91 protein-coding genes and 2 tRNA genes (2 of these 93 running past the window's edge) are annotated in these 115,343 nt (G+C 70.3%); 36 read left to right on the forward strand and 57 right to left on the reverse strand.

The features are described from left to right. The 8 genes from proB to rplU all read right to left on the reverse strand — a co-directional run. Positions 1-253, reverse strand: the 5' portion of a protein-coding gene (gene proB, locus OG230_RS11760) for a glutamate 5-kinase (RefSeq protein WP_328911376.1). It extends 875 nt beyond the left edge of the window; the window shows 253 of its 1,128 coding nt (coding positions 1-253); it begins with the start codon at positions 251-253; its stop codon lies beyond the left edge, outside the window. Positions 254-455: 202 nt separating this feature from the next. Beyond that, positions 456-3,173, reverse strand: a complete 2,718-nt coding sequence (locus OG230_RS11765; RefSeq protein ID WP_328910124.1) for a CDP-glycerol glycerophosphotransferase family protein — start codon at positions 3,171-3,173, stop codon at positions 456-458. 188 nt (positions 3,174-3,361) lie between these two features. Further along, entirely contained in the window at positions 3,362-4,654 is a 1,293-nt protein-coding gene (locus tag OG230_RS11770; RefSeq protein WP_328910125.1) for a glycosyltransferase family 2 protein, read from the reverse strand. A 156-nt stretch (positions 4,655-4,810) separates the two neighbouring features. Then, the gene (locus OG230_RS11775) at positions 4,811-6,976 is read right to left on the reverse strand and encodes a hypothetical protein (protein ID WP_328910126.1); all 2,166 of its coding nucleotides are present in this window, start codon (positions 6,974-6,976) and stop codon (positions 4,811-4,813) included. 136 nt (positions 6,977-7,112) lie between these two features. Beyond that, positions 7,113-8,612, reverse strand: a complete 1,500-nt coding sequence (locus tag OG230_RS11780) for a bifunctional cytidylyltransferase/SDR family oxidoreductase (RefSeq protein WP_328910127.1) — start codon at positions 8,610-8,612, stop codon at positions 7,113-7,115. Between the two features lie 398 nt (positions 8,613-9,010). Continuing rightward, positions 9,011-10,447 (reverse strand): GTPase ObgE, encoded by a 1,437-nt coding sequence (gene obgE, locus OG230_RS11785; RefSeq protein ID WP_328910128.1) that lies wholly within the window; start codon positions 10,445-10,447, stop codon positions 9,011-9,013. Between the two features lie 131 nt (positions 10,448-10,578). Beyond that, positions 10,579-10,836: a 50S ribosomal protein L27 gene (gene rpmA / locus OG230_RS11790; RefSeq protein WP_015608479.1), complete on the reverse strand. Its 258-nt coding sequence runs from the start codon at positions 10,834-10,836 to the stop codon at positions 10,579-10,581. A 14-nt stretch (positions 10,837-10,850) separates the two neighbouring features. Further along, positions 10,851-11,171, reverse strand: a complete 321-nt coding sequence (rplU, locus tag OG230_RS11795; protein ID WP_254383036.1) for a 50S ribosomal protein L21 — start codon at positions 11,169-11,171, stop codon at positions 10,851-10,853. A 459-nt stretch (positions 11,172-11,630) separates the two neighbouring features. Between rplU and OG230_RS11800 the strand changes: the two genes are divergently transcribed. The 3 genes from OG230_RS11800 to OG230_RS11810 all read left to right on the forward strand — a co-directional run bounded on the left by OG230_RS11800 (position 11,631) and on the right by OG230_RS11810 (position 15,225). Further along, positions 11,631-12,230 (forward strand): acyltransferase, encoded by a 600-nt coding sequence (locus tag OG230_RS11800; RefSeq protein ID WP_328910129.1) that lies wholly within the window; start codon positions 11,631-11,633, stop codon positions 12,228-12,230. A gap of 177 nt (positions 12,231-12,407) precedes the next feature. Next, the gene (locus OG230_RS11805) at positions 12,408-13,517 is read left to right on the forward strand and encodes an acyltransferase family protein (protein WP_328910130.1); all 1,110 of its coding nucleotides are present in this window, start codon (positions 12,408-12,410) and stop codon (positions 13,515-13,517) included. A 163-nt stretch (positions 13,518-13,680) separates the two neighbouring features. After that, on the forward strand, positions 13,681-15,225 hold the full coding sequence (locus tag OG230_RS11810; RefSeq protein WP_328910131.1) for a N,N-dimethylformamidase beta subunit family domain-containing protein: 1,545 nt from the start codon (positions 13,681-13,683) through the stop codon (positions 15,223-15,225). 242 nt (positions 15,226-15,467) lie between these two features. Here OG230_RS11810 and OG230_RS11815 read toward each other — a convergent pair whose 3' ends face one another. The 19 genes from OG230_RS11815 to OG230_RS11905 form a co-directional block, all read right to left on the reverse strand. Beyond that, on the reverse strand, positions 15,468-16,751 hold the full coding sequence (locus OG230_RS11815) for a nucleotide sugar dehydrogenase (protein ID WP_328910132.1): 1,284 nt from the start codon (positions 16,749-16,751) through the stop codon (positions 15,468-15,470). A 4-nt stretch (positions 16,752-16,755) separates the two neighbouring features. Next, positions 16,756-18,378 (reverse strand): glycosyltransferase family 2 protein, encoded by a 1,623-nt coding sequence (locus OG230_RS11820; protein ID WP_328910133.1) that lies wholly within the window; start codon positions 18,376-18,378, stop codon positions 16,756-16,758. Then, the gene (locus tag OG230_RS11825) at positions 18,375-19,955 is read right to left on the reverse strand and encodes a glycosyltransferase family 4 protein (RefSeq protein WP_328910134.1); all 1,581 of its coding nucleotides are present in this window, start codon (positions 19,953-19,955) and stop codon (positions 18,375-18,377) included. Before OG230_RS11825 ends, OG230_RS11820 begins: the two co-directional genes overlap by 4 nt. Next, positions 19,945-20,967 (reverse strand): Gfo/Idh/MocA family protein, encoded by a 1,023-nt coding sequence (locus OG230_RS11830; protein WP_328910135.1) that lies wholly within the window; start codon positions 20,965-20,967, stop codon positions 19,945-19,947. The genes OG230_RS11825 and OG230_RS11830 overlap by 11 nt, the downstream gene beginning before the upstream one ends. Beyond that, complete coding sequence (locus tag OG230_RS11835; protein ID WP_328910136.1) at positions 20,964-22,082, reverse strand: DegT/DnrJ/EryC1/StrS family aminotransferase; 1,119 nt, start codon at positions 22,080-22,082, stop codon at positions 20,964-20,966. The genes OG230_RS11830 and OG230_RS11835 overlap by 4 nt, the downstream gene beginning before the upstream one ends. A gap of 335 nt (positions 22,083-22,417) precedes the next feature. Beyond that, positions 22,418-26,518 (reverse strand): Rne/Rng family ribonuclease, encoded by a 4,101-nt coding sequence (locus tag OG230_RS11840; protein WP_328910137.1) that lies wholly within the window; start codon positions 26,516-26,518, stop codon positions 22,418-22,420. Positions 26,519-26,748: 230 nt separating this feature from the next. Beyond that, positions 26,749-27,531, reverse strand: a complete 783-nt coding sequence (locus OG230_RS11845) for a TIGR03936 family radical SAM-associated protein (protein WP_328910138.1) — start codon at positions 27,529-27,531, stop codon at positions 26,749-26,751. A 123-nt stretch (positions 27,532-27,654) separates the two neighbouring features. Next, the gene (locus OG230_RS11850; RefSeq protein WP_328910139.1) at positions 27,655-28,875 is read right to left on the reverse strand and encodes a hypothetical protein; all 1,221 of its coding nucleotides are present in this window, start codon (positions 28,873-28,875) and stop codon (positions 27,655-27,657) included. Between the two features lie 83 nt (positions 28,876-28,958). Next, a complete protein-coding gene (locus OG230_RS11855) occupies positions 28,959-30,884 on the reverse strand; it encodes a TIGR03960 family B12-binding radical SAM protein (protein ID WP_328910140.1) in 1,926 nt (641 codons plus the stop codon). A gap of 51 nt (positions 30,885-30,935) precedes the next feature. Next, complete coding sequence (locus OG230_RS11860) at positions 30,936-32,480, reverse strand: CYTH and CHAD domain-containing protein (protein WP_328910141.1); 1,545 nt, start codon at positions 32,478-32,480, stop codon at positions 30,936-30,938. Between the two features lie 61 nt (positions 32,481-32,541). Further along, a complete protein-coding gene (gene rodA / locus OG230_RS11865) occupies positions 32,542-33,732 on the reverse strand; it encodes a rod shape-determining protein RodA (RefSeq protein ID WP_328910142.1) in 1,191 nt (396 codons plus the stop codon). Beyond that, positions 33,732-35,903 carry a penicillin-binding protein 2 gene (gene mrdA / locus OG230_RS11870; protein ID WP_328910143.1) on the reverse strand — a complete coding sequence of 724 codons (2,172 nt, stop codon included), beginning with the start codon at positions 35,901-35,903 and terminating at the stop codon, positions 33,732-33,734. The genes rodA and mrdA overlap by 1 nt, the downstream gene beginning before the upstream one ends. A 102-nt stretch (positions 35,904-36,005) precedes the next feature. Next, a complete protein-coding gene (gene mreD / locus OG230_RS11875) occupies positions 36,006-36,668 on the reverse strand; it encodes a rod shape-determining protein MreD (RefSeq protein ID WP_328910144.1) in 663 nt (220 codons plus the stop codon). Between the two features lie 11 nt (positions 36,669-36,679). After that, complete coding sequence (gene mreC / locus OG230_RS11880) at positions 36,680-37,729, reverse strand: rod shape-determining protein MreC (RefSeq protein WP_328910145.1); 1,050 nt, start codon at positions 37,727-37,729, stop codon at positions 36,680-36,682. A gap of 100 nt (positions 37,730-37,829) precedes the next feature. Beyond that, positions 37,830-38,849: a rod shape-determining protein gene (locus tag OG230_RS11885; RefSeq protein WP_124268240.1), complete on the reverse strand. Its 1,020-nt coding sequence runs from the start codon at positions 38,847-38,849 to the stop codon at positions 37,830-37,832. A 291-nt stretch (positions 38,850-39,140) separates the two neighbouring features. Continuing rightward, a complete protein-coding gene (ndk, locus tag OG230_RS11890) occupies positions 39,141-39,554 on the reverse strand; it encodes a nucleoside-diphosphate kinase (protein WP_328910146.1) in 414 nt (137 codons plus the stop codon). Between the two features lie 109 nt (positions 39,555-39,663). After that, a complete protein-coding gene (locus OG230_RS11895) occupies positions 39,664-40,020 on the reverse strand; it encodes a DUF4233 domain-containing protein (protein ID WP_328910147.1) in 357 nt (118 codons plus the stop codon). Between the two features lie 3 nt (positions 40,021-40,023). After that, positions 40,024-41,526, reverse strand: coding sequence for a bifunctional tetrahydrofolate synthase/dihydrofolate synthase (gene folC / locus OG230_RS11900; protein ID WP_328910148.1), 1,503 nt, complete (start codon positions 41,524-41,526; stop codon positions 40,024-40,026). A gap of 140 nt (positions 41,527-41,666) precedes the next feature. Then, on the reverse strand, positions 41,667-44,288 hold the full coding sequence (locus OG230_RS11905) for a valine--tRNA ligase (RefSeq protein WP_328910149.1): 2,622 nt from the start codon (positions 44,286-44,288) through the stop codon (positions 41,667-41,669). Positions 44,289-44,425: 137 nt separating this feature from the next. Here OG230_RS11905 and OG230_RS11910 point away from each other — a divergent pair, with 137 nt between their 5' ends. Next, complete coding sequence (locus tag OG230_RS11910; RefSeq protein WP_328910150.1) at positions 44,426-45,406, forward strand: hypothetical protein; 981 nt, start codon at positions 44,426-44,428, stop codon at positions 45,404-45,406. A gap of 80 nt (positions 45,407-45,486) precedes the next feature. Here OG230_RS11910 and clpX read toward each other — a convergent pair whose 3' ends face one another. From clpX to OG230_RS11935, 5 genes are all read right to left on the reverse strand, one after another. Next, on the reverse strand, positions 45,487-46,785 hold the full coding sequence (clpX, locus tag OG230_RS11915) for an ATP-dependent Clp protease ATP-binding subunit ClpX (RefSeq protein ID WP_328910151.1): 1,299 nt from the start codon (positions 46,783-46,785) through the stop codon (positions 45,487-45,489). A 155-nt stretch (positions 46,786-46,940) separates the two neighbouring features. Further along, complete coding sequence (locus OG230_RS11920; protein WP_328910152.1) at positions 46,941-47,624, reverse strand: ATP-dependent Clp protease proteolytic subunit; 684 nt, start codon at positions 47,622-47,624, stop codon at positions 46,941-46,943. A gap of 75 nt (positions 47,625-47,699) precedes the next feature. Continuing rightward, on the reverse strand, positions 47,700-48,305 hold the full coding sequence (locus OG230_RS11925) for an ATP-dependent Clp protease proteolytic subunit (RefSeq protein WP_328911377.1): 606 nt from the start codon (positions 48,303-48,305) through the stop codon (positions 47,700-47,702). Positions 48,306-48,566: 261 nt separating this feature from the next. Further along, the gene (gene tig, locus OG230_RS11930; RefSeq protein ID WP_328910153.1) at positions 48,567-49,955 is read right to left on the reverse strand and encodes a trigger factor; all 1,389 of its coding nucleotides are present in this window, start codon (positions 49,953-49,955) and stop codon (positions 48,567-48,569) included. Between the two features lie 149 nt (positions 49,956-50,104). After that, a tRNA-Pro gene (locus tag OG230_RS11935) sits at positions 50,105-50,181 on the reverse strand. Positions 50,182-50,360: 179 nt separating this feature from the next. Here OG230_RS11935 and OG230_RS11940 point away from each other — a divergent pair. Beyond that, positions 50,361-50,434 (forward strand) — tRNA-Gly (locus OG230_RS11940). Between the two features lie 65 nt (positions 50,435-50,499). Here OG230_RS11940 and OG230_RS11945 read toward each other — a convergent pair. After that, positions 50,500-50,694, reverse strand: a complete 195-nt coding sequence (locus tag OG230_RS11945) for a hypothetical protein (protein ID WP_173313276.1) — start codon at positions 50,692-50,694, stop codon at positions 50,500-50,502. A gap of 490 nt (positions 50,695-51,184) precedes the next feature. On the opposite strand from OG230_RS11945, the gene OG230_RS11950 reads away from it, so the two are divergent. Beyond that, positions 51,185-52,339: an acyltransferase family protein gene (locus OG230_RS11950; RefSeq protein ID WP_328910154.1), complete on the forward strand. Its 1,155-nt coding sequence runs from the start codon at positions 51,185-51,187 to the stop codon at positions 52,337-52,339. Positions 52,340-52,372: 33 nt separating this feature from the next. On the opposite strand, the gene OG230_RS11955 is transcribed toward OG230_RS11950, so the two are convergent. Next, entirely contained in the window at positions 52,373-52,873 is a 501-nt protein-coding gene (locus OG230_RS11955) for an HD domain-containing protein (protein ID WP_328910155.1), read from the reverse strand. Between the two features lie 171 nt (positions 52,874-53,044). On the opposite strand from OG230_RS11955, the gene OG230_RS11960 reads away from it, so the two are divergent. Next, positions 53,045-54,211, forward strand: coding sequence for a cation:proton antiporter (locus OG230_RS11960; protein ID WP_328910156.1), 1,167 nt, complete (start codon positions 53,045-53,047; stop codon positions 54,209-54,211). A 32-nt stretch (positions 54,212-54,243) separates the two neighbouring features. Here OG230_RS11960 and OG230_RS11965 read toward each other — a convergent pair whose 3' ends face one another. Next, positions 54,244-55,389 (reverse strand): PP2C family protein-serine/threonine phosphatase, encoded by a 1,146-nt coding sequence (locus tag OG230_RS11965; RefSeq protein ID WP_328910157.1) that lies wholly within the window; start codon positions 55,387-55,389, stop codon positions 54,244-54,246. 105 nt (positions 55,390-55,494) lie between these two features. Between OG230_RS11965 and OG230_RS11970 the strand changes: the two genes are divergently transcribed. Then, a complete protein-coding gene (locus OG230_RS11970; protein ID WP_328910158.1) occupies positions 55,495-56,727 on the forward strand; it encodes a GNAT family N-acetyltransferase in 1,233 nt (410 codons plus the stop codon). A gap of 24 nt (positions 56,728-56,751) precedes the next feature. On the opposite strand, the gene OG230_RS11975 is transcribed toward OG230_RS11970, so the two are convergent. Both OG230_RS11975 and OG230_RS11980 read right to left on the reverse strand, forming a co-directional pair. Next, on the reverse strand, positions 56,752-57,561 hold the full coding sequence (locus OG230_RS11975) for an Fpg/Nei family DNA glycosylase (RefSeq protein WP_328910159.1): 810 nt from the start codon (positions 57,559-57,561) through the stop codon (positions 56,752-56,754). Between the two features lie 110 nt (positions 57,562-57,671). Beyond that, positions 57,672-58,160 (reverse strand): ribose-5-phosphate isomerase, encoded by a 489-nt coding sequence (locus OG230_RS11980; protein WP_328910160.1) that lies wholly within the window; start codon positions 58,158-58,160, stop codon positions 57,672-57,674. 237 nt (positions 58,161-58,397) lie between these two features. On the opposite strand from OG230_RS11980, the gene OG230_RS11985 reads away from it, so the two are divergent. Beyond that, positions 58,398-59,864: an amino acid permease gene (locus tag OG230_RS11985; protein WP_328910161.1), complete on the forward strand. Its 1,467-nt coding sequence runs from the start codon at positions 58,398-58,400 to the stop codon at positions 59,862-59,864. 394 nt (positions 59,865-60,258) lie between these two features. On the opposite strand, the gene OG230_RS11990 is transcribed toward OG230_RS11985, so the two are convergent. Further along, positions 60,259-60,852 (reverse strand): biotin transporter BioY, encoded by a 594-nt coding sequence (locus OG230_RS11990; RefSeq protein WP_328910162.1) that lies wholly within the window; start codon positions 60,850-60,852, stop codon positions 60,259-60,261. 266 nt (positions 60,853-61,118) lie between these two features. Between OG230_RS11990 and OG230_RS11995 the strand changes: the two genes are divergently transcribed. From OG230_RS11995 to OG230_RS12010, 4 genes are all read left to right on the forward strand, one after another. Next, positions 61,119-62,534: an amino acid permease gene (locus OG230_RS11995; RefSeq protein ID WP_328910163.1), complete on the forward strand. Its 1,416-nt coding sequence runs from the start codon at positions 61,119-61,121 to the stop codon at positions 62,532-62,534. A gap of 119 nt (positions 62,535-62,653) precedes the next feature. Further along, positions 62,654-64,078, forward strand: a complete 1,425-nt coding sequence (locus OG230_RS12000; protein WP_328910164.1) for an amino acid permease — start codon at positions 62,654-62,656, stop codon at positions 64,076-64,078. A gap of 129 nt (positions 64,079-64,207) precedes the next feature. Further along, entirely contained in the window at positions 64,208-65,269 is a 1,062-nt protein-coding gene (locus OG230_RS12005; protein ID WP_328910165.1) for a glycerophosphodiester phosphodiesterase family protein, read from the forward strand. Positions 65,270-65,588: 319 nt separating this feature from the next. Next, positions 65,589-66,233 carry a CatB-related O-acetyltransferase gene (locus OG230_RS12010; protein ID WP_328910166.1) on the forward strand — a complete coding sequence of 215 codons (645 nt, stop codon included), beginning with the start codon at positions 65,589-65,591 and terminating at the stop codon, positions 66,231-66,233. A gap of 54 nt (positions 66,234-66,287) precedes the next feature. Here the strand turns inward: OG230_RS12010 and OG230_RS12015 are convergent, their stop codons facing one another. Then, on the reverse strand, positions 66,288-66,710 hold the full coding sequence (locus OG230_RS12015; protein ID WP_328910167.1) for an RNHCP domain-containing protein: 423 nt from the start codon (positions 66,708-66,710) through the stop codon (positions 66,288-66,290). 39 nt (positions 66,711-66,749) lie between these two features. After that, entirely contained in the window at positions 66,750-67,151 is a 402-nt protein-coding gene (locus OG230_RS12020; protein ID WP_443051538.1) for an RNHCP domain-containing protein, read from the reverse strand. Positions 67,152-67,509: 358 nt separating this feature from the next. Here OG230_RS12020 and OG230_RS12025 point away from each other — a divergent pair, with 358 nt between their 5' ends. Beyond that, positions 67,510-68,070, forward strand: coding sequence for an AAA family ATPase (locus tag OG230_RS12025; RefSeq protein WP_328910168.1), 561 nt, complete (start codon positions 67,510-67,512; stop codon positions 68,068-68,070). Positions 68,071-68,115: 45 nt separating this feature from the next. Here OG230_RS12025 and OG230_RS12030 read toward each other — a convergent pair whose 3' ends face one another. Next, positions 68,116-69,090, reverse strand: coding sequence for an ArsR/SmtB family transcription factor (locus OG230_RS12030; RefSeq protein ID WP_328910169.1), 975 nt, complete (start codon positions 69,088-69,090; stop codon positions 68,116-68,118). Positions 69,091-69,149: 59 nt separating this feature from the next. On the opposite strand from OG230_RS12030, the gene OG230_RS12035 reads away from it, so the two are divergent. Further along, on the forward strand, positions 69,150-70,346 hold the full coding sequence (locus OG230_RS12035) for an MFS transporter (protein ID WP_328910170.1): 1,197 nt from the start codon (positions 69,150-69,152) through the stop codon (positions 70,344-70,346). 48 nt (positions 70,347-70,394) lie between these two features. On the opposite strand, the gene OG230_RS12040 is transcribed toward OG230_RS12035, so the two are convergent. Further along, positions 70,395-71,045 carry a mycothiol-dependent nitroreductase Rv2466c family protein gene (locus tag OG230_RS12040; RefSeq protein ID WP_328910171.1) on the reverse strand — a complete coding sequence of 217 codons (651 nt, stop codon included), beginning with the start codon at positions 71,043-71,045 and terminating at the stop codon, positions 70,395-70,397. A 130-nt stretch (positions 71,046-71,175) separates the two neighbouring features. Between OG230_RS12040 and pepN (OG230_RS12045) the strand changes: the two genes are divergently transcribed. From pepN (OG230_RS12045) to OG230_RS12055, 3 genes are all read left to right on the forward strand, one after another. Further along, entirely contained in the window at positions 71,176-73,764 is a 2,589-nt protein-coding gene (gene pepN / locus OG230_RS12045) for an aminopeptidase N (RefSeq protein WP_328910172.1), read from the forward strand. Between the two features lie 606 nt (positions 73,765-74,370). Next, a complete protein-coding gene (locus tag OG230_RS12050; protein WP_328910173.1) occupies positions 74,371-75,402 on the forward strand; it encodes a hypothetical protein in 1,032 nt (343 codons plus the stop codon). A 166-nt stretch (positions 75,403-75,568) separates the two neighbouring features. After that, positions 75,569-78,871: a S8 family serine peptidase gene (locus OG230_RS12055; RefSeq protein ID WP_328910174.1), complete on the forward strand. Its 3,303-nt coding sequence runs from the start codon at positions 75,569-75,571 to the stop codon at positions 78,869-78,871. A gap of 62 nt (positions 78,872-78,933) precedes the next feature. Here OG230_RS12055 and OG230_RS12060 read toward each other — a convergent pair whose 3' ends face one another. Together OG230_RS12060 and OG230_RS12065 are read right to left on the reverse strand one after the other, a co-directional pair. Then, complete coding sequence (locus OG230_RS12060) at positions 78,934-79,581, reverse strand: hypothetical protein (protein ID WP_328910175.1); 648 nt, start codon at positions 79,579-79,581, stop codon at positions 78,934-78,936. Between the two features lie 2 nt (positions 79,582-79,583). Then, positions 79,584-80,114, reverse strand: a complete 531-nt coding sequence (locus OG230_RS12065; protein ID WP_328910176.1) for an RNA polymerase sigma factor — start codon at positions 80,112-80,114, stop codon at positions 79,584-79,586. Positions 80,115-80,284: 170 nt separating this feature from the next. Here OG230_RS12065 and OG230_RS12070 point away from each other — a divergent pair, with 170 nt between their 5' ends. Continuing rightward, positions 80,285-81,313 (forward strand): aspartate-semialdehyde dehydrogenase, encoded by a 1,029-nt coding sequence (locus tag OG230_RS12070; RefSeq protein WP_328910177.1) that lies wholly within the window; start codon positions 80,285-80,287, stop codon positions 81,311-81,313. Positions 81,314-81,372: 59 nt separating this feature from the next. On the opposite strand, the gene OG230_RS12075 is transcribed toward OG230_RS12070, so the two are convergent. The 3 genes from OG230_RS12075 to OG230_RS12085 are packed head-to-tail and all read right to left on the reverse strand — an operon-like array spanning position 81,373 to position 82,497. Beyond that, positions 81,373-81,720, reverse strand: coding sequence for a type II toxin-antitoxin system PemK/MazF family toxin (locus OG230_RS12075; protein WP_328910178.1), 348 nt, complete (start codon positions 81,718-81,720; stop codon positions 81,373-81,375). Then, positions 81,713-81,937 carry a ribbon-helix-helix domain-containing protein gene (locus OG230_RS12080; protein WP_328910179.1) on the reverse strand — a complete coding sequence of 75 codons (225 nt, stop codon included), beginning with the start codon at positions 81,935-81,937 and terminating at the stop codon, positions 81,713-81,715. The genes OG230_RS12075 and OG230_RS12080 overlap by 8 nt, the downstream gene beginning before the upstream one ends. A gap of 59 nt (positions 81,938-81,996) precedes the next feature. After that, entirely contained in the window at positions 81,997-82,497 is a 501-nt protein-coding gene (locus OG230_RS12085) for a DUF1203 domain-containing protein (RefSeq protein ID WP_328910180.1), read from the reverse strand. A gap of 112 nt (positions 82,498-82,609) precedes the next feature. Between OG230_RS12085 and pepN (OG230_RS12090) the strand changes: the two genes are divergently transcribed. Continuing rightward, positions 82,610-85,186: an aminopeptidase N gene (gene pepN, locus OG230_RS12090; protein WP_328910181.1), complete on the forward strand. Its 2,577-nt coding sequence runs from the start codon at positions 82,610-82,612 to the stop codon at positions 85,184-85,186. A gap of 66 nt (positions 85,187-85,252) precedes the next feature. On the opposite strand, the gene OG230_RS12095 is transcribed toward pepN (OG230_RS12090), so the two are convergent. From OG230_RS12095 to OG230_RS12105, 3 genes are all read right to left on the reverse strand, one after another. Beyond that, positions 85,253-85,642, reverse strand: a complete 390-nt coding sequence (locus OG230_RS12095; protein WP_328910182.1) for a VOC family protein — start codon at positions 85,640-85,642, stop codon at positions 85,253-85,255. Positions 85,643-85,797: 155 nt separating this feature from the next. Further along, positions 85,798-86,202: a type II toxin-antitoxin system VapC family toxin gene (locus OG230_RS12100; RefSeq protein ID WP_328910183.1), complete on the reverse strand. Its 405-nt coding sequence runs from the start codon at positions 86,200-86,202 to the stop codon at positions 85,798-85,800. Continuing rightward, complete coding sequence (locus OG230_RS12105; RefSeq protein WP_328910184.1) at positions 86,199-86,483, reverse strand: type II toxin-antitoxin system Phd/YefM family antitoxin; 285 nt, start codon at positions 86,481-86,483, stop codon at positions 86,199-86,201. Before OG230_RS12105 ends, OG230_RS12100 begins: the two co-directional genes overlap by 4 nt. 162 nt (positions 86,484-86,645) lie before the next feature. Between OG230_RS12105 and OG230_RS12110 the strand changes: the two genes are divergently transcribed. Then, positions 86,646-87,512, forward strand: coding sequence for an AraC family transcriptional regulator (locus OG230_RS12110; protein WP_328910185.1), 867 nt, complete (start codon positions 86,646-86,648; stop codon positions 87,510-87,512). Between the two features lie 115 nt (positions 87,513-87,627). On the opposite strand, the gene alc is transcribed toward OG230_RS12110, so the two are convergent. The 5 genes from alc to OG230_RS12135 form a co-directional block, all read right to left on the reverse strand. Beyond that, positions 87,628-88,776 (reverse strand): allantoicase, encoded by a 1,149-nt coding sequence (gene alc / locus OG230_RS12115; RefSeq protein WP_328910186.1) that lies wholly within the window; start codon positions 88,774-88,776, stop codon positions 87,628-87,630. A 64-nt stretch (positions 88,777-88,840) separates the two neighbouring features. Continuing rightward, on the reverse strand, positions 88,841-89,767 hold the full coding sequence (locus OG230_RS12120; RefSeq protein ID WP_328910187.1) for a LysR substrate-binding domain-containing protein: 927 nt from the start codon (positions 89,765-89,767) through the stop codon (positions 88,841-88,843). A 91-nt stretch (positions 89,768-89,858) separates the two neighbouring features. Then, positions 89,859-90,089: a hypothetical protein gene (locus OG230_RS12125; RefSeq protein WP_328910188.1), complete on the reverse strand. Its 231-nt coding sequence runs from the start codon at positions 90,087-90,089 to the stop codon at positions 89,859-89,861. Between the two features lie 20 nt (positions 90,090-90,109). Beyond that, a complete protein-coding gene (gene malQ / locus OG230_RS12130) occupies positions 90,110-92,341 on the reverse strand; it encodes a 4-alpha-glucanotransferase (protein ID WP_328910189.1) in 2,232 nt (743 codons plus the stop codon). After that, positions 92,342-92,656 carry a hypothetical protein gene (locus OG230_RS12135; protein ID WP_328910190.1) on the reverse strand — a complete coding sequence of 105 codons (315 nt, stop codon included), beginning with the start codon at positions 92,654-92,656 and terminating at the stop codon, positions 92,342-92,344. A gap of 310 nt (positions 92,657-92,966) precedes the next feature. Between OG230_RS12135 and OG230_RS12140 the strand changes: the two genes are divergently transcribed. Next, positions 92,967-95,948, forward strand: a complete 2,982-nt coding sequence (locus OG230_RS12140; protein ID WP_328910191.1) for a beta-N-acetylglucosaminidase domain-containing protein — start codon at positions 92,967-92,969, stop codon at positions 95,946-95,948. A gap of 100 nt (positions 95,949-96,048) precedes the next feature. Here OG230_RS12140 and OG230_RS12145 read toward each other — a convergent pair whose 3' ends face one another. Next, positions 96,049-96,585, reverse strand: a complete 537-nt coding sequence (locus OG230_RS12145; RefSeq protein ID WP_328910192.1) for an HNH endonuclease — start codon at positions 96,583-96,585, stop codon at positions 96,049-96,051. Positions 96,586-96,902: 317 nt separating this feature from the next. Here OG230_RS12145 and OG230_RS12150 point away from each other — a divergent pair, with 317 nt between their 5' ends. The 10 genes from OG230_RS12150 to OG230_RS12195 all read left to right on the forward strand — a co-directional run bounded on the left by OG230_RS12150 (position 96,903) and on the right by OG230_RS12195 (position 108,897). Next, positions 96,903-97,967, forward strand: coding sequence for a mechanosensitive ion channel family protein (locus OG230_RS12150; RefSeq protein ID WP_328910193.1), 1,065 nt, complete (start codon positions 96,903-96,905; stop codon positions 97,965-97,967). A gap of 179 nt (positions 97,968-98,146) precedes the next feature. After that, positions 98,147-99,361: an ROK family transcriptional regulator gene (locus OG230_RS12155; RefSeq protein ID WP_328910194.1), complete on the forward strand. Its 1,215-nt coding sequence runs from the start codon at positions 98,147-98,149 to the stop codon at positions 99,359-99,361. A 55-nt stretch (positions 99,362-99,416) separates the two neighbouring features. Further along, the gene (locus tag OG230_RS12160) at positions 99,417-100,751 is read left to right on the forward strand and encodes an ABC transporter substrate-binding protein (protein WP_328910195.1); all 1,335 of its coding nucleotides are present in this window, start codon (positions 99,417-99,419) and stop codon (positions 100,749-100,751) included. Positions 100,752-100,757: 6 nt separating this feature from the next. Next, positions 100,758-101,699 carry a carbohydrate ABC transporter permease gene (locus OG230_RS12165; protein ID WP_328910196.1) on the forward strand — a complete coding sequence of 314 codons (942 nt, stop codon included), beginning with the start codon at positions 100,758-100,760 and terminating at the stop codon, positions 101,697-101,699. 3 nt (positions 101,700-101,702) lie between these two features. Continuing rightward, positions 101,703-102,599 carry a carbohydrate ABC transporter permease gene (locus tag OG230_RS12170; protein ID WP_328910197.1) on the forward strand — a complete coding sequence of 299 codons (897 nt, stop codon included), beginning with the start codon at positions 101,703-101,705 and terminating at the stop codon, positions 102,597-102,599. A 1-nt stretch (position 102,600) separates the two neighbouring features. Beyond that, positions 102,601-103,866: a 6-phospho-beta-glucosidase gene (locus OG230_RS12175; protein WP_328910198.1), complete on the forward strand. Its 1,266-nt coding sequence runs from the start codon at positions 102,601-102,603 to the stop codon at positions 103,864-103,866. Continuing rightward, the gene (locus OG230_RS12180; RefSeq protein ID WP_328910199.1) at positions 103,857-104,831 is read left to right on the forward strand and encodes an N-acetylglucosamine kinase; all 975 of its coding nucleotides are present in this window, start codon (positions 103,857-103,859) and stop codon (positions 104,829-104,831) included. Before OG230_RS12175 ends, OG230_RS12180 begins: the two co-directional genes overlap by 10 nt. 260 nt (positions 104,832-105,091) lie before the next feature. After that, positions 105,092-106,474: a hypothetical protein gene (locus OG230_RS12185; protein WP_328910200.1), complete on the forward strand. Its 1,383-nt coding sequence runs from the start codon at positions 105,092-105,094 to the stop codon at positions 106,472-106,474. Between the two features lie 11 nt (positions 106,475-106,485). After that, positions 106,486-107,523 (forward strand): glutamate ABC transporter substrate-binding protein, encoded by a 1,038-nt coding sequence (locus OG230_RS12190; RefSeq protein ID WP_328910201.1) that lies wholly within the window; start codon positions 106,486-106,488, stop codon positions 107,521-107,523. Between the two features lie 45 nt (positions 107,524-107,568). Then, positions 107,569-108,897, forward strand: a complete 1,329-nt coding sequence (locus OG230_RS12195) for a hypothetical protein (RefSeq protein WP_328910202.1) — start codon at positions 107,569-107,571, stop codon at positions 108,895-108,897. Between the two features lie 105 nt (positions 108,898-109,002). Here the strand turns inward: OG230_RS12195 and OG230_RS36395 are convergent, their stop codons facing one another. Continuing rightward, a complete protein-coding gene (locus OG230_RS36395; RefSeq protein WP_443051622.1) occupies positions 109,003-109,374 on the reverse strand; it encodes a hypothetical protein in 372 nt (123 codons plus the stop codon). On the opposite strand from OG230_RS36395, the gene OG230_RS12200 reads away from it, so the two are divergent. From OG230_RS12200 to OG230_RS12215, 4 genes are all read left to right on the forward strand, one after another. Further along, positions 109,268-111,724: a tetratricopeptide repeat protein gene (locus OG230_RS12200; protein ID WP_443051585.1), complete on the forward strand. Its 2,457-nt coding sequence runs from the start codon at positions 109,268-109,270 to the stop codon at positions 111,722-111,724. The genes OG230_RS36395 and OG230_RS12200 overlap by 107 nt on opposite strands. A gap of 2 nt (positions 111,725-111,726) precedes the next feature. Beyond that, positions 111,727-113,112 carry a PP2C family protein-serine/threonine phosphatase gene (locus OG230_RS12205; protein ID WP_328910204.1) on the forward strand — a complete coding sequence of 462 codons (1,386 nt, stop codon included), beginning with the start codon at positions 111,727-111,729 and terminating at the stop codon, positions 113,110-113,112. A gap of 58 nt (positions 113,113-113,170) precedes the next feature. Then, positions 113,171-114,529, forward strand: a complete 1,359-nt coding sequence (locus tag OG230_RS12210) for a vWA domain-containing protein (RefSeq protein WP_328910205.1) — start codon at positions 113,171-113,173, stop codon at positions 114,527-114,529. Positions 114,530-114,603: 74 nt separating this feature from the next. Continuing rightward, positions 114,604-115,343, forward strand: partial view of an FHA domain-containing protein gene (locus tag OG230_RS12215; RefSeq protein WP_328910206.1) — the 5' portion only. 556 nt of this gene lie beyond the right edge of the window; only the first 740 of its 1,296 coding nucleotides appear in the window; the start codon lies at positions 114,604-114,606; its stop codon lies off the right edge, out of view.

Consider the following 115,343-nt stretch of genomic DNA (forward strand, 5'->3'; position numbering starts at 1 on the left):
CCAGGAGTCCCTGGCCGACGCTGGCGGCGGCCTGCTGGCGGGCCAGGTCCTTCGGTCTGCGGACCAGTCCGAGCGGGGCGAGTCCGGCGGCGATCGCACCGCTGGAGACGAGGACGATCTCCTTCTCCCCGCCGCTCCTGACGTTGGCCAGGACATCGACGAGCGCGTCGACGCGGTCGGCGTCGAGGCCGCCTGCCGCCGTCGTGAGAGAGGAGGAACCGACCTTGACCACGATCCTGCGGGCGCCGGTCACGCCCGGCCTGGCAGCTGACACGTACTTCCTCACTCTGGCTGGCCCGGCGCTTGGCTGAGGGGCCGTCGCGGGCCTCCGCGGGGCCGGGCTCCCGGGGGCCGTCCCCGAGCAGCACAGTACGCGAGCGGCCGCGCCCGGCGCCTTCCCGTTCCGCTCGATGGACAGCGGTGGAAGGAGCCGGGCGCGGCCGGTCGGGACGGGGTCAGTCGTTGTTGACCGTCAGCATCCGGTCGACGACCCGCGCTGCGGCGAGGCCGTCGGAGGGCTCGCAGAAGTCCACCCTGAACTGGGCGTACTTCTCCTTGTACTCCTCGGTCACGCTCTCGATGTTGCGGATGGCGTCGACGAGTTCGGCGGACGTCTTGATCAGCGGTCCCGGGGCGCGCGACGTGAAGTCGAAGTAGAAGCCGCGCAGGGTGTCCCGGTAGTGCTCCAGGTCGTACGTGAAGAACAGCATCGGACGGCCGGAGTGCGCGAAGTCGAACAGCACCGAGGAGTAGTCCGTGATCAGCACGTCGGCGATCAGGTAGAGGTCGGCGATGTCCGGGTAGTACGTGACGTCCCAGACGAAGCCCTGACCCGCGCCGGGGATGCTGTCGAGGACCTTGTGGTGCTTGCGGTAGAGCAGCACGTGGTCGTCCCCGAGCTGCTCCTGGGCGGCGGTGACGTCGATCTGGTTGTCGAGCTTGAAGCGCCGGCCGCCGTACCGCTGGTCGTCGCGCCAGGTTGGCGCGTACAGGACGACCTTCTTGCCCGCGGGGATGCCGAGCTTCTCCCGTACGGCCGCCGCGCGCTTCACCCGGTCCGGGGCGTGGAAGACGTCGTTGCGCGGGTAGCCGGCCTCCAGGACCTCGCACTGGAGGCGGAAGGAGTTGGTCATGATCGGCGTCGTGAAGGCGTTCGGCGTGATGAAGAGGCTGTACTGACGCGAACGCTGCGGCAGGCTGGAGATGTAGGCGAGGTTGGCCTGCGGGGTGCCGAGCAGGTCGGCACCGATGCGCTTGAGGGGCGTGCCGTGCCAGGTCTGGACGACGACCTGGCCCTCACGGCGGACGAACCACTCGCGGATGCCGCCGTTGGTGACGATGTACCGGCTGCGCGCCAGCGCCTCGTACCACTCCTTGCTGCCCCACAGCACGCCGCGGACACCCGGCGGCAGGACGACCTGCTCGTCGTGGACCATCGCGATGTGCTCGACCTCGGTGCCGCGGCGTACGAGCTCCTCGTAGACGGCGCGGGGCGAGTCGGAGAACTGCTTGCCGCCGAAGCTGTTGTAGAGCACGGCTTCGCGCAGCGGCAGCTTGCGCTGCTCGGGGGTGTAGACGTCGCGCATGAGCCGCTGGCGGTACGCGCCGCGGAGCTCGGGCTCCAGGACCGGTCCGGACTCCAGGAAGATCCGGTCGTAGTCCAGCCGCTCCAGGGTGTACGTCCGGCGGGCGCCGTCGTGGGCCGAGGGCAGCGTGGAGACCAGGTCGGGCCGGATCGTCACGGGGATGTCGTGGCGGTGGTTCCACTCGTCGCGGGCGCGCAGGAACGGGAGCCAGCGGCCGGACCGGAGCGGGAGCGTGCCGTCGTACGCGGGCATGGAGTCGGGGGTGAGGCGGGCGGTGAAGCGCCCGTTCTCGAACTCGGCCGGCAGCGGCTTGTCCTCGTTGCGGCCGCTGTGGCGCAGGACGAACTTCATCTTCTCGGCCGGACCCGTGTACGTACCGGAGAGCAGCAGTTCGCCGTTCTCCGACCATTCGGTCCGGTCGACGACGGGCTGGGTGGAGCGGAGCTGCGGGGTGAAGTTGCCCGCGCCGTCGGTGACCACGGCGAATTCGAGGGTGCCGTGCAGCTGCTGCACGCCGGTGCGCAGGCCGTGGCCGATGGTGGCGCGGCGGGTCGTGCCGTCGGCGAACACGATCAGCGCGCGGTACTTCCTGGCCTTGCCCGGGACGACGCCCTCGACGGGCAGGTCTCCGAAGGGCAGACGCGCGGTGTACCGGTTCCAGCCGTCGGCGCCGGGGCTGCCCGCCTCCATCGGGAGGTCGGCCGTGAACCCGCTGCCCTCGTGGTCGATGCGCAGCGCCGTCGGCGTCTTGCCCGCGCTCGCCGTCCCGCGCGAGCGGAACGTCACGGTGAGGCCGTTGTCGTCCATCTCCTGGGACTCGGCCTCGGCCGGCACGACGTCCACGGAGAGCTTCAGGCGGTTGCGGTCGTACCCGGCGACGAGCCGTACGCCGTCGTCCAGCACGTGCACCTGGGAGTGCCCCGCGGCGCCGCTGTTGCTCTTGAGGATGCTGCCGACGGACATGCCGCCGGGGCGCGGGATGCCGATGCCGAGACGCCACGTGCCCGCCTGCCACTGCCCGCGGGACCGCAGGCGCGAGGGGTCGATGGCGATCTCGAAGCCCGACCAGTCGTAGCAGTGCAGGGCGCCCTTGGCCTCTGCCGTCGCCCTGGGCTCCAGGACGGTGCGCAGACGCAGCGGGATGGTGCTCTTGCTGCCCTGTCGCCGCAGGACGGCTACGCGCAGAGAGCGCTTGCCGGTGGCCGACGGGACGTTGGGGATGTAGGCGTAGCCGCGGACGACCAGTCGCCCGTCCTGCCACGCCAGGTCGGTCAGCTTGCCGCGTACGGGGAGCTCGCTGCGGGTGAAGTTGCGCACCGTGGGGGGCAGGGAGGAGCTCTCGACGCCGGGCAGCTCGATGCGGGCCCGCCGCAGGCCCTTGACCGCGAAGACGCCCGGGTTCTCACGCTCGTAGTGCAGGACGTCGACGAGCTCGTCCCCACGCCCGTTGGCCGCCAGATGCCACTTGACCCGCGCCATCGGGGAGAACTGCCGGACCAGCTTGGGTGCCGCCTGCGCCAGGAAGTCCTTGGCGGCCGTATGGAAGGCGGACCGCTCCTCGGCCGGTGTCTCGGGGAAGTACTTCATGAGACGGCTGAGTTCTTCGGGGATGGTTTCGACAGGTCGGGACGCCACGGCGAGAGGGCCTTTCCGGGGGGACTTTCAGACGTGAACCCCAGGAAGACGGGGCGTGAATGAGACTCTCACCAAGGTCTCATGGTTGCCCCACAGCCCGGAGTGACGCCCGTCACAATTCCCTTCGTACGGCGGGTGTTTCACCGCACTTCAGTCCGATTACGGGCCTCTGTCCGAGCCCTGTGTTCGCGCAGCGCGTGACGCGTCCGGAGTACCGTCCGGCGGATCCTGCGCACCACCCTGCGGACGAGGGAGACATAGGGCCTGCGCTCCGGAGCCTCGACCCGCCGGTCGCCGATCCATTCGGTGACCGTCACCTCGTACGCCGCGTCGGGCAGCCCCGAACCGTCCCTGAAGTGCGGATACGCAAGGTACAACCGGGTCGGGCGGCCCCCGCGGACGAGCGCCGGCTCGGCCTTGGCCTTCATGAACCGCACGATGTCGAGGAGCAGATCGAGCCTGCCCCTGGCCACACAGACCAGCCGGAGCCGCTCGTTCGCCTTCAGTCCGCGAGCCAGTCCGGGCGTCCAGTACGCCGCCAGCAGGGGCGCCGCCAGCGCCATCTTCCGCTCGCGCACCGCCTCCGACTGCTTCAGCAGATTGGGTCCGAATTGTGGCAGCAATGTGATGACGAACGGCCGGACCATCAGGGAGTCCCGCCTCGGCCCCGGGGGTACGTGGGTGGCGATGAGCCGCATCAGCGCCCGAGCCGAATCGAACCGCAGTACGTAACTGCCGCTCTTGGTCACATGCTTTCCGTCGTCCCGGCCCACGAGGTAGTAGCAGGTGTAGTCCGCCACGACGGAGACGCCGTTGCCCCGCAGGTACGCCTCCATCGTGAAGAGCGCGTCCTCGCCGGTCCTGAGCTTCTCGTCGAAGCGCATCCCGAGCCGCTGGAGAAGCGAGCGCCGGAAGAGCTTCTGGGCGCTCAGGGTGAACTTGACGTTGGAGGCGTACAGGTCGGCCCGCTCGACGGTCTCCTTCCACATCGACTTCGCCGCGCCGCGGTTGACGCCGACGACCTTGCCGAGGACGACGTCCGTACCGGCGCGGTCGCCCATCGCGACCATCCGCTCCAGTGCTTCCGGTCCGAAGTAGTCGTCGGCGTCGAGGAAGAAGACGTACCGCCCCCGCGCCAGCCCCAGGCCGACGTTGCGCGGCCCGCTGGGGCCGCCCGAGTTGGCCTGGTGGACGACCCGCACGGGGATCGCGCTGCGGGCGGCGAAGGCGTCCAGGTACTCCCCCGTGCCGTCCGTGGAGCCGTCGTCGACGGCGACGATCTCCATGCGTGCGGCCGGGAGCGTCTGTTCCTCCACGGACTCCAGGCAGCGGATCAGATACGGCATGGCCTGGTAGGCCCCGATGACGACGCTGACATCGGGTGCGTCGGCCTCCGATCCGCCGCCCTCCATCGACACCCCGGTTTGACCCATCTCATCAATTCTCATCACAAATGAGACAGAATGCCGATCGAATCTGTCTTTTGTGTATCAACACGCCGAACGGCCCGTATGTCCCTCTCCTGGAGAGACGTACGGGCCGTCGGACGGGTCGCCCGCCGCCGCAGCGGCCGGATCACTCGGGGGCGGTCAGCGGACCGCCGAGGGGCCGGTGCCGATCTCGGCGTCCGCGTCGGCCGCGGCCACGGCGTCGGCGACGATCTGCTCCTGGCCGTCCCCCGCACCGCTGGACTCGTCCTCCAGATCGGGCGACGCCACGCTCTGCTCCCCGATCCGCTGGCGGACGCCGGCGTTGCGCGCCTCGGCCTTGGCGGCGAGTGCGTGCACCGCGGCGTTGAACTGCTCCAGGGAGGTCGGCTCGTCCGGACCGAGCAGGTAGCTCTTCAGCTCGTGCCGGGCGTTCGCCAGCGGGTCGGCCGCGCTGTCGGCGACCGCGTCCAGCAGCTCGCCGATCTCCTCGGCGCTGTTGGAGAGGATGACCGCGGCCCGTACGGCGGTGTTCTGCCGCTTGAACTCCTCGGCACCCAGCTCCGCCGAGTCGGTGACCGCGTACGGCTTGCCGCTCGCGATGAAGTCGGACACCACGCTGGAGATGTCCGAGACCATCGCGTCGGACTCGTTGAAGCAGTCGTACAGCTTGGGCTGCGAGCCCGTCACCGTCTTGTGCTCCCACCAGCCGAAGGAGCGCCAGTAGGCGTCGTTCCACTCGGCCCGCAGGGCCTCGGCCCGGTCCTGGCGCGCCGGGTCGGCGAGCGAGACGCGCGACTCCTCGGCGTCGTCACCACCGGAGCGGCCGGACTTCCCCAGCTCGGCGAGCGCCGCCTCGATCCGGGTGAGCTCGGCCTTCGCCGCGTTCTGCCCGGCGGCAGCCGCGGCGGCCTGCTCGGCCCAGCGCGGCTCTGCGGCACGCTCTGCGGCTGCCTTGGTCAGCAGGTTCTGGATCCGCGCGTGGACGGCCTTGGCCTTGGCGCTGCGGATACCGGTGAAGGGGTGCGGCTTGTAGATGACCCGTACCGGCTTCTCGGCGTTCAGCAGGCGGCGCACGATGTTCTCGCCGGCCAGCAGCAGGGAGGTGTTGCCGGGGTTGTCGTCCCAGCCCTCCCAGGTGGGGGCGTAGAGCACGGTCGGGATGGGGTTCTTCGCGGTGCCGGTCCAGGTCTTGATCGGCGCGAGCTGCGGCCGTCCGACCTCGACGATGTCCTCGTCACGGATGCCGACGTCGGCCAGCGCGTAGCGGTCGCGGCCCGCGCGGCCCGCCGTCCACACCTCGTCGTACACCTTGGAGTACGGGTTGACGCTGGCGAGCTTGTCGCTGTCGCCGTGGCCGATGAAGACGTGCTTCATCGTCGGGACGCGCAGCATGTGGATGTTCTTGCCGACGTTGGCGGGGTAGAGGCAGACCCGGACGCTGGAGAGGTCCAGGTTCATCAGGTGCGTACCCGCCGGAACGCAGAGCACCGGCACGGAGGTCTCGGCGAGCTGGGGCACGAGACCGCGCTCCCGCATGATGATCAGCGGCCGGCCGTCGGTCTTCGCCATGGTGTCGAGCCACATGTTGCCCTGGTACGCCGACTCGTTGGAGCCGGAGAAGTAGAGCACGACCGTCGGCTGGTACTCGCGCAGCCAGCTGTCCACGGCCTTGAGCACGGCGGGCGCCGGGGGGACGAGTCGGCCGCGGCGCAGATACGGGACCAGCGCCGCGGTGAAACCGAGCGCCAGCAGCAGGGTGAGCGCGGCGCCGGCGTAGCCGATGGCGTCCACCCCGGTCTCGGCGGCGATCAGGATGCCGACCACCGCGGGGATGTCGAGGTGGAGCATCTTCTCGGCCGACCGGTGCAGCAGCGCGCGCGGCGGTGCGTCGGGAATGCGCACGGCGTTCAGGTCGACGTTGCGGGTGACGACCGGCATGGTGCGGCGCATCCGGACCAGGGTCGTCATGGCGCCGTGCGGGGCCTGAAGACTGTAGAAGAGCAGGAAACAGGCGACCGCCGTGTAGAAGAGCGGTTCCGACGCGAGGTCCAGCCGGGCCAGCAGCAGGATGACCATCAGCTGGCGGAGCAGGAAGCGGATGGACAGTCCCGCCCGCACCTTGCCGAGCCGGTTGATCAGATAACTGCCGCGCTGGTGCAGATACCAGTCCGCGACATACGTGACAGCCGTGGCCGCCGCGAAGAACCAGATGTTGGGCACAAGCGCGGCCAGCATGATGAGGGGATATCCCAGCAGCATCAATGCGGCCGCCGCCAGTTCTGACCGGCTGCCCACGCGGGCCAGGCGAATGGCTGTCGAAATCACGAAGAACCTGCTCCAGGGGGTGCCGGTTTGATTCACGTATTGAGGGAAATGTGAAGGTGCGGCTTCACGCATTCGGGCCTTTGTGTTCGCGGAATGCGATCACAAAGGCCCGAAAAAGAACATTTGCCGAGAATTATTACACATCTTCCTGGCGGTCAAGCACGGACGCCAGGGCCTGCTCGAAGCCGGAGGATTCGGAGACGTCGCTGGTCGGATCCTGCTGCCGGACGTCGATGACGTGACCGGTCATCGCGGACAGCAGCACGTCCAGGGACGTGCGGGCCACGGCCTCGGAGGAGAGCAGCGAGCCCTCGGGCTCCTGGCCGAACGCCTTGGTACGCATCGGGGTCGCCGTGCGCTCCGGGTTGACGCAGTTCACGCGGATGCCTTCGCCCGCCCACTCGTCGGCGAGCGCCTGGGTGAGGTTCACCATGGCGGCCTTGGTGGAGGAGTACAGGCTGTACTCGGCGCGACCGCGCGTGTAGCTGCTGGAGGTGTAGAGCAGCAGCTGACCCTTGGTCTCCGCCAGGTACTTGTACGAGGCACGGGCGATCTGGACCGGCGCCAGGTAGTTGACGTTCAGCGCTTCCTGGATCGTCGTGTTGTCCGTCTCCGCCAGCTTGCCGATGCGCAGCACGCCCGCGGTGTTGATGACGTAGTCGATGCGCCCGGTCTCCGCGTACGCCTTGGACAGCGCGTCGTCGACGTGCTCGGGGTTCTCGACGTGCGTACCGGTGGTGGAGCGGCCCAGCGCGTAGACACTCGCGCCGTACTGCTCGGCCAGCGTGGCGATGTCGGCGCCGATGCCGTACGAACCGCCGAAGACCACCAGCGTCTTACCGGAGAGCAGCTCGCGGTAGGCGGCCTCGTCGGCCTGGCGGGGGGCGGCGGTGGAGGCCAGCTGGAAGAGCTTGTCGGTGATGAAGACGTCGACCGGCTGGGTCACCTTCATGTTGTACTCGTCGCCCGCGACCACGTAGATCGGCACGTCGGGGAGGTACCGCAGGACCACCGAACAGTCGTCGGTGGCCTGGAAGTTGGGGTCGCCCGCCGCGATCTTGTACGCCTTGCGGATCGTCGACAGCTTGAACGCCTGCGGAGTCTGACCGCGGCGCAGCCGGGACCGGTCCGGGACGTCGGTGATGAACTCGCCGTCCTCCCCGTGGGTGCGGGTCACGATGATCGTGTCCGCGGACGGGATGGCGACGTCGACGGCCTGGTAGCGGTCGAGGGCGTCGACGCAGTCCTTGATGACGCGCTGTGACAGCAGGGGGCGGACCGCGTCATGGAAGAGGACGTTGCGGTCCTCGCCCTCGGCGAGGCCCTCACCGAGGGCCGCGATGGCGCGCTCGGTGGTCTCGTTACGGGTGCTGCCACCCTCGATGACCTTGATGACCTTGGTCAGCCCGGCCTTGGCGACGATCTTCTCGACGTCGGGCACGAAGCCGGGCGCCATCAGCACGATCACATCGTCGATGCCCTCGGCGTTCTGGAAGATGGTCAGCGTGTGCTCGATGACTGCCTTGCCGGCGATCTTCAGCAGCTGCTTGGGGATCGACAGCCCGACGCGCTGACCGGTACCACCGGCGAGCACGACTGCTGTGGTCCGGGGCTTGGCGTGGTGCGACACAGACACAGACGACCTACCTTGCGATGACGAGGGAACAGTGTGATGGTCGCACTCTCCGTGACCGTCTCGCAAGGCGGACGTCGGTCGGTGCATGCCCCCCGGAAACCCGCAGTTCACCGCCTGGCCAGGGAGGTTGGGCTCCCGTGGGGCCTTGCGCGGAGTGACCGACTCCACAGACGTGTTACCCAATCCGCACGCCTGGGGCGACCAACACCGGCCACCACCAGGCAATTGTGCCGAGCGTGACGGTGAGTGGCCGTTCCGACACGGGGATTTCGGGGGCGGCACGGTGCGCGCGAGGCCCGCCGTACACCGCTTTCGACGGTGCCGCGACGGGCCTCGCGCACTCGGAGAATCCTTCTGCGCGTGGTGCTCGGAAGCAGTGCTCAGATCGGAAGCAGTGCTTAGAAGGGGTCGAACTCGTCGTACTCGCGCTGCGGGTCGTCGCGCTCGCCCTCACGGTCCTTGCGGCGCTGCGCGGCGGGCCGCGGCGCCTCCAGCCGGTGGTCCTCGCCACGACGGCCCAGCATCTCGGCGCCGGCCATCATGGTCGGCTCCCAGTCGAAGACGACCGCGTTCTCCGCGGAGCCGATGGCCACGGCGTCGCCCGCGTGGGCGCCCGCCTTCCGCAGCGCGTCCTCGACGCCGAGGCGGTTGAGCCGGTCGGCGAGGTAGCCGACGGCCTCGTCGTTGTTGAAGTCGGTCTGCTGGATCCAGCGCTCGGGCTTCTCGCCGCGCACCCGGTAGATGCCCTCGTCGTCGAGCTTGACGGTGAAACCGGCGTCGTCGACGGCCTTCGGGCGGATGACCACGCGGGTCGACTCCTCGGCCGGCTTGGTGGCGCGCGCCTCGGCGATGATCCCGGCGAGGGCGTACGAGAGCTCGTTCAGGCCCTTGTGCGCGATGGCCGAGACCTCGAAGACGCGGTACCCGCGGGCTTCCAGGTCCGGGCGGATCATGTCGGCGAGGTCCTGGCCGTCCGGGATGTCGACCTTGTTGAGGGCGACGATGCGCGGCCGGTCCTCCAGGCCGCCGTACAGCCGGAGCTCCTCCTCGATCATGTCGAGGTCGGACAGCGGGTCGCGGTCGGACTCCAGCGTCGCCGTGTCCAGGACGTGCACGAGCACCGAGCAGCGCTCGACGTGGCGCAGGAACTCGAGCCCGAGCCCCTTGCCCTGGCTGGCACCCGGAATGAGCCCCGGCACATCGGCGATGGTGTAGACGGTCGATCCGGCGGTGACGACGCCCAGGTTCGGCACGAGGGTCGTGAACGGGTAGTCCGCGATCTTCGGCTTGGCGGCCGAAAGCACCGAGATCAGCGAGGACTTGCCGGCGCTCGGGTAGCCCACGAGCGCGACGTCCGCGACGGTCTTGAGCTCCAGGACGATGTCCCGGCTCACGCCCGCCTCGCCCAGCAGGGCGAAGCCGGGGGCCTTGCGGCGGGCGGAGGCCAGCGCGGCGTTGCCGAGGCCGCCACGGCCGCCCTGGCCCGCGATGAAGGTGGTCCCCTGGCCGATCAGGTCGGCCAGCACGTTGCCGTCCGTGTCGAGGACGACCGTGCCGTCGGGCACCGGCAGCACGAGGTCCTGACCGTCCTTGCCGGAACGGTTGTCACCCGCACCGGGCTGGCCGTTCGTGGCCTTGCGGTGGGGGCTGTGGTGATAGTCCAGCAGCGTGGTCACGGCCTGCTCGACGACCAGGATCACGTCGCCGCCACGGCCGCCGTTGCCCCCGTCGGGGCCTCCCAGCGGCTTGAACTTCTCACGGTGGACGGAGGCGCAGCCGTGGCCCCCGTTACCCGCGGCGGCATGCAGCTCGACGCGGTCCACGAAGGTGGTCATGGTTGGTGCCTCCAGGTAAATACGGGAATGTCTCTCTACGTAACACGCCGAGGGCGGACCCGCTTCCCCGATTACCGGGAAAGCTGAGATCCGCCCTCGGAAGGTGCTGTGTCGTTCTGCTTACGCCTGAATCAGACGGCGAGCGGAACGATGTTCACGACCTTGCGGCCACGGTGCGTACCGAACTCCACCGCACCGGCGGTCAGCGCGAACAGCGTGTCGTCGCCGCCACGGCCGACGCCCGTGCCCGGGTGGAAGTGGGTACCGCGCTGGCGGACCAGGATCTCACCGGCGTTGACGGCCTGACCGCCGAAGCGCTTCACGCCGAGCCGCTGAGCATTGGAATCGCGCCCGTTCCGAGTGGACGATGCGCCCTTCTTATGTGCCATGTCTCCTCAGTCCCTTACTTCGCAGCCGCGGGGATACCGGTGACCTTGATCGCCGTGTACTGCTGACGGTGACCCTGGCGACGGCGGTAGCCGGTCTTGTTCTTGTAGCGAAGGATGTCGATCTTCGCGCCCTTGTGGTGGTCCACGATCTCGGCCTGAACCTTGATCCCGGCAAGCACCCACGGGTCGCTGGTGACGGCGTCGCCGTCGACCACGAGCAGCGTAGAGAGCTCTACGGTGTCGCCGACCTTGCCGGTGGAAATCTTGTCAACCTCAACGATGTCGCCGACAGCTACCTTGTGCTGGCGACCACCGCTGCGCACGATGGCGTACACGCGGATCTCTCTTTCGCTCGGAACGGATCCCCTGATGCCAGCCGCTCGCGCAGGCCGAAGCCCGCGACGATCCGGAAGGATGAGCGGCCTCTCCATGGCTTACGGCGCGAACGCCGTGGCCGGGAGGGATGTGCTCAGGGGTAGGCGCACAGAAACACGCCGAGGGTCAAGGTTACGGGGCGGGGTGCGGGGGGTCAAACCGGGCCCGCGGTGCCTGTCGGGGCCTCGCCTGTACCGAGACCTGGCAGCCCCGGGCAGGGAACCCGTGGCGCACCGAGGCGAATGACCGTCCGCGGCGGACCAGCGGCGGTCCGGCCCCCTCCATCAGGCCGCCCAACCCTGACGGCTGACCGACAGCGACGGCCTGGCCGTGAGACCCGCCCCGCGCCCCCGCCCTCTGCGCCGGGCCCGGAGATCGTATGCTCTCCGGGCAAATCCGCTCTCCGGAAGGCGCCACACGTGAACTACCGAGTCCAGCCCACCGCCCAGGTCGACGCGACCGCCGAGATCGGTGACGGCAGCAGCGTCTGGGAGCTCGCGCAGATCCGTGAAGATGCCCGGCTCGGTGCGGGCTGCGTGGTCGGCCGCGGTGCGTATGTCGGCACCGGTGTCCAGATCGGCGACAACGTCAAGATCCAGAACTACGCCCTCGTCTACGAGCCGGCCGAGCTCGGTGACGGTGTCTTCATCGGGCCGGCCGTGGTGCTCACCAATGACCACAACCCGCGCTCGGTGGATCCGGAAGGACACCAGAAGCGCGGCGGCGACTGGGAGGCTGTCGGCGTAAGGATCGCCGAGGGAGCCTCCATCGGAGCCCGCGCGGTGTGCGTGGCCCCGCTCACGATCGGCCGCTGGGCGATGGTCGCGGCCGGCTCGGTGGTCACCAAGGACGTCCCGGACTTCGCCCTGGTCATGGGCGTACCAGCGCGCCAGGCGGGCTGGGTGGGCCGCTCGGGCGTCCGTCTGGCAGAGCGCGCGGGTGAGGCGGGCGCATGGGAGTGCCCGCGGACAGGCGAGGTGTACGACGAGAAGGACGGCGTCCTCACGAAGCGTGACTGACGGCCCGCAGACCCCGCCCGCACAAGTACCAGCACGCTTTCGCCCTCAAGAGCGTTGGCCGTATCTTCATCTGCGACCCTGAGCCTGGAAGGCGGCATGGTGTACAACCGGATATTGGGGAGCGCGACGGTTCCCTCGGCTTCTCCGAGCCGCGACCGACTTCCCTCCCTGACCGGGTTGCGCTTTTGGGCCGCCCTCGTCGTGGTGCTCTACCACCTCTCCCGCGGGGTCGGCGAGATACCCGGGATCAGCCAGACCGTGTGGTACGGGCGCTCCGGCGTGACCTTCTTCTTCGTGCTCTCCGGATTCGTCCTCGCATGGACCTACGACGGCAACCGCGTGCCGGTCCGGGTCTTTCTCTGGCGTCGATTCGCCCGCATCTGGCCGCTGTTCGCGCTGACGACGGCGCTGTCCGTCGTCGTCTGGCTCGTGTTCGGCAATCCGGTGTCGAAGAAGGCCGTCGCCGTGTCGTTCACGCTCCTGCACGCCTGGGTGCTCGACCCCGTCATCGCCAAGGGCGGCAACCCCGCAGGCTGGTCGCTGAGCGACGAGGCGTTCTTCTACGTCTGCTTCCCGCTCCTGCTCGCCATGCTCGCAGGCCGCACGCCGCGCACCTGGCTCGCTGTCGCGTGCGGTGTGTTCGCGGCGACGCTGGCGGTGTGGGTCCTCGCCTCGCAGATCGCCGACCCCACGACGCGCAGCCTGACCCTGGACTACCTTCCGGCAACCCGGATCCTGCAGTTCATCCTCGGTATCGTCGCCGGTCTCGCGGTCAAGAGGGGGTGGCGTCCGCCCGTGTCGCTGCCGGTCGCCGCGCTCCTGGTGCTCGGCTGGCACCTTGCGCTGATCCCCTGGTCCGACGCGGTGTCCGACCGCGAGTGGTACGGCGCCTACAGCGCGTCCCAGCTGCTGGCCGGGCCCGTCTTCGCCCTCCTCGTGGCCTCGGCGGCCCACGCCGACGTCCACAACCTGCGGACAACGCTGAGCGGCCCCTGGATGGTCCGGCTGGGGCACTGGTCGTTCGCCTGGTACCTGGTGCACGAGATCGTGATCCGGATCGTGCTGGGCACGGCGGGACGCCCGGATCCGGACTCCCTTCCCGCGATCGCCGCTACGTGGCTGGTCATCCTCGTCACCAGCCAGGTGCTCGCCGGCATCCTCTACGTGTACGTCGAGCGCCCGGCGGAGCGTGCAATCCGTCGGCTGGGTCCAGGCGGGAGCAGTACGCGCAGACTGCGGCAGAGCCGGCAGAGCGAGCAGCGCGATTCGACCCTGAGCGGCGGCTGAGCCAACCGGTCAGCCGGCTCCCTCAGGACGGACACCAGCGGTCCGCGCACGCCAAGTCGACCTATTTATATGATGCGTCGGGCCGGTGGTGCGGTGTCCCGCCCTGCCACTCGATCCCCGATGATCGAGGCGGCGCCCTGAAGAACAGCCGGAGGAACAGTCCATGTCTCGTGTGTCCCGCCGTACCGCGATAGGCGCCCTCGGTCTGGGGACCGCAGCCGCAGCAGGCTACGGCCTACGCGACAAACTGATCCCGGCCCAGGCGTCCGCCGTCCCGCACGACGCCCTCTCAGGAGAAAACCCCGTCGTACGCGAGAACGGCCTTTCCGGCTCGCGCAGCTGGGAACTGGGTCGTCAGCACACGCGCAAGGCGACCGATCTCGACCCGCGTGTCCAGGGCTACGCCTCGGTCAGCTCGGTGAGTCCGGGCGAGTCGGTGGACTTCCATGTGTCGGTACGGCCGGCACATGACTTCACCGTCGCCGTCTACCGGCTCGGCCACTATGCGGGCAAGGGCGCCAGGCGCCTTGCGACGAGCCCCCGGCTGAGCGGCACCCCCCAGCCAGTCCCCACGTCGGACTCCCGCAATGGGATGATCAGTTGCGGCTGGCCGGTCTCGTGGACGCTTGAGATACCCGGGAGCTGGATATCCGGCGCGTATCTCGCCGTCTTCACCACCGTCGACGGATACCGCAGCTACACACCGTTCGTGGTCCGCGAGCCCGAGCGCCGGTCGGACATCCTGGTCGTGCTGCCCTTCACGACCTACCAGGCATACAACCTGTGGCCGGAGGACGGGCGGACCGGCAAGAACCTCTACCGCGGCTTTCTGCCGAACGGCGAGGTCGGCGGATTCACCGAGCGCGCCGTGAACGTGTCGTTCGACCGCCCCTACGCCCAGTTCGGTCTCCCCCGCTGGTTCGACCTCGACACCGCCTTCATCCGCTGGGCGGAGGCGGAGGGTTACGACGTGACCTACGCCTCCAGCACGGACCTGCACGACGGGCGGATCGATCCCGCCCGGCACCGCGCGATCGTCTTCCCGGGCCACGACGAGTACTGGTCGCAGGCCATGCGCGACACGGCCTCGAAGGCCGTCGCGCACGGCACCCATCTCGCCTTCCTCGCCGCGAACAACGTCTACTTCCGCATCCGGCTGGAGGACTCCGCCGCCGGGCGGGCCCATCGCGTCATCGCCTGCTACAAGCAGGACTCCGAAGCGTATGTGGAGAGGGCGGAGAGGGCGGAGCGGAATGCGGAGAGGGAGGAGCGGACCGACAAGTGGCGGATGCTGACGGCCGACGGCAGCCGCGCCGAGCAGGGCCTGCTCGGCGTGCAGTTCAGCGGCATCCTCGCGCCGCCCGTCCCCCTCGTGGTCGACAACGCCGACCACTGGTTGTGGGAGGGGACAGGTCTGCGCGACGGAGATGCGATCCCGGGCATGGTGTCCATCGAGGCCGACGGCTACCAGGCCGGCTTTCCCCAGCCCGCGGGTGTCGAGCAGACTCTCCTGTCGGCCTCGCCTTACCAGGACCGGTTGGGCCGCGGAGCGCGGATGCAGAACACGAGCGTGTGCGTGGACGGCCGCGGCACGATGGTCTTCGTCGCCGGCACCTTCCAGTGGCCGCTCGCCCTCCATGTCGAGGGCAAGGTCGACAAGCGGATCCGCACGGCGACGAAGAACCTGCTGGACCGCATGGTCCGCTGACGCCCGTCAGGCCTGGCGGGTCGCCGCGGACCAGCTCGTCGAACCTGTGGATGACTACCGGCCAGACCCATGTGCCCAGCGCGTGACGCGAGCCCTCGCCGTGCATTCTGCTGGACACACCGCGCCCCGGCAGCCAGTCGGACTGCCGGGGCGCAGAGTTCGGACTTCCGTACGGTCAAGAGCCCATCGGGTGCTCCTGGTGGATCGGGAGGACGCCGAAGTCAGCCCGGACCCGCGCCCGGTCAGCCGCCGATGACGACTCGGCGGACGCCCTCCCAGTTGGCCGGGTCCGTCGTACGGCGCCCGTCGACGAGTACGCGGACGTCCGGCATGTCGGCTGCGGAGAGCTCACGGTACTCGGCGTGGTCGGCCTGGAGAATCGCCGCCGTGACGGCCTGGCCCTCGTGCGGGACGAGTCCGTGCGCGGTCAGTTCCTCGGGCGTGTACATCGGGTCCGAGACGAAGGGCATCGCGCCGCGCGCCTTCAGTGCCTCGACGACGCCGAAGACGCCGGAGAAAGCCGTCTCCTTGACGCCGCCGCGGTAGGCGGCGCCGAGTACCAGCACGCCGGCGCCGTCCAGGTCACCGTAGGCGGCGGCCAGCAGGTCCACGGCGTACTCGGGCATCGCGGCGTTGGCCTCACGGGCCGAGCGCACGACGGTCGCCTCCGGGTCGTTCCACAAGTACATCCGCGGGTAGATCGGGATGCAGTGGCCGCCGACGGCGATGCCGGGCTGGTGGATGTGGCTGTACGGCTGGCTGTTGCAGGCCTCGATGACCTTCTTGACGTCGATGTCGTTCTTGTCGGCGAACCGGGCGAACTGGTTGGCCAGACCGATGTTGACGTCGCGGTAGGTCGTCTCGGCGAGCTTGGCGAGCTCCGATGCCTCCGCCGTGCCGAGGTCCCACACGCCGTTCGGCCGCGGCAGGTCCTCGCGGTCGTCGAAGTCGAGGACGGCCTCGTAGAACTCGACGCCGCGCTGCGACGACGCCTCGTCGATGCCGCCCACGAGCTTCGGGTACCGGCGCAGGTCCGCGAAGACGCGGCCCGTGAGCACGCGCTCCGGGGAGAAGACGACGTGGAAGTCCTCGCCCGGGGTGAGGCCGGAGCCCTCGGCGAGCATCGGCGCCCAGCGGGTACGGGTCGTGCCGACCGGCAGGGTGGTCTCGTACGAGACGAGGGTGCCGGGCTTCAGGCCAGCCGCGATGGCCTTCGTCGCCGAGTCCATCCAGCCGAAGTCGGGGATGCCCTCGGCGTCCACGAAGAGCGGGACGACGACCACGACGGCGTCGGAGGCGGCGACCGCGGCCGTCGTGTCCGTCGTCGCGGACAGCAGGCCCGCCGCCACCGTCTCCTTGAGCTTGGCGTCGAGGTCGTGCTCGCCGGGGAACGGTTCGGTGGCCGCGTTGACCAGCTCGACGACCTTCTCGTTGACATCCGCGCCGATGACCTTGTGGCCCTTGGCGGCGAACTGCACGGCGAGCGGAAGACCGATCTTGCCGAGCGCGACTACACAGATGTTCATCGGGTTACTTCCTCTTCAGCCTGGACAGCATGCGGCGCAGCCGCGGACCCTTGCCGGATTCGCTCTCCCACAACGGAGCCGTGGTGATCACGAGCCGGCCCTTGGTGTTCGGGCTTGCCGCGACGCGGTACGGGTTCGCCCTCCCCCACCGGCGTGCCAGCGGCATCGGCAGCCCGTCGGTCCGTACGGGAATCTCATACGTCGAGCCTGCCACGTCGACGTAGACGCGGACGCCTCGCTTCGACTTGACGGACTGGATCGGGATGAGGCCCCGCAGCGCGGTCGCCTGCCCGTCCTCCGTGACGCAGCGAGTGAACCGACCCTCGATCGCGGGAAGTCTGTGCCCCGGAGGCAGTCGGCGCGCCCCGGGTTTGTCCGCGCTCTTGGGCATGGCACCCGTCACGAGACGCACGGCGGCGGAGCCGTTGTCACCTGTGACACCGATCCGCACCGTCACGTCCAGACGCAGGTCCTCGCCGGTCTGGTCCCACTGTGCGACGACCAGTTCCGTACCCTTCGACAACCGCCCGGGTACTGCCTCGCCGACCAGCTCGTAGCAACGATCGGAGAGACCCAGCGCCTCGTCACGGAAGCCCGGGTAGCGGGCGAAGGCCCGCCCACCCTCCAGATGGAACGGCGGCGCACCGTGCTCCGCCTCCTCTGTGATCGCCTGGATCAGTTCGTCGACAGCACCCGCCTGCGCCAGACAGATCCGTACCCGGCGCTTGACGTCCAGGGCGTCCCGCAGGGCGTCGCTGAGGTATTCGTCGGCGAGCGCCGCGATACCTGCACACACTTCGCGGCGGACGGCCGGCTCCAAGGCCGGAAAATCGCCCTGGACGAGCTTGGCGATCTCCCAGGTGAAATGCCGCTTGAACAGGGCGTCCCGCTGCGGACCGGCCTCGATGAGAGAGGCGACGTGCTTCATGATCGAGGTCGTGCAGCGGAGCCGGGCCAGGTGATTGGCCCGGTAGGTGATGTTGCTGGCGTCACCGCGCTTCACCGCGTAGTAGAAGGTGTAGTCGGAGAGGACGGAGATCTTCCTGGCTCTGACACACGCCTCGATGGTGAAGGGCTGGTCGCTGCCGACCGGCAGATCCTCCGGAAAGCGCAGATGGTGCTTTTCAACCAGTTCACGCCGGAACAGCTTGGTATTCGCCAGCGCGAAGGGCAGATTCGAGTCGTACAGGCTGATGTCGGGATCGTTCTTCGCGTACAGCTTCTGCTGGACGTAACGGCCGTTGGTACCGACCATTTTGCCGATCACCACGTCCGAGCCGTGCTCGTCCGCGTAGGACACCATCCGTTCCAGGGCTTCTGCGCCCAGGTAGTCGTCAGAGCCTATGAAATACACGAACCGGCCCGTGGCCACGTCCAGAGCCCGGTTGCTGGGGGCTGCGGGCCCTCCCGAGTTGGCCTGGTGAATGACCTTGACCGTGCCCGGATACTTCTCGGCGAACCGGTCGAGTTCAGCGCTGCTCTCGTCCGTCGAACCGTCGTCGACCGCGACCACCTCAAGGCGATCGAGGCCGATACTCTGCCCGACCAGGGAGTTCAGGCACTCCGTCAGGTAGGGCATCGTGTTGTAGACAGCGACGACGACAGTGACGTCAGGTACGACGGTCATGCCACCACCTGCGGAACCGACTTGGCGGACTTGCTGCGCGAGCCACCGAGCAGGCGGGCGTACACCCCGTCGAGCACCTCGGCCTGCGCCTCCCAGGTCCACTCTTCGAGCAGACCGGCGGAGTCGTAGACGTTGCGGTACTTCGCCGGGTCTGCCAGCACGGACTTGACGGCTCTGACGTAATCCGAAATGTCCTCGGCCGTGAAGACCTCGCCCTGCCCGGTGCGGGCAACCATTTCACCCATCGTCTTGACGTCACTGACGACGAGCGGCAGTCGGGCGTGCGAGTACTCGAAGAACTTCGTGATCAGGGCGATCTCGTGGTTCGGCCAGTGGTGGATCGGGATGACTCCCACATCCGCCGAGGCCAGGAACGGAACGACCTGGTAATGCGGAACGTACGGCAGGATGTGCAGCCGGTCCGCCACTCCCAGCTCTGCTGCCCGCGCCGTCAGCCTGTTCATGTACTCCGACGCGGGCTTCAGCACCACGAACGCGACATGCATGTCAGGCAGCTGGGGCAGCGACTCGACCATGATGTCGAGGCCACGCTGCGTGGCCGCAGCACCGCTGTACACGGCAAGCGGTGCGTCGGGGCCGATGCCGCACAGTTCGCGCAGGTCCGGTACGGGCTCGGATGCCTGCTCGGGCGAGATCTCCGCGTCGGGCGCATTCAGCACCACCTCGGGCTTGGCCTTGAGACCGTGCTGCTCGGCCAGCATGTCGGCGAGCGTTTCGGAGACCGTCGTAACGGAATCGGCGTACCGGGAGAACTCCCGCTCGTAGGCACACTGCGCGATATGCCAGCGCGGATGGGAGTTCCACGGCTTGATGCCCGGCAGGAACTCGTGGGCGTCCCAGACCAGCTTGACGGGACGGCCCTTGGCCTCCGAGCGCAGTTTGGCGCGGGCGCCCACGCCGAGCATGCGGAAGTCGTTGGCGTGGATCAGGTCGGGCTTGAGGGAGTCGATGACCTTGCCGTAGGCCAGCTCCATGTCCCACAGCGCCGGGTCGAGCCGACGCCAGGACCGGTCACCCATCGTGCGCAGCCAGAACGCCGTGGTGAAGCGGTCGAGCGGGGACTTCATGTCCTTGCGGCGCTGCTCAAGGGCATCCGTCTGCTTCACACGCAGCTTCACCCACTTGTTCAAGGACTTGGAGACGACCCGCGGAGGCAGCAGCTTCAGCTTGCTGAGCGCCGAGCCCTCGCGACCTGCCTGGATGAGTTGAATGTTCAGCTCGGTCCGCCACGCCTTCATCCGCTGCTTGCGGTAGGCGGCGAGCGGTCCCGGCCTGTACGCGAGCGGCGAGCGCAGCACGGCCCGCCGGTACTCGTGCCGCCTGCGGTGCAGGGGGGTCGGAACGTGCAGCAGCCGCACTTCGGCGTCACCGAGCTGCCAGCGCTGGTCCTTCTTCGTCGGCGACTTCCCCAGCAGGACCACGTCCCAGCCGGCCGCAGCCATGGAACGTGCTTCCTTCTGGACGCGGGAATCGCCGTTCACGCCGTTGTCGACGAGCATGACAATCTTGCCTCGGGAGCTGCGCTGCAGCTCCGCCACCAAACTCTCAACCGCCATGGTTAGCGGGCTCTCCTGTCTCAAAGACCAGCGTCCGGCCACTCCTGGCCGACTCCAGCACCGAAGCTGCCACCTCGACCGTACGGAGCCCCTGCCGCAGGGTGCAGATGTCGGCCGGCTCTCCCCGCACAGCGTCCCTGAAGAGCTCGTGCTCGACGAGCAGCGGCTCGCGCTTCGGGATGGCGTAACGGATCATGTCGCCCTCGGAGACACCGCGGAACGCGCGGAGCGCCTCCCACTCGGTGGTCACCGAGGCGTTGGAGTGGAACGTCAGGTCGGCGGTGAGGGTGTCGGCGATGTAGCAGCCGCGCTCGCCGGTGACCGAGGTGAACCGCTCCTTGAGCGGGCTCAGCCAGTTGACCAGGTGGTTCACCATCGTGCCGTCCGAGAGCTGGCCGACGGCGGAGACCATGTCCTCATGCGGGCGGCCGGACTTCGACACGGTGTGGGCGGCGATCGACGTGTACGTCTGACCGGTCACCCAGCCCGTCAGGTCGATGTCGTGCGTGGCCAGGTCCTTGACGACGCCGACATCGGCGATGCGGTGCGGGAACGGGCCCTGGCGGCGGGTGACGACCTGGTACACGTCGCCGAGCTCGCCCGCCGCCAGCCGGCTGCGCAGCGAGAGCAGCGCCGGGTTGCAGCGCTCGATGTGACCGACACCGGCCACCAGGTCACGCGACTCGAAGGCTTCCACGAGGCGGCGGGCGCCCTCGACGGTGTCCGCGAGCGGCTTCTCGATCAGGGCGCAGACACCGGCGTCGGCCAGCTGCAGGCCGACTTCCTCGTGCAGGCCGGTAGGGCACGCCACGACGGCGTAGTCGATGCCGAGGGCGATGAGCTCCTCGACCGTGGACAGGACGGGAGCGCCCTGCGCCCAGCCGTTCTTGTCCCCCATCGGGTCGACGACGCCGACCAGCTTCACGCCGTCGAGTCCGGCGAGTACGCGGGCGTGATGACGCCCCATGGATCCCAGGCCGATCAGTCCGGCCTTGAGTACGGCGGTGGTCACAGGTTCGCTCCCATGGCATTCACTGCGTTCGCGATCCGCTCCAGTTCACCCTCGCTGAGCGACGGGTGCACGGGGAGCGAGACGACCTCGGCGGCGGCGCGCTCGGTCTCCGGCAGGTCCCAGGTGCGGCCGGCCTTCTGGTCCGGCTCCCAGTAGGGCTTGAGCCGGTGGATCGGCGTCGGGTAGTAGACGGCGTTGCCGACGCCCGCCTCGGTGAGCGCGGCCATCGCGGCGTCGCGGTCACCCCGGACCCGGATCGTGTACTGGTGGTAGACGTGGCGCGCGCCCTCGGCGACCGGCGGGGTGATCACGGCCGGGGTGGTGATGTGCGCGTCGAGGTACGCGGCGTTGGCGCGGCGCTGCTCGGTCCAGCCGCCGACCTTCGTCAGCTGTACGCGGCCGACCGCGGCGGCCACGTCCGTCATGCGCATGTTGGCGCCGACGATCTCGTTGGCGTACCGCTGCTCCATGCCCTGGTTGCGCAGGAGGCGCAGGGTGCGGGCGAGCTCGGCGTCGGCCGTGGTGACCATGCCGCCCTCGAGGGAGTGCATGTTCTTGGTCGGGTAGAAGCTGAACGTTCCGCCGGCTCCGAAGGCACCCACCGGGGTTCCGTTCAGCGCGGCGGCGTGCGCCTGGCAGGCGTCCTCGACGACGGCGAGTTTGTGCTTCTCGGCGATGGGCATGAGCTTGTCCATGGCCGCCGGGTGACCGTAGAGGTGCACCGGCATGATCGCGGCGGTGCGCGGCGTGATCGCCGCCTCGACGGCTGCCGGGTCCAGGCCGAAGCTGCCGGGCTCGATGTCGGCGAAGACGACGTCGGCGCCCACGAGGCGGACGGCGTTGGCGGACGCGGCGAAGGAGAACGAAGGCACGATCACTTCGTCGCCAGGGCCGATGCCCAGAGCGAGCAGCAGGAGGTGCAGCGCGGAGGTCCCCGAGTTGACGGCGACGCAGTGACGGCCGTCGACCAGCTCCGAGAAGCCCTCCTCGAACGCCGCCACTTCCGGCCCCTGTACGACGCGTCCGCTGCGCAGAACGCGTACGGCTGCCTCGATCTCTTCTTCACCGATGACCGGGCGGGCAGCAGGAATCGGCTGCTCGTTGATGCTCGTCATGGACGTCCTCCTTGAACACCGCAAGAGCTCTTTACTGGCAGAGATCTGGGGTGCGGGACGTCTCACGAGGCCGCGCTTAACCCCACCGGCGGAATGCCGACGCCCTGCCGAGGAATCCGGAACCGGTATGTCCTCCACCGGCGCCCGGTCACTGTCCGTGGTTTCCGGAAACAAAACCCTGACAGGACAACGACCGCCGTCACATTATCAGGGATTTCTCGGGCCATTTCGGGCCTGTTAACCCGCGGGTGCATCAGTTCTGAAACAAAGCACGTGTCCCGCCCCGAGAGCCTCGGGGCGGGACACGTGTCGTTGCACAACCGGATACGGAATGCTCAGCCGGCCGACGGCGCGGAGTCCGACGACGATGCAGAAGCCGTCACGGAGGGCGACGACTGCTCGGCAGCCACCGTCTTCTTCGAGGCGGCCTTCTTGGTGGTCGTCTTCTTCGCGGCGGCCTTCTTCGCGACCGTCTTCTTGGCGGCTGCCTTCTTGGCCGGTGCCTTCTTGGCGGCGGCCTTGCGGGCCGTCTTCTTGGCCGGCGCCTCCGCCTCCGTCTCCGCGCTGCCGGAAGCAGCGTCGGAAGCGGATTCGGTCACGGGCGCGGCCGTCACCACGACGACCTCCGCCTCGTCGGCACCCGTGGGCGAGCCCGCGGGAGCGGTGGCCTTACGGGTGGCCCGGCGCCGCGCACGCGGCGCCGCGACCGGAGCGGGCTCCTCGGCCTCCGGAGCCTCCACCACGGGGGCCTCGGCGACCGGGGTCTCGACGACCACGATCTCCTCGACGACCGGCTCCACCGTCTCGGCCGGCTTCGGCGAACCCGCCGGAGCGGTCGCCTTACGGGTCGCCCGGCGACGCGTACGGCCCTGGGCGGGCGCCTCGGCCTCGACGGCCGGAGCGGCCACCGGGGTCTCGACGACCGGCTCGGGCTCCACGACCGGCTCGACGACCGGAGCGGCCTCGGCCACCGGCTCGACGACGGGCGCAGGCTCGGCCGCGGCCCTCGGGGCGCCGGCCGGAGCCGACACCTTGCGGGTCGCACGCCGACGTCCACGGCCGCGCGTGGCAGCCGCCTCGGCCTCGGCCGGGCTGCTGTAGAGCTCCTCGTCCGGAACGAACTCCGGCTCGGGCAGCGCCACCGGGGCCGCGATCTCCGCCGCGACCTCGGCCTCGCTCTCGATCTCGTGCTCGTCCGCCTGCTCGTGGTCGTGCTCGTGGACCTGGTCCTGGCCCGCACCACCGCGGCCACGCTTCTTCGCGCGCTTGCCGCCTCCGCCGCCGACCGAGGTCGGCTGCTCCATGTGGACGATGACGCCGCGCCCGTTGCAGTGGACACAGGTCTCGGAGAAGGACTCCAGCAGACCCTGGCCGACCCGCTTGCGGGTCATCTGGACCAGGCCGAGCGAGGTGACCTCGGCGACCTGGTGCTTCGTACGGTCCCGGCCCAGGCACTCCAGCAGACGCCGCAGCACGAGGTCCCGGTTGGACTCCAGCACCATGTCGATGAAGTCGACGACGACGATGCCACCGAGGTCGCGCAGCCGCAGCTGACGCACGATCTCCTCGGCCGCCTCCAGGTTGTTCTTGGTGACGGTCTCCTCGAGGTTTCCGCCCTGACCGGTGAACTTGCCGGTGTTGACGTCGACGACGACCATCGCCTCGGTCTTGTCGATGACCAGCGAACCGCCGCTCGGCAGATAGACCTTGCGGTCCAGCGCCTTCATCAGCTGCTCGTCGATGCGGTACGTCGCGAAGACGTCGACCTCGGAGGTCCAGCGGGACAGCCGGTCCGTCAGGTCGGGCGCCACGTGCGAGACATAGCCGTGGATGGTGTCCCACGCGTCGTCACCACTGACGATGACCTTCGAGAAGTCCTCGTTGAAGATGTCGCGGACGACCCGGACGGTCATGTCCGGCTCGCCGTAGAGCAGCGTCGGCGCGTTGGTGCTGCCGCTGCTCTTGGACTTCTTCTGGATGTCCTCCCACTGCTCCTGCAGCCGCTCGACATCGCGGCGCAGCTCGTCCTCGCTCGCACCCTCGGCCGCGGTGCGCACGATGACGCCGGCGTCCTCGGGGACGATCTTCTTGAGGATGGTCTTCAGCCGGGACCGCTCGGTGTCGGGCAGCTTGCGGCTGATACCGGTCATCGAGCCCTCGGGCACGTAGACCAGGTAGCGGCCGGGCAGCGAGACCTGGCTGGTCAGGCGGGCACCCTTGTGACCGATCGGGTCCTTCGTCACCTGGACGAGGACGGACTGGCCGGACTTGAGCGCGCTCTCGATGCGGCGCGGCCCGTGGGCCATGCCGAGCGCCTCGAAGTTGACCTCACCGGCGTACAGGACGGCGTTGCGGCCCTTGCCGATGTCGACGAACGCGGCCTCCATGGACGGCAGAACGTTCTGCACCTTGCCCAGGTAGACGTTGCCGACGTAGCTGGTGGCCTGCTCCTTGTTGACGTAGTGCTCGACGAGCACGTTGTCCTCGAGGACACCGATCTGGGTGCGCTCGCCGCTCTGACGGACGACCATCACCCGCTCGACGGCCTCGCGGCGCGCCAGGAACTCCGCCTCGGTGATGATCGGGACGCGACGGCGGCCCTGCTCACGGCCTTCGCGGCGGCGCTGCTTCTTCGCCTCCATACGGGTCGAGCCCTTGATGGACTGGACCTCGTCGAAGCCGGTGCCGGGCTCGCGCTCGACTTCCTTCTTGCGCGGCTCGCGCACCTTGACGACCGTACGCTCCGGGTCGTCCGTGCCCGTGTCGGCCTCGCCCGCGGCCTCACCGCTGCGACGGCGACGGCGACGGCGGCGACGGCTGCTGCTGGAGCCGGAGGCCGACTCGTTGTCGTCCTCGTCCTCCTCGTCGTGCTCCTGGACGCGCTCGGCCTCGTCCTCGGTACGGTCCGAGGGGGCCTCGTCGCCGTGCTCGGCGTCGTCCAGCTCGTTGTTCTCGCCGCGACGACGGCGACGGCCACCACGACGACGACGGCGCGAAGGCCGGTCCCCGTACTCGTCCGTCTCCTCGCCCTCGCCCTCGTGCTCGGCGTCCGTCTCGGCCTCGGCCTCGTGCTCGTCCTCCACGGCCTCCTCCACCGGAGCCGCCACGGGGGCGGCGACCGGCTCGGCCTCGGCGGCCTCGCCACGGCGACGGCGACGGCGGCGCGAACCGCCCTGCGGCGCGGCCTCGGCGGGCTCGACGGCTTCGGCCACGGGCTCGGCCACGGGGGCCTGCTCGACCTCTTCGGCCTCGTCCTCCTGAACGGGACCGGCCGCGGCAGCCGCGGCAGCCGCGGTCTCGGGAGTCTGGAACATCGGCTCGGCGAAGACCGGGGCCTGGAACACGGCCACGGCCGGGCGCGTCGCGCGACGGCTCTTGCGGGCCGGCTCCTCGACCTTGCCGGTGAACTCCGGCCGGCCTGCCGCCGCGGTGGCCCGACGGCGCTGACGACCGCGCGGGGCGGCCTCCGCGACCTCTTCGGGCTCGGCGGCGAGCTCCTCGGCCACGGCGGCCGGAAGGCTCTCACCGGTCTCGACGACGTCCTCCGCGACCGCGGGGGTCTCGGCCGTCTCGACCGGCTGGGGGGCGCCCGCCGGAGCGGTCGCCTTACGGACCGCACGACGGCGGGTGCGCGCCGGGGGCGCGGCTTCGGCCTGGGGCGCTTCGACGGCCTCGGCCGTCTCCGCGACCTCGACAACCGGCTCGACGACGACTTCGGGCTCGACGGCCGCCTCGGCCTGCGGCGCTCCGGCCGGGGCCGACGCACGGCGCCGGGTACGGCCACGGGGGGCCGCCTCGACGACGGGGGCGGCTTCCGGCTCCTCGACAGCGGCGACGGGAGCGGGCGCGGCGGGCTCGGCGATCTCCTCGGTGGGCTGCGGGGCGCCCGCCGGAGCGGTGGCCTTGCGGACCGCACGACGACGGCCACGCGGAGCAGCGGGGGCCTCGGCCTCGGCGGGCTCGGCGGCCGGCTCGGCGACGGGCTCCGCCACCGGCTCGTCCGCGGCCTGCGGCGCACCGGCCGGCGCGGTCGCCTTACGGACCGCACGACGGCGGGCACGCGGCGGCGTAGCCGGGGCCTCGGCCTCGGCGGGCTCGGCGGCAGCCTCGACGGCCACAGGGGTCTCTACGGCCTCGGGGGCCTCAGCGGTCTCGGCGGACGGCGCAGGGGCACCCGCCGGAGCGGTCGCCTTGCGGACCGCACGACGGCGCGTACGCGCCGGAGGCGCGGCATCGTCGGTACCGGTCGGCGCGGCCTCTTCGGCCGGTATGGCCGGCGCGACGTCCTCGGCGGCAGCCGCTCCCGGCGTACCGCCCGACGGCGGGCCCGCGGGGCGGGAGGCCGCGCGGCGCCTGCGGCGCGGCGGCAGCTTGTCCCCGGGGCTGTTGTTGTCTTCGGTGTTCCCGTTGGTTCCGGGTTCGGTCGGCTCAAGCATGCGGGCGGTTCTCCCGTCACGCTCCCGGGCGCCGCGCCTGATTCCGGTCCGGCACGGTTCGCGTGATGTGCGCGATACCGCCGTCCGGGGCGCGGGCGCCGCACGGGAGCTGATGTCTGGCTCGCCGGTTCCGTCCGCGGTATGCGTACGGCCTGGCGAAAGTCTTCTGGTCAGTTCGCGGCCCGACCCAGGTGGCTCCCGAGTCGAAGGGCTGCGCTACAACGACCGCCTTACGCGGAACCTGCACCTTCCGGCGCCGTCGCGACGGCGGCCGGGGCGACCACTGAAGAAGCGGTCGGGGCTGCCTCGCGGTCGGGCGCGAGCGGGTCGGTCACCGTGCCGGACTCCTCGTCGAAGAGCCCCTGCGCCAGCCTGGTCACCGCTGCGGGGACCGGCGGCGCGAGGTCGGCCACAACGCGGAGACCGGACAGGACGTCGTCGGGTCGCACGGCAGGTGTCACGTGCCGAACAACCAGCCGCAGTATCGCACAGGGCTTGTCCCCCGGCCTATCAGCCAGTGGATCAAGAGCCTGCAGGTCGGCGACGGCGGCGCGGGCGTCGAAGGTGCGCATCCCGTTCTTCGCGCGGCGCTGGACCTCGACGGTCTCGGCGCCCATGAAGGCGGTCACGGCCTTCGCCGTGTCCTCGACGGTGACTCCGTCGAGGCGCATCTCCCATACGGAGGCGGTCAGCCGGTCGGCGAGACCGGACGTACGGGCCTCCACCGCGTCGGTGATGTCCAGGCCGTCGGGCAGCGACTCGTTGAGCAGTTCGCGCAGGGTGTCCGGGTCACGCGCCTCGGTGAGGGCGATCTCCAGGAACTCGGCCTCGCTGCCCGTGCCGGTGGGTGCGGCATTGGCGTACGAGACCTTCGGGTGGGGGGTGAAGCCCGCCGAGTAGGCCATGGGCACCTCGGAGCGGCGCAGCGCCCGCTCGAAGGCACGCTGGAAGTCTCGGTGGCTGGTGAACCGGAGGCGGCCCCGCTTCGTGTAGCGCAGTCGGATGCGCTGCACTGCCGGTGCGGGCGGCGGGCCTTCGGGCTGTCGCTTGCCCAGTGGTTCTTCTCCTCGGTGCGGGGCGGACGCGGTGGCGTACCGCCCACGAAGTACGGGGTGCCCCGGGGTGTCCGCTCCGGCTCACCCCCGCTTGACGTTTCCGTCTGCTAGCGGGGAGATCTCGGGTGCGGGCGCCGCGCTGGGGTCAGTCGTTGCATGGTGCTCACTACCCAGCCTACGCGCAGCGGACCCATTGAGTTCCCGGGGCTCGGCCACCCGCTGATCTCCGACCAGCGCCCTCCAGGCGTCACGGCGGGCCTGGCGCACGCTTTCGCGCGCCGTGCGCAGCGCGCTTCGCGCCGCGCGTCCCGCCTCGACGGCCGCACGACGGGCGGGAGCCCAGACCTGGTCCCTCACGAAATGCCCGACCGGCGTACACACCGAGCGATAGGCCCAGGTCACCGGCGCGCCGATCAGATGCCAGGCCAGCCAGGCCAGGACGCGGCCGACGGCGCGCGAGACGAAGCCGGCGATCCGCCAGGCCACGGCGAGCGCGGCGACGATCTCGCGGCCGACCGGGGTGAGGATCCGCCGGTACACCCAGGCGACGGGGGCGACGAGCAACGTCATGACCAGCCACACGACAGCGGTCCAGAGACCGATGCCCACGGCGGCGACGCCCCGCGCCAGCAGCTCGGCCAGCCACACGATGCCGTGGCCGAGCGGGGTCAGCAGCTCCCGGTACACCCACGCCAGCGGACGCACGACCAGATGTGTCACCAGCCAGACGGCGGCCAGGGCCAGGGGGGTCAGGACGTACCGCCACACGCCGACGACCGGCCAGACGAACAGCGCCATCAGCAACAGGCCGAGCGCGGTGGCGACGGCGCGTCCGGCCGGCGCGAGCAGCGTGCGGTACACCCATGCGAGCCCGTGCCCGAGCGGGGTGAGGACGGCCGCGTACAGCCATGCCAGCGGGACGACGACGCCGTATCGGAAGACCGGCACGACGACGTAGCGCCAGAGCCCGACCCAGGGCCAGACGAAGACGGCTGCCGCGAGCCAGAGCAGCGCATGGCCGACAGGGGTGAGCACCGCGCCGTACAGCCACACCGCCGGGATCACGACGAGCACGTCGAAGAGCCGGGCCAGCGCCCTGCCGAGCGGGCGCAGCAGGATGCGGTCGGCGGCGCGGCCACCGGCGACGAGGACGTCCCAGACCATGCGTACGGGAAGGACGAGCACCAGCACCACGATCCGCACCGGGATCCTGATGAGGGTGGTCAGACAGCCCTCGCCCGGTTCGTACCGCGCGGGCGCCTGGTGCTTTCCGTACGGGTGGGGCTGCGCTTCCTGGTCCATGCCGGGGATGACGCGAAGGCCCGGTCCAGGGTTTCCCGGACCGGGCCTTCGTCACCGAGTTGTCACTCGGACGGTGCGTTCGGCTACTTCACGACCGTGAGCGGCAGCAGCTTCTTGCCGGTGGGGCCGATCTGAATACTCGTGTCCATCTGAGGACACACACCACAGTCGAAGCACGGCGTCCAGCGGCAGTCCTCGACCTCGGTCTCGTCGAGCGAGTCCTGCCAGTCCTCCCAGAGCCAGTCCTTGTCGAGGCCGGAGTCCAGGTGGTCCCAGGGCAGGACCTCCTCGTACGTCCGCTCCCGGGTGGTGTACCAGTCGACGTCGACGCCGAAGTCGGGCAGCGCCTTCTCGGCGCTCTTCATCCACAGGTCGTAGCTGAAGTGCTCGCGCCAACCGTCGAAACGGCCGCCGGCCTCGTAGACCGCGCGGATGACGGAGCCGACCCGGCGGTCGCCGCGGGAGAGGAGGCCCTCGACGATGCCCGGCTTGCCGTCGTGGTAGCGGAAACCGATCGAGCGGCCGTACTTCTTGTCGTCGCGGATCTTGTCCCGGAGCTTCTTCAGCCGGGCGTCGGTCTCCTCGGCGCTGAGCTGCGGGGCCCACTGGAACGGGGTGTGCGGCTTGGGTACGAAGCCGCCGATGGAGACGGTGCAGCGGATGTCGTTCTGGCCGGACACCTCGCGGCCCTTGGCGATCACCTTGACCGCCATGTCGCCGATCTGGAGGACGTCCTCGTCGGTCTCGGTGGGCAGGCCGCACATGAAGTACAGCTTCACCTGACGCCAGCCGTTGCCGTACGCGGTGGAGACCGTACGGATCAGGTCCTCCTCCGAGACCATCTTGTTGATGACCTTGCGCATGCGCTCGGATCCGCCCTCGGGGGCGAACGTGAGACCGGAGCGGCGGCCGTTGCGGGTCAGCTCGTTGGCCAGGTCGACGTTGAAGGCGTCGACGCGGGTCGAGGGCAGCGAGAGGCCGATCTTGTCCTCGGTGTACCGGTCGGCGAGGCCCTTGGCGATCTCACCGATCTCGGTGTGGTCCGCGGAGGAGAGCGAGAGCAGGCCGACCTCTTCGAAGCCGGTCGCCTTGAGGCCCTTCTCGACCATCTCGCCGATGCCGGTGATGCTTCGCTCCCGCACGGGGCGCGTGATCATGCCGGCCTGGCAGAAACGGCAGCCGCGGGTGCAGCCGCGGAAGATCTCGACGGACATCCGCTCGTGGACGGTCTCCGCGAGGGGGACGAGGGGCTGCTTCGGGTACGGCCATTCGTCGAGGTCCATGACGGTGTGCTTGGACACCCGCCACGGCACGCCGGACTTGTTGGGCACGACGCGGCCGATGCGGCCGTCGGGGAGGTACTCGACGTCGTAGAAGCGGGGTACGTAGACACCGCCGGTCTTCGAGAGGCGGAACAGCACCTCGTCACGGCCGCCGGGACGGCCCTCCGCCTTCCAGGCGCGGACGATCTCGGTGATCTCCAGGACCGCCTGCTCGCCGTCGCCGATGACCGCGCAGTCGATGAAGTCCGCGATCGGCTCGGGGTTGAAGGCCGCGTGGCCGCCCGCGAGGACGATCGGGTCGTCGACCGTACGGTCCTTGGACTCCAGCGGGATGCCCGCGAGGTCCAGGGCGGTGAGCATGTTGGTGTAGCCGAGCTCGGTGGAGAAGCTCAGCCCGAAGACGTCGAAGGCGCCGACGGGGCGGTGGCTGTCCACGGTGAACTGCGGCACCTTGTGCTCGCGCATCAGCTCTTCGAGGTCCGGCCAGACGCTGTACGTGCGCTCGGCGAGGACGCCTTCGCGCTCGTTGAGCACCTCGTACAGGATCATGACGCCCTGGTTGGGGAGCCCGACCTCGTAGGCGTCCGGGTACATCAGGGCCCAGCGGACGTCGCATTCGTCCCACGGCTTGACGGTGGAGTTGAGCTCACCGCCGACGTACTGGATGGGCTTCTGCACATGCGGGAGCAGAGCTTCGAGCTGTGGGAAGACCGACTCGGCAGACATCTGGGGACCTTCGTGAGCTGGCAGGGGTGACCATCCAGCGTACCCCGGTGCTCAGCCCTTCAATGCCGACCGCACGTCGGGCTCCGAGGCCCTGGCCCAGACTCCCGGCAGTTCGCGCTCCTTCTCGGCCGCGGTCGCCTGCTCCTGTCCGTACAGCAGTCCCCAGGTGAACGAGGGCTCCCCCGCCGCGTGTGCCTGGATCGCCAGGGCCCGCAGGGCGTCGCGGGCGACCACACTGTCCTGGTGCTCGCCGAGGACCTTCTGCACCGCCTTCATCCGCTTGGCGAACCGCTTGGCGGCCTTGCCGAGCGCGGGCCGTGCCGCTTCACCCGCGTACCGCGCGCGCTTCGCGGCCTTGCGGGCCTCGTGCATCGCCAGGTCGCGGTCCCGGCCCGGGGGCTGCTCCAGGGCGTGTCCGACGCGGGTCGCGAGGCGTTCGTAGTCCTTCAGTACGGCGCGGGGCAGCGCGTCCCGCGGCGGCTTGGCGGCAGCGGGACGCAGGGGCGGGGCGGCGAGGAGGGCGTCGAGGCTCTCCAGGAGGGACAGGTAGCGCTTCCCGTCGAGTACGGCCACGATGCGGCGCCTGGAGCCGGTGCGTCTGGCGACCGACCAGAGGCGCAGCCGGCTCCTGACGGGGCCGAGGAGAAGGGTGCGGGACAGGTCGGCGGTGGCGGCGTGGAAGCGGGCGTCGAGGACTTCCTGATCGCGGTCGACTCCGAGTTCGGCGGCCAGCCACTTCAGCTCCTCGCCGACGGGGTCGGTGACCGTCCGGTCGAGGATCTTCCGGTAGGTCTTGAAGGCGCTGCGCAGCCGGCGGGTGGCCACGCGCATCTGGTGCACGGAGTCGGGAAGGTCGCGGCGCACGGCGGGGTCGAGGGTGATGACGGCCTCGACCTGTTCCCGTACGTAGTCCAGGACGTGGTCGCCCGCTGTCGGGGGCGGCGGCTTCCGTTTCTTCTTCGCCGGGCGCTGTGCGGGTCCGGCCGGCCGGACGCCCGTCTCGGTGAGTGCCCTGGCCAGTTTGGAGGCCGAGGCGGAGGGCTTCACGCCGGCCTTGCGGAGCCGTCGCTCGACGGCGTCGAGGAAGGCCGGGTCGCCGTCGTCGGCGAGTTCGACCTCGATCTCGGTCCACACGGCGGTGGGGCCGCCGCCCTCCTCGGTGAGCCGTTGGGCGAGGACCTCGTCGATGCTCAGCTCGGCCAGGAAGGTGCCGCCCTCGTCGACGAGGTGGTGGACGTCGCGGGCGGAGAGCAGCCGGACGACGGGGGTCACGTCCTCGTCCCGGACCCTGGAGCGGAGCAGTCCGGCGAGGCTGTGGGGCAGGGTGTCGGCGAGGGGGGCCCGGATCTCGTCGCGGATGCCGGAGGAGACGGGGAACTTGAGGTGCCAGCCCTCGTCGGCCCCGCCGGTCCTGCGTCGCAGGGTGAGGGAGTCGGCCGCGAGACGGAGGTCCGCGGTGTCGTAGTAGACGGCGTCGAGCTCGGTGACGCCGTGGTGGGTGACGGCCGAGACCCCGGCCACCTTGGTCAGGTCGGGCAGCCGGGTGTCGGGAGTCGCTTCGTACTTCCGCTCGATCTCACGCTTCGAGTCCGCCATGTACCGAATCTAGACGCGTTGTACGCAGATGGGCAGGGGGCGGCGGGCGATCGGCCGTGGTTCAGGCGGTCATCGGCCGCTGGACGCGGATCGACTGGAGCAGTCCGACCGCGACCCAGACGGCGAACATCGATGATCCTCCGTACGAGACGAACGGCAGCGGCAGTCCGGCCACGGGCATGATGCCGAGCGTCATGCCGATGTTCTCGAAGGACTGGAAGGCGAACCAGGCGATGATCCCGGCGGCGACGACCGTGCCGTACAGCTCGGTGGTCTCGCGGGCGATCCGGCAGGCGCGCCACAGGACGACGCCGAGCAGGACAATGATCATTCCTGCGCCGAGGAAGCCCAGTTCCTCTCCCGCGACGGTGAAGACGAAGTCGGTCTGCTGCTCGGGGACGAACTGGCCGGTGGTCTGGGAGCCCTTGAAGAGGCCGGTCCCGGCGAGGCCGCCGGAGCCGATCGCGATGCGGGCCTGGTTGGTGTTGTAGCCGACGCCGGCCGGGTCCAGGGCCGGGTTGGCGAAGGCCGCGAACCGGGCGATCTGATAGTCGTCGAGGAGCCCGAGCTGCCAGATCGACACGGCGCCGGCGGTGCCCGCGCCGAGCAGTCCGAAGACCCAGCGGTTGGACGCGCCGGATGCGAGGAGCACGCCGAGGACGATGACGGCCATGACCATGACGGAGCCGAGGTCGGGCATCAGCATGACGACCGCTATCGGGATGAGCGCCAGGCCGAGGGATTTGGCGACGGTCCGGTGGTCGGGGTGCAGTTGGTCGCCCGCGTCGACTCGGGCGGCGAGCAGCATCGCCATGCCGAGGATGATCGTGATCTTGGTGAACTCGGAGGGCTGTAGGGAGAAGCCGCCGGGAAGGAGGATCCAGGCGTGCGCGCCGTTGACGGTCGCGCCGAGCGGCGTGAGGACCGCCAGGACCAGGACCACCGAGAGGCCGTACAGGACCGGGACGGCGCCGCGCAGGGTGCGGTGGCCGAGCCAGATGGTGCCGATCATCAGGGCGACGCCGATGCCGGTGTTGAGGGCGTGCCGGAAGAGGAAGTAGTACGGGTCGCCGTGCGTGAGCGTGTCCCGGTTGCGGGTCGCCGACCAGACGAGCAGCGCCCCCATGAACGAGAGCGCGAGCGCCGAGCCGAGCAGCGGCCAGTCGAGCCGCCGTACGAGGGAGTCGCGGGCGGTGAGCCGGGCCCAGGAGGAGCGCTCGGGGGCGTACCGGGAGACGGAGAAGCCGGCCATCAGTCCCGCCTTCCCGGGGCTCCGGCGAGTGCCTGCTGTACCTCTTCCACGGGCTTCTGCGAGTCCGGGTCGTAGGGCTTGATCTTGGGCGCGTCGATGGAGCCGTCGGCCTGGATCTTGGGCAGGGCCTTCTGCGGCTGTGGCAGGAATGCCTTCTTCAGATCCTGCTTGCCGGCGGAGTCGAGGCCGTAGAGCGCGTTGTAGATGTTGCGCACGGCGGGCCCGGAGGCACCGGAGCCCGTACCGCCCTGGGAGATCGTCATGACGATCGAGTAGTCCTTGGTGTACGTGGCGAACCAGGAGGTCGTCTGCTTGCCGTAGACCTCGGCCGTGCCCGTCTTGGCGTGCATCGGGATCTTGTCCTGGGGCCAGCCGCCGAATCGCCAGGCGGCGCTGCCCCGGGTCGCGACACCCGCGAGGGCTTCGTCTATTTCGTCGCGCGTGTCTCCCTTGAAGGGGAGCTTGCCGTGCGAGGTCGGCTTGATCTCCTGGACGGTCTTGCCGTCGCCGCTGACGATGGCCTTGCCGACGGTCGGGTCGTAGAGCGTGCCGCCGTTGGAGATGGCCGCGTAGATGGTCGCCATCTGGATCGGGGTGACGAGGGTGTCTCCCTGGCCGATCGAGTAGTTGACGGAGTCACCGGCGCGCATCTTGTCGCCTTCGAGGCAGTTCTCGTACGCGATCATCTCGACGTACGTGCCGTTCTTCTTGCCCTGCTTGCACCAGCCGTCCTTGTTCAGCCGGAAGAAGTTCTCCTTCCACTGGCGGTCGGGGACGCGGCCGGTGACCTCGTTGGGGAGGTCGATGCCGGTCTCCTTGCCGAGACCGAACTGATGGGCCGTCTTGTAGAACCAGTCGTTGGCCTTCTTCTTCGGCTGGGTGCCGCCGTCGCGCTGCCATTCCTTGTGGGCGAGGCCGTAGTAGACGGTGTCGCAGGAGACCTCGAGCGCGCGGCCGATGGTGATGCTGCCGTAGCCCTGGGACTCGAAGTTCTTGAAGGTCTGCCCGCCGATGGAGTACGAGCTGGGGCAGGGGTAGTTGCCGTCGAAGGGGTATCCGGCGTTGACCGCGGCGGTGGAGGAGACGACCTTGAAGATGGATCCGGGGGCGGCCTGGCCCTGGATGGCGCGGTTCAGCAGCGGGAAGTTGGAGTTCTTCCCGGTGAGCTTGGCGTAGTCCTTGCCGGAGATGCCGCCGACCCAGGCGTTGGGGTCGTACGTGGGGAGGGAGGCCATCGAGACGATGCGGCCGGTCTTGGACTCCATGACGACGACGGCGCCGGAGTCGGCCTTGTAGAGCTCGTTGGTGTTGCGGTCCATCTCCTTGCGGGCCGTCTCCATGGCCTTGTTCAGCTCGTACTCGGCGACGGCCTGGACCCGTGCGTCGATCGAGGTGACGACGCTCGCGCCGGGCTCCGCCTTGTCGTTCTCGGCCTCCCCGATGACGCGGCCGAGGTTGTCGACCTCGTAGCGGGTGACGCCGGCCTTGCCCCGCAGTTCCTTGTCGTACGTGCGCTCCAGGCCGGAGCGGCCGACCTGGTCGGAGCGGAGGTACGGGGAGTCGCTGTCCTGGGCCTTGGTGATCTCTTCGTCGGTGACCGGCGAGAGGTAGCCGAGGACCTGGGCGGTGTTGGCCTTGCCGGGTGCGGCGTAGCGGCGTACGGCGGTGGGTTCGGCGGTGATGCCGGGGAAGTCCTCCGCGCGCTCACGGATCTGGAGGGCCTGCTGGGTGGTGGCCTCGTCCGTCACCGGGATGGGCTGGTAGGGCGAGCCGTTCCAGCAGGGCTGCGGGGTCTCGGAGTCGCAGAGCCGGACCTTGTCGAGGACGTCCTTGGGCTTCATGTCCAGGACTTCGGCGAGCCGGGTGAGGACACCGACGCCGTCGTCCTTCGCCTTCATCAGCTCGGTCCGGCTGGCGGAGACGACGAGGCGGGTCTCGTTGTCGGCGAGGGGTACGCCCCGCGCGTCGAGGATGGCGCCGCGGACCGCGGGCTGGACGACCTGCTGGACGTGGTTGTTCTTGGCTTCGTCGGTGTACTCCTGGCCGTTGCGGATCTGGAGGTACCAGAGACGGCCGCCGAGCGTCAGCAGCAGGGAGAAGACGAGGACCTGAATGACGATGAGGCGGATCTGGACCCGCTGGGTCCGTCCCGTCTCGGGAATGTTGCTCACGCGGCGCCCCCGTGGGTGGTCCGGCCGGGGGTTCGGGGGTTGTCCCCCGGGAAGAACGGCCTCACGCGGCGCCCCCGGTGGTGAACAGGTACTGGTCCGGCCTCACAGTCGTTTGACCCCCTTGATCCTTCCTGCGCGTGCGGCGCGGTTTCGGGCGGCCTTGACGCGCAGTCCGCCCCTCTGGCTGCCGATCCGCAGCCCGGTGCCCGAGGAGAGCCAGCCCGCGGCGACGTCGCCGCCGCTCGAGCTCTCGGCGAGCGGGTCGTTCTCGGTACGTCTGGCGAGCGCCATGATCAGCGGCACGGTGAACGGCGCGAGGAGCAGGTCGTAGACCGCGGCGGTGAACAGCAGGCTGCCCAGGCCGACATGGCGGGCGGCCGTGTCACCGACGAGGGCGCCGACGCCCGCGTACAGCAGGGTCGATCCGACGGCCGCGGCGACGACGACGGCCATCGGGACGAACGCCGACTTGAGCTGCCCGTTCTCCGGCCTGGCCAGGCCCACGAGGTAGCCGATGACGCAGAGCACGAGGGCGTAGCGCCCGGCGGCGTGGTCGGCGGGGGGTGCCAGGTCGGCGAGGAGGCCCGCTCCGAAGCCGATGAGGGCGCCGCTGACGTGTCCGTAGACGAGGGCGAGGGCGACCACGACGAGCAGCAGCAGGTCGGGGACGGCGCCGGGGAGCTGGAGCCGGGCGAGTACGGAGACCTGGACGACGAGGGCGACCACGACCAGGGCGACGGAGAGCAGTGTCCGGTTGAGTCGCATGGGGATCAGCTCTACTCCTGGTCGGTTGCCGCGTTGTCGGCGTTGTCGGCGGGATCCGTGTTGCCCGGTGGCTCGACGGCGCCGTTCTCCACCGGCTTCCCGCTCTCGTTGACGTTTCCGACGACCTTTCCGGCGCCGTCGACGAGGTCGCCGTTCGGCTGGAGGGTCACCGTGACCGTCGGCGTGGGCTTGGGCTTCTCGGGCTTCTTCGGCAGGACCATGTCGCGGGGGTCCTCGCGCGGTGCCTGGACGACGATGCCGACGATGTCGAGCTTGGTGAAGCCGACGTACGGCTTCACGTAGACCGTCCGGGTCAGGGCGCCGCCGGACGGGTCCACGCGGACCACTTCGCCGACGGGGACTCCGGGCACGAACGGCTTGTCGCGGCTGGAGCCGAAGGTGACGAGGCGGTCGCCGTTCTTCACCTTGGCCTTGCCGTTGAGGAACTGGACGGAGAGCGGCCGGGATCCCTGGCCGGTGGCGAAGCCGAGCTCGTCGGTCTTCTCCATCCGGGTGCCGACGGTGAAGTCGGGGTCGTTGGCCAGGAGGACGGTCGCGGTGTCCGGTCCGACGGTGGTGACGCGGCCGACCAGTCCCTCGCCGTTGAGGACGGTCATGTCGCGCTTGAGACCGTCGTTGGCGCCCGCGTCGATGGTGATCGTCCAGGAGAAGCCCTGGGCCGCTCCTATGGCGATGACCTCGGCGGCCTTGATGCCGTACTGGCCGGCGCCCGCGTTCTTCATCATGGCGTCGAGCTGACGGACCCGGCTGCGGTTGCGGTCGTCGCTGCCGAGCTTCGCCTTCAGCGCCGCGTTCTCGTGTTCGAGAGCTGCGATCCGGTCGTGCCGGTCTCCGGAGTCCCGTACGGCTCCTATGGCGTTGCCCACCGGGTCCACGGCTGCCGCGACGCCGTTCTCGACCGGTCCGAAGACCGTTGCGGCGGCCTGCCGGGCGCCGTCCACCGGTGACTCCTCGCCGCCGCGGATGTCCACCGTGATCAAAGCGAACGCGGTGGCGATCAGCAGCACCAGGAGCAGCCGGCTCTCTCGTGTGTCCCTCACGTGCGGCGGCCGTGCCTTCCTCGTCGGAATGTTCGTGCCTGTATATCAACGATCCGCCGTACGGGGCCGCAGCACCCGTACGGCGGGATCGTCGTGTTGTCTACCTGCGCGGCTGGGCGTCCAGCACCTGCTGGAGTGCCTCGAACTCCTCGACGCACTTGCCGGAACCGAGCGCCACGGAGTCCAGCGGGTCCTCGGCGATGTGGATCGGCATGCCGGTCTCCCGGCGGAGCCGCTCGTCGAGACCGCGGAGCAGCGCGCCGCCGCCGGTGAGGACGATGCCGCGGTCCATGACATCGCCGGAGAGCTCCGGCGGGCACTTGTCCAGGGTCGTCTTCACCGCGTCGACGATGGCGTTGACCGGCTCCTCGATGGCCTTGCGGACCTCGGCGGCCGAGATGACGACGGTCTTGGGGAGCCCGGAGACGAGGTCGCGGCCCCGGATCTCGGTGTGCTCGTCCTTGTCCATGTCGTACGCGGAACCGATCGTGATCTTGATCTGTTCGGCGGTCCGCTCACCGAGGAGGAGCGAGTACTCCTTCTTGATGTGCTGGATGATCGCGTTGTCCAGTTCGTCACCGGCGACCCGGATCGACTGGGCAGTGACGATTCCGCCGAGCGAGATCACCGCGACCTCGGTGGTGCCGCCACCGATGTCGACGACCATGTTCCCGGTGGCCTCGTGGACCGGCAGTCCGGAGCCGATGGCCGCCGCCATGGGCTCCTCGATGATGTGCACCTGACGCGCGCCGGCCTGCGTCGATGCCTCGATGACGGCGCGTCGCTCGACCCCTGTGATGCCGGAGGGCACACAGACGACGACGCGCGGGCGGGCCAGATAGCGGCGCTTGTGGATCTTGAGGATGAAGTAACGGAGCATGCGCTCCGTGATCTCGAAGTCGGCGATCACGCCGTCCTTCAGGGGCCGCACGGCAACGATGTTGCCCGGTGTGCGGCCGATCATCTTCTTGGCCTCGGAACCGACCGCGAGAATGCCACCCGTGTTGGTGTTGATGGCCACGACGGACGGCTCGTTCAGAACGATGCCGCGCCCCCTGACGTACACCAGCGTGTTGGCAGTCCCGAGGTCGATAGCCATGTCACGGCCGATGAACGACATTGAGTTCCCCTTGTTCCCCATGAGGATGCGTCGGGCCTTCCCAATTGAAGCGATTGGCTTGTTTTTGGTAGGCGAGGTTGGCGCTGTGGGCGTGGAAGCTTCCATCGTAGTGCCGTAAGCACGGACACAGCGCGACGGTACTTCGCCAATGCGGGTGGAACGGGTGCCCGGTCCACTCATGGTGACGATACGTCGGAAGGATGCGTTCCCGCGATCGCAGACCCTATGCCGAAGGGCGACCGAATTACTTCGGTCGCCCCAGGTCATGAGCGCTGTTTGGCTGATCCGAGGTCAGGAAAGTCCGGGAAAGAACAGCTTCAGTTCTCGCTCTGCGGACTCCTCGGAGTCCGAGGCGTGGATGAGGTTCTCGCGGGTGATCGATCCGAAATCGCCACGGATCGAGCCGGGCGCGGCGGCGATCGGGTCGGTCGGTCCGGCGAGGGCGCGGACGCCCTCGATGACCCGCTCGCCCTCGGCCACCAGAGCGACGACGGGGCCGGAGGCCATGAACTCGACGAGCGGCTCGTAGAACGGACGGCCCTTGTGCTCGCCGTAGTGCTGCTCCAGCGTCTCCTGGTCGAGCGTGCGCAGCTCCAGCGCGGTGATCTGCCAGCCGGCCTTGCGCTCGATGCGGCCGACGATCTCGCCGATCAGCCCACGCCTGACGGCGTCGGGCTTGAGAAGGACGAGGGTGCGCTGAGTCATGTACGGCTCCTTGCAGGCATACGGGTGCGGTGAAGCGAGGTTACAGGGGCCCGGAAACGGGCCGACGGCCGGGTTTGCGCGGGCGCTCGGGCCGGCGGCACGGTGGCCGTCAGCCGGTGGCAGGCGTGTGCGCGGCTTCCTGCGCCGCCCATCTGGCCTTGGCCTCGTCGATCTTGCGCCCGTAGTGCACCGACGCCCACCAGAGACCGCCGAACGCCAGGCCGAGGACGAACATCATCGGGACGACGAAACCGCTCAGCACCAGCGCCACCTGGAAGGCCCAGCCGAGCTGTACGCCGCCGGGGCGGGTGATGAGGCCGCAGAGGAGGACGGACAGCAGCATGCCGATGCCGCAGACCGTCCACACCGTGGCCGTCGACAGACCGTCCGACTTCATGGCCACCAGGCCGGCGAAGCCGATGACGAAGAACTCGCCGAGCAGCGTCGACGCGCAGAGCGTACGCACAGGTCAGCCCCTTCCCAGAAGCAGCCGGGCCTCGCCGACCGTGATCACGGAGCCGGTCACGAGCACTCCCGCCCCGGCAAACTCGTCCTCTTCCTCCGCCAGGGTGATCGCCGCCTCCAGCGCGTCGTCGAGGCGCGGCTCGACCTGGACCCGGTCGTTGCCGAAGACCTCGACGGCGACCGCGGCCAGCGCGTCCGCGTCCATCGCCCGACCGCTGGAGTTCTGCGTGATGACGACCTCGGCGAAGATCGGCTCGAAGGCTTCGAGAAGCCCCCGGACGTCCTTGTCGTCGCTCGTGCCGACCACTCCGATGAGCCGCGAGAAGCTGAACGCCTCCGACAGCCCGTCCGCGGTGGCTCGCGCGCCCGCCGGGTTGTGGGCCGCGTCCAGGACGACGGTGGGGCTGCTACGTACGACTTCGAGCCGGCCCGGCGAGACGACCGAGGCGAACGCCTTGCGGACCGCCTCGATGTCCAGCGAGCCGCTCTGCTCCGCGCCGATACCGAAGAACGCCTCGACCGCGGAGAGCGCGACCGCCGCGTTGTGCGCCTGGTGGGCGCCGTACAGCGGGAGGAAGATCCCGTCGTACTCACCGCCGAGGCCGCGCAGGGTCAGGAACTGGCCGCCGACCGCGATCTCCCGGGAGACGATGCCGAACTCCATGCCCTCGCGGGCGACGGTGGCGTCGACCTCGACGGCCTTCTTCAGCATCACCTGGGCGGCGTCGACGGGCTGCTGCGCCAGGATGACCGTCGCGCCCTGCTTGATGACGCCGGCCTTCTCCCCCGCGATCTCCGCGGGCGTCTCGCCGAGCCGGTCCGTGTGGTCCAGCGAGATGGGGGTGACGACCGCGACCGTGGCGTCGATGACGTTCGTCGCGTCCCAGGTGCCGCCCATGCCGACCTCGACGACCGCCACGTCGACGGGCGCGTCGGCGAAGGCCGCGTACGCCATGCCCGTCAGCACCTCGAAGAACGACAGCCGGAAGTCCTGCTGGGCGTCGACCATCTCGACGTACGGCTTGATGTCCTCGTACGTCTCGATGAAGCGCTCGGCCTCGATCGGGGCGCCGTCCAGGCTGATCCGCTCGGTGATCGACTGGACGTGCGGCGAGGTGTAGCGGCCGGTGCGCAGCTCGAAGGCGTTCAGCAGGGCCTCGATCATGCGGGCCGTGCTGGTCTTGCCGTTCGTCCCGGTGATGTGGATGGAGGGATACGCGCGCTGCGGCTCACCGAGCACGTCCATCAGTGCCGCGATACGCGTCACGGAGGGTTCGAGCTTGGTCTCGCCCCAGCGGCCGGCGAGCTCCTGCTCCACGGCGCGCAGTGCTTTGTCGATCTCCGGGTCGGCGGGGCGGGCGGGAACCTCGCCCGCCTGCGGCGGACCCGAATGGGTGCGCAGGGTGCGGCTCCCGGCCTCGATCACCGCCAGGTCCGGATCGCGCTGGGTCTCGGCGTCGACGATCTCGTCGAAGCTGTTGTCGCTGGGGTCGGGCTGCTCGGTCACGGGACCAGTCTACGGAGGACCACCGACACAGCCTGCTACCCGCCCTCCCCCGGTGCCCGCCGACGGCGTCGCGCCGGGCCCCGCCCCACGCGGAAGGCCCCGGACCATGGGAGGTCCGGGGCCTTCCGTGCGGGCACCGGTCAGGCGGCGGGCAGGCTGTCCAGCTGGCCCTGGATCCGCGCGATGTCGGACTCGGCCTTGGTCAGACGTCCACGGATCTTGTCGACGACGTGGTCGGGGGCCTTCGCCACGAACGCCTCGTTGCCGAGCTTGCCGTTGGCCTGGGCGACCTCCGACTGGGCGGCGACGAGGTCCTTCGTCAGACGCTTGCGCTCGGCCTCGACATCGATCGTGCCGGAGAGGTCCAGCGCCACCGTGGCACCCGCGACCGGCAGTGTCGCCGTGGCCTGGAAACCGTCCTCGGCCGGCTGGAGACGCAGCAGCTGGCGGATGGCCGCCTCGTGCGGGGCGAGCGCCGTGCCGGTCAGCGTGAGCCGGGCCGGAACCTTCTGACCCGGCTGGAGCCCCTGGTCCGAGCGGAACCTGCGGACCTCGGTGACGACCTGCTGGACGAGCTCGATCTCCTTCTCGGCCGCGTCGTCGCGGAAGCCGGAGTCGGTGGGCCAGTCGGCGATGACGACGGACTCACGGCCGGTGAGGGCCGTCCACAGCGTCTCCGTGACGAACGGGACGACCGGGTGCAGCAGGCGCAGCATCACGTCGAGGACCTCGCCGAGGACCCGGCCCGAGACCTCGGCGGGCTTGCCGCCCGCGAAGAAGGTGGTCTTGGACAGTTCGACGTACCAGTCGAAGACCTCGTCCCAGGCGAAGTGCCGGAGCGCCTCGCTGAGCTTGGAGAACTGGTAGTCCTCGTAGTACGCGTCGACTTCGGCGACCGTCTTGTTGAGCCGGGAGAGGATCCACCGGTCCGTGACCGACATCTCGTCGGCGGTGGGGAGTTCGCCCTCGATCGTGGCGCCGTTCATCAGCGCGAAGCGCGTGGCGTTCCAGATCTTGTTGGCGAACTTCGCGGAACCCTGGACCCACTCCTCGCCGATCGGGACGTCGGTGCCCGGGTTGGCGCCGCGCGCCAGGGTGAAGCGCAGGGCGTCGGAGCCGTACTTGTCCATCCAGTCCAGCGGGTTGACCACGTTGCCGAAGGACTTCGACATCTTCTTGCCGTGCTCGTCGCGGACCATGCCGTGCAGGACGATGGTCCCGAACGGCGGGACGCCGTCGTTGACGTACAGGCCGAACATCATCATCCGGGCGACCCAGAAGAAGAGGATGTCGTATCCGGTGACCAGGACGGAGTTCGGATAGAACTTCGCGAGGCTGTCGGTCTGCTCGGGCCAGCCCAGCGTGGAGAACGGCCACAGACCCGAGGAGAACCAGGTGTCCAGGACATCGCTGTCCTGCGTCCAGCCCTCGCCCGTGGGGACCTCGTCGTCCGGTCCGACGCAGAGGACCTCTCCGTTCGGGCCGTACCAGACGGGGATGCGGTGGCCCCACCAGAGCTGGCGCGAGATCGTCCAGTCGTGGAGGTTGTCGACCCAGTCGAAGTACCGCTTCTCCATCTCCTGCGGGTGGATCTTGACCTTGCCGTCGCGGACGGCGTCACCGGCCGCCTTGGCGAGCGGGGCGACCTTGACCCACCACTGGAGGGAGAGGCGCGGCTCGATCGTGGTCTTGCAGCGCGAGCAGTGGCCGACGGAGTGGACGTACGGGCGCTTCTCGGCGACGATCCGGCCCTCGGCGCGCAGTGCGGCGACGATGGCGGAGCGGGCCTCCAGGCGGTCGAGGCCCTCGAAGGGGCCGGGGACCGTGATGACCGCGCGCTCGTCCATGACCGTGAGGAACGGCAGGTCGTGGCGCTTGCCGATCTCGAAGTCGTTCGGGTCGTGGGCCGGCGTCACCTTGACGGCGCCGGTGCCGAACTCCGGGTCGACGTGGTGGTCGGCGACGACCGGGATCGTGCGGTCGGTGAGCGGCAGCCTGATCTGCTTGCCGACGAGGTGCTTGTAGCGCTCGTCGTCGGGGTGGACGGCGACGGCGGTGTCACCGAGCATCGTCTCGGCGCGCGTCGTGGCGACGACGATGGTCTCGTCGCCCTCGCCGTACGTCATGGAGACGAGCTCGCCGTCGTCCTCCTGGTACTCGACCTCGATGTCGGAGATCGCCGTGAGACAGCGGGGGCACCAGTTGATAATGCGCTCGGCGCGGTAGATCAGCCCGTCGTCGTACATCCGCTTGAAGACGGTCTGGACGGCCTTGGACAGGCCCTCGTCCATGGTGAAGCGCTCACGGGACCAGGCGACGCCCTCGCCGAGGCGGCGCATCTGACCGGAGATCTGACCGCCGGACTCGTTCTTCCACTGCCAGACGCGCTCGACGAACGCCTCACGGCCCAGGTCGTGGCGGGACTTGCCCTCCTTGCCGAGCTCGCGCTCGACGACGTTCTGGGTGGCGATACCGGCGTGGTCCATGCCCGGCTGGTAGAGCGCCTCGAATCCCTGCATGCGCTTGCGGCGCACGAGGGCGTCGATCAGCGTGTGCTCGAAGGCGTGCCCCAGGTGGAGGCTTCCGGTGACGTTCGGCGGGGGGATGACGATGCTGTACGGGGGCTTTTCGCTGTGTTCGTCGGCTTCGAAGTACCCACGTTCTACCCAGCGCTCATACAGCTTCCCCTCCACCTCGGCCGGCGCGTACTGGGTCGGCAGTTCGGGGTTGCTGGCTGTCTGCTGCTGAGTGTTCTCGGTCACGAGGGACAGTTTAGGGCCGTCACAGTCCTGCATTGAAACGGGTTAGTTCAGTAACGGTGTGCCGCCCGATGCCCCACGTCAGGGCCACGTCCGCCAGGATGTTCGGAACGCATAAGCATTCTGGAGGGGACAGCAGCATGAGCTACAACCAGCCGGGCCCGTACGGTGGGCAGCCGCCGCAGGGCCAGCCCGGACCGTACGGACAGCAGCCGGGCCCGTACGGCGGTCAGCCGCCGCAGGGTCCGCCGCAGGGCCAGCCCGGTTACGGGTACCCGCAGCAGGCCCCCCAGGGTGTACCGCCGCAGCAGCCCCCGCAGGGCTACGGCTACCCCCAGGGCCAGCAGCCGGGCCCGTACGGCCAGCAGCCGCCCACTCCCCCGTACGGCGGCCAGCCGGCCTACGGCGGCCAGGTGCCGATGCCGCCGGCCGCGCCCAAGAAGAAGACCGGTCTGATCGTGGCGGGTGCCGTCGTGGCGCTGGCCGTCATCGCCGGTGGCGTGTACTTCATGACGTCGGGGGGCGGCGCCAGCAACAGTGACGTCGCGGACTCCACCAAGGGCTACAAGCTGACGCCCGCGAAGTCCGTCGACGACTACAAGACGGACTCGTCGGGGCAGGCCCCGTCCGGTCCTCTGACCGGCAAGGACAAGACCAAGGCGGAGGCGCTGGGGATCAACAACCCCCAGCAGGCGGGCGCCACGTACAGCGCCGGCACCGAGCTCTCGACGAAGTCGCTGACCCTCAACGGAATCTGGGGCGATGTCACCGACCCGGCGAAGGTCATCGACGGTTCCTTCGACAACGCCGGGGAGGACTTCAAGGACTCCGAGATGGAGGTCTCGCTCGTCGGGAGCCCCAGGGCCGTCACGCCGGACGGGTTCAAGGGCGCGCTGATGAAGTGCCAGGACATGAAGATGGTCAACAAGAAGGGCGACGGCACCGCCGCGAACGGGCCCAAGGAGTTCCAGGTCCCCATCTGCGTTTGGGCCGACTACAGCACGGTCGGTGTGGTCGTCGGCGTCGACGTGGCCCTCTCCATGGCCGGCAAGGGCATGGCCCAGGACGACGTGGCCGCCCTGGCCGCGAAGCTCTACAACACCTCTCGCACCAAGGTCTGATCCCGGCACAACGCCGAAGGGGCGCCCAGCCGTTCAACCGGCCGGGCGCCCCTTCGGTGTACGTGTGCGAACTGCCGCCGCTACGCGGACTTCTCGTGCCGGCCGCCGTCGTTCTTGCCGATCGTGCGCGGCTCGCGCGGGACCAGCGTCGGGTTGACGTTGTTGCGGACGACGTCCGGTGTGATGACGACGCGGGCGACGTCCTTGCGGGACGGCACCTCGTACATCACGGACTGGAGGACTTCCTCCATGATGGCGCGCAGACCACGGGCGCCCGTCTGGCGCAGGATCGCCTGGTCGGCGATGGCCTCCAGCGCCTCGCGCTCGAACTCCAGCTCCACGCCGTCGAGTTCGAACAGCTTCTGGTACTGCTTCACCAGGGCGTTGCGCGGCTCGACCAGGATCTGGAGCAGTGCCTCGCGGTCCAGGTTGTGGACCGAGGTCAGCACGGGCAGACGGCCGATGAACTCCGGGATCATCCCGAACTTCACCAGGTCCTCCGGCATGACCTCCTGGAACTGGTCGCTCGCCTGGATCTCCAGCTTGGACCGGATCGTCGCGCCGAAGCCGATGCCCTTGGCGCCGGCCCGCGACTCGATGATCTTCTCCAGACCGGAGAAGGCACCGCCCACGATGAACAGGACGTTCGTCGTGTCGATCTGGATGAACTCCTGGTGCGGGTGCTTCCGGCCGCCCTGCGGCGGTACGGAGGCGGTCGTGCCCTCCAGGATCTTCAGCAGGGCCTGCTGGACGCCCTCGCCCGAGACATCGCGGGTGATCGACGGGTTCTCGCTCTTGCGGGCGACCTTGTCGATCTCGTCGATGTAGATGATGCCCGTCTCGGCCTTCTTGACGTCGTAGTCGGCGGCCTGGATGAGCTTCAGCAGGATGTTCTCGACGTCCTCGCCGACATAGCCGGCCTCCGTCAGCGCCGTCGCGTCGGCGATGGCGAACGGGACGTTGAGCATGCGGGCCAGCGTCTGCGCGAGGAGCGTCTTGCCCGAGCCCGTGGGGCCCAGCAGCAGGATGTTGGACTTGGCGAGCTCGATCGCGTCGTCGCGGTTCGCACCGCTGCTGTTCTCGCCGGCCTGGACCCGCTTGTAGTGGTTGTACACAGCGACCGAGAGGGCCTTCTTCGCGGGCTCCTGGCCTACGACGTACCCCTCGAGGAACTCGTAGATCTCGCGCGGTTTGGGAAGCTCCTCCCACCGCACCTCGGAGGTCTCCGCGAGCTCCTCCTCGATGATCTCGTTGCAGAGATCGATGCACTCATCGCAGATGTACACACCGGGTCCCGCGATGAGCTTCTTCACCTGCTTCTGGCTCTTTCCGCAGAACGAGCACTTGAGCAAGTCGCCGCCATCACCGATGCGTGCCACGAGGTGCTTCCCCTTCGCCTGGGAGACGCCTGGTTCAGCGGCTCCTGGTGCCTCTATCCGACGGTACCTTGCCTGACCCCCCGTACGGGCCCCCCTTGGCACGGTTCACACGGCCGAGACCGTGCAAACGGAATGTGCCAAGGGGAAAGACCGACTCAGACGGAAGCGCCGGCCGTGGTCTTACGGGTGGAGACGATCTGGTCCACCAGACCGTACGCGAGGGCGTCCTCCGCGGTAAGGATCTTGTCGCGCTCGATGTCCTCGCTGATCTTCTCCAGCGGGGTGGTGGAGTGCTTGGCCAGCATCTCTTCGAGCTGGGTGCGCATCCGGAGGATCTCGTTGGCCGCGATCTCCAGGTCGGAGAGCTGCTCACGGCCGGTCTGCGAGGACGGCTGGTGGATCAGCACACGGGCGTGCGGGAGCGCCATGCGCTTGCCCGGCGTGCCCGCCGCCAGCAGGACGGCGGCGGCGGAGGCCGCCTGGCCCATGCAGACCGTCTGGATGTCCGGCTTCACGAACTGCATCGTGTCGTAGATCGCGGTGAGCGCGGTGAACGAGCCGCCGGGGCTGTTGATGTAGATCGAGATGTCGCGGTCCGGGTCCATCGACTCCAGGCACAGGAGCTGCGCCATGACGTCGTTGGCCGAGGCGTCGTCGATCTGGACGCCGAGGAAGATCACGCGCTCCTCGAAGAGCTTCGCGTACGGGTCGTACTCACGCACACCCTGCGAGGTGCGCTCCACGAAGCGCGGGACGACGTAGCGGTTGTCCACCTGCGGGCCGGTGTAGAGGCCGCTCGCGGAGGCGCCGGGGAAGTTGTTCATGTGGGTGTTCACCATCCTGGTGGCGTTCTGTGGGCTGGGTTCTCGGCGTACGAGAGGTGCGGAAGGCGGTGCCGGTCCGGAGGAGCCGGATCAGGCGCCGGTGCCGCCGCCGCCCGGGATGCCCGACGCGAACGTGATGATCTCGTCGATGAGGCCGTACTCCTTGGCCTCTTCCGCGGTGTACCAACGGTCACGGTCGCCGTCGCGGATGATCGTCTCCACGGTCTGGCCGGAGTGGTGGGCGGTGATCTCCGCCATCCGCCGCTTCGTCCGGAGCAGGTACTCGGCCTGGATCTTGATGTCCGAGGCGGTACCGCCGATGCCGGCCGAACCCTGGTGCATGAGGATGTCGGTGTTCGGGAGCGCGAAGCGCTTGCCGGTCGAACCACCGGTCAGCAGGAACTGGCCCATCGAGGCCGCCATGCCCATTCCGATGGTGACCACGTCGTTCGGGATGTACTGCATGGTGTCGTAGACCGCCATGCCTGCGGTCACCGAGCCACCGGGGCTGTTGATGTAGAGGTAGATGTCCTTGTCCGGGTCGGCGGCAAGGAGCAGCAGCTGTGCGGTGATCTTGTTGGCGATGTCATCGTCGACCTGCTGACCGAGGAAGATGATGCGCTCGCCGAGCAGTCGGCTGTAGACCTGGTCGCCGAGGCCACCACCGAGGGACGGCTCTCCGGCGGCGTAGGGCATCAGATTCGTCACGTATCCACCTGCTCGTCTCTGACGGCTCCGGCCGTCTCAGCGTCTTCGTACCGGGTGGGCGGGGACTCCCCCACCCTTCCTTCATGGACCCTAACGCGCAGGTAGGACAACGCCATCCCGCTTCCCCAACTGTTCGCTGGGAGCGCAAGGTAAGCAGTCCGCACAAGGGTTCCGACGGTCGCACGCCGATACGACGACGGGCCCCGGACGCACAGCGTCCGGAGCCCGTCGAACGGATCGGTACGAGGCTCAGCCCTGGGGCTTGTCCTCGGCGTCCTCGGTCTCGCCCTCGACGACGGCCTCGACCGTCTCGACGGCCTCTTCCTCGTCGTCCTCGAGGTCGACGACCTCACCGTTGGTGTCGATGACCTTGGCGGCCTCGACGACGACGGCGAGCGCCTTGCCGCGGGCGACCTCGCCGACGAGCATCGGCACCTGGCCACCCTCGACGACGGCCTGGGCGAACTGGTCGGGGCTCATGCCGGAGGAAGCAGCGCGCCGCATGAGGTGCTCGGTGAGCTCCTCCTGGTTGACGTTCAGCTTCTCCTTGTTGACGAGCTCGTCCAGGATGAACTGGGTCTTGATGCCCTTGATCGCCTGCTCGGCGGTCTCGGCCTCGAACTCCTCGAGGGTCTTGCCCTGGATCTCCAGGTACTTCTCGAGGTCGAGACCCATCTGACCGAGCTGGTGGTGCTCGAGGTTGTGCTTGCGGGTCTGGACCTCGTCCGCGAGAAGCTTCTCGGGGATCGGGACCTCGGCCAGCTTCAGCAGCTCGTCGAGGACGCGCTCCTGGGCCTGGGTGGCCTGGTCGTACTGCTTGGTGTTCTCGAGGCGCTTGCGGCTGTCCGCCTTGAGCTCGTCGAGCGTGTCGAACTCGCTCGCCATCTGGGCGAACTCGTCGTCCAGCTCGGGGAGCTCACGGGCGGCGACGGCGGTGACCTTGACGGTGACCTCCGCGTCCTTGCCCTCGGCGGAGCCGCCCTTCAGCTGGGAGGTGAAGGTGGACTCGCCACCGGCCTCCAGGCCGGTCACGGCCTCGTCGATGCCTTCGAGGAGCTCGCCGGAACCGATGGTGTACGAGACACCGGCGGCCACGCCGTCCTCAAGGACCTCTCCCTCGACCTTGGCCTCCAGGTCGATCGTGACGACGTCGCCTTCGGCGGCGGCGCGCTCGACCGGGTTGGTGGAGGCGAAGCGCTCGCGGAGCTGCTCCACGGCCTTCTCGACGTCCTCGTCGGTGACCTCGAGGGCGTCCACGGTGACCTCGATGCCGGAGTAGTCCGGGATCTCGATCTCGGGGCGCACGTCAACCTCGGCAGTGAAGGACAGCAGCTCGCCGTCCTTCAGCTCGGTGATGTCGACCTCGGGCTGGCCCAGAACATTGAGCTCACCCTCGTTGACAGCCTCGGTGTAGAACTTCGGGAGGGCGTCGTTGACGGCCTCCTCCAGCACAGCACCACGGCCGAACCGCTGGTCGATGACCCGGTTGGGGATCTTGCCCTTACGGAAGCCCTTCACCGTGACCTGCTGGTTGATCTTCTTGTACGCCGCGTCGAGGCTGTCCTTGAGCTCCTCGAAGGGCACCTCAATGCTGAGCCGAACCCGGGTCGGGTTCAGGGTCTCCACGGCGCTCTTCACGGTTCGGTCTCCTTGGGGGCTGACTTCTTGGGGTTCTGCTGGACCGCCAGCGGCGGCTTCGCGGATCGGGCCCGGTTCATCGGACACACGGGCACGCAATTTGCATAGTAACGGCAAGGGGGAGGACTCCCCCAATGCGATCTTGCCGGTGGTCGGGGTGGCCGGATTCGAACCGACGACCTTCCGCTCCCAAAGCGGACGCGCTACCAAGCTGCGCCACACCCCGTCGGTGCGACACGTAGGGTACATGCAGCGGGGCAGTGCATCGGACGCTTTGCACCGGACACTTCACCGTGGGTGTCCGGAGGTGCGGCCGGCCGTTGCCGCAACGGGTGTGCGGAGCACGCCGCCGACCCGCTACGATGCTGTTCGTGCCGAGGTCCACGGACCTGCGGTGCGATGCATGCGGGCGTAGCTCAATGGTAGAGCCCTAGTCTTCCAAACTAGCTACGCGGGTTCGATTCCCGTCGCCCGCTCCATGCCTGGGCCCGGTTCGGCAGTCACTGCCGAACCGGGCCTTTCGCGTGTCCGCGCCCGGACAGCTTCAGAAGCTGATCTGGTTGATGGTGTCCGCCAGCGAGTTCATGAACCTGTTGATCGACGGCGCCATGCCGGTCGATGCCAGGAAGAAGCCGAAGAGCACTGCGACGATCGCGGGCCCGGCCTTGATGGACCCACCGCGGATCAGCACCACCAGGATGATCGCCAACAGAAGCACCACAGACAGTGAAATGGCCACGACTGATCACACCCTTGGTCGGTCCGCCTTGCCGGCCCGGCAGCGTGCGTTCCAGCACGCCCCGTCGCATCCATCGTGCCACCAACTCCCGTGTGGTTGCTGCCAGGTGACGAATCGACCTGTCCGGATCGCGCCATACTCGCGCCCGCGCACACCCCGGGGCGGGCGACGCCGGACGGGCGCCCCGGCGGGCTCCGCCGTGCCGCGCACGGGGTGCGGGGCCCTGCCCTGAGCCGACTGCGGGCCACGTAAAGGGAATTTAAATGAGTGTGACCGTTTCCATATCCCCACACTTCATTCACAGCCGATTCCCAGGAAACGTTGGGACGAAATTCACGTCCTCCAACTGCCTTCCCCTATGCGCCATTTAAGCGGGATTAATGGGGGCATAGCGGGCACAGATCGGTGGTTTCAGATCCGAATGGGCGGGAACACGCGATAAATCTTGAGGGTTTTACGAATGACAATCGACGGGTCTAGGGTGCCTTAGATGTTCCAAGCTCCGAGCGAATTTCAGAGGGCCCCACTCCCCCCTGCGACCCGGGAGTCGGAGCCCAGACACGAGCAGATCCTGACGGCCACCGGCACTCCCCCCACCGCCGCGCCGACCGGCCCCGCCCCGGCCGCACCGGCCAAAAAGCGTGACGCGTACTTCGACAACGTGAAGTACCTCGCGATCGTGCTCGTCGCCGTCGCGCACGCCTGGGAACCGGTGATGGACGGCAGCCGTGCCGCCCGTGCGCTGTACATGGTCGTGTACGCGTTCCACATGCCGGCCTTCATCCTCATCTCCGGTTACTTCTCCCGCTCGTTCGAGATGAGTCCGAGCAAGGTGAAGCGTCTGATCACCGGCGTCGCCGTGCCCTATGTGCTGTTCGAGACCGCGTATTCGCTGTTCAAGCGGTACGCCGGTGGGGCACCCGAGCAGGAGATCAGCCTGCTCGACCCGATGTTCCTCACCTGGTTCCTGATCGCGCTGTTCGTCTGGCGGGTCACCACTCCCGTATGGAAGTCCCTGCGGCACCCGCTGCCGGTGGCCCTCGCGATCGCCGTACTCGCCTCCGTGACACCGGCGATCGGCGACGACCTCGATCTCCAGCGGGTCCTGCAGTTCCTGCCCTTCTTCGTGCTCGGCCTGGTGCTGAAGCCCGAACACTTCCAGCTGGTGCGGCGGCGCGAAGTCCGGCTGCTGAGCCTGCCGTTGCTCGTCGGCGCCCTGCTGTTCGCCTACTGGGCCGCGCCGCGGATGCAGCTCGGCTGGTTCTACCGCAGCAGCAGCGCACAGGAGTTGGGCGCGCCCTGGTGGTCCGGGGCCGTGATGTCGCTGGCGATGTTCGGCTGCGCGCTGGTCCTGACCGCCGCGTTCCTGGCCTGGGTGCCGCGCCGCCACATGTGGTTCACGGTGCTGGGCGCCGGGACCATCTGCGGCTATCTGCTGCACGGCTTCCTGGTGAAGGGTGCCGGGTACGCCGGCCTGTTCGACCGGTTCGAGTGGCTGGGTTCGCCCGGCGGGCTCGTGATCGTCTCGCTCGTCGCGGCAGCGGCGGTGACGCTGTGCTGCACGCCGCCCGTGCGGCGCGTCCTGCGGTTCGCGACGGAGCCGGACATGGCGTGGGCCTTCCGGCGGGACGCCGCGAGGCTCTGAGCCGGTCCGGCCCCCGCCGCGGACCGCTGACGGTCAGTGCGGCGCCGGGTTGGCTTGAACCTGCTGTTCCGTGGGCGATTCGCCCTCCGTGAGCCCCAACAGCCTGCGTACCTGCGCATACTTCGCGGCCAGACGGGTACGCGTGGCCGGTTCCAGTACCGCGAGCCGGACCGGGTCGGCGTTGTGGGCGAGATCCGACTCCTTGACGAGCAGGGCGCCGGGAGTCGCGAGAATCCGCCCGGTGTACGAGGAGAGGTCCTCGCCGTCCCGTTTGGTGACGGCGAGGACCATGTCCTTGACGGGCTGCGGCAGGGCCGCCCCGTCCAGCCACTGCCGGGTGAGCGCGTCGTCCTCGACGGCGTCGTGCAGCCATGCGGCAGCGATCTGTTCGTCGCTCCCACCCCTCTCCCGTACGCCTTCGGCGACCGCCGCGAGATGTTCCGCGTACGGACGTCCCGCCTTGTCGGTCTGGTGCGCGTGGGCCTCGCGGGCGATCGCCTCGACTTCGGCCAGGGTCAGTTGGGGATTGGTCACACCGTCGACCCTAGGGGCGGGTACCGATGTGCCGCCGGGCCGGCCAGGGTCCGACCGGGTCGAACACTTGCAGTGTCAATCGTTCGGTAAACTAATTACTGACGATTTCTTGACGCTCTCTTGACCGACCGGAGGATCAGGCTCATCGGACACGCAGACACACTCATCGCCATGGGCGGCGCGTTCCTCGCCGCCGCAGTCCTCGCCCGCGTCGGCGGCCGGATCGGACTGCCGACCATCCCCCTGTTCATCCTGGCCGGGATTCTGCTCGGCCCGTACACCCCCGGCATCGTCCTCGTCGCCGACCCGCACGACCTGGAGATGCTCTCCGCACTCGGTCTGGTGCTGCTGCTCTTCTACCTGGGGCTCGAGTTCCACCTCGACGACCTCAAGGAGGGCGGGCGCAAGATGGCGCTCGCCGGCGGCGCCTATCTCCTCCTGAACGTCGGCGCCGGCCTCGGCTTCGGCTTCGCCCTGGGCTGGGGCACCTCGGAGGCGCTGGTCCTCGCCGGAGTCCTCGGCATCTCGTCCTCCGCCATCGTCACCAAGGTCCTCGTCGACCTGGGGCGCATCGGCAATCCGGAGACCAAGCCGATCCTCGGCATCATCGTCGTCGAGGACGTCTTCCTCGCCCTCTACCTCGCCGCTCTCCAGCCGATCCTGTCCGGCGCCGACAGCCTCGGCGCGGCGGTCCTGGACGGCGGCAAGGCGTTCGGATTCCTGCTGCTGCTCGCCCTGGTCGCCCGGTTCGGCACCAAGGTGGTCTCGCGGCTGATCAACACCAAGGACGACGAGCTCCTCGTCATCTCCTTCCTCGGTGCCGCGGTGTTCGTCGCGGGGGTCTCGGAGTGGTTCGGTGTCGCCGACGCGATCGGCGCCTTCATGGTCGGCCTGATGCTCGGGAGCACGACCTCCGGACCGCGCATCCTCAAGCTGGTCCACCCGCTGCGGGACGCCTTCGGCGCGATCTTCTTCTTCGCCTTCGGTCTCTCGATCGACCCGGGCGACCTGCCGAGCGTGGTGTGGCCGGTGCTGGCGGCCGTCGCGGTGACCATCGCGATGAACGTGTTCGCGGGGCTGACCGCCGCCAAGGTGTACTCCTTCGGGGCGCAGGCCACGGCGAACATCTCCACGACGCTGCTGGCGCGCGGCGAGTTCGCGCTGATCCTCGCCACGATGGCGGCGGGCGCGGGACTGGACGAACGGCTTTCCCCGTTCATCGCCGGATATGTGCTCGTACTCGCGGTCCTGGCACCGCTGGCCGCCGGGCGTTCGCACGTGCTGGCCCGGATGCTGCCAGGCGGGCGGGACAAGGAGTACGAGGCCCTGCCCGGCTGACGGGTGCGGAGTGCCGGCCGCTGCCGCGGGGTTCAGGTGCGGCGGGACAGCAGGAGCAGTGCCCGGTCGTCGTTGACGTCCTTCGCGCATGCCTCGATCAGGTGCCAGGCGGCTCCCTCGAAGCCCGTGGCGACATAGCGGTCGGCCTCGCCCGTCAGCCGGTCGATGCCCTCGGCGATGTCCCGGTCCGAGGTCTCGACGAGGCCGTCGGTGAAGAGCATCAGCACGTCACCGGGCGCGAGGGAGCCCTTCACCGCGTCGAACTGCGCCCCGTCGTAGACGCCGAGCAGGGGCCCCTCCGCCGCCTTCTCCTCCCAGGTGCCGCTGCCTGCGTGGAGCTGGAGGGCCGGCGGGTGGCCCGCCGAGAGCAGCTCGTAGTCGCCCGACTCCAGGTCCAGGACCAGGTGGATGGAGGTGGCGAAGCCCTCGTCCCAGTCCTGGCGCAGGAGGTAGCCGTTGGCCGCGGGCAGGAAGCCGTGCGGGGGCAGGGAGCCGAGGAGGCCGCCGAAGGCGCCGGACAGCAGCAGGGCGCGGGAGCCGGCGTCCATTCCCTTGCCGGAGACATCGGTGAGGACGGCCTCCAGGGTCCGGCCGCCGTTGGTGCGGGCGGCGACGACGAAGTCACCGGAGAAGGACTGGCCGCCCGCGGGGCGCAGGGCCATCTCCCGGTGCCAGCCCTGCGGCAGTCTCGGCAGGGCGCTCTGGACGCGGATGCGTTCGCGCAGATCGAAGAGCATCGTGCCGCCGCGGCGCCACGGGACGCCGACTCTGGCCCTGAACTGCGCGAGGACCAGGCCGAAGAAGCCGCAGGCGGCGACGACCAGGACGGTGCCGGGGGTGACGCGGGCCGGCTCCGCGCCGTACGGGCCGAGCGCGATGGACTCGACGATCAGCGCGGCGGCGGCGGTCGCGTACAGGCCCAGCAGGCTGGCCGGCCGCAGCAGGAGGCCGCCCGCGACGATGGGAAGGACGAGCGCGGCGGGGGCGCACCACACGGGGTTCAGGAGTGTGGCGCAGGTGATGGCCGGGATGGTGAGCAGCAGTCCGACGAGGGCGATCCAGTCGGAGCCGTCGCCGCGGAAGTAGTCCACACCGGATTTGCGCAGGGCGATGCGGGCCCGGTGGGCGGATCTTCGCCACCGGGCCGCGTAAGAGTCGGGTCCTCCGCGACGTGCCATTGCGGGGACCCTATCCACCCGGACGGCTTCGGTGCAGGGGGACCCCTGTGACAATGTGTTCGAAATCGGGTCGCCCGTCCGGCGTACCCCTGGTAGGGATGGCCCATGACGACACAACTTCGCGTGCTGCGGCCTTCCGAATGGGACACCTGGTTCGCGAGTCTGGAGCGGGCCTTCGGGGCGGTGCCGACATCGCCGGAGGCCCGTGAGCTCTGGGCCGCGCTGACCGAGCACGAGCGGTCCCTCGGGATCTGGGACGGCCCGGAGTGCGTGGGTACGGCCGGGGCGTTCAGCTTCCGGTTGACCGTTCCGGGCGGAGCGGTCGTGCCGGCCGCCGGGGTGACGATGGTGACCGTGGCCGCGACCCACAGGAGGCGTGGGCTGCTGACCTCGATGATGCGGCGCCAGCTCGACGATGTGCGGGCCCTTGGTGAGCCGCTGGCCGTTCTGACGGCTTCGGAGCCCGCGATCTACGGGCGCTTCGGCTATGGGGTGGCCAGCCGGGAGATGGGTCTGGAGATCGACACCGCTCGGGTGCGACTCCAGATGCCTGCCGGGTCCGGCGAGGTCCGGATTCGGTTCGCGAACCCGGTGGAGGCCCTCGACGCCTGCGAGGCGGTGTACGGGCGGTTGGCCGCGGGCCGGCCGGGGACGCCGGTGCGCAGGCCGGGGTGGGAACCGAACGCGGTGCTCGATCCCGAGCAGGGCCGGCAGGGCGGCTCTCCGTTGCAGTGCGTGCTGGCGGAGCGGGACGGGGAGATCGTCGGGTACGCGACGTTCCACATCAGGCCCGCGTGGGACCGGTCCGGGCCCAAGGGGACGATCGCGGTACGGGATCTGGGGGCGCTGGACCCCGCCTCGTACGCGGCCTTGTGGCAGTTCCTGTTCGACATCGACCTGACGTCCACCGTCACGTGCGCCAACCGGCCGGCGGACGACGCGCTGCTGCACCTCGTATCGGACGTACGGCGCTGCGGTGTCACGCTGCGGGACGGGCTGTACGTACGCCTGGTGGATGTGGGTGCGGCCCTGGAGGCGCGTACGTACCGGACTCCGGTGGACGTGGTGCTGGAGGTGGAGGACGCCTTCTGCCCGTGGAACGCGGGGCGTTGGCGGCTCCGTGCCGACTCGAAGGGCGGCGCGAGCTGTCGGCGGACCGAGGACGAGGCGGATCTGGCGCTTTCGGTACGGGAATTGGGGTCCGCGTACCTGGGGGGTGTCTCGCTCGTCGCGCTGGCGGCGGCGGGGCGGGTGCGGGAGCTTCGGGCGGGGGCGGTGGGTGAGGCGGCGTCGGCGTTCTCGTGGGATGTCGAGCCGTGGTTGCCGCACGGGTTCTAGGGTCCGAACGAGAAGCCCTGGTCGTCAGCGGGGCTGGCAGGTGGGGCACCAGAAGAGGTTGCGGGCCGCCAGGTCCGCCGTGCGGATCTCCGTCGCGCAGATGTGGCACGGCTGGTGCGTACGCCGGTAGACGTAGACCTCGCCGCCGTGGTCGTCGACCCGCGGGGGACGGCCCATGGCCTCGGGCAGGTGCTCGGGGCGGACCGTGTCGATGCGGTTGTTGCGGACGCCTTCGCGCATCAGCATCCGGAGATCGGCCCAGATCGCGTCCCACTCGGTGCGCGTGAGGTCCTTGCCGGTGCGGTACGGGTCGATGCCGTGCCGGAACAGGACCTCGGCCCGGTAGACGTTGCCGACGCCCGCGACGACCTTCTGGTCCATCAGGAGCGCCGCGACCGTGACCCGGCTGCGGGAGATCCGCTGCCAGGCCCGTTCGCCGTCCTCGTCCGTCCGCAGCGGGTCCGGGCCGAGGCGGTCGTGTATCGCGCGCTTCTCGGCTTCGGTGATCAGGGCGCAGGTGGTCGGGCCGCGCAGATCCGCGTGGTGGCCCGTGTTCACCAGGCGCAGCCGGACCGTGTCGGTGGGCGGCGGTGCCGGTGTCGTACCGAAACCGAGCTTGCCGAAGAGGCCGAGGTGGATGTGGACCCAGCCGAGGTCGCCGAAGCCGAGGAAGAGGTGCTTGCCGTGGGCGTCCACACCCGTGAAGGTGCGGCCGTCGAGCAGGGCGGCGCTGCCGGAGAACTTGCCCTGCGGGCTGCTGACCCGTACCGGGGCGCCCGCGAAGCGCTCGCGGTGGTCCGCGGCGAGGCGGTGAATCGTGTGTCCCTCGGGCACGACGGCTCCCGTACGAGTGCGGAGTGTGCGGAACGGTCCGGGTGAAGCGGTGACATGACCGTGCCGCCGGGGCGGAGCCCGGCGGCACGGTGGGGCGGGTGCGGGCTTGCTCAGCCCTGCTGCGGGTGGTGCGCCGGGATCGGGGGGAGTTCGCCGGTCGTCTCGTACGCCGAGAGCATCTCGATGCGGCGGGTGTGACGCTCCTCACCCGAGTAAGGGGTGTTGAGGAAGATCTCGACGAACTTGGTGGACTCCTCCACCGAGTGCATCCGGCCGCCGATGGCCACCACGTTGGCGTCGTTGTGCTCGCGGCCGAGGGCGGCGGTCTGCTCGCTCCAGGCGAGCGCGGCGCGGACGCCCTTGACCTTGTTCGCGGCGATCTGCTCGCCGTTGCCGGAACCGCCGATGACGATGCCCAGGCCGTCCGGGTCCGCTGCCGCCTTCTCCGCGGCGCGGAGGCAGAACGGCGGGTAGTCGTCCTGGGCGTCATAGATGTGGGGACCACAGTCGACGGCCTCGTGGCCATGGGCCGTCAGCCACTCGACGAGGTGGTTCTTGAGTTCGTAGCCGGCATGGTCGGAGCCGAGGTACACGCGCATGTTCCGAGTGTGGCACGAACATCAGGGGGTAACCGTCAGCGGGGTCGGGGCGCCCGGGCCCGTTCCCGGACGGTGTGCGCAACACCACATGGGCAACGATCCGGTGAACGAAATGGAAGAGGGGGTTCCTATTCCGGTACCTCCCGGGCTTGAATGCGTGACTTGCCGCCGCATCACCCCCACACCCCCACCGCGGCAACGCCCACGAGGCGATCAGAAAACGTAAGGACTCGATCCATGACGTCGCAGACGACTCTGGTGCAGCCGGGCGACCAGCCCGGAACGCCGGAAAGCCCCGGTTCGCCGGACGGACTTCAGGCCGGACTCAAGAACCGTCATCTCTCGATGATCGCGATCGGAGGTGTCATCGGCGCCGGCCTCTTCGTGGGTTCGAGCGCCGGTATCGCCGCCGCCGGCCCGGCCATCCTCCTGTCGTACGCCCTGGTCGGCCTGATGGTCGTGTTCGTCATGCGGATGCTGGGCGAGATGGCCGTCGCCCGCCCGAGCTCCGGCTCCTTCTCCGCCTATGCCGACCGGGCCCTGGGCCGCTGGGCCGGCTTCTCGATCGGCTGGCTGTACTGGTTCTTCTGGGTCGTGGTGCTCGCCGTCGAGGCGACCGCCGGCGCGAAGATCCTCGAAGGCTGGATCCCCGGCGTACCGCAGTGGGCCTGGGCGCTCATCGTGATGGTGGTGCTGACGGCCACGAACCTGGTCTCGGTCGGCTCGTACGGCGAGTTCGAGTTCTGGTTCGCCGGGATCAAGGTCGTCGCGATCGGCGCCTTCGTCGTCGTCGGCTTCCTCGCCGTCTTCGGCTTCCTGCCGGGTTCGGACAACCCGGGGTCGGGAATCTCCCATCTCACCGACAGCGGCGGGTTCTTCCCCGAAGGGCCGGGGGCCATCCTCACCGGTGTGCTGATGGTCGTCTTCTCCTTCATGGGCAGCGAGATCGTGACCCTGGCGGCTGGTGAGTCCGAGGACCCGCAGCGCGCCGTCTCGAAGGCCACCAACAGCGTCATCTGGCGTATCGCCATCTTCTACCTCGGTTCGATCTTCGTCGTCCTGACGCTGCTGCCGTGGAACGACCCGTCGATCGTCGAGGAGGGCTCGTACGTCGCGGCGCTCAACTCCATCGGCATCCCGCACGCCGGCCAGGTCATGGACGTCATCGTGCTGACCGCGGTGCTGTCCTGCCTCAACTCGGGCCTCTACACGGCCTCGCGGATGGGCTTCTCGCTCGGACAGCGCGGCGACGCGCCGAAGTCGTTCGCCCGGGTGAACAAGCGCGGTGTGCCCACGGCGGCCATCCTGTCCTCCGTGGTCTTCGGCTTCGTGGCCGTCTTCTTCAACTACCAGTGGCCCGACACCGTCTTCGCGTTCCTGCTGAACTCCTCCGGTGCGGTCGCCCTGTTCGTCTGGCTCGTCATCTGCTTCACCCAGCTGCGGATGCGCGGCATCATCCTGCGCGAGTCGCCGGAGAAGCTGATCGTACGGATGTGGCTCTTCCCGTACCTGACCTGGGCGACGATCGCGATGATCTCGTTCGTGCTGGTCTACATGCTGACCGACGACGCCGGGCGCGAGCAGGTCGTGCTCTCGCTCCTGGTGGCGGCGCTGGTGGTGGCCATCTCGCTGGTACGCGAGTTCCGCGGCCGGAAGCCGGGTGCGGGCCAGGGTGTCGAGAACACCGTGGACTCCGTCAAGTAGCGGTCGGTTGCCCGGCGGACGACATGCCGGGCACACCCGAAAGGCTCTCCCTTCGCACGCCACGAGCGAGCGAACGGAGAGCCTTTCCGTGTGTGGTGCCCTCTTGCGCCCCGGCGGCCACGGAGGCGCGGCGGAGACGGCCGGTACGGCTCGTGCCCGCTCCAGGAGATACCCGTACGTCGGACAGCCCCCGTCGTTCACGGCGTACGGGCCCGACGGCGACGGCGTACGGGACCGATGGCGACGGCGTACGGGCCCGATGGCGACGGTGCGCGTGCCCGATCTCGACCGTGCGCCTGTACGACGGCTTCCGAGGGCCGCGGACATGCGAGAGGCCCGCCGGTCTGTGTCGCGTGGCGACCCGGCGAGCCTCTTCGGGGTGGGGCGTACGGCGTCAGCCGCGACGCCCGATGAGCTTCCAGGACGCGGGCAGGGCGCCCATGGCCAGGGCCGCCTTCAAGGCGTCACCGATCAGGAAGGGCGTCAGGCCGAGCGCGACGGCCGAGCTCATCGACATCCCGGTGGAGAGCGCCAGGTACGGCACGCCGACCGCGTAGATGATGACGGAGCCGACCACCATCGTGCCCGCGGTGCGCAGCACGGAACGGTCGCCGCCGCGGCGGGCCAGGCCGCCGACCACGGTGGCGGCGAGCAGCATGCCCAGCACGTAGCCGAACGAGGCGCCGCCCGCTCCGGAGGTGCCGCCGGCGAACCACGGCATGCCGGCCATGCCGATCACCGCGTACACCGCGAGGGAGAGGAAGCCGCGGCGGGCGCCCAGCGCCGTGCCGACGAGAAGCGCGGCGAAGGTCTGGCCGGTGACGGGGACCGGGGAGCCGGGGACCGGGACGGCGATCTGGGCCGCGATGCCGGTGAGGGCGGCGCCGCCCATGACCAGGGCCGTGTCGACGGCGTAGCGGTGCCGGGCCGCGGGCAGCAGGTCGGCGAGGACCGCTCCGGAGCGGATGGGGGCGGCGGCAAGACTCATCGGAACTCCGCAGGTGAGGGCATCAGGACAGGTGGGGACAGACTGAGGCTGACGTTAGCCGACGGGTTAACGCTCGATCACCATCAGCCGCCCACAAAGCGGTGGTTGGGGAATTGGTGGGGTTCGGACAAAGAGCGGAACGCAATCACGTCCTGGCGTGATGCTCGTCACTGAGGTGAACGGGGGGCTGGGCCTTTTGCCGGGGCCGGTCTCGGGGCGTGAGACTGTAGGTTCCCCATAAATGATCCGAGAGTGACCCGCACCCCATGCACGACTCCTCCCCCACTCCGCAGTCCGAGCCGCTGGCCCACGGTCTGAAGCAGCGCCATCTGACGATGCTCGGCCTGGGCGGGGTGATCGGTGCCGGGCTGTTCGTCGGTTCCGGCGCCGGGATCGCGGTCGCGGGCCCCGCCATCGTCGTCTCGTACCTGATCGCGGGCGCGCTCGCGATGCTGGTGATGCGGATGCTCGGCGAGATGTCCTCGGCGATGCCCGCGTCCGGCTCCTTCTCCGTCCACGCGGAGCGGGCGCTGGGCCGCTGGGCCGGCTTCAGCGCGGGCTGGCTGTACTGGTTCCTGCTGGTGGTGGTGCTCGCCGTGGAGGCGACGGCCGCCGCGCAGATCGCCCATGGCTGGGTACCCGCCGTGGAGCCGTGGGCCTGGGTACTGGTCTTCATGGTGGTGTTCACCGCGGCCAACCTGACGGCGGTGAAGAACTTCGGCGAGTTCGAGTTCTGGTTCGCCGCACTCAAGGTCTCCGCGATCGTGGCCTTCCTGGTGCTCGGACTGCTGGCCGTCTTCGGGGTGCTCCCGGACACCGATCCGGTCGGGCTGACCAACCTCACCGGGCAGGGCGGCTTCCTGCCGAACGGCTGGGACGGGGTGGTCTCCGGCGTACTGACCGTGGTCTTCGCCTTCGGGGGCCTGGAGGTGGTCACCATCGCGGCGGCCGAGACCGACGATCCGGCGCGGGCGGTGGGCCGGGCGGTGCGCAGCGCGGTGGTGCGCATCCTCTTCTTCTACGTCGGTTCGATGCTGGTGATCGTGACCGTGCTGCCGTGGACCGCGCAGCAGGCGGGGCTCAGCCCGTACGTGAAGGTCCTGGACGCGATCGGGGTGCCGTCCGCCGGGCAGATCATGAACATCGTGGTCTTCGTGGCGCTGCTCTCCGCGCTCAACGCCAATCTCTACGGCTCGTCCCGGATGATCTTCTCGCTGGCCGAGCGGGGCGAGGCGCCGCGCGGGCTGCTGAAGGTGTCCGGCAGCGGCCGGGACGGAGGCGTGCCGCGACGGGCGGTGCTGGCCTCGGTCGCCTTCGGCTTCGTCTCCGTCCTGCTCAATCTCCGGTGGCCCGACTCCGTCTTCCTCTACATGCTCAACTCGGTCGGCGCGGTCCTGCTGTTCGTCTGGGCGCTGATCGCGGCGTCCCAGCTGCGGCTGCGCGCCCGGATCGAACGCGAGGCGCCCGGGGCGCTGACCCTGAAGATGTGGTGCTTCCCGTATCTGACCTGGCTGACGCTGGCGGGACTGCTCGGTGTGCTGGTGCTGATGCTGACCGATGACACGGCGCGCCCTCAGGTGCTGTGGTCGGCCGGGGCGACGGGGCTGGTGCTGCTGGTCGCGGTGGGGCGGGAGTTCAGGGACCGCCGAGCTGTCGGCAGGGGGGTATCGGCTCATAAGTAGCCACGTGTGCACCTTGTGTGAGCCTCGTGACCGTATAGCGGACAGCCGTTCCCTGTCGGCGGGGTGCGTGCACAGACTGTGGGCTCTCCCCCGTCTCGGCTACTGAACAGAGCTTGTCCATGTCCCGGACCTCCGCGCCTCCCCCCACCGTCGGCTCGACCTCCCCGTCCTCCGACACCGTCACGGTCGACTCCGCGCTCACCCACGGACTCAAGCAGCGCCATCTGTCGATGATCGCCCTCGGCGGCGTCATCGGCGCCGGGCTGTTCGTCGGCTCCGGCGCCGGGATCGCGGCTGCCGGTCCCTCGATCGTCATCGCCTACGGCATCTCCGGACTGCTCGTCATGTTCGTGATGCGCATGCTCGGTGAGATGTCCGCCGCGAATCCGGCCTCCGGCTCCTTCTCCGTCCACGCGGAGCGTGCGATCGGCCCCTGGGCGGGCTTCACCGCCGGGTGGGCGTTCTGGGTCCTGCTCTGCGTCGCCGTGGGCCTGGAGGGCATCGGAGCCGCGAAGATCGTCACCGGCTGGCTGCCCGGGACTCCCGAGTGGGCCTGGGTCGCGCTGTTCATGGTGATGTTCCTCGGCACGAACCTGGCCGCCGTGAAGAAGTTCGGCGAGTTCGAGTTCTGGTTCGCGGCGCTGAAGGTGATCGCCATCACCCTCTTCCTCGTCCTCGGCGTGCTGGCGATCCTCGGTGTGCTGCCCGGCACGGACGCCCCCGGCACCTCCAACCTGACGGGTGACGGCGGCTTCCTGCCGAACGGCGCCGACGGCTTCATCATCGGGCTGCTCGCCTCCGTCTTCGCGTACGGCGGTCTGGAGACCGTCACCATCGCGGCGGCCGAGTCGGAGAACCCGGTGCAGGGTGTCGCCAAGGCCGTACGGACGGCCATGTGGCGGATCGCGCTGTTCTACGTCGGCTCGATGGCGGTCATCGTCACCCTCGTCCCGTGGGACGACCCGAAGGTCGCCGAAGTCGGCCCGTTCTACGCGGCCCTGGACCACCTCGGCATCAGCGGCGCCGCGGAGATCATGAACGTGGTCATCCTGATCGCGCTGCTCTCCGCGATGAACGCCAACATCTACGGCGCTTCGCGCATGGCCTGCTCGCTGGTGGCCCGCGGCCAGGGCCCGAAGCGGCTCGGCAAGGTCACGTCCGGTGTGCCGCGCACGGCGGTCCTGGTCTCCTCCGTCTTCGGCTTCCTGTGCGTGCTGCTCAGCTACTGGCGGCCCGACGACATCTTCCCGTGGCTGCTCAACATGATCGGGGCGGTGATCCTGGTGGTGTGGATCTTCATCGCGGTCTCGCAGCTGATCCTGCGCGGTCGGATGGAGCGGGAGGCTCCGGAGAAGCTGGTCGTGCGGATGTGGCTGTTCCCGGTGGGGACGATCGTGGCGCTGGCCGCCATGGCCGGGATCTTCCTGCTGATGCTGCGGCAGCCCGACACACGGGACCAGCTGCTGGCCACCGGTGCGCTGACGCTGGTGCTGGCCGCGATCGGCCTGGTGCGGCAGCGGAAGGCCGCCGGGGCCGCCCGGTAGCCGTTCCGTACGGGGCGGGGCGGCCGACTCCGCCCGCCCCGCCCGTACATGAGGACGCAGGACTGCGTCCTCCGAGCCGTAACCCGCCGTCGCTTATGTGGTTCCTCCGTCCCACGCGAGGAGTTCCGCATGAACCACGCCCCGAGACGCCGCTCGATACTCCTGGCCACGGCCGCCGCGACGGCCGCCGCGGCGAGCCCCGCCGTCGCCTCCGCCACGGGGAGGTCCGCCCACCGGCCCGACGGCCCCCTGGTCATCGGCCACCGCGGCGCGGCAGGCTGGCGCCCCGAGCACACGGCCGCCGCTTACACCTTCGGGGTACGGGCCGGGGCCGACTGGATCGAGCCGGACCTCGTGCCGACGAAGGACCATGTCCTGGTCGTGCGCCACGAGAACGAGATCTCGGGCACCACCGATGTCGCCGGACACCCGGAGTTCGCCGGCCGCCGCACCACGAAGACGGTCGACGGCCGGGCGGTCACCGGCTGGTTCACCGAGGACTTCACGCTCGCCGAGCTGAAGACCCTTCGGGCGGTGGAGCGGCTGCCGCTGGTCCGCAACCGCAACACCGTCTTCGACGGCCGCCAGGAGATCATGACCTTCCAGGAGGTCGTCGACCTGGCCCGCGCCCTGTCGAAGGAGCACGGCCGCCGGATCGCGGTCTTCCCGGAGACCAAGCACCCCACGTACTTCCGGTCGATCGGTCTGCCGCTGGAGCCGGAACTGATCCGCGTCATCCGCCGCAACCGGCTGGGCCCGCGCGAGTGCGTCGTCCAGTCCTTCGAACCGTCGAGCCTGCACCAGGTGGCCGCCGCCCGGCTCGGCCTGCCGCTCTGGCAGGCGCTCGGCACGAGCGGCGGACCGTACGGCCACGCGGTCACCTACCAGGAGATGATGACGCCCGCCGGGCTGCGCGAGATCGCGCGTTACGCGGACTGGATCGGCCCGGACAAGTCCTCGCTGGTCCCGCCGCTCACCCTGCTGGCGGACGCGCACGCGGCGGGGCTGAAGGTCGGCGCGTACACCTTCCGTGCGGAGAACCAGTACCTGCCGGCGCAGTACCGCCGGGGCTCCGTGCCGACCGAGTTCGGTGACGCGTTCGCCGAGTACGCCTTCCACTACGCGCAGGGCGTGGACGCCGTCGTGACGGACTTCCCGGACATCGCCGCGAGTGCGCGGGACACCCCCTAGGGAGTGTCCGCAAAGTATCGTCGTCCACCCGAAGGGTGGGGCCGGCGGTGTCTGGTGCGTGCTCTCGCAAGGCGCCGGAGTGCCCTTGTAGCGGAGCTACTCGGGCATTTCGGCAACGCCGCGAGAGTGCGTGCCAGACGCCGCCGGCCAGACGAGACTTTGCGGACACGACCTAGGGGTCACCCCGAAGGAACAACGGGCCCCGCGAGGACGTGACTCGCGGGGTCCTTCCATGCCGTGCCCGCCGGGTCGGTCGGACCGACGACTGCGAGGATGGGAGGTCCGGACACCCCGTCACACCCCTTCGGAGGCAGTGCGCATGAGCCCCGTCCCGGCCGATCCCACGGTTCTGCACCCTATGCCAGGCCAGCCACGGGTGGTGCAGCTGAAGCCGCTCGTGACCTCTCCGCTGATCGAGGTCGGGGAGTACTCGTACTACGACGACCCGGACGACGCGACCGGCTTCGAGGCCCGCAACGTGCTGTACCACTACGGCCCGGAGAGGCTCGTCATCGGGAAGTTCTGCGCGATCGGCACCGGGGTGCGGTTCATCATGAACGGCGCCAACCACCGTATGGACGGCCCCTCCACGTTCCCGTTCCCCACCATGGGCGGTTCCTGGGCCGACCACTTCGACCTGCTGACCGGGCTGCCCGGCCGGGGCGACACCGTCGTCGGCAACGATGTCTGGTTCGGGTACGACACCATGGTGATGCCCGGCGTACGGATCGGGCACGGGGCCATCATCGGCTCCGGCTCGGTGGTCGTCTCGGACGTCCCGGACTACGGCATCGTCGGCGGCAACCCCGCCAAGCTGATCCGTACCCGCTACGAGGACAAGGACATCGCCCGTCTGCTCGCCGTCGCCTGGTGGGACTGGCCCGCCGAGCACATCACGGAGCACGTGCGCACGATCATGTCCGGCAGCATCGACGAGCTGGAGAAGGCCGCGCCCGGCGCGTGAGCGGGCCGGGCGCCCGGCCACCTCCCGAGGGGGGGGTGGCCGGGCACCGCCGTGTCACAGAGCGAGCAGCGCTCGCACGGGGACACGGGTGTCCGCCAGAGGGCGTACGGCCATCCGCATCAGCGCCAGGGCGTTGTCGTCCCCCGCGATGCGGTTGGCACTGAGCTCGCCGCAGCTCAGGCAGTGGTGGATGATCGCCCACTCCCCGTCCTGCCGTACGGACAGGCTCAGTGCCGTCATGCGCCCGCCGCAGTCGGCGGCCCGGTCCCCCGGTATCCGCCGGTCGACGTGCCGGCTGCTCAGGCAGTGCGGGCAGTGGTTGCGATGGCCGGTGCCCGGCGCGACCAGAGGTACGTCGAGCCGGCAGCCGACACAACGGAACGCGTCGCCGCCGGCACCGCCCGGGCCGTGCAGCACGTCCTTCACCCGCTGCGGCCTGCGCCGCGACTGCTGTGGACGTGGTTTACGTCGCGGCACGACCGGCCCCCCGTCCCTTCATCGGTCGTCGTGGCCGGTTCACAGGTCACCGAACACTTCGAGCGGGAAAGGCGGTTGAGCCAGCGGACGCACGGCCATCCGCATCAGGATCAACTGGTTGTCGTCGCCGCAGACCGGGTTCGAGGTCAGTTCGTCGCAGCGCGTGCAGCGGTGGATGACCCTCCAGTCGCCGGTGCGCAGCACCGCGATCGAGATGGGGCTCATCCGGCCACCGCACTCGGACGGGCCGCCGTCGACATGGTCGACGAGGTGCTGCGAGTACAGACAGCTGGGGCAGTGGTTACGGCGGCTGCCGTCGGGCGCGAGCGCGGTGACGGTCAGGCCGCAGCGCAGGCAGACGAAGGTCTCGGTTCTCAGGAAGGCGCCTGCGCCGTGGGCGGAGGGCTTGGTACTGCGGTGCTGGGGGTTGTCGTCGGACACCCGGATACTCCTTGCCGAAGGTGAGTGAAGCAGCAGGGAAGTACCGAGCAGCCCTCGGGGAGCTCCGGATGGGGGCACGTACCGGTCGGGCGTACTGATGCAGCAGTACGGATCAGGGAACGTGCGTCAGCGAGTCGATGCAGCGAGCGTGCGCGTGCGGACAGGTCCGGTGGCTCCGGCGTCCCTGGGGACGCGGCGAGGGAGGCTCGGGACAACTGACCTGGGCATACATCAACTGCTTTCCAGGGCGCGGGCCCATAGGTCGCCGACGGTCGACACGGAGGTGGTCGAGGTGCGAGCACCGTAACAACGCGTGCGGACTGCATCCACCGATTTAAGGTGCTCTACCCTCCCCCGTATGCCTTTCGATTCGCTCTCCATCGACCGGGAGCCCGCCGCCGGAGCCGTCCTGCTGTCCGGAATCCCCGGAAGCGGCAAGTCCACAGTGGCCGCTGCGCTGGCCGCCCGACTCCGGACGTCCGCGCACATCGATGTGGACGACCTTCAGGAGATGATCGTCAGCGGCGGAGCATGGCCGTCGGCGACGGGGAACGAGGAGGCCGACCGGCAGATCCTCCTGCGGGCCCGCAACGCCTGTCTGCTGGCGGACAGTTTCGTGGCGGCGGGCTTCGTCCCGGTGCTCGCCGATGTGGTGGTCCGCCGCTCCCACCTCGACTTCTACCGCGCGACGCTGAGGGCCAAGACGTTCCACGTGGTCTTCCTGGCCCCCGGCCCCGCGGTCGCGTGGCGGCGCAACCAGGAGCGGGACAAGGTCCTGACCACGGACTGGACGTTCCTGGACGAGGCGATGCGCGAGGAGCTCGGCGCTTCGGGGACGTGGATCGACAACTCGGGGCAGACGGTGGAGGAGACGGTCGACGCCGTCCTCGCCGCGACCGGCCTGACGCCGGCGCTCTGACCCACCCGCCGGACCCGCCCGCCGTGCCGTCGAACGGCCCGCCCCTCAGCCGTGCCGCTGGGCCTCGACGAGCACGTCGCCGGCCTCCGTACGGTAGTAGAGCACCGACCGTCCGGCCCGTCGCCGCCCGGCCAGGCCCGCGTCGAGCAGGACCTTCAGATGGCGGCCCACCGAACCCAGCCCCTGGCCGGTCAGCGCCACCAGCTGGGTGGTGCTCTTCGGGGTGGCGATGAGGACCAGGACTCCCGCCCGGCCCGCCCCGAGCAGACGCCCCAGGCTGTCGGGCACCAGAACCCGTCCTGCGTCCGACAGCACGCCCGAGCAGGGATGGACCACGGCGTAGCGTCGCGCGGCCTCGTCCCAGGACACCCAGCCCTGGCGGTGCGTGACGGGCACGAACAGCAGTTGTACGTCGGCGAGTTCACGCGGCGGGTAGTCGCGCGCGTTGACCTGGAGCCGGCTCTCCCCCAGCCAGCGCATCCCCGGCGCCATGTCGTCCACCACGCCGGCCCAGCCGCGCCGGCTCAGCTGCCCGGCCCGCGCCACGATGTCCGCTTCGATGATCCGGCGGCGGCGCGGCCAGTCGGGCAGCACGGCCCGCTGCCAGACCCACTCCAGTACACCGGCCGCCCGCTCCGGCAGATCCGGACGGTGCAGGAGCTCCGGGAGCGGACCGCCCCACGACACCTCCAGGTCCGCGCGGGCGGCCTCGGGCGGGGTCTCGCGGACACGCGCCAGCTCACGGGCGAAGTCGGGGTCGCCCTCGCCGGTCGGGGTGGGCGTGAAGAAGTCCGCGTTCCAGGTTCCGCCCAGCGCGACCCGCACGAGCAGCCCCGTGACCGGGTCCTGTTCCATGCGGCGGCGGTAGGCGGGCCGGTGCGCGTCGAACCAGGCGCGTTCGCTCGGGTTCGCCGCCGTGCCCACCTCCAGTGCCTGAAGGGTCGCGGTGGCCTCGGTCAGCGGCGATACGAGGAATCTGCTGCTCGCCAAGGTGTCCGCGTTGACCTGCCACCAGCCCATGGTTTCGCCTCCGCGCGAAACAATAACGTCCGTGCGGAAGCGGCCCCGAGACTCCCGGCATGCTCACCTACCGGGAACTGTTCCGGGTGCCGCAGTTCGGCCCCCTCTTCGCGACCGGTGCTCTGCAGGCCGCCGGTTCGACCATGAGCGGGCTGGCCCTGGGCACCCTCGTCTACGCCGCGACCGGCTCTCCGCTGCTGGCCGCGCTCTCCATGTTCGGCTCCTCGCTCGCCCAGGTGGTCGGGGCGACCGTGCTGATGTCGGCGGCCGACCGGCTGCCGCCGCGCGCCGCGCTGAGCGGGATGGCTCTCGCCTTCGGCCTCACGACCGCCGTCCTGGCCGTCCCCGGACTCCCCCTGCCCGCGGTCTTCGCCGTCGTCCTGAGCCAGGGAGCGGTCGCCGCCGTGGGCGGCGGGGTGCGGTACGGCCTGCTCAACGAGATCCTGCCCAAGGACGGCTATCTGCTGGGACGTTCGGTGCTCAACATGTGCACCGGGACGATGCAGGTCGGTGGATACGCGGTCGGGGGCGTCCTGCTGACCTCGCTGTCGCCGCGCGGCACCCTGCTCGTCGCCGCCGCCCTGTATCTGGCGGGCTCGGCCGTCGCCCGGTTCGGCCTCGCCCGCCGCGCGCCGCGCGCCACCGGACGGGCGTCCGCGAGGGAGACCTGGCGGATCAACGCGGAACTGTGGTCCGCCCGTCCCCGCCGGTACCTCTACCTCGCGCTCTGGGTGCCCAACGGTCTGGTCGTCGGCTGCGAGTCGCTCTTCGTGCCGTACTCCCCCGGGCACGCGGGCCTGCTCTTCGCCTTCGCGGCGTTCGGGATGCTCGTCGGGGACACGGTGGCCGGCCGGTTCCTGCCGCCAGGGTGGCGTGCCCGGCTGACCACGCCGGCGCAGCTGCTCCTGGCCGCTCCCTACTTGCTCTTCGTCCTGCGGCCGGACCTGCCCCTCGCGGTGTTCCTGGTCGCGCTCGCCTCGGTCGGGTTCGCGGCGAGCCTGCTGCTCCAGGAGCGGCTCATGGCCCTGACCCCGGGTGCGATGACCGGGCAGGCGCTCGGTCTGCACACCTCGGGGATGCTCACCACACAGGGGCTCGCCGCCGCCCTCGCGGGCGCGATCGCCCAGCAGACCTCGGCGGCGACCGCGATGACGGTGATGGCGGTGGCCTCCGTGGCGGTCACGCTCGCCCTGGCGCCCGGACTGCGTCCAGGGACCGGGCAGGCTGTCCCGGACCGGGTGGAGGCCGGGGCATGAGAAGGGGCGGGCCCCGGACCGTGTCCGGAGCCCGCCCCTCGCGCACGGTCAGTCGAAGATCGGGCCCTGCGTCCGGGTCCGCTTGATCTCGTAGAAGCCGGGGATCGACGCCACCATCAGCGTGCCGTCCCACAGCTTCGCCGCGTCCTCGCCCTTCGGGGCGGGAGTCACGACCGGGCCGAAGAAGGCGATCTGCTCGCCGTCGGCACCCGGCACGGCGATGACCGGTGTGCCGACCTCCTGGCCGACCTTGTCGATGCCCTCCTTGTGGGAGGCGCGCAGTTCGGTGTCGTAGGCGTCGGAGTCCGCGTACGCCGCCAGCTCGACCGGGAGGCCGATGTCCTCGAGCGCCTCCGCGACGGCCTGGCGCGTGGGGCCCTCGCCCTTGTTGTGGAAGCGGTTGCCGAGCGCCGTGTACAGGGGGCCGACGACCTCGTCGCCGTGCTTCTGCTGGGCGGCGACGACGACCCGGACCGGGCCCCACGCCTTGTTCTCCAGAAGGTCGCGGTACTCGTCCGGCAGCTGGTCCAGCTTGTCCTCGTTGAGAACGGCCAGGCTCATCACGTGCCAGCGGACCTCGACGTCGCGGACCTTCTCCACCTCCAGCATCCAGCGGGAGGTCATCCACGCCCAGGGGCAGAGCGGGTCGAACCAGAAGTCGACCGGAGTCCTGCCGTTCGCCGTGCTGTTCTCAGACATGTCTCTCCTCAGAAGGGCCCGTCCTCTGAGCGTCAGAACGCCGCCGGGCCACCCCTCCATTCCCGGATACCGGCGCCGGATCGGGCATGCGAGGATCAAAGCCGTTCGAACGAGACACAAAGGAGTGCCCGTGCCCGGTGAAAACCTGTCCCGCGACGAGGCCCATGAGCGGGCCGAGCTGCTGACCGTCGACGGTTACGAGGTCGCCCTCGACCTGCGTTCCGCCGTCGGTGAGCCCGACGGGGACGAAGGGGAGGCCGGCCCGCGCACCTTCCGCTCGCAGACCACGATCCGGTTCCGGGCCGCACGTGCGGGAGCGTCCACCTTCGCCGATCTGCTGGCGCCGAGCGTGAGCGCGGTGACGCTGAACGGGAAGCCGCTGGACCCGGCGGTCGTCTTCGACGGGGCCCGGGTGACGCTCGACGACCTCGCCGAGGGCGAGAACGTCCTGGTGGTCGACGCGCAGTGCGCGTACAGCCGGACCGGCGAGGGAATGCACCGGTTCGTCGACCCGGAGGACGGCGAGGTCTACCTCTACACCCAGTACGAGCCGGCCGACGCCCGGCGGGTCTTCGCGAACTTCGAGCAGCCCGACCTCAAGGCACCCTTCCGCTTCGAGGTCACGGCCCCCGCCGACTGGACGGTCCGGAGCAACGGCGCCGAGGAGTCCCGCGACGGCGAGGTGCGGCGCTTCGCCGAGACGAAGCCGATCTCCACGTACATCACGGCGGTCGTGGCCGGTCCGTACCACTACGAGACCGACCTCTACACGAGGGTGTTCGACGACGGCTCGACGCTGGAGATCCCGCTCGGCGCGATGTGCCGCAAGGGCCTCGCCCGCCACTTCGACGCGGACGACATCTTCCTCATCACCAAGCAGGGCCTGGACTTCTTCCACGACACCTTCGACTACCCGTACCCGTTCGGGAAGTACGACCAGGCGTTCGTGCCCGAGTACAACATCGGCGCGATGGAGAACCCGGGCTGCGTCACGTTCCGCGAGGAGTACATCTACCGCGGCAAGGTGACGTCGGCGTCGTACGAGCGCCGGGCCAACGTCATCCTGCACGAGATGGCGCACATGTGGTTCGGCGACCTGGTCACCATGCAGTGGTGGGACGACCTCTGGCTGAAGGAGTCCTTCGCCGACTTCATGGGCTCGTTCTCCCAGGTGGAGGCGACCCGCTTCACCAACGGCTGGGTCACCTTCGCCAACAACCGCAAGGCGTGGGCCTACCGCGCCGACCAGCTGCCGTCCACACACCCGGTCACGGCCGACATCCGCGACCTGGAGGACGCCAAGCTCAACTTCGACGGCATCACGTACGCCAAGGGCGCCTCGGTGCTGAAGCAGCTGGTGGCGTACGTCGGACGGGACGCGTTCCTCGAAGGCGTCCGGCGCTACTTCAAGCGCCACGCGTACGGCAACACGCAGCTCGGCGACCTGCTCTCCGTGCTCGCCGAGACGTCCGGGCGCGACATGACGGTCTGGTCGCGCGCGTGGCTGCAGACGGCGGGCGTCAACGTGCTCACGCCGGACGTGACCTACGACGTGGCCGGGCGGATCACCGAACTGGCCGTCCTCCAGGACGCCGCCGCCTCCCACCCCGAGCTGCGCCCGCACCGGATCGCGGTGGGCCTCTACCGGCACGACACCGAGGGCGCGCTCGTCAGGTACGCCCGCGCCGAGGTGGACGTCGCCGGTCCGCGCACGGTCGTCGAGGAGCTGGCCGGGGCGGAGCAGCCCGCGCTGATCCTGGTCAACGACGACGACCTGACGTACTGCAAGGTCCGCTTCGACGCGGGCTCGCTCGCCACCCTGCGCGCCCACCTCGGTGACATCACCGACCCCCTGGCACGGGCAGTGTGCTGGTCGGCCCTGTGGAACCTGACGCGGGACGGGCTGATGCCGGCCCGCGACTTCATCGCCCTGGTGCTGGCCTTCTCCGGCCGCGAGTCGGACATCGGCGTGCTCCAGATGCTGCACAACTGGACGCAGTCGGCGCTCGTGCACTACGTCGCGCCCGGGTGGCGCGAGGACGGTGGCCGGGCGCTGGCCGAGGGCGCGCTGCGTGAGCTGCGCGACGCGGAGCCGGGCAGCCAGCACCAGCTGACCTGGGCGCGGTTCTTCGCGTCCGTCGCCTCGTCGGACACCGACTTCCAGTTGCTGTCCGGGCTGCTCGACGGTTCGGCGCACATCGACGGGCTGGACGTCGACCAGGAGCTGCGCTGGGCGTTCCTGTCGCCGCTGGCCTCGCACGGGCTGGCCGACGAGTCGGTCATCGACGCCGAACTGGCGCGCGACGACACGGCGTCGGGCAAGCGGCACCAGGTGCGGTGCCTGGCCTCGCGTCCCTCGGCGGCCGTCAAGGCGCAGGCGTGGGCGGCGGTCGTGGAGTCGGACAAGCTGTCCAACGCGCTGGTCACGGCGACGATTTCGGGCTTCGTGCAGTCCTCGCAGCGGGAGCTGCTGGCGCCGTACGCGGGCGCGTACTTCGACGCGATCGAGCGGGTGTGGGCCGAGCGGTCGATCCAGATCGGCATGGACGTGGTGTCGGGGCTGTTCCCCGGACTCCAGGACAGCCCGGAGACGCTGGCGGCCACGGACGCGTGGCTGGCCTCGCACGCGGATGCGGCTCCGGCCCTGCGGCGGCTGGTGCTGGAGGCGCGGGACGATCTGGCGCGGGCGTTGCGCGGCCAGGAGTGCGACGCGGCGTGAGCCGGGTCGTGTGACCTGGGTTCCGTCCTCAAGCGCCGGACGGGCTGGGTTTGTTGCCCCGGTCCCGGGTTGCCCGTTCGGGGTGGTCCGGGGCCCCTCCGGAGTGTCTCCTCGGGCAACGAACGTTCGGCGGGAACGGATGCGTACCCGGGTATCCGTTCGTCACCCTGCGGGGACCCTCCTGCACGGCCCCGGACCGGCCGGAGGGTCCCTGCGGGCCGTGCCACCGGGGTGCAGATGACCGCGATACGTGGGTGGGGCCGTGCAGGAGGGTCCCCGCAGGGGCGGGCGTACGACCCGGGTTCGTTCGCTCCGTACCCGGGTGCCACGCCCGTCCCGAGGAGACACTCCGGAGGGGCCCCACCCAACCCACCACCGCTCAGGTGGACAACCCGGGCACCCGCCCCACCCAACCCACCACCGCTCAGACGGTGGGCCGGGTGCGCGATGGTCGTACACACACACGGACGGCCACCGCACGATTTCCGGCGCGACGGGTCTTTTCGGCAGTCGAACTCCCGTACTTTAGGACGGCGTTGTCCTGGATTGTCGACGGCCGTGTAACAGGGGTTAGGGCACCCTGGGCGGGCGGGAACCCCCCGGGGCATGACGCAGAACACGCCCCTCTCCCTCAGCCCCCTCCTCCGCGCGCCCGACGTGAAGTCCGTCGCGCAGTTGCGGGCGCGCGGCGTGTCCGCCGCACAGACCGCCGCACAGTGCCTGCCCGGCGGGCCGTGGCAGCAACTGCTGCCCGGGGTCTACCTCCTGCACCCGGGTCCGCCCACCGGCGAGGAGCGGCTGCACGGCGCCCTGCTGTACGCCGGGCGACCGCCCGCGTCCGCGCGGCGTCCGGTGCCCGCGCCGGCGGGGCCCGGGTACGGGGAGGCCATGGTGACCGGGATGGCCGCGCTCACGCTGTACGGGTTCTCCGCCGCGCCGACGCTCGTCTCCCTGCACCGGATCGACGTGCTGGTGCCCCGTACCCGACGGCTGCGCTCGACCCGGTACGTGCAGGTGGTGCGGGGCTCCGGGCTGCCCAGGCCCGTACAGGCGGCCGGGGTGCCGGTGGCCCCCGTGGAGCGGGCCCTCGCGGATGCCGTCGCCGGGATCACGGACGGTTCCGTGGCGCGCCTGCTGCTGACGGAGGCGGTCCGGGGCGGGCACTGCGAACCGGCGGCGGTGGTGCGGGAGCTGAGCGGCGCCAAGCTGCTGGGCCGGGACCACGTGAAGGAGGCGGTCGACTCCCTGCTCGCCGAGGGCCGGGCGATCGCGGAGAGCCGGCTGTACGAGATGGTCCGCGCGTACGCGCTGCCGGACCCGCTGTGGAACGTGGACCTGCGCCTGCCGGGCGGCCCCCGTCTGGGCGGGGTGGACGCGTACTGGCCCGAGCAGGCCGTGGCCGTCGCGATCGACACCCGTCCGCCCGGGGGCGAGGGGCGCCCGGAGGACCGTGAGGCGCAGTGGTCCGCATACGCCGCGGAACGGGACCATCTGGAACGGCTCGGGGTCACCGTCGTCCACGTCACCCCGAAGAAGCTGCGCGAGACCTTGGAGCAGCAGGCGACGGTGGTGCGCACGGCGCTGATGGCGGCGAACGACCGCGAACCGGCCGCGTACGTGGTGATCCTGCCTCGGTGAGGCCACCTTTGGACCCATTCGTCCCACGTGACGCTTTGACCTCGCTGGCGGATCTACGCCATGTCCCAAACTGGCCCCCGTCAACTCTCCACAAACCCCTGTCATTTAAGACAGGGTGAGCGGTCATCGGGTACCGAATTCCGGACTCTCTCTTTCACATACAGGGATGCTGATGACCAAGGAATCCCCCAGCTTCATACCCGGGGCGAGACGCGCGGCCAGGATCGCCGCAGCCGCCGGTCTGGTGGCCGCGCTGGCCGCCTCCGGAGCAGCCCCCGTCTTCGCCGCCGACGCCCCCGCCACCGCACCGGTCAAGCCCTCCGCCACGAGCGGCAAGGGCGACAAGCTCGGCAGCGCCGACGCCGATGTGCTGGCCGAGGCCGAGGCCAAGGGCGAGAAGAACATCACGCTGATGGTCGCCACCGCCCCCGGTGCGACCGAAGAGGTCACCCAGCAGCTGGACGCCGTCAAGGGGTCCGTGCTCGGGCAGACCTACGACAAGCTCGGCTACGTACGGGCGACCGTACCGACCGCCTCCGCCGACGCCACGATCAAGGCGGCGCAGAAGCTGTCGTCCGTGTACGGCATCGATCTCAAGCAGGAGATCAAGCTCGACGACCCGACCCCCTCGGGCGACCGGGCGAGCGGTGCGTCGACGACGGCCACGGGCTCCTACCCGGCGCCCGGCAAGCAGACCCCGGCGAAGAACCCGTACAACCCGTCCTTCGAGACGGGCGCGGTCGACTTCGTCGAGCAGAACCCGAAGGCCGACGGCCGCGGCATCACCATCGGTGTCCTGGACTCCGGCGTCGACCTCGGTCACCCGGCGCTGCAGAAGACCACCACCGGCGAGCGCAAGATCGTCGACTGGGTCACGGCAACCGACCCGGTCAGTGACGGCGACGGTACGTGGCTGCGGATGACGGCCTCCGTGGCCGGTCCGACCTTCACCATCGCCGGGCGCACCTACTCGGCGCCCGAGGGCTCGTACAAGATCCAGCTCTTCTCCGAGGCCGCCACCCGCGGTGGCGACATGGCGGGAGACCTGAACCGCGACGGCGACACCACCGACGTGTGGGCGGTGCTCTACGACGCGGTCGCGGGCACGGCGCGCGTCGACCTGAACAACGACGCCGACTTCACCAACGACGCCGCCATGAAGCCGTACAAGGACGGCCACCAGGTCGGCTACTTCGGTACGGACAACCCGGCGACCGAGGTCGTCGAGCGGATTCCGTTCGTCGTCGAGACCCGCAAGGACGTCGTCTACAACGCGGCCGGCGCCAAGGCCGACTTCGTCAACATCGGCGTCATCGAGTCCGAGCACGGCACGCACGTCGCGGGCATCACCGCGGCCAACGGCCTGTTCGGCGGCAAGATGAACGGTGCGGCGCCCGGCGCCAAGGTCGTCTCCTCGCGTGCCTGCACCTGGTCCGGCGGCTGCACCAACATCGCGCTGACCGAGGGCATGATCGACCTCGTCGTGAACCGCGGTGTCGACGTCGTCAACATGTCGATCGGTGGCCTGCCGCCGCTGAACGACGGCAACAACGCCCGCGCGGAGCTCTACAAGCGGCTCATCGACACCTACGGTGTCCAGCTGGTCATCTCGGCCGGCAACGAGGGCCCGGGTCTGAACACCATCGGTGACCCCGGTCTCGCCGACCACGTCATCTCGGTGGGCGCGTCCATCTCCAAGGAGACGTGGGCCGCCAACTACGGCTCCAACGTCACCAAGAAGTACGCCATGCTGCCCTTCTCCTCGCGCGGTCCGCGTGAGGACGGCGGCTTCGCGCCGATCCTGACGGCTCCGGGTGCGTCCATCAACACCACCCAGACCTGGCTGCCCGGCGGTCCCGTCAAGGAGGCGGGCTACAGCCTGCCCGCCGGTTACTCCATGCTGCAGGGCACCTCGATGTCCTCGCCGCAGGCCGCCGGTGCCACCGCGCTGCTGCTCTCGGCCGCGAAGCAGAAGAACATCGAGCTGCCCCCGGCCGATCTGCGGACCGCGCTGACCAGCACCGCCACCCACATCAGCGGCGTGGCCGCGCACGCCCAGGGTGCCGGTCTCATCAACATCGTCGGCGCCTGGAAGTCCATCAAGGCGGGTGCCACCGCGCACGAGTACACGGTGAAGGCCCCGGTCGACACCGCGATCGACTTCGCGCTGAAGACCCCGGGCTTCGGCACCGGTCTGTACGACCGCGAGGGCGGCCTGAAGGCCGGCCAGACGAAGACGTACGACATCACGGTCACCCGCACCACGGGTCCGGACCGCAACGTCGCGCACTCGCTGTCCTGGAAGAACAACGACGGCACCTTCTCGCTGGCCGGTTCGAGCACCGTCTCCCTGCCGCTCGGCAAGCCGGTGACCGTCAAGGTCAAGGCACGCCCCGGCAGCGCCGGTGTGCACAGCGCCATCCTCCAGGTGAACGACTCGCGCACCGTCGGCGTGGACCACCAGATCCTCGCCACCGTCGTCGTCGCCAAGCAGCTGGTGGCTCCGGGCTACGCGTACACCGCGTCCGGATCGGTGCAGCGCAACGACCACAAGTCGTACTTCGTGAACGTGCCGGAAGGCGCGCAGACCCTCGAGGTCGCGCTCAGCGCGCTCCGCTCGGGCAGCCAGACGCGGTTCATCTCCATCCACCCCTACGGGGTCGCGGTGGAGGACAGCTCCACGATCTTCTGCTACCCGAACTACGAGAGCCCGTCCAACACCTGCCGTCCGGACGTGCGTTCGTACAAGGACCCGCAGCCCGGCGTCTGGGAGATCGAGGTCGAGTCGCGGCGCACGTCGCCGCTGCTGGACAACCCGTACAAGCTGGACGTCTCGCTGCTCGGCGCCTCCTTCGACCCGGCGGTGCAGACCATCGCCGAGGCGAAGGTCGGTACCCCGGCCGCGGTGAACTGGACGGTCACGAACAACGCGGGTGACCTGGAGGGCACGCTCAAGGGCGGCTCGCTGGGTTCGGCCAAGGTCGAGCGTCCGTCGATCTCCACGGGTGAGACGTACGAGACCACGGTCACCATCGGTGAGGGCGTCGAGAAGCTCGACTTCGCCATCGGCGGCACCTCGGACGCCAACGCGGACATCGACCTGTACGTCTACAACGGCGACACGGAGGTCGGTGCGTCCACGACGGCCGGTTCCGAGGAGTCGGTCAGCCTGGTGAAGCCCGCGGCCGGTACGTACACCGTCGTCATCGACGGTTACGCGGTTCCGGCGGGGACCACCGAGTACGACTACCGCGACGTGTACTACGCGCCGTCCCTCGGCGCGATCACGGTCGACGAGTCGAAGACGGTGAACCTGGCCAACGGTGCCTCGGCCCAGCTCGGCGCCGAGGTCCTGGTCGCCGGTGCGGCCCCCGAGGGACGTCAGTTCTTCGGTGAGGTCCAGCTGGTCAACTCCCGCGGCACCGCCGCGGGTACCGGCAGCGTCGTGATCGAGAAGGTCACGCCGTAACGGTCCGCAGTATCCGAACAGCGGGGCGGGCGCTCTTCCGGGAGCTCCCGCCCCGCTGTGCGTCATCCGGGGTCCGTGCAGTCCAGGGTGCGCGAGGCGGGCAGCGCGGCCGACATCCACTGCCAGGCGGTGGCCCGGTCCTCACCGGTGAAGGACTCGACCCCCTCACCGGGGAAGCGCGAGACGATCACGACCATGGGCCTGCCGGGCCGGAAGTAGTCCTCCTCCTCGCCCGTGACGAGGAACGAGGTCTCCCGGGGCCCCTGGTCGGGCTTGAGGTACCGGTCGACCGTGAGCACGACCCGTACGAGGCCGCCGACCCGTTCCCTCCGGCTGACCGTGCCGTCCGCGACGACCCGGGCACAGGCCATCAGCCCCTCCTCGGTCAGCTTGGCGTCGCCGTGTTCCCCGGACGGCTGCGCGACCGACCAGAGGATTCCCGTCCCGGCCAGACAGGCGGCGATCACCACCGACGCCGCCAGCGCGAGCGGCCCCTTCCTGATCCACCGGGGACGGGCGGGCGTGTGGGCCCCCGGGAGTGCTTCCGGTGCGGCCAGCCGGTCACCGATGAGGTGCAGCTGCTCCCCGAGCACCGTCATGTCACGGGCCGCGGCGGCATACCGGGCCGCGGCGGGCCCGTCCTCTTCCTCGTCGGGCGCCTGGCGCCCCAGCAGTACGGCCATCAGTTCGTCCGGCTCGTCCGTGTTCACCGTCACACCACCTCGTCCGCGCGCATCCGCGCCAGCCGCTCGCGCATCGCTCCCGCCGCCGTGTGCAGGCGGCTCTTGACCGTGCCCTCCGGGATGCCGAGCTCCGCCGCGATCTGCGGTACGGAGAGATCGGCGTAGAACCGCAGCACCAGGGCCTGGCGCTGCGCCGCGGGCAGCTCGTCCAGCCCCTCCGCGACGGTGAGCGCCAGCAGCCGGGCCTCCTGGCCGCCCTCGGTCAGGGAGTCCGCCGGGCTCAGCGCGGCGAGCCGGGCGGAGATCCGCTCCTGCCGGCTCCTGCCCCGGTGCCAGTCGGCGGCCAGGCGGGAGGCGACCACGGCCGCCCAGGCGCCGATCTCGCGGGGTGCCTCCAGGCCGCTCGCCGAGCGCTCCAGGAGGCGCAGCCGTACCTGCTGCACCCCGTCCTGGAGGTCGGAGTGCGGTACTCCGCCCAGTGAAAGAACCGCCCGTACCCGGTTCACGTGTGCCGGGCCGAGGGGGTCTTCCCCCGCGCCGGCCGCCTTCCTTCCCAGCAAGGACTGCCTCCCCCTGAATGTGTTTCCCCTGTGACGCGGAAGTACGGCGGAACGTTCACCCGGGACGGTTTCCGCCGTCCGAGGAACGGACAATGGATTGGACAAGGTGGGCGGGGACATACGCATCATGGAGCGGCAAGCGGGTCGCACACACGTACAGAGGAGTCTCCGTGAAGGTCGGAATCGTCGGCGCCACCGGTCAGGTCGGCACAGTCATGCGCAGCATCCTGGCCGAGCGGAAGTTCCCCGTCGCCGAGCTGCGGCTCTTCGCCTCCGCGCGTTCCGCGGGCTCCGTCCTCACGTGGGAGGGCACGGACATCACCGTCGAGGACGCCTCCACGGCCGACTACACGGGCCTGGACATCGTGCTGTTCTCGGCCGGTGGCGCGACGTCGAGGGCGCTCGCCGAGAAGGTCGCCTCCCAGGGCGCCGTCGTGATCGACAACTCCTCGGCCTTCCGGATGGACCCCGAGGTGCCGCTGGTCGTCTCCGAGGTCAACCCGCACGCGGCGAAGGTCCGCCCCAAGGGCATCATCGCCAACCCGAACTGCACCACGATGGCGGCCATGCCCGTGCTGCGCCCGCTGCACACCGAGGCCGGTCTGGAGACGCTGACGGTCACCTCGTACCAGGCGGTGTCGGGCTCCGGTGTCGCCGGTGTGGCCGAGCTGCACGGCCAGGCCCTGAAGGTCGTCGCCGAGGCCGACAAGCTGGCCCACAACGGCGAGGCCGTCGACTTCCCCGCGCCCACCGTCTACAAGCGTCCGATCGCGTTCAACGTGGTGCCGCTGGCCGGCTCGATCGTGGACGACGGTTCGTTCGAGACGGACGAGGAGCAGAAGCTCCGCAACGAGTCCCGCAAGATCCTGGAGATCCCGGAGCTCAAGGTCTCCGGCACCTGTGTGCGCGTGCCGGTCTTCTCGGGCCACTCCCTCCAGATCAACGCCCGGTTCGCCCGCCCGGTCAGCGTCGAGCGCGCCTACGAGCTGCTGAAGGACGCCGAGGGCGTCGAGCTCTCGGAGATCCCGACCCCGCTCCAGGCCGCCGGCAAGGACGCCTCGTACGTGGGGCGCATCCGGGTCGACGAGACGGTCGAGCACGGTCTGGCGCTCTTCGTCTCCAACGACAACCTCCGCAAGGGCGCGGCGCTCAACGCCGTGCAGGTCGCGGAGCTGGTGGCGGCCGAGCTGAAGGGCTGACGCCCACGAGCCACGAAAGGGGCGGCCACCGATGCCGGTGGCCGCCCCTTTCGCGTGCCTCAGAGGGCCAGGTGCCGCCGCAGAGCCGTGTCGATCTCGGTCATGCGCTGCCGCGGGACGGTACCGATGCGATTCCGTACGCGATCCAGGGAGACCGCCCGGACCTGCTCGCACTGGACCTTCGAGTCTCTCGGCAATCCGCTCTCGGCAGACCTGATGAGCGCCTGGAACGTGAGAACACGTGACGTGTTCGACGTCAGGGGCACGACAGTGATCACACCGCGGCCGTTCGACTCGACAGACTGGTTGGCGGCGTTGTTGGACACGATCACGGCCGGTCTGACCTTGTTGGCCTCGCTGCCCCTGGCTGGTTCGAGATCGACCAGGTGAATGTCACCTCTACGCATCAGCGATCCCGTCTCCGACCGTGCGGTCCCAAAGAGCGGCGTCCTCGCTCGCGTCCCATTCCTCGAACGCCTCGGTGTACTCCGCTTCGAGCCCGGCCTCGCGCAGCAACTCGATCGCGGCGTGTATCACCGCCGACCGGGAATCCGCGTCGGTCTTCGCGGCGTACTCGTCGACGAAGGCGACATCCTCCTGCGGCAAGCTCACACTGATCTTCATGCTTGCCATGCTACCAACGGTAGGAACACCTTGGCCACCCGGAAGGGAGGCCCCGGATGCTACCCGCGTCGCACCTCGAACTGGAAGCAGCCGTACTCCACGGCCCTTACATGGACCAGGGCCACCTCCGGGTCGGCGAACGCCTCCGCGAACGCCGTGTCGAACCCGTGCTCCTCCTCGGCCGGGATCTCCAGCAGCCGCCCGCCGACGATCCGGCCCTCGGCGCTGTATCGCCGCAGGACCCGCAGCGCACCGGCCCGGGAGAACGGATACCCCTCCCGCTCCGCCGCCGGCCCCCCGCACTCCTCGGCGTGGACGAAGACCGGCCCCTGCTCGTCGTAGGCCCCGGGCTTCGCCCAGGTCGCGGCAGCCCAGCGGCGCAGTGGCGCGTACGAGACGAGGGCGATGCGCTCCCCCTTCTCCGCTCCCCGCAGGCAGCAGCGCAGCGGACCACCCGCCTCGGTGGCCGTGTACGGGACGCACGGGCGGCCCGCGTCGTCGGTCTCCCGCAGCTCCTTGAGCGCGGTCGGTTCAATGGGACGTGCCTCGTAGCCGGTCATGGTTCGAGGGTCGCGCGGCCGTCGCCACTAGTCCGGCGGAAAACGGACATCGCGCTGCGCGCATCTCCCATGGAAGGATGACCAAAAACCCGCATATCAAGGAGATGACCGCGTGCCTGGCACGAATCTGACCCGCGAAGAGGCACAGGAGCGGGCGCGCCTGCTGACCGTGGACGCGTACGAGATCGATCTCGACCTCTCCGGAGCGCAGGAGGGCGGCACCTACCGGTCCGTCACCACCGTGCGCTTCGACTCCGCCGAAGCCGGTGCGGAGACCTTCATCGACCTGGTCGCCCCGGCCGTGCACGAAGTCGTACTGAACGGCAAGGCGCAGGACGTCGCCGCCGTCTTCCGCGACTCCCGCATCGCGCTCAAGCACCTGCTCGCCGGCACCAACGAGCTGAAGGTCGTCGCCGACTGCGCGTACACCAACACCGGTGAGGGCCTGCACCGCTTCGTCGACCCGGTCGACGAGCAGGCGTACCTCTACACCCAGTTCGAGGTGCCGGATGCCCGCCGGGTGTTCGCGAGCTTCGAACAGCCCGACCTGAAGGCGACCTTCGGCTTCACCGTGAAGGCCCCGGCCGGCTGGACCGTGATCTCCAACTCGCCGACGCCGGAACCCAAGGACGACCTCTGGGTCTTCGAGCCGACGCCCCGCATCTCGACGTACATCACGGCCCTGATCGCCGGTCCGTACCACGCGGTGCACAGCAGCTACGAGAAGGACGGCCAGTCCGTTCCGCTCGGCATCTACTGCCGCCCCTCGCTCGCCGAGTACCTCGACGCGGACGAGATCTTCGCGGTCACGCGGCAGGGCTTCGACTGGTTCCAGGAGAAGTTCGACTACGCGTACCCCTTCGCCAAGTACGACCAGCTCTTCGTCCCGGAGTTCAACGCGGGCGCGATGGAGAACGCGGGCGCGGTCACGATCCGCGACCAGTACGTGTTCCGTTCGAAGGTGACGGACGCGGCGTACGAGGTGCGTGCGGAGACCATCCTGCACGAGCTCGCCCACATGTGGTTCGGCGACCTCGTCACCATGGAGTGGTGGAACGACCTGTGGCTGAACGAGTCGTTCGCCACGTACACCTCGATCGCCTGCCAGGCGTACGCCGAGGGTTCCAAGTGGCCGCACTCCTGGACCACGTTCGCGAACTCGATGAAGACCTGGGCCTACCGCCAGGACCAGCTGCCGTCCACGCACCCGATCATGGCGGACATCAGCGACCTCGACGACGTCCTCGTCAACTTCGACGGGATCACGTACGCGAAGGGCGCCTCGGTCCTGAAGCAGCTCGTGGCGTACGTCGGCATGGACGCGTTCTTCAAGGGCGTCCAGGCGTACTTCAAGGCGCACGCCTACGGGAACACCCGGCTCTCGGACCTGCTGGGCGCGCTGGAGGAGACCTCCGGCCGTGACCTGAAGACCTGGTCGAAGGCATGGCTGGAGACCGCGGGGATCAACATCCTGCGCCCGGAGATCGAGACGGACGCGCACGGTCACGTCACGTCCTTCACGGTCCTCCAGGAGGCTCCGGCGCTCCCCGCGGGCGCGAAGGGCGAGCCCACCCTGCGCCCGCACCGGATCGCGGTCGGCTGCTACGACCTCGACGAGGCCGGGAAGCTGGTCCGTACGAGCCGGATCGAGCTGGACGTCGACGGCGAGCGCACCACCGTGCCGTTCCCGGCGGACACCGCCCGACCGGCGGTCATCCTCCTCAACGACGACGACCTCTCGTACGCGAAGGTCCGCCTCGACGAGGAGTCCCTGCGGGTCGTCACCGCCCACCTCGGCGACTTCGCCGAGTCCCTGCCGCGCGCCCTGAGCTGGGCCTCCGCCTGGGACATGACCCGCGACGGCGAACTGGCGACGCGCGACTACCTCTCCCTCGTCCTCTCGGGCATCGGCAAGGAGTCGGACATCGGCGTCGTCCAGTCGCTGCACCGCCAGGTGAAGCTGGCTCTGGACCTCTACGCGGCGCCGACGGCCCGTGAGGCGGGTCTGACCCAGTGGACGGACGCCACGCTGGCCCACCTGCGCGCGGCGGAGCCGGGCAGCGACCACCAGCTGGCCTGGGCCCGCGCCTTCGCGGCGACGGCCCGCACCCCGCTCCAGCTGGACCTGCTCCAGGCACTGCTGGACGGCGCGGAGACGATCGAGGGCCTGGCCGTCGACACCGAGCTGCGCTGGGCGTTCGTGGAGCGGCTGGCCGCGACCGGACTCCTGGACGAGGAGGAGATCGCCGCCGAGTACGAGCGCGACAAGACGGCGGCGGGCGAGCGCCACGCGGCGTCCGCGCGTGCCGCGCAGCCGAGGGCGGAGGCCAAGGCCGCGGCGTGGGCCTCGGTCGTCGAGTCCGACAAGCTGCCGAACTCCCTCCAGGAGGCGGTCATCAGCGGCTTCGTCCAGACCGACCAGCGCGAGCTGCTGGCCCCGTACACGGAGAAGTTCTTCGCGGCGGTCAAGGACGTCTGGGACTCGCGCAGCCACGAGATGGCCCAGCAGATCGCGGTCGGCCTGTACCCGGCACTCCAGGTCACGCAGGCCACGCTGGACGCGACGGACGCCTGGCTCGCCTCGGCGGAGCCGAACGCGGCCCTGCGCCGGCTGATGTCGGAGTCCCGCTCGGGCGTCGAGCGTGCGCTGAAGGCCCAGGCGGCCGACGCGGCGGCGGCGACCGCGTAACGGCTTCTGCCGAACGACGAGGGGGCGCCACCGGTGGTGGCGCCCCCTCGTCACGTCCGTGGCCGACTACTCCGTCACGTCCTGCGGATACCAGCGCAGTTCGACGGTGTTGCCGTCCGGATCCTGTACGTAGACGGACTGCGCCTCGCCCCGTGCGCCGAACCGCCCGACGGGGCCCTCCAGCACGGTGAGGGCGCCCGAGTCGATGAACTGCTGCCAGTCCAGCGGCTCGACGACCAGACAGATGTGGTCCACGTTGGACGTGCCGCGGGGCCTGTCGAGCAGATCGATGATCGTGGTCCGGCTGACCCGCACCGACGGGAACGGGACCTTGCCGGCCCGCCACTCCTCCACCCGTACGGGCTCCAGGCCGAGCGGCCCGCAGTAGAACTCCAGCGCCCGCTCGACGTCCTGGACGTTGAGCACCAGGTGATCGAAGGCTTTGACTCGCAGCATGGGGCACCTTTCAGGTGTTCGCGTCTCGATGGGTGTCGCTTCCTCGCGCCCGACGCCGGCACTCCCGGGGTCAGGTACTGCCCGGCGGATCATGTGGCCGTGAGGGCACCACGTTAGTTCTCGCGGGCCGGACACGGCCTGGTCACGGCCGCCCGTCAGACGGCGATGACCTCCACACCCTGCTCCAGGCCCTTGAAGTCGTCCGCGTTGCGCGTGTAGAGCGGCAGCCCTTCCGCGGCTGCGATGGCCGCAATCATCAGATCCATGCGGCGCGGACGAGGGTCCCGGCCCGCCTTGATGGTCAGCGCGACCAACGTGCCGTATCTACGCGCGGCTTCCCTGGAGAACGGCACGGCATCGAAGTCCGCCTCCGTGTCGGCCAGCCGCTGAGCCCTGGCCATCATGTCCACCGGATCCTTGGCCATGGCGACGCCCTGGGCGAGCTCCGCCAGCACGATCGCGGGTACAGCCACCTCCACCGGGAGCCTCTCGGGGGCGATATCTGCCAGATCGATGACGACGCAGGTATCCAGCAATCCCTGCTGACGGCGTTCAGTCACGGTCGCCCCCGCTCCCAGGGGTCATCGCCCTCGCCCACCCGGTCCTCGCCCCCGAAGAACGCATCAGCCTCCGCGCGCATCCGCGCGTAGTCGACACGCGGCGCGGTCCGCCACTTGCGCTGCATCTCCTCGACCGGAACGAATCTCCGCCGGGCACTCAGCGGCCTGACTTCGGCGATCTCTATTCCGTTACGGGTGACGTGGTAGGTCTCACCCGCTTCCACGTCGTCCAGAACCGCTTTGGAGCGAGCCGCGAGTTCGCGTTGGGTAATGGTCTTCATACCTAGAGCGTAACGCACCGCATTACAGCGTGCCACGGGAAGGAGCGGGCCGACGCGGAGCCCTCCGCCCGGTGCACCCGACCCGATCGGGCACAGGATGTCGGGTCCGGCAGTATGCGTGGTGCCTAGCGTGGTGAGCGCAAGAGAGGAAGGGGACCGGGCGTGCTGGAGCGGCTCAACCAGGTCATGGAACACATCGAGCGTCACCTCGGCCAGCCCATCGACGTCGCCGAGGCGGCACGCATCGCGGCCACCTCGGAGTACCACCTGCGGCGGATGTTCTCCGCGCTGGCGGGGATGCCGCTGTCGGAGTACATCCGGCGCCGTCGGCTCACCCTCGCGGGCGCCGAGGTGCTCGCGGGTCACGAGACGCTGCTGGAGATCGCGGTGCGCTACGGCTACAGCTCGGGCGAAGCGTTCGCGCGGGCGTTCCGGGCCATGCACGGCGTCGGGCCGGGCGAGGCCCGACGCACCGGCACCGTGCTCGTCTCCCAGCCCCGGTTGTCCTTCCGCCTCACCGTCGAAGGGAGCAGGAGCATGCGCTATCGCGTCGTGGACAGGCCGGACTTCAGCGTGGTCGGCCTCAAGGCCCGGGTGCCGCTGGTGCACGCGGGGCCGAACCGGGCGATCATCGACTTCGTCCGGGGGATCGCCCCACAGACCCGGGAGACCCTGGAGAAGCTGTCGGACCAGGAGCCACGGGGCATCGTCTCGGTCTGCGACGACCTGGACCCCGGCCGCGCCGAGGGCACCGAACTCGACTACTACCACGGGGTGATCACGTCCGCGGCGGCCCCCGAGGGCATCGACGCCCTCGCCGTGCCGGCCGGCACCTGGGCGGTCTTCACCACGTCCGGGCCGGCGCCGGAGGCCATTCAGAACCTGTGGCGGGACGTGTACGCGGAGTGGTTCCCGTCGAACCCGTACCGCAGCCGCCCCGGCCCGGAGATCCTGCGCACCCACCTGTCACCGGACGGGACCGAGGCCGACGCCGAACTGTGGCTTCCGGTGGAGCGGGAGCAGGGCTGAACACGGGGCCGAGCTCCTGGGCGCCGGCCTGTGAGCGCCCCATGGAAACCGCCCGGCGGGCGGGCGCCGTATGCGCAGCCGTCCGCCGGGCGGGAGTTGTGGGTGAAAGGGAGCGTTACGCGCCCGACTCCTCGTAGCGGTGCGCCAGTTCGGCCGCGCCCGATTCCGTCAGGGAGCCGTGCAGCCGCATGCGGGCCACTCCGCCGTCGGGGAACGTGTCGAGGCGTACGTGGGTGACCACGGCCTGGGCGCGCAGGAGGAAGCGGTGCACCGTGTCGGGCTGGAGCTTCGTGCGGGGGATGATCTCGAACCATTCGCCCGTCTCGCCGTTGCGGCCCTGGAGCGCGATCCAGCCCGCCGCGTTGCCCTTGAGGTAGGCGGTGTCGATCTCGACCGCGCGGACCGCGCCCTGGGCGGGCAGCCGGAAGCGGACCCAGTCGTTCGTGTCACGGACCCGGCGGCGGCGGTTCTCCCAGCCGTCGTCCATCTTGCGGGAGGTGCCGGGCAGGATGATCTGCGCCGGTGAGGAGTAGAAGCGGTCCGAGGCGTCCTCGTACGTGCCGCCGTTCAGGATCGAGATCAGGTCGATCGTGCCGAGGGCCGCGAGCCAGGCCGGGTCGGGGACGACCTCGCCGTGGACGCGGAGGCGGGCGATGCCTCCGTCGGGGTGCTGGCACAGGCGGATGTGGGTGTAGCGACGGCCGCCGGTGATCTCGAAGGCGTTGGCGGCGTGGCCGCGTACGGGGGTCTGCGGGACGATCTCCTCCCACTTCACGTCGTCGGCGAGGAGCTCGGCCGGGCCGGGTGAGCCTTCGACGGACGTCGCCTGGACCGAGACGCGCTGCGGGTAGTTGCCGCGGAAGTGGGCCGTGTCCACGATGATGCCCCGGATGATTCCGGGGGCGCCGAGCCGGACGATCGCCCAGTCGTGCTCCTCGGGGGCCGGGAAGGGGTGGGCGGCGTCGGCACCGCGGCGGCGGCGGGTCTCCCAGCCGTCCATGATCTTGCCCTTGTGGCCGAAGCGCTCGGGGTCGAAGACGGCCGGCTCGCGGACGAGGAGGTTCTCGCGCTCGGCGAAGAACTCGTCGTTGGCGGCGATCACGCCGGCGCCGAGGCGGCGGTCCGCGAGGTCGACGAGCTCGGTGAAGGGGAGACCGGTGGCGGCGCGGTAGTCGGCGTAGGGGTCGCCTCCGCCGTACGGGGCCGCGTCATTGGCGTGGGGGTCGTTGTCCTGGAATGTGGTCTCGCTCGCGTCGAAGGTCATGGGACGACTCTCGTACGCCAGGACCCATCAGGTCCATCGAAAGTTTTCGTACGGTCTGTTCAGTTCAGCTGAACGGTTGCTCAGGGGCAGCGTGCCCGGCCACGGCCCTGAGGGCCGCCAGGACCCGGGCCACCGCCGGGCCCTCCTCCGCCCCCTGCCGTACCGCCGCCACCACATGGCGGCGCGGCTGATCCGCCTCCAGGACCCGCATCACCACACCGTCGCTGCGCTCCCGCGACGCCATCCGCGGGATCAGCGCGATGCCCATGCCCGCCTCGACCATCGCGAGGATCGCGGTCCAGCCGGAGGCGCTGTGCGCCTGCTCGGGCACGAAGCCCGCCGCCTCGCAGGCCGCCGTCGTGATCTCCGACCAGGGGCCCGAGCCGCCGAAGATCCAGGGCTCGCGGGACAGGTCCGCCAGGCGCAGGCCGGGGGCCGCGGCCAGCGGATGGTCCGCGGGCAGCGCCACGTCCAGCGGGTCGGCCAGGAGGGGGACGAGGGCGAACCGTGGATCGCGGGCGGTGGGCGCGTGCGCCGCGAGGGACAGGGCGAGGTCGACCTCCCCGGCGAAGAGGAGCTCGTACGCCTCCGCCGCCTCCGCCTCCCGCACCCGCACCTCGGGGCCCGGCCGGCCCTCGGAGCGCAGGAGCCGGACCGCCGGTACGACGAGCGCGGGTACGGCCGTGGAGAAGGCCCCGACCCGCACCTCGCCCGCCTCGCCGCGCAGATAGCCGGTGAGTTCGGCGTCGGCGCGCTCCAACTGGGCGAAGACCACGTCGGCATGGCGCAGCACCAGATGGGCGGCGTCGGTCAGGCGGACCCGCCGGCCCTGGGCTTCGAGGAGGGTCACACCCAGCTGCCGGGCGAGGTTGGTGAGTTGCTGGGAGACCGCCGACGGCGTCATCAGCAGCGCCTCGGCGGTCGCGGTCACGGTGCCCCGGTCGCGCAGAGTGCGCAGGATGCGGAGCTTCTTGACGTCCCACTCGGTCATGGGCGCAACCTACCGGGGGTCACCGGCCGGGCCCGGACATGCCGGTGCACCGCGCGGCACTGGGTACCGGGCGGTGCACGGGGAAGAGGTTCTAGGCCGGCTTCTTGGACTTGTCGAGAACCATGACCAGGCCCACGATCACCGCGAACAGGGCGATGGGTGCCACGACATAGAGCCCGATCGTATCCATCACGCTCAGGCCCGTGCCCGGGTCGTCACCGTCGTCGCGGGTGAGAGCGAGCGCGGGCGACGACATGAGCAGCATCATCAGCGTCGTACCGGCTGCGACGGCGCCGGCGCGCATAGCGTTCTTCTTGTCCACGGTGCAAACGTAGCGAACGGCTACCGGTGGCGCGCGCCCGGGGGTGCCGTACGGGACCCGGGGCGCTCAGGGCGGGGGTTCAGCACCTCCATCAGGCGGTGCAGCCGGGGCGACGAGGCGAGCTCCTCCAGGGTGACGGGGATGCCCTCGGCATCGGCGACGGGCAGGCGCCAGTTGGGGTACTGGTCCCAGGTGCCCGGCAGATTCTGCGGGCGGCGGTCGCCCACCGTGTCGGGGAGCCAGACGCCGACCATCCGGGCGGGGGTGCGCAGCAGGAACCGGTGGACGGCCCGGACCGCGGCCTCCTCGTCGCCCTCGCCCTCGGGCAGGAGACGGAGCCGGGCGAGGCAGGCCAGCCACTCGGCGGTGTCGGTGGCGTCCTCGGCCAGCTCCTGCTCCAGCGAGTGGGTGAGCAGCCCCAGCCGGTGGCGCAGTTTCACGTAGTCACCCGACAGCCGGGCGGCCGTGGGGGGCAGATCGTGGGTGGTGGCGGTGGCCACGCAGTCCTGGCGCCACCGCTCGGGGGCCAGCGGACCGCCCGAACCGTCCCAGTCGCGCTCGAACCAGAGCACGGAGGTGCCGAGCACGCCGCGCCGGGCGAGTGCCTCGCGGACGCCGGGCTCGACGGTGCCGAGGTCCTCCCCTATGACGACGGCACCGGCCCGGTGGGCCTCCAGGACGAGGACGGCGAGCATCGCCTCGGCGTCCTGAGCGACGTAGGTGCCCTCGGTGGGCGGGCGGCCTTCGGGCACCCACCAGAGCCGGAACAGCCCCATCACGTGGTCGATGCGCAGGGCGCCCGCGTGGGCGAGGAGGCCGCGCAGGAGTCCGCGGTACGGGGCGTAGCCCGTGGCGGCGAGCACATCGGGGCGCCACGGGGGCAGTCCCCAGTCCTGGCCGCGCGCGTTGAAGGCGTCCGGGGGCGCGCCGACGGACATCCCGCGCGCGAAGGCATCCTGCTGGGACCAGGTGTCGGCGCCGGCCGGGTGCACGCCCACGGCGAGGTCGTGGACGATCCCGACGGGCATCCCGGCGTCCCGCGCGGTCTGCTGGGCGGCGGCGAGCTGAGTGGCGGTCAGCCAGGCGAGCCGGCAGTGGAAGTCGACCCGGTCCAGGAGTTCGGCACGGGCCCTGGCGGTCTGCGGGGAACGCGGGTCGCGCAGCCCCTCGGGCCAGGTGTGCCAGTCGGAGCCGTGCACCTCGGCCAGCGCGCACCACAGGGCGTGGTCCTCCAGCGCCTGCCCCTGCTCGGCCAGGAAGTCGCAGTAGGCGGCCCGGCGGCCGGGGGTCAGCGGCACCTGGTGGATGAGCTCCAGAGCCTGCCGCTTGAGCTCCCAGACGGCGTCCCGGTCGATCAGGGCGCCCTTGTTGAGCACGGCTTCGGAGAGGGCGGCGGCGTCCTGGCGGAGGTCGTCCAGGGCCGCACGGTCCCGGACGTGCCCGTACTCGGGCACCGACTCGATGTGCAGATGGACGGGGTCGGGGAACCTGCGCGAGGAGGGCCGGTACGGGGAGGGGTCGGTGGGCCGGCCGGGTACGGCGGCGTGGAGCGGGTTGACCTGGACGAATCCCGCCCCGAGGGACCGGCCCGACCAGGCGGCGAGATCGGCCAGGTCGCCGAGGTCGCCCATGCCCCAGGACCGGGCGGAGAGCAGGGAGTACAGCTGGACCAGGAAGCCGTGGACGCGGGCGGGCGGCTGCGGGACGCGGGCCGGAGCGACGACGAGCGTGACGGCGGCGTACCGGCTGTCGGGCGTGCGCACGGTCAGCCGGTGGACGCCCGCCGGGGGCTCGCTCCACCAGGCGGGCGTCTGTACGGCAGCGGGCGCCCGTTCGGCGGACGGGTCGGCGGATTCGGCGGGGTCGGCGGCGGGCGGTTGTTCGGCGGGCGCGGCCGGGGCCTGCGTCTTCACCGAGGTCACCACCTGGGTCAGGCGCACCGGGAGCACGGCGGTCTCCCCCGGGACGGGCTCCAGCTCGATCGTCAGCGCCGTGTCCGGGGGCAGTGCCGTCAGGGCGGCCGGCAGGGGCTCCCCCGACCAGACCACCACCGTGGGCGGAAGGAGGCGTGAAACCGCCGTCGCTTCCGCGGCGTCGAGCGCCTTCCGTACGGCCGCGGGAGTGCCGGCGTCGACGCCCAGCGCGGCGAGCACGGCCGTGACCGTGTCGTCGGGGACGGACACCGTGACATCCGCGGACGGGGAGTAGGAGGTGGCGACGCCGTGCAGTGCGGCGAGCCGGGACAAGCCCATTCAGACTCCTGGGGACTCCATGCCCCCTGCGGTGCCGGGGGCGGTCGGCTCGCTGGTCAGAGGGGCGACGGCGGCGAGCGGAGGCTCGCTCGTGAGTGGGGTGGCATCGGCGAGCGGAGGCTCGCTGGTCAGCGGTGCGGCGTCGGCGAACGCAGCCTCACCGCTCAGGTGGGAGACGTCGGCGAGCGGCAGCTCGCTGATCATCGGAGGCGCGAGGTCGGTCAGAGGAAGTTCACTGATCAGTGCGGCAGGACCCGCGGGGCTCGGTACCTGTTTGGACAGGGCGGAGAGCAGAAGCTGCGCGGCAGCGGGCATGGTGGCCTCCTGGCCATGGAGAACAGGACACCGCCAGACCTACCCAGCAGGTGCGACCGCAGACGTGGACGTGACATAGGCGTTATGACAACGAGCCCAACGTGCCGTAGGTCACATTCCGTTCCCCCGTACGGCATTCATGGCCCGTTTCCGGCCACCTTGCGGCGTCTCCGGACCCTCTGCGCCGGCCCGTGGGGCGTTGTCCGGCCCTGCGACCCGGGCATATCTGGCGCAACGGTCACGCGCATTGACACCCTCGCGCGCGGGTGGTGGGCTCGGAGCCCACCGGTGGGACGAGGGGAGCGTGGCCGTGCGGTTCGGACGCAGGAAGCACGCGACGGCCGTCGCCGTCGCGGTGATCGGCGGGCTGCTCGGTTCCGTCGCCCCCGCCGCCATGGCGGCCCCTGTCGTACCCGGCTCGCCTGCCACCGTGCCCGACCGCGTCGACGGGACGAGGCTGCCGTCCGTCTGGCCCCGCCCGCAGACCATCAAGGCGGCCGGCCAGGCCGTGCCGCTCGGTGCCGAGGTCACCGTCGTCGCGGACGCGGACGCCGATCCCTACGCGGTGGACGCCCTGCGGACCATCCTGCGCGACGCGGGCGTCCCCACCCTGCACGAGGGACTCCCGGGGCGCGGACCCGTCGTCCGGATAGGCGGCCCGGGTGCGCTGGAGGCCCTGCGGGCCCTGCGGGCTCCCGAGCGCGCGGACCTGCCGGCCGGCGGTTACCGCATCGCGGTCGGCCAGGTCGCCGGACGCTCCACCGTCGCCATGGACGGCGTCGGCGAGGACGGCCTCTTCCACGCCGTCCAGACGCTCCGCCAGCTGATCCGCGACGGCGCCGTCGCGGGCGCCGTGGTGCGCGACTGGCCGGGCACGGCCGTCCGCGGGATGGCCGAGGGCTTCTACGGTCAGCCGTGGACCCGCGAGGAGCGGCTCGCGCAGATCGGCTTCATGGGACGCACCAAGCAGAACCGGTACCTCTACGCGGCGGGCGACGACCCCTACCGCCAGGCCCGCTGGCGCGAGCCGTACCCCGCCGAGCGCCGTGCGGACTTCCGCGCGCTGGCGGAGAAGGCGCGCGCCGAGCACGTGACGCTCGGCTGGGCGGTCTCCCCCGGCCAGGCGATGTGCATGGCGTCCGACGGTGACATCAAGGCACTGACGCGGAAGATCGACGCGATGTGGGCGCTGGGCGTCCGGGTCTTCCAGCTCCAGTTCCAGGACGTCAGCTACAGCGAATGGCACTGCGACGACGACGCGGAGACCTTCGGCAACGGCCCCGAGGCCGCGGCCAGGGCGCAGGCGCGCGTCGCGAGCGCCGTCGACCGGCATCTGGCGGAACGCCACCCCGACGCGGAGCCGCTGTCGGTGATGCCGACGGAGTACTACCAGGACGGTTCGACGGACTACCGCACGGCCCTCGCCGCCGAGCTCGACGGCCGGGTGCAGGTGGCCTGGACCGGGGTCGGGGTGGTGCCGAAGACCATCACCGGGCGGGAGCTGGCCGGCGCGCGGGCCGCCTTCCGCCATCCGCTGGTCACGATGGACAACTACCCGGTCAACGACTACGCGCAGGACCGGATCTTCCTCGGCCCGTACACCGGCCGGGACCCGGCGGTGGCGAGCGGTTCGGCCGCGCTGATCGCCAACGCGATGGAGCAGGCGTCCGCCTCCCGCATCCCCCTGTTCACCGCCGCCGACTTCGCCTGGAACCCGAAGGGGTACCGGCCGCAGGAGTCCTGGCAGGCGGCGATCGACGATCTGGCGGGCGGGGACGCCCGCACCCGGGCCGCGCTCCGCGCGCTCGCGGGCAACAGCGCGGCCTCCGTGCTCGGCGGCGCGGAGTCCGCCTATCTGCAGCCCCTGCTCACCGCGTTCTGGGCGTCCCGTACCGCCGACGGCACCGCGCGCGACGACGCGGCGCGCGAGCTGCGCGCGGCGTTCACCGTGATGCGCGGGACCCCGGAGCGGCTGAGCGCCCCGGCGGACGGGCGGCTGGACGACGAGGTGCGCCCGTGGACGGACCAGCTGGCCCGGTACGGCCGTGCGGGCGAGCTCGCCGTCGATCTGCTCCAGGCGCAGGTGCGGGGCGACGGGGCGGGCGCCTGGCAGGCGCAGCTGGACCTGGAGGGCCTGCGCAAGGACATCGCGGCCGGCGGGGCGACCGTCGGCAAGGGCGTACTGGGACCGTTCCTTGACCGGGTCCGCAAGGAGTCCGACGGCTGGAACGGCGCCGACCGCGAAGCGGGCACGGTGAGCAAGGACGCGGACGGCTACACGATCCGGCTGGACCGGCCCCGCCCCGTGGACGCCGTGACCGTGCTGACGGACCCCGGGAGCGGCGCGGCCGACGCGGTCCTCCAGGGCCATGTACCGGGCGAGGGCTGGCGCAGCCTCGGCCCGCTCTCGGCCTCGGGCTGGACCCAGACGAAGACGAAGGACCTGCGGGTGGACGCGGTCCGCGTCGCCCTGCCCCTCGTGACCCCGCCCTTCACCGGCACCGCGCCCCCGCTCGTCCCGGGCCGCGGCACCGGTCCCGGCGGCGCCCCGAAGGTGCGGGCGGTCGTGCCGTGGTTCGGTGACGAGCCCGCGGCCCGGCTCGACCTCGTGCGCGGCGAGACGGACGCCGTGATCGGCGGCAGCCCGCAGCGCGTCGAGGCGCGGCTGGCGGGCCGGCGCCCCGCCGAGGTGCGCGGCGCGCTGACCGCCAAGGCGCCCAAGGGCATCAAGGTGAAGGTGCCGAAGCAGACGACGGTCCCGCGCGGTTCCCGCACGGCCGTCCCGGTGGACATCACGGTCCCGGCGGACACCCCGGCCGGTGAGTACGAGGTGCCGTTCAGCTTCGGCGGCGAGGAGAGCACGCTGATGGTGCGGGCCTTCCCCCGTACCGCCGGCGTCGATCTGGTGCGTACGGGCACGGCGTCCTCCTCCGGCGACGAGACCCCGGACTTCCCCGCGTCGGCCGCGTCCGACGGCGATCCCGCCACCCGCTGGTCCTCGCCCGTGGAGGACGGTGCCTGGTGGCAGACCGAACTGGCAGAGCCGGTACGGCTCGGCCAGGTGGTGCTGCGCTGGCAGGACGCGTACGCCTCGCGCTACCGCGTCCAGGTCTCCGCCGACGGCCGCACCTGGCGCACGGCGGCGACGGTCCGGGACGGCAGGGGCGGGCGCGAATCGGTCCGGATGGACGCGAAGGACACCCGTTTCATCAGGGTGCAGGGCGACGGCCGGGCGACCGAGTTCGGCTACTCGCTCTGGTCGGTGGAGGCGTACGCGGTGGCAGCCGAGTAGCGCTGCGCACCCGGGTTCCCGGCTGCCGCCCCGGCCCGCGCCGTGGGCGGGGCCGGGACGAGGACGGCCGCGAGGGCAGTTCGACGACAGGCCCCAGTTCTCAGGCCGAGATGCCGTCGATCCTGGCCAGCACGTCGTCCGCACCGAACGGCTGCAGGTACGGGAGCCAGCGCGGGTCCCGGTGCCCGGTGCCGATGATCCGCCAGGCCAGACCGCTGGGCGGTGCGGGCTGGTGACGGAGCCGCCAGCCCAGCTCGGGCAGGTGGCGGTCGGCCTTCACGTGGTTGCAGCGGCGGCAGGCCGCCACCACGTTGTCCCAGGCGTGCTGTCCGCCGCGGCTGCGCGGAATGACGTGGTCGACGCTGGTGGCCGCGGCGCCGCAGTACATGCAGCGCCCGCCGTCCCGGGCGAAGAGCGCCCGCCGCGTCAGTGGAACGGGCCCCCGGTAGGGGACCCGTACGAAGCGCTTGAGGCGGATGACGCTGGGCGCCGGTACAGCACGGGTGGCACTGTGCATGAAGGCGCCGGACTCCTCGAGGCAGATGGCCTTGTTCTCGAGGACGAGGACGAGCGCGCGGTGGAGCGGTACGACGCCGAGCGGCTCGTACGACGCGTTGAGAACCAGGACGTGCGGCACGGTGGATGCCTCCTTGTACGCCGGCGGCGCGTGGCTCGCGCCGGGACGATCCGATCTCAGTCTCTCCTTATGCCTGGTGGAAACGCCACCACGTGCCGGTAACGGGCCGGAGGGATTTTGCTCACCCTCCTGCCCGGTCACGGACGGGACGGCCGGGAACCGGCGCTTCACCACGGCGGCCGCCCGCCCTGTGCGATCGGCCACACCAGCTGTATCCCCGGGTGAGACGTGTCTCTCCCTCGAACACGGCAACGATCCACTCCCATGGCTTCGTTACTGTTGTTGGTCACCCGTCGCCGCTCCTGGAGGTCCCCGCCGTGTACCTGTCCGCCCTCTTGGCCGCAACCCCCTCGCCGGAGCCGGTCGGCTCGCTGGGTGAAGCCGCCGAGCAGGCCGGCAACGCCGCGGGCTGGGTCGAGGAGAACTGGTCCACCTGGCTGAACACCGGTCTGCGCATCCTGCTCATCGCGGTGGTGGCGCTCGTCCTGCGCTATCTGATCCGCCGCGCCCTGACCAATCTCATCGAGCGGATGAACCGCAGCGCCCAGGCGGTGGAAGGCACGGCCCTCGGCGGCCTGCTGGTCAACGCGGAGCGGCGCCGCCAGCGCTCGGAGGCGATCGGCTCGGTACTCCGCTCGGTGACGTCGTTCCTGATCCTCGGTACGGCGGGGCTGATGATCCTGGGCGCGTTCCAGATCAATCTCGCCCCCCTGCTGGCCTCCGCCGGTGTGGCCGGGGTCGCGCTGGGCTTCGGTGCGCGCAACCTGGTCACCGACTTCCTCTCCGGCGTCTTCATGATCCTTGAGGACCAGTACGGCGTCGGGGACACGATCGACGCGGGCGTCGCCTCGGGCGAGGTCATCGAGGTGGGACTGCGGGTCACGAAGCTGCGCGGCGACAACGGTGAGATCTGGTACGTCCGCAACGGCGAGGTGAAGCGGATCGGTAACCTCAGCCAGGGCTGGTCGACGGCCGGTGTCGATGTGACCGTGCGCCCGACGGAGGACCTGGAGCAGGTCCGCAAGGCGATCACCGCGGCGGCGGAGACCATGACCAAGGAGGACCCGTGGACCGAGCGCCTCTGGGGCCCGGTCGAGGTCCTGGGCCTGGACGCGGTGCTGCTGGACTCGATGACGGTCCGGGTGACCGCGAAGACGATGCCCGGCAAGTCCCTGGGCGTGGAGCGCGAGCTGCGCTGGCGGATCAAGCAGGCACTGGACGACGCGGGCATCCGGATGGTCGGGACCCTGCCGCTCCAGGCGGACGGGGAGACGTCGCCGGACCCGACGGCGGGAATGGCCGCCCCGTCGGCGTACGCCTCGACGACCTCACCGCAGTCGCTGGCCGCCACTCCGATAGCGCCGCCGAACCTGACCAAGTAGCTGGAAGTACCGAAGGGGCGTTCCGCGTACGCGCGGGGCGCCCCTTCCGGCGTTCCCGGCGCCCCAGGTAACACTTTGATTGCCGGGAGGGTGCAGACCATTGACGGTGCGGTGACCTGCGTCCTACCTTCCTCTCATCGAATAGGAAACTTTCCTAACAGAGGGCAGGTGCAACCACCATGGCGGGAACCACGCCGGGCACCCCGGGCACACCGCGGGTCCTGCGCGCCATGAACGACCGGGCCGCCCTCGATCTGCTCCTGGAGCACGGCCCTCTCTCCCGTACACGGATCGGCAAGCTGACGGGCCTCTCCAAGCCCACCGCGTCCCAGCTGCTGGCCCGCCTGGAGGCCGCCGGACTCGTCGTGGCCACCGGCACCAGCGAGGGCCGCCCCGGCCCCAGCGCACAGCTGTACGCCGTGAACGCGCGCGCCGCCCATGTGGCCGGCCTCGACGTGACCGCCGAACGGATCGTCGCCGCGGTCGCCGACGTGACCGGCGAGACCGTCGGCGAGTTCGAGCTGCGCACCCCCGGCCGGCGCGCCGCCGGTGTGGTCCGGCAGGTCGCCGACGCGCTCGACGGCGCGGTCAAGGACGCCGGACTGACCCGTGCCGATGTGCACCGCGTGGTCATCGGCACGCCCGGCGCCTTCGACCCGGGCACGGGCCGGCTGCGGTACGCCTCGCATCTGCCCGGCTGGCACTCCCCCACGCTGCTGGAGGAGCTCGCCGCGTTCCTGCCGATGCCGGTCGAGTACGAGAACGACGTGAACCTGGTCGCCGTGGCCGAGCAGCGGCTCGGCGCGGCGCGCGGCCACGAGGACTTCGTCCTGCTGTGGAACGAGGGCGGCCTCGGCGCCGCCCTCGTGATCAACGGGCGGCTGCACCGCGGCTGGACCGGCGGCGCGGGCGAGGTCGGCTTCCTGCCGGTGCCGGGGACGCCCCTCGTCCGCCAGGTTGTGAAGGCCAACAGCGGTGGCTTCCAGGAGCTGGCCGGCGCCCAGGCGCTCCCGAGGCTCGCCACGGCGCTCGGGATCGACACCCCGCAGCAGCCGTACGCGGAGGTCGCCGCGGCGCTGCTGACGCGGGCGGTGGAGGCGTACGAGAGCGACGACGCGCTGACCGAACTGCTGCGGCAGTACGCCCAGCGGCTCGCCACCGGCCTCGCCTCGGTCACCGCCGTACTCGACCCGGAACTGATCGTTCTCTCCGGTGGGCTCATCTCCTCGGGCGGTGAGGTGCTGCGTTCGCTGATCCAGTCCGAGCTCGCCGAGCTCGCCGCGTCCCGGCCCCGTCTCGTCCTCGGCGAGATCGGCCGCGATCCCGTCCTGCGGGGCGCCCTGGAACGGGCCCTCGCGGACACCCGCGACGAAGTGTTCGACACCTCGCGCTGAACACCCCACGCCTCTCCTCCCCCATCTCCTTCCCCCCGTCCCTGGGAGCTTTGCCATGCGCAGAAGCCGACTGACCACCACCGCCGCCGTCGCCGTCGCCGCGATATCGGTGCTCGCCACCGCCTGTACCGGCCAGGCCGAGTCCGGGGCGAACGACGATCCGAACGCCAGCACGACGATCAACTTCTGGCACGGCTGGAGCGCGCCCGCCGAGGTCAAGGCGGTCCAGGACAACGTCGACCGGTTCGAGAAGGCCCACCCGAACATCAAGGTGAACGTCGTCGGCAACATCAACGACGACAAGCTCAACCAGTCGCTGCGCGCGGGCGGCTCGAAGGGCCCCGACGTGGTGTCCTCGTTCACCACCGCGAACGTCGGCAAGTTCTGCTCCTCCGGTGCCTTCGCCGATCTGAAGCCCTTCATCGAGAAGTCCGAGCTGGACCTGGAGAAGACCTTCCCCAAGGTGCTCCTCGACTACACGCAGTTCGAGGGCAAGCGCTGCGCGCTCCCGCTGCTCGCCGACGCGTACGGCCTCTACTACAACAAGGACGCGTTCGAGAAGGCCGGCATCACCGAGCCGCCGAAGACGATGTCCGAACTGGCTTCGGTCGCCAAGAAGCTGACGATCGAGAAGGGCGACAGCTACCAGCAGCTCGGCTTCATGCCGAACTACCACGGCTACGAGACGGTCGCCGACCACTACCTCTCCTCGTGGGACCACGCGTACTTCGACGAGAACGGCAAGTCCAACGTCGCCAAGGACCCGGCGTTCGCCGAGATGTTCACGTACCAGAAGAAGCTGGTCGACGACCTCGGCGGGTACGAGAAGCTGGAGAAGTACCGGTCCACCTTCGGTGACGAGTGGGGCGCCAAGCACCCGTTCCAGACCGGCCAGGTCGCGATGCAGCTGGACGGCGAGTGGCGGCTCGGCATGGCCACCGACGCGAAGGTGCCGTTCGAGATCGGTGTCGCGCCGATGCCCGTCGCCGACGACGAGGCCGACACCTACGGCAAGGGCTTCCTCTCCGGCACGATCATGGGGATCGCCCCGGGCAGCACGAAGCAGAACGCCGCCTGGGAGCTGGTCAAGTTCATGACGAGCGACACCCAGGCCGTGGTCGACTTCGCGAACGGGATCCGCAACGTGCCCTCCACGTTCGAGGCGCTGAAGTCCCCCGACCTGAAGTTCGACCCGCGGTTCAAGACGTTCCTGGAGATCGCGCAGCACCCCTCGTCCAACACTCCCGCGGGCGCGGTCAACGGCTCCACGTACCAGCAGACCCTCCAGGACTTCGGCTTCCAGTACGAGAAGGGCGCGGTGAAGGACCTCAAGGCCGGTCTGGAGAAGACCGCCGCGCAGATCGACACCGACATCGCCAAGGCCAAGTAGCCCCGGATGACCACGCACACGCTCCGCTCCAAGCGCAGGAGATCGGCCCTGCGCACGGTGGCCTTCATGTCACCCTGGCTCATCGGCTTCACGGTCTTCTTCGCGTACCCGATGGTCTCGACGATCTACTTCTCGTTCACGGACTACGACGGGTTCGCGGCGCCGTCCTTCAACGGTCTGGCCAACTGGTCGTACGTCTTCAACGACTACCCGATGTTCTGGCCCTCGCTGCGCAACACGCTCTGGCTGGTGCTCGTCATGGTCAGCTGCCGGGTCGTGTTCGGCCTCGGCGTCGGCATGCTGATCACGAAGATCAAGACGGGCACCGGGGTGTTCCGCACCCTGTTCTACCTGCCCTACCTTGCTCCGCCGGTCGCCGCGACCCTCGCGTTCGTCTTCCTCCTCAACCCGGGGACGGGGCCGGTCAACGCGATCCTCGGCGACCTGGGGCTGCCGACGCCCGGCTGGTTCAACGACGCGAGCTGGTCGAAGCCGGCGCTCACGATGCTCGCGGTGTGGGGCATCGGCGACCTGATGGTCATCTTCATGGCCGCGCTGCTCGACGTGCCCAAGGAGCAGTACGAGGCCGCCGAGCTGGACGGCGCGTCCGGCTGGCAGAGGTTCCGCTTCGTGACGCTGCCGAACATCTCGCCGATCGCGCTGTTCGCCGTGGTCACGGGTGTGATCCAGGCGATGCAGTACTACACCCAGCCACTGGTGGCGGGGAAGGTCGCCTCGGGCGTGATCGGCGGTTCCGGGCAGCAGTTCGAACCCGGCTATCCCGACAAGTCGACACTGACGCTGCCCCAGCTCGTCTACAACCTCGGCTTCCAGCGCTTCGACTACGGCTCCGCCTGCGTCGTCGCCCTCGTCCTGTTCGCCCTGGCCATGGCCTTCACCGTGCTTCTCATGCGGGGCCGCAACAACCTGATCCAGGCCGGTGACTGAGCCATGACCCAACTCCTCGACAAGCCCGTGGCCAAGGTGGCGTACGCGCCCACCCCCGCCGAACGGACGGCGCGCCGCAAGGCGCTGCTGCACTGGATCGCCGTCCACTCGCTGGGCATCGCCGCCGCGCTCTTCTTCGTGCTGCCGTTCGTCTTCGTCCTGCTGACCTCGCTGATGAGCGACCAGCAGGCCCTGACCCGGGACCTCACTCCGAACACCTGGGAGTGGGACAACTACCGGCGAGTCTTCAACACCCCCGGATTCCTCACCTGGTGGCGCAACACCCTGCTGTACGCGGGGGTGGGCACGGTCCTGACCGTGCTGTCGTCCGTGCCCGTGGCGTACGCGCTCGCCAAGTTCCGGTTCCGCGGGCGCAAGCTGTCGCTGATGCTCGTCATCTCGATGATGATGCTGCCGCCCCAGGTCGTCATCATCCCGATGTACCTGTTCTGGGCGAAGCAGATGGACCTGTCCGGCACGCTCTGGCCGCTGATCATCCCGATGGCGTTCGGTGACGCGTTCTCCATCTTCCTGCTGCGTCAGTTCCTGCTGACCATTCCGAACGAGTACCTCGACGCGGCGAAGGTCGACGGCTGCGGCGAGTTCCGCACGCTGATCAGGGTGGTGATCCCGATGGCCAAGCCCGGGATCGCCGCGATCGCCCTGTTCCAGTTCTTCGCCGCCTGGAACGACTACTTCGGGCCGCAGATCTACGCCTCGGAGAACCCGGCCGCCTGGACCCTCAGTTACGGCCTCGAATCCTTCAAGGGCGCACACCACACCGACTGGAACCTGACCATGGCCGCGACCGTTCTGGTCATGGCCCCCGTGATCCTCGTCTTCTTCTTCGCTCAGAAGGCATTCGTCGAGGGCGTCACACTGACCGGAGTAAAGGGCTGACATGAAGCTCGCAGTAGTGGGTGGCGGGTCCACCTACACACCTGAACTGATCGACGGTTTCGCACGCCTGCGGGACACCCTGCCGGTCGAGGAGCTGGTGCTCGTCGACCCGGCGGCCGACCGGCTCGAACTCATCGGCGGCCTGGCCCGGCGGATCTTCGCCAGGCAGGGCCACCCGGGGCGGATCACCACCACGTCCGACCTGGACGCGGGTGTCGCGGACGCCGACGCGGTCCTGCTCCAGCTCCGCGTCGGCGGGCAGGCCGCCCGCAACAAGGACGAGACGTGGCCGCTGGAGTGCGGCTGCGTCGGCCAGGAGACCACCGGGGCCGGTGGCCTCGCCAAGGCCCTGCGCACCGTGCCGGTCGTCCTGGACATCGCCGAGCGGGTGCGCCGGACCAACCCGGACGCCTGGATCATCGACTTCACCAACCCGGTCGGCATCGTCACCCGGGCCCTGCTCCAGGCCGGGCACAAGGCCGTCGGCCTGTGCAACGTGGCGATCGGCTTCCAGCGGAAGTTCGCCTCGCTGCTCGACGTGACTCCGGGCGAGGTGCATCTCGACCACGTCGGGCTGAACCACCTGACCTGGGAGCTCGGGGTGCGCCTCGGCGGCCCCGACGGCGAGAACGTGCTGCCGCGGCTGCTCGCCGAGCACGGCGGCGCCATCGCCGAGGACCTGCACATGCCGCGGGAGATCGTCGACCGGCTCGGCGTCGTGCCCTCGTACTACCTGCGGTACTTCTACCTTCACGACGAGGTCGTACGGGAGCTCGGCACGAAGCCGTCCCGGGCGGCCGAGGTCGCCGCGATGGAGAAGGAACTCCTCGCGCTGTACGGCGACCCGGCGCTGGACGAGAAGCCGGCGCTGCTCGGCAAGCGCGGCGGTGCCTTCTACTCGGAGGCCGCCGTGGACCTGGCGGCCTCGCTGCTCGGCGGGGGCGGCTCCGCGGTGCAGGTGGTCAACACGTACAACAAGGGCACGCTGCCGTTCCTGCCGGACGACGCCGTGATCGAGGTGCAGGCCCGTGTCGACGGCACGGGGGCGACCCCGCTCGCCGTTCCCCGTCTCGACCCGCTGTACGCCGGGCTGATCGCCCAGGTGACGGCGTACGAGGACCTCGCCCTGGACGCCGCGCTGCGCGGCGGCCGTGAACGGGTGTTCAAGGCGCTCCTCTCGCACCCGCTGATCGGCCAGTACGAGTACGCCGAGGGGCTCACCGACCGGCTGATCGCGCACAACCGGGAGCACCTCGCGTGGGCGTGAACGTCTCGGTCGTCGCCATCGACGCGGGCAACAGCAAGACCGATGTCGCCCTGATCGGTGCGGACGGCACGGTCCTGTCCACGGCCCGCGGCGGAGGCTTCCAGCCGCCGGCCGTCGGTGTCGGGGCGGCACTGGACGTGCTGGGTTCGATCCTGGACCGCGCGCTGGCGGAGTGCGGCGGCAGCGTCGACTCCCTCGGCCATGTGTCCGCGTGTCTGGCCAACGCCGATCTCCCGGTCGAGGAGGCCGAGCTGACGGAGGCTCTGCTCGCCCGTAAGTGGGCGCGCACGGTGGAGGTGCGCAACGACACCTTCGCGATACTGCGCGCCGGGGTGGACGAGCCGCGAGGGGTGGCCGTCGTCTGCGGCGCGGGGATCAACTGCGTCGGCATGGTGCCGGACGGGCGCACCGCCCGTTTCCCCGCGATCGGCCGGATCTCCGGTGACTGGGGCGGCGGGGCGGGCCTCGCCGAGGAGGCCATGTGGTTCGCGGCGCGGGCCGAGGACGGCCGCGGCGAGGCGACCGAGCTGGTCCGCGCGCTGCCGGGGCACTTCGGGCTCGACTCGATGTACGCGCTGATCGAGGCCCTGCACCGGGGACAGATCCCGTACGCCGCGCGGCACGAGCTCACACCGGTCCTGTTCGCCACGAGCGCGGCCGGTGACCCGGTGGCACGCGCCCTGGTGGACCGGCTGGCGGACGAGGTCGTCGCCATGGCCTCGGTGGCGCTGACCCGCCTCGGCCTGCTCGACGAGGAGGCACCGGTGCTGCTGGGCGGCAGCGTGCTGGCCGCGCGCCATCCGCAGCTCGACGCGCGGATCGCCGAACTCCTGGCGGCCCGCGCCCCGAAGGCCGTGATCCGGGTGGTCTCGCAGCCGCCCGTCCTGGGGGCGGCACTGCTCGGCCTGGACCACACGGGCGCCTCGCCCGAGGTCCACGCCAGGCTGCGCGCGCAGTACGCCTGACACCTGCCGGGCCCGTCCGGGTGCCGTTCCTCCCGGAACGGCACCCGGACGGGCCCGTTTTGTCGGTTCCGGGAACCGATCACCCGTCCCGTACGTGTTCATGGAGTGGGGAGGCCGATCCGCCTCGGGCGGACGTTTCGACGCAAGATCCGGGCGTTCCTGGTGTGGATGTCGGTCCCTCGGCCATACTGCTGGCCGGGTACCAGTCCCCCGCTCGGCCGGGGGGCCGTGCCGCAGTCAGTGACCGAGGGGGAGGTCAAGTGACATACCCGCCGAACGGGGGCTCGCTACGGGAGCGTGCGCCCGTGCAACCGCCCGCGTCCGTACCGGCGCAGCGCCGCAGTGCCTGGTCGGGACCGACGGAGCGGCTGCGTGCCGCGGCGACGACGGAGCCCGGCCGGCTGCAGATCATCGGGGCCGTACTGGCTCTGCTGGTGGTGACGTTCGGAGCCGTGACGGCTCTGGAGATCTCCGCGCGGTCCACCGCCGCCGACGACGTGGTGACCCGCAGTCAGCCGCTGAGCGCGGACGCCGCGAGCATCTACCGCTCGCTGGCCGACGCGGACACGATGGCGGCGAGCGGATTCCTGGCGGGCGCGCAGGAGCCCAAGGACGTGCACGAGCAGTACGAGAAGGACATCAAGGAAGCCTCCCGGCTGCTCGTCCGGGCGGCTGCGAGCACGGACGCCTCGACCACGTCCGGCCAGGAGATCACCACCCTGGGCGAGTTGCTCCCGGTGTACACGGGGCTCATCGAGCGGGCCCGGGCCAACAACCGCCAGGGGCTGCCGCTCGGCGGCGCCTATCTCCGGTACGCGAACCAGAAGATGACGTACGAGCTGCTGCCCGCTGCCGAGCGGCTGTACAAGGCGGAGACGGGCCGGCTCGGCCAGGACTCCACCGACGCACGGCAGTTGCCGTATCTCTCGCTCGGGGCCGGGCTCGTGGCACTGGCCGCCCTGGTGTGGATGCAGCGGCGCAACTACCGCAGGACGAACCGGGTCTTCAACCACGGGCTGCTCGCGGCGACCGCCGCCTCGACCGTGGTGCTGCTGTGGCTGGCCGTGGGACACACGGTGGCGCGGACCGAGCTGCGTGCGGCGATGGTTCACGGGCAGGAGTCACTGGACGTCCTCAACAACGCGCGGATCAACTCGCTGAAGGCGCGCGCCAACGAGAACCTCACGCTGGTGGCCCGCGGTGCGGTGCTGACGGCGGACGGCAAGAACGACAAGTACGAGACCGACTACACCACGGGCATGAAGGCTCTCGGTGCCCAGCTGAAGAGCGCGGAGAAGCTCGCGGACGACTCCCGGGGGAGCGAGCCGGTGGCGAACGCCATCAGCAGTGTGTCCGAGTGGCAGGGCCGCCACCGCAAGGCCCGTACGACCGACGACCAGGGCGACTACGACGGTGCGCTGAAGCAGGTCATCGGCGCGAAGGACTCCACCGGTGAGTCCTTCGCCGAGGTGGACGCGGCGCTGCGCAAGGCTCTCGACCACGAGCAGGGCGAGTTCACCGACGCGGCGAAGGACGGGCGCGGAGCACTGGGCGGGCTGCCGATAGGGGCAGCGGTGCTCGGTGTGCTGGGTGCGGTCGCCGCCATCGTCGGGGTCAACCGCAGGCTCTCGGAGTACCGGTGAGTGGGGGAGCGATGACCAGGAGACGAGACCGGTCCGGCCCCGGCAGGCTGCGCGGCTGGGGTGGTGTGACGGGCATGGCGGTGGCGTGCGCGGTCACCGCCTCGCTCACGCTGCTGCCGCTGTCCCACGGGAGCGCCGACTCCTTCGGCACGGACACCGTCGGCCAGGGCGCGACCTCGGCGGTGCAGGCGCGGGCCGACGCCTGCACGGACCCGGAGGCGAGCCTTCAGCCCTCGGGCGCCGACGGCCCGAGCATCGAGAAGATCAAGGACCGGGGCAAGCTGATCGCCGGTGTCGACCAGAACAGCTTCCGGTGGGGCTACCGCGATCCGGAGAACAGCCGGCTCGAAGGCTTCGACATCGATCTCGTGCGGGCCATCGCGCAGAACATCCTGGGCGACCCGGACGCGGTGATCTTCCGTGCGATACCCACCAACCAGCGCATCGCGGCCCTGGAGAACGACCGCGTGGACGTCGTCGTGCGGACGATGACCATCAACTGCAAGCGGCTGGAGCAGGTCTCGTTCTCCACGGCCTACTTCCAGGCGGGCCAGCAGGTGCTGGCCCCGAAGAACTCGACGATCACCGGGTACGACAAGTCGCTGGACGGCAAGCGGGTCTGCACCGCCGAGGGCTCCACGGCCTACGAGGCGCTGGAGAAGCAGTCGTTCGGCGCCGTGTTCAAGGACGAGGGCGACGGCACCGACCGGGACAAGGACCAGCTGACCGTGCCCAACCAGCTCGACTGCCTGGTCAGGCTCCAGCTCGGCGAGGTCGACGCGATCGTCACGGACAACGCGCTGGCGGCCGGTCAGGCGGCCCAGGACCCGGCCGTCGCGCTCAAGGGCGACAAGCCGTTCACCACCGAGTACTACGGCGTGGCGGCGAAGAAGGGTGCGGACGACCTGGTGGCCCGCGTCAACCAGGTGCTGGTCGACTACCGCAAGGGCGGGGCGGACAGCCCCTGGATGGTGTCGTACCGCAAGTGGCTGGCTACCGGCCTGCCCGGGATAACGGCGCCGCCGGCGCCCAAGTACCTGAGCAACTGATGCATCCGGCCCGCGGGCCGGACGGGAAGAGCGGAGAGGTGATCGATGGGCGTGGCGGGTTCCTTCCCCGGCTTCGCGGGGAGGCCCCCCGGCCCGGTCATGGACCGGGACGAGGCGGACCGTGCGCTGGCCCGGCTCGGCGCGGAGCACGAGGCCATCGAGACCTCGCTCCTGGCCCTGCAGGACCATGCCGGCCGCCGGCTCCTGGAGGGCGCCGCGCTGACCGGCGTCACGAAGGACCGCTGGGCCGCCACCGAGCAGTCGATCACGCTCCTGTGGGAGTACTTCGACTCGTACGCGGGTGCGCTCTCCGAGGCCCGCGCCGTGCGGGCCCGCAGGCGCTACCCCAACCGGGACGACCTGCTGGCCCTGACCGAGCTCCTGCGCGGCCAGGGGGTCACGGTGGCCGGTGCCGCTTCGCTCACCGGTCCCGCCGTGCTCTCCGAGCGGTTCTCGCTGGAGGAGCTCGTCGCCCGGATGAACGAGCTGTACGCACGGGCCCTGGACATGGTCGTCGCCTCCGACTCCGTATGGTCGGCGCTGCCCGCCCGGATAGATCTGCTCGCCGCCGAACTGCGCCGTACCGCCTCGCTGGCGCACTCGGTCGGGGTGCGGCCGGGTGAGCATCCGGCCGGTGACGACCTGGAGTCCATCACCGAGGAGCTGACGACGCTCCGGGTGCAGGTGATATCCGATCCGCTGGCGTTCTGGCTGCCGGGTCCCGGCAGCGCGGCGCCGGGCGGCGGCCGGCCGGACACCACGCGCTACGACCGGGCGGCGCGCGCCCTGGAGGACGTGCGGCGGGAGATCGAGGCGGTGCTCGCGGTCCGCCAGGACGCGGAACAGCGCCTGGTCCACCTGCGTGACGTGCTCTCGCGCGCGGACCGCACGCTGGCCGAGGCCCGGTCGGCGCGCGGCGAGGTGCTGGCGAAGATCGCCGCGTCCGAGGTGCCCGCGGTCAGCGGCCCGCCGACCGCGTTGCAGGAGCGGCTGGCTGCCGCGTCCGACTACCGCAGACACGCCCAGTGGCACCGGCTCTCCCCGCTCCTGGAGACGCTGGAGCGCGAGGCGGAGGACGAACTGCTGCGGGCCCGTGAGTCGTTGACCTCGGTGACGGCTCCGCTCGCGGTCCGCGCCGAACTGCGGGGCAGGCTGGACGCGTACAAGGCGAAGGTGGCCCGGCACGGTCTGGCGGAGGACCCGATGCTCATCGAGCGGTACGACACGGCCCGCCGGATGCTGTGGAGCGCGCCGTGCGATCTGCGGGTCGCCGAGCAGGCGGTGCTGCGCTTCCAGCAGGCAGCCGCGGAGCTGCTGACGCCGCAGCGGTCCTCCGGACCGGAGGACCGGCGGGACGGGCAGGGCCGCGCATGAGGACGCACAGGGCCGGAAAAGGAAGAACGGGGCCGCCGCGGCGGCGGGGCGAACAGGGGGAGACATCATGAGTACGCAGTGCCAGCGCCCCGCGTGCGAGGGCGCCTACGAGGACATGGGCGGCGGTGAGCTGTACTGCGACACCTGCGGTCTCGCTCCGGTCGTCTCGCCGACGGGCATGGTCAGTTCGCCGCCCACCGGGATCGCGGGCGGCGGCAGGGGCGGCAGCCGGGGCAGCAACAGCAGTTCGCAGCGTTCGAGTTCGCGGGCCTCGTCGAGGTCGTCCTCGCGCTCGTCCACGTCACGCCGTTCGGTCTCCGGGCGGCTGTCCCGCTCGCTCTCGGGCAGCGCGACGGCGCGTTCGGTGTCGGTGCGCTCCTCGGGCTCGTCGACCGGTTCGTCGGGCCGGGGCAGGCTGGGCGCGGGCCTGGTGCTCGTCCCCGACGTACCGCGCCCCGATCCGCGTACCGCCGTCATGGAGAACCCCGAGGTCCCGGAGCGCAAGCGGTTCTGTTCGCGCTCCGACTGCGGGGCCCCGGTGGGCCGGGCCCGCGGCGAGCGGCCGGGACGCACCGAGGGCTTCTGCACCAAGTGCGGCCACCCCTACTCCTTCGTACCGAAGCTGCGCGGCGGCGACATCGTGCACGGGCAGTACGAGGTCGCGGGCTGCCTGGCGCACGGCGGGCTCGGCTGGGTCTATCTCGCGGTGGACCGGGCCGTCTCCGACCGGTGGGTGGTCCTGAAGGGCCTCCTGGACACCGGTGACCAGGACGCCATGGCCGCCGCCATCTCCGAGCGGCGCTTCCTCGCGGAGATCGAGCACTCCAACATCGTCCGCATCTACAACTTCGTCGAGCACCTCGACCAGCGGACCGGCTCGCTCGACGGCTACATCGTCATGGAGTACGTGGGCGGCAAGGCGCTCAAGGAGATCGCCAACGAGCGCCGTACCCCGGCCGGGAAGCGGGATCCGCTGCCGGTCGAGCAGGCGTGCGCGTACGGCATCGAGGCGCTGGAGGCCCTGGGCCATCTGCACAGCCGCAACCTGCTGTACTGCGACTTCAAGGTCGACAACGCGATCCAGACCGAGGACCAGCTCAAGCTGATCGACATGGGCGCGGTGCGCAGGATGGACGACGAGGAGTCGGCCATCTACGGCACGGTGGGCTATCAGGCACCCGAGGTCGCGGAGGTCGGCCCGTCCGTCGCCTCCGACCTGTACACGGTCGCGCGGACGCTCGCGGTGCTCACGTTCGACTTCCAGGGCTACACGAACGTGTTCGTGGACTCGCTGCCCGACCCGGACAACATCGAGGTGTTCCGGAGGTACGAGTCGTTCTACCGGCTCCTCGTGCGGGCCACCGACCCCGACCCGGCGCGGCGGTTCGCCTCGGCGACGGAGATGGCCGAGCAGCTGACCGGGGTGCTGCGCGAGGTGGTGGCCCTGCAGACGGGGCGGCCCCGACCGGCGCTCTCCACACTGTTCGGCACGGAACTGCGGGTGACGGACACCGAGTTGTTCGCCGAGCTGACGGGCGACGTGTCGCGGCTTGGCGGCCGGGAAGCGCAGGCCGGTGGCGGCAGGCGGAAGCGGGGCGCGGGTGTCGCGGCGCCGTCCGCGGCTCCCGGTGCGGTGACGGCTGCGCCGTACCCGCCGGCCGTCGCGGGTCCGCCCGCAGGAGTCCCGGCCGCGTACGGCGCCGCGGGCGCCGCACCGCTGTCGGCACCCGCCACGCATGTCCGCGGCGGCGGCACCACGGGCGGCGCCGGTACGGCACTCGCGTACCCGCCGACGCAGACCGCGATTCCGGCTCCCCGCGCCTCGACCACCGGTCCGGGCACGCTCCCGGGCGCGTACACGGGCGGCGGGCCGCGTCTCGCGGGGCTCGACGCGCGGGCGACCTCGCTGGCACTGCCGGTCCCCCGGGTCGACGCGAACGACCCGAACGCGGGCTTCCTCGCCGGAGTCATGGCCTCGGCGCCCGCCGAGCTGATCACCGCGCTGCAGGCCGTCCCCGCGGCCTCGCTGGAGACACGGCTGCGGGAGCTGCGGGCCCGGCTGGAGATGAACGAACTCGACGCCGGTGTACGGGCGCTGACCGAACTGGAGGACCGGCACCCGGACGACTGGCGGGTCGTCTGGTACCGGGGCGTCACCTCGCTGGTGACCGGGGACAACGAGAACGCGGCCCTGTCCTTCGACGCGGTCTACGACGCGTTCCCCGGAGAGCCGGCCCCCAAGCTGGCCCTGGGCATCTGCGCGGAGGTCCTGGGCCAGCTGGACAACGCCGCCGAGTACTACCGGCTGGTGTGGACGACCGACCCGAGCTTCGTCAGCGCGGCCTTCGGCCTGGCCCGGGTGCAGATCGCCGCCGGGGACCGGACCGGGGCCGTACGGACGCTGGAGTCCGTACCGGAGGCGTCGATCCACTACACGGCGGCCCGGGTCGCCACGGTACGGGCACGGCTGCGCGAGCGCGCCCCGCAGGAGCCCCTGATCGACGACCTCTCGGCCGCCGCGGACCAGGTGACGGGACTCGCGGGCTTCGGCCTGGACGCGGTGCGCCGCGAGCAGTTGTCGACCGAGGTTCTGGGTACCGCGCTCGACTGGGTACTCTCCGGTAGTCCGGCGGCACCCTCACCGGCCCCGTCGCACCACACACCTTCGGGCCCGAGGACGCTGCTGGGCAGTGAACTGGACGAGCGGGGCCTCAGATTCGGTCTGGAGCGCTCGTACCGGATGCTCGCCCGGCTCGCACAGCGTGGCGACGAGCGGATCGAACTGGTGGAGCGGGCCAACCGTTTCCGCCCCCGGACGTGGGTGTGAAGATGTCACAGATCCACCAGCAGACCTCCTTGTCCAACTGCCCCGGCTGCGAGGAGCCGCTGGAGACCGGCGACCTGTTCTGCGGCGCCTGCGGGTACGACCTGTCGGCCGTGCCCGCGCCGCCGGACGACCGGCCGACGATCGCGATCACCGTTCCGGCTCCGGCTCCGGCTCCGGCCGCGAGCGGGCCGGAGTCCGCGGTCGCGTGGCCGGCCGCCTCCGAGGTCGACAGTTCCGATGTGCCCGCGCCCGTTCACCGTGCGACCGATCTGCCGGGCACGGACTCGGGCGGAAGCGCGCTTCCCACCACGGGACCCGCCCTACGCCACGACGAGCCGGGCGGGGGCCCGCGCTCCGACGACTTCGAACTGGCGGCGCCGGGTGCGCCCGCCGGGGCGCCCTCCGCCGCGCCCGACCCGCGTACCGCCGAGCACACCGCGGCCCCCGCGGCCGGCGGCAAGCTCTGCGTGGCCTGCCGTTCCGGCCATGTGGACACCGACGGCTACTGCGAGAACTGCGGTCACGCCCAGCCCCGCGAACGCGATCACATGGAACGGGAGCTCGGTTCGGTGGCAGCGGTCAGCGACCGGGGTCTGCGCCACCACCGCAACGAGGACGCGTTCGCCGTGTCCTCCACCGCCCTGCCGGACGGCTCCCCGGCCGTCGTCGCCATCGTCTGCGACGGCGTCTCGTCGGCGAGCCGCCCCGACGAGGCGTCGGCCGCCGCCGCGAGCACCGCCAACGAGGCCCTGCTGGAGTCCCTGCCGCGCGGTACGCACCCGCAGCAGGCCATGCACGAGGCGATCATCGCCGCGTCCGAGGCGGTCAACGCGCTGGCCGAGGAGGCGGGCCGGGCGACGGAGCACGAGGGTCACCGCCATCAGAACGCCCCGGCGTGCACCCTGGTCGGCGCGATCATGGCGGGTGGCCTGCTGGTCATCGGCTGGGTCGGCGACAGCCGGGTCTACTGGGTGCCCGACGACCGCGCCACGGCGCCCGCCCGGCTCACCGAGGACGACTCGTGGGCGGCGCAGATGGTGGCGGCGGGCCTGATGAACGAGGCGGAGGCGTACGCGGACGAGCGGGCGCACGCCATCACGGGCTGGCTCGGCGCCGACGCCTACGAACTGGAGCCGCACACGGCCTCGTTCAAACCGGACCGCCCCGGCCTGGTCGTGGTGTGCACGGACGGTCTGTGGAACTACGCGGAATCCGCGGTGGAGATGGCCGCCGCCGTACCTCCGGACGCGCACGAACGGCCGCTGCACGGCGCCCAGGTGCTGGTGGGTCACGCGCTCGACGGCGGGGGGCACGACAACGTAACAGTGGCTCTGCTGCCGTTCGCCGTGACGCCGCAGGGGGCAGCACCTCCGTGGAGCACCGCCTGATTCCCGCCGTCCCGTACGACCTGATCTGACCTACGTGGAGCCTCAAGGAGCCGATCAGATGGCCAACTTCTCCAAGTCGAACGTGCCGCAGTTCTCCGTCGAGGTGTACCAGAACGAATATCTGCCCGAGGGCGGCCGTGAGGTCAACGGCATCGTCACCGTCACCTCGACGGGCGGGGGCACCACCGGTGGCGTGCCGCTGACGGGGGCGTCACCGGCGCCGTCGCGCACTCCCGGGCAGGCGCCGAACGCCGCCGTGGTGATCATGGTCGACTGTTCGGGTTCGATGGACTACCCGCCGACGAAGATGCGCAACGCCCGCGACGCGACGGCGGCGGCCATCGACACCCTGCGGGACGGCACGCGGTTCTCGGTCGTCGCGGGTACGCACGTGGCCAAGGAGGTCTATCCGGGCGGCGGCCGGCTCGCCACCGCGGACGCGCAGACCAAGGCCCAGGCCAAGGACGCGCTGCGCGCGCTGAGCGCGGGCGGCGGGACGGCGATCGGTACGTGGCTGCGGCTCACGGACCGGCTGCTCGGCGCGGCCGAGGTGGACATCCGGCACGGCATCCTGCTGACGGACGGCCGCAACGAGCACGAGTCGCCCGAGGACCTGCGGGCGGCGCTCGACGCCTGCGCCGGCCGTTTCACCTGTGACGCCCGCGGTGTGGGCACCGACTGGGAGGTGAAAGAGGTCACAGCGATCGCCTCCGCGCTGCTCGGCACGGCCGACATCGTCGCCGACCCTTCGGGGCTGGCCGCGGACTTCACGCAGATGATGGAGAACGCGATGGGCAAGGAGGTCGCGGACGTGGCCCTGCGGCTCTGGACGCCCGTCGGGGTCGAGATCAGGTTCGTCAAGCAGGTGGCACCCACGGTCGCCGATCTGACCGGCCGCCGCACCGAGGCGGGTCCGCGCGCCGGGGACTATCCGACCGGCTCCTGGGGCGACGAGTCCCGCGACTACCACGTCTGCGTGCAGGTCCCGGAGGCCGGGATCGGCCAGGAGATGCTGGCTGCGCGGGTCTCGCTGATCCTTCCCGATCCCTCGGGCGGCACTCCGCAGACCCTCTCGCAGGGACTCGTACGCGCGGTGTGGACGGACGACATGGTGGCGTCCACCTCGATCAATCCGCAGGTCGCGCACTACACGGGTCAGGCCGAACTGGCACAAGTCATCCAGCAGGGGCTCGATGCGCGCAAGTCGGGAGACTTCGACGGGGCGACCGCGAAGCTCGGCCGTGCGGTGCAGCTGGCATCGGCCTCCGGGAACGAGGACACTGCGAAACTGCTTTCGAAGGTGGTCGACGTCGTCGATGCGGCGACCGGTACTGTGCGACTGAAGGCAAAGGTCGCGGAGGCGGACGAGATGACCCTCGAAACGCGCTCCACCAAGACCGTTCGCGTCAAGAAGTAGCGACAGAGCAACCACCGGCAACCGAACGAGCATGACGGCCCCCGGGCCGGACGAGGAGAGGGGGAAGCGCCGACATGCCGACCTGCCCGAACGGACACCAGTCGGGTTCCGAGGACTGGTGCGAGGTCTGCGGACACCGCATGGCCGGGGCGGGCGCGCCTGCGGGCGCAGTTCCCCCGCCGCCTCCCCCGCCGCCCGCGCCCGGCTACGGCTACCCGCAGGGCCCCGGCCCCGGTGAGCCGACCGCCCGCGCCGAGCTCTGCCCGCAGTGCCGCACCCCGCGTGAGGCCATGGCGCCCTTCTGCGAGGAGTGCCGCTGGAACTTCCTCACGAACACGGCGACCTCGTACACACCGCTCGCCCCGCAGCACGGCGGCCAGGGCGCACCCGGTGCTCCGGTCCCGGGTCTCAACCTGCCGCCCGGCTTCCAGGCCCAGCAGGGTCCGCCGGCTCCGCCGCCCCAGCAGCAGCGCGACCCGTTCGAGTACCAGAGTTCGCGCCCCTCGCAGATGAACCGTCCGGCGGAGCCGCTCTCCCCCGGTCAGGGCGGCCACCCCGGCCCGCCGGCCCCGCCGTCGTTCCAGCAGGGACCGCCGCCCCCGCCGTCCTTCCAGCAGCAGTCGCAGCAGCAGGCACCGCAGGGATTCCAGCAGCAGTCGCAGCAGCAGGCACCGCAGGGATTCCAGCAGCAGTCCGCTCCGCCCGCCCCCGCGCAGCCCCAGGCTCCGCAGACCGGCGGCGACGACTGGCTGCTGCCGCCGCCCTCGCAGGGCATGGCTCCGCAACCGCCCGCTCCGCAGCCGCCCGCCCCGCA

Source organism: Streptomyces sp. NBC_00234, from assembly GCF_036195325.1.
Taxonomy (GTDB): Bacteria; Actinomycetota; Actinomycetes; order Streptomycetales; family Streptomycetaceae; genus Streptomyces.

Bases quoted from the DNA above. Each gene is read 5' to 3' on its own strand.
- OG230_RS12165 (WP_328910196.1), top strand. From the start codon at position 100,758: ATGACCACGCACACGCTCCGCTCCAAGCGCAGGAGATCGGCCCTGCGC.
- OG230_RS12080 (WP_328910179.1), bottom strand. From the start codon at position 81,937: ATGAAGATCAGTGTGAGCTTGCCGCAGGAGGATGTCGCCTTCGTCGAC.
- OG230_RS11840 (WP_328910137.1), bottom strand. From the start codon at position 26,518: ATGCTTGAGCCGACCGAACCCGGAACCAACGGGAACACCGAAGACAAC.
- OG230_RS11815 (WP_328910132.1), bottom strand. From the start codon at position 16,751: ATGAACATCTGTGTAGTCGCGCTCGGCAAGATCGGTCTTCCGCTCGCC.
- rodA (WP_328910142.1), bottom strand. From the start codon at position 33,732: ATGGCCGGCTTCTCCGTCTCCCGGTACGCCCCCGAGCGCTCCTCCTGG.
- OG230_RS36395 (WP_443051622.1), bottom strand. From the start codon at position 109,374: ATGACGGCGGTACGCGGATCGGGGCGCGGTACGTCGGGGACGAGCACC.
- OG230_RS12055 (WP_328910174.1), top strand. From the start codon at position 75,569: ATGCTGATGACCAAGGAATCCCCCAGCTTCATACCCGGGGCGAGACGC.
- OG230_RS11990 (WP_328910162.1), bottom strand. From the start codon at position 60,852: ATGAGTCTTGCCGCCGCCCCCATCCGCTCCGGAGCGGTCCTCGCCGAC.
- OG230_RS12175 (WP_328910198.1), top strand. From the start codon at position 102,601: ATGAAGCTCGCAGTAGTGGGTGGCGGGTCCACCTACACACCTGAACTG.
- OG230_RS11950 (WP_328910154.1), top strand. From the start codon at position 51,185: ATGTTCCAAGCTCCGAGCGAATTTCAGAGGGCCCCACTCCCCCCTGCG.
- OG230_RS12050 (WP_328910173.1), top strand. From the start codon at position 74,371: ATGACGCAGAACACGCCCCTCTCCCTCAGCCCCCTCCTCCGCGCGCCC.
- OG230_RS12135 (WP_328910190.1), bottom strand. From the start codon at position 92,656: ATGCCCGCTGCCGCGCAGCTTCTGCTCTCCGCCCTGTCCAAACAGGTA.
- OG230_RS11835 (WP_328910136.1), bottom strand. From the start codon at position 22,082: ATGACGAGCATCAACGAGCAGCCGATTCCTGCTGCCCGCCCGGTCATC.
- OG230_RS11770 (WP_328910125.1), bottom strand. From the start codon at position 4,654: ATGGGTCAAACCGGGGTGTCGATGGAGGGCGGCGGATCGGAGGCCGAC.
- OG230_RS12120 (WP_328910187.1), bottom strand. From the start codon at position 89,767: ATGACCGAGTGGGACGTCAAGAAGCTCCGCATCCTGCGCACTCTGCGC.
- ndk (WP_328910146.1), bottom strand. From the start codon at position 39,554: ATGACTCAGCGCACCCTCGTCCTTCTCAAGCCCGACGCCGTCAGGCGT.
- OG230_RS12075 (WP_328910178.1), bottom strand. From the start codon at position 81,720: ATGCGTAGAGGTGACATTCACCTGGTCGATCTCGAACCAGCCAGGGGC.
- alc (WP_328910186.1), bottom strand. From the start codon at position 88,776: ATGACCTTCGACGCGAGCGAGACCACATTCCAGGACAACGACCCCCAC.
- OG230_RS11820 (WP_328910133.1), bottom strand. From the start codon at position 18,378: ATGACCGTCGTACCTGACGTCACTGTCGTCGTCGCTGTCTACAACACG.
- OG230_RS12155 (WP_328910194.1), top strand. From the start codon at position 98,147: ATGGCGGGAACCACGCCGGGCACCCCGGGCACACCGCGGGTCCTGCGC.
- rpmA (WP_015608479.1), bottom strand. From the start codon at position 10,836: ATGGCACATAAGAAGGGCGCATCGTCCACTCGGAACGGGCGCGATTCC.
- OG230_RS12000 (WP_328910164.1), top strand. From the start codon at position 62,654: ATGTCCCGGACCTCCGCGCCTCCCCCCACCGTCGGCTCGACCTCCCCG.
- malQ (WP_328910189.1), bottom strand. From the start codon at position 92,341: ATGGGCTTGTCCCGGCTCGCCGCACTGCACGGCGTCGCCACCTCCTAC.
- OG230_RS12170 (WP_328910197.1), top strand. From the start codon at position 101,703: ATGACCCAACTCCTCGACAAGCCCGTGGCCAAGGTGGCGTACGCGCCC.
- OG230_RS12195 (WP_328910202.1), top strand. From the start codon at position 107,569: ATGGGCGTGGCGGGTTCCTTCCCCGGCTTCGCGGGGAGGCCCCCCGGC.
- obgE (WP_328910128.1), bottom strand. From the start codon at position 10,447: ATGACCACCTTCGTGGACCGCGTCGAGCTGCATGCCGCCGCGGGTAAC.
- OG230_RS11810 (WP_328910131.1), top strand. From the start codon at position 13,681: ATGTCTCGTGTGTCCCGCCGTACCGCGATAGGCGCCCTCGGTCTGGGG.
- OG230_RS12085 (WP_328910180.1), bottom strand. From the start codon at position 82,497: ATGACCGGCTACGAGGCACGTCCCATTGAACCGACCGCGCTCAAGGAG.
- OG230_RS11920 (WP_328910152.1), bottom strand. From the start codon at position 47,624: ATGGTGAACACCCACATGAACAACTTCCCCGGCGCCTCCGCGAGCGGC.
- OG230_RS11885 (WP_124268240.1), bottom strand. From the start codon at position 38,849: ATGTCGTTCATCGGCCGTGACATGGCTATCGACCTCGGGACTGCCAAC.
- OG230_RS12105 (WP_328910184.1), bottom strand. From the start codon at position 86,483: ATGAAGACCATTACCCAACGCGAACTCGCGGCTCGCTCCAAAGCGGTT.
- OG230_RS11825 (WP_328910134.1), bottom strand. From the start codon at position 19,955: ATGGCGGTTGAGAGTTTGGTGGCGGAGCTGCAGCGCAGCTCCCGAGGC.
- mreD (WP_328910144.1), bottom strand. From the start codon at position 36,668: ATGCGACTCAACCGGACACTGCTCTCCGTCGCCCTGGTCGTGGTCGCC.
- OG230_RS12005 (WP_328910165.1), top strand. From the start codon at position 64,208: ATGAACCACGCCCCGAGACGCCGCTCGATACTCCTGGCCACGGCCGCC.
- OG230_RS11860 (WP_328910141.1), bottom strand. From the start codon at position 32,480: ATGGCGGACTCGAAGCGTGAGATCGAGCGGAAGTACGAAGCGACTCCC.
- OG230_RS11850 (WP_328910139.1), bottom strand. From the start codon at position 28,875: ATGGACCAGGAAGCGCAGCCCCACCCGTACGGAAAGCACCAGGCGCCC.
- OG230_RS11995 (WP_328910163.1), top strand. From the start codon at position 61,119: ATGCACGACTCCTCCCCCACTCCGCAGTCCGAGCCGCTGGCCCACGGT.
- OG230_RS11910 (WP_328910150.1), top strand. From the start codon at position 44,426: ATGAGCTACAACCAGCCGGGCCCGTACGGTGGGCAGCCGCCGCAGGGC.
- OG230_RS11925 (WP_328911377.1), bottom strand. From the start codon at position 48,305: ATGCCCTACGCCGCCGGAGAGCCGTCCCTCGGTGGTGGCCTCGGCGAC.
- OG230_RS12205 (WP_328910204.1), top strand. From the start codon at position 111,727: ATGTCACAGATCCACCAGCAGACCTCCTTGTCCAACTGCCCCGGCTGC.
- OG230_RS11970 (WP_328910158.1), top strand. From the start codon at position 55,495: ATGACGACACAACTTCGCGTGCTGCGGCCTTCCGAATGGGACACCTGG.
- OG230_RS11765 (WP_328910124.1), bottom strand. From the start codon at position 3,173: ATGAAGTACTTCCCCGAGACACCGGCCGAGGAGCGGTCCGCCTTCCAT.
- OG230_RS11855 (WP_328910140.1), bottom strand. From the start codon at position 30,884: ATGTCTGCCGAGTCGGTCTTCCCACAGCTCGAAGCTCTGCTCCCGCAT.
- OG230_RS11985 (WP_328910161.1), top strand. From the start codon at position 58,398: ATGACGTCGCAGACGACTCTGGTGCAGCCGGGCGACCAGCCCGGAACG.
- OG230_RS11960 (WP_328910156.1), top strand. From the start codon at position 53,045: ATGGGCGGCGCGTTCCTCGCCGCCGCAGTCCTCGCCCGCGTCGGCGGC.
- OG230_RS12190 (WP_328910201.1), top strand. From the start codon at position 106,486: ATGACCAGGAGACGAGACCGGTCCGGCCCCGGCAGGCTGCGCGGCTGG.
- OG230_RS12010 (WP_328910166.1), top strand. From the start codon at position 65,589: ATGAGCCCCGTCCCGGCCGATCCCACGGTTCTGCACCCTATGCCAGGC.
- OG230_RS11980 (WP_328910160.1), bottom strand. From the start codon at position 58,160: ATGCGCGTGTACCTCGGCTCCGACCATGCCGGCTACGAACTCAAGAAC.
- OG230_RS12035 (WP_328910170.1), top strand. From the start codon at position 69,150: ATGCTCACCTACCGGGAACTGTTCCGGGTGCCGCAGTTCGGCCCCCTC.
- OG230_RS11965 (WP_328910157.1), bottom strand. From the start codon at position 55,389: ATGGCACGTCGCGGAGGACCCGACTCTTACGCGGCCCGGTGGCGAAGA.
- OG230_RS12040 (WP_328910171.1), bottom strand. From the start codon at position 71,045: ATGTCTGAGAACAGCACGGCGAACGGCAGGACTCCGGTCGACTTCTGG.
- OG230_RS12095 (WP_328910182.1), bottom strand. From the start codon at position 85,642: ATGCTGCGAGTCAAAGCCTTCGATCACCTGGTGCTCAACGTCCAGGAC.
- OG230_RS12210 (WP_328910205.1), top strand. From the start codon at position 113,171: ATGGCCAACTTCTCCAAGTCGAACGTGCCGCAGTTCTCCGTCGAGGTG.
- OG230_RS12025 (WP_328910168.1), top strand. From the start codon at position 67,510: ATGCCTTTCGATTCGCTCTCCATCGACCGGGAGCCCGCCGCCGGAGCC.
- OG230_RS12160 (WP_328910195.1), top strand. From the start codon at position 99,417: ATGCGCAGAAGCCGACTGACCACCACCGCCGCCGTCGCCGTCGCCGCG.
- OG230_RS12030 (WP_328910169.1), bottom strand. From the start codon at position 69,090: ATGGGCTGGTGGCAGGTCAACGCGGACACCTTGGCGAGCAGCAGATTC.